We start from the raw sequence: 115,343 nt of genomic DNA on the forward strand, positions 1-115,343 counted from the left end.
TTATGCTTGCCTCTGATGTAAAGAACACCATCCAAAATAGCAATTTTTACAACCTCTTTGTCTGTCTTAGAAAGAATGGTACTAATAGCATCATTAAATTGTGCATTCTGATGACCTCCGTAATCCGTTAAAAATTTCGCCTCACCTATTACTATTTTCTTGTTGAACCGCGCTACCAAATCCAATCCCTTATTGTGTTGATAATTCAGATGTTCGGCAGCAAATTTCATTAGTTGGGCATCACTACCCTCCAAGATAGCATCTTCTTCTGTGTTTATAAACGCCTCATAAGAAATAGGTTCTATCCCCAACGTTTTGTTTTTATACCAACGCCTGAATAAAGGTCCTATCTGCCTATTTGTTTCTTTAGGTTCAGTACATCTTTCATAAATTTTAGAAAGCCCCATCTCATAAAGACGACCACAAATTCTATTGATAGTTTTAGGATTTCTTTCAATTGCCGAAATATCATTCCTCAGATAAGCAATATAACTATCTTTAATAGGAAAAAGTTCTAATTTCAACAGTTCACGAATAAGTGCCTTATTGTCTTTTTCAGAGAAAGCAACTTCTATCTGTTGCCAATGCGCTTCATCAATATCTCTAATCCCATCAGGAATGGTAGGATATACTTGAAATAAATCATCTAAATACGATTTTTGATTGGCATATGCAATACTCAATTCTGTCCAGTAATTCATTTTATTTTGAATTTTCATAAAGTAATTCTGCTATATCATATACTTTTAACGTCCCTTCTTTATGTTTTACACCATCGCACATCATCGTATTACAAAACGGACAAGCGGTAGCGATAATTTCAGCCTTTGTTTCCATAGCCTGCTCGGTGCGGAGTACATTTATTTCTTTATCACCTTTTTCAGCTTCTTTAAACATCTGCGCACCTCCCGCACCGCAGCACAAAGCACGAGCTCGGTTCTTTTTCATCTCTACCAAATCAACCTCCAAACGCTCTAATATCTCGCGCGGCGCATTGTACACCTTGTTAGCCCTACCAAGGTAGCAAGGGTCGTGAAAGGTAATGCGCTTGCCTCTGAAAGTACCACCTTCTATTGTAAGGCGTCCTTCATCTATCAATTTTTTAAGCAATTGGGTGTGATGCATCACTTCGTAATTACCCCCCAGTGCAGGGTATTCGTTTTTAATCGTATTAAAACAATGCGGACAGGTGGTTACTATTTTAGTAATCTGGTAACTATTGAGCACCTCTATATTCATCATTGCCTGCATCTGAAAAAGAAACTCATTGCCGGCACGCTTGGCAGGGTCGCCAGTGCAGCTCTCTTCGGTGCCAAGCACAGCAAAGCGTACCCCTGCCTTTTCTAACAGGTGAGCAAAAGCCTTGACGATGCGCCTTGCGCGATCATCAAAACTACCAGCACAGCCCACCCAAAAAAGTACTTCGGGAGTTTCGCCCTGTGCCGAAAGTTCCGCCATTGTTTTTATCATACTATTCCAATTTGAAAATTAGCAAATTAGTAAATTAGTAAATTTAGTGTGAGTCGTATAGTTTGTAGCTTATTTTACGATTTGTAAATCGCCATCTACAAAACCTATAGCTATATGTTGTACGTTAAAGAGTTTAATACTATTTTCAGCTACTATTTCTTTAAGAATTTCAGTAATCATTGAGAGTACTTGCTCCCAATGAACTTCTTCAGGTATTTCATCTAAAGGTAAAAAGCAGTCATCAGGTACAAAATCGTCTTCGCAAGCCCAATCAGGGTCTTCATCATCATACCAAGAAGAACCTATAAGCTCTAATTCATAGGGTTCTGAGATGTTAAAATTCAGAGCAACAATATCATTAGGTAAGTTTTCTTGACTATCTATACCAACTAACCATCTTTTTATCTTATTTTTAATAGCTTCTTTCATTTTAAAAATAATTTGCTAATTCACTAATTTCCCAATTTGCTAATTCACTAATTTCCTAATCATTAAACACCTCTACCGTTTCCTCTTTAAGCACCAAATCGGTGAATTTGCCCTTGTAGCGAGTCGCCTTCACCACGTGATTATCAATCCAATGATAGTTACCCCCACGAGGCTTACCAAAGATAATACCGTGATACTTAAAGCCATTTTCTTTTAGCCATCGCTCAGTAACCTCGCGATGTGCTTCGGTACGCGAAGTAAAAAAGTAAATTACGTGTCCCTCGTCATACCATTTATTTACTTGTGCCAGCGCATCCAGAAAAACCGCAGCAGTCGCCATACGTTCAGGTTCTTCGTTAGGAATATCTTCACCTACCGTACCATCAATGTCTATGAGGTAGTTTTTCACTCCTTCGGGCAATATAGGGTTCATATTCCCCTGAGCATCCTCTTGTAAAACAAATTTTTCAGTCATAATATTCAATTTAGCCAATTAGCAAATTATTAAGGAATCCATTTTTTCTCAAAGTTAGGTTTGCGCTTTTCAAGGAACGCATCGCGCCCTTCTTTCGCCTCATCAGTCATATAAGCCAAGCGAGTCGCTTCACCTGCAAATACCTGCTGACCTACCATACCGTCATCAGTGAGGTTCATTGCAAACTTCAGCATTTTTATAGAAGTAGGCGATTTTGCCATTATCTCTTGCGCCCATTCAAAAGCAGTTGCTTCAAGCGCATCGTGAGGCACTACCGCATTTACCATACCCATTTCGAAAGCCTCTTGCGCAGAATAGTTGCGCCCTAAGAAGAAAATTTCGCGGGCTTTCTTCTGCCCCACCATTTTAGCAAGGTAAGCCGAACCATAACCCGCATCAAAACTCGTTACATCGGCATCAGTTTGCTTAAAAATAGCGTGCTCTTTGCTAGCGAGGGTAAGGTCGCATACTACGTGCAATGAGTGTCCGCCCCCCACTGCCCAACCCGGCACTACCGCAATCACCACTTTGGGCATAAAGCGAATAAGGCGTTGCACCTCAAGAATATTCAGTCGGTGATAGCCATCATCGCCCACATAGCCTTGGTGCCCACGCGCTTTTTGGTCGCCACCACTGCAAAAACTCCACACACCATCTTTAGGCGAAGGACCTTCGGCAGAAAGCAATACCGCCCCTATATTGATATCCTCATAAGCATCTTTAAACGCATCGAGCAGTTCGGCAGTAGTTTTAGGGCGAAAAGCATTGCGCACCTCAGGACGGTTGAAGGCAATACGCGCTACACCATCACATTTTTTATACGTAATATCTTCGTATTCTTTTACGGTTATCCAGTTCATATAAGTGAAAAGTAAAAAAAGAAAAAGTTATTTAGGCGACAAAGATAGTAATAATTTGTCAATTAGCCAATTTGTCTTCGCCAAATTCAGCATTTAAGATACGGTACAGCGTTTGCCGTGAGATAAAGAATTTAGGGTAAATAAACTCTCGCCATATTACCGTAATAGGAATGTAGCGCGCATCGTGCTTGTTAAACTCTTCTATCACCGCCTTGTTGCGTTCGCGCAAGTTTTGTCCTCGCAAGTGGTGTGCCTGTGTGCTTGCTGTCGCAGCAGAGGCACTCATTCTTCTGATGGTTTTCTCGGTTGTTTTCATCTATTTTTATCATTTTTTTTAATTGGTGCAAATCGCACATTATAATTTACAATTCATAATTCCCCAATAATCACTATCTTTGCGCCCTAAATCAACTGTAGATTTATAGGGCAAAGGTATAGAGTTTTTCTTTATCTTCCAAATTTATTACAAAGAAATTCTCTAATATTTTTAATATAATTTATACTGAATTGGTAATGAGTGTAAAAGAACGCATCAAACGATTTATAGAAGCAGAAGGCTTATCTGCAGCTGCTTTTGAAAAAGAAATAGGCGCATCCAACGGCTATGTAAACAGCATTTCTAAAAGTATAGGGATTGATAAACTGAACTTAGTATTAGAGAAATACCCTAATCTCAATTTAGAATGGCTTATTACAGGCAAAGGCACTATGCTAAAAAATAAAACGCTAAGCACCACACCCAAAGTAGAAGTAATCCCCCCCGTGCGAGTAGAGGGTAAAGACCTAATGCCAAAAGTCGTAGTAGTAGACGACCAAGATGAGGAACGCATCCCCCTAGTGCCCGTCTATGCCCAAGCAGGCTATTTAAGCGGCTATGACGATTGTTCTTTTATCGAAACCCTCCCCACCTATAGTTTGCCCACACTGCGCAATGGCACCTATCGTATGTTTCAAGTAAGCGGTTTGTCTATGTTTCCCACCCTGCAAGACGGCAGTTATGTAGTCGGTAAGTTTGTCGAAGATTGGCAAAGCCTTACCAGCAATCGCGTATACGTAGTTGTTACCCAAAATGATGGTATTATCGTCAAGCGAGTGATTAATAGCATTGAAAAATACGGCACTTTGTATTGCAAGAGCGACAATCGCACCTATCCCCATATTTCAGTACATTTATCCGAAGTAAAAGAAGTGTGGGAGTGTAAGATGCATCTTTCCTTTGAGTTCCTCGACCCCGTTACCAATTACCAAAAGATAGCCGCTTTAGAAGCCGATGTCGCCCATTTAAAAGAAGTCATAAGTACGATGGAAGCCCGCCATAACGAAGAAAAGCAGAGCGTTTTACAGTAAAACGTCTGCTAATCCCCATCCCCTCTTGTAAGCAAAATAGAATAGATGATGAAGGCGCAAAAAGAGGGGAACTCAAAAAGCAAATAAATGAGTTATCCCGCTGGCGCAAGCCTGCAGCTTATGCCCAATTCAAAATTCAAAATCCAAAATTCATAATTCTCCCAACTCCCATTGTAAAATCTTTGCAAAGATAGGTAAAATTCCCCCCCCATTGTTAAAATAATGTTAAATTTCACAATGTATAATGTTAAATTTTTTATTTTTAGTCATTAGCCTAATCCATCAGCTAACAACACCGAAGGTTCAGCGAAGGATGAGCGAAGGAAAGTCAGCGAGCTGGCGCAGCTGAGTATGTGACCCCGTTGGCGCAGCTTGCAGCTTGTGCCCAATTCAAAATTCATAATTCATAATTCAAAATACACCCTTTGGCAAACTTTCAGAGTTTGCCAAAGTTTTTTATACCCCCAATTCAAAATTCATAATTCAAAATTCATAATTATTTCGTATATTTGCACAAAATAATAGACAAAGACAAAATGGTTGAATTTTCATTTAAAGTAAAAGGAAATAGTGCTCCTGCATTAGCCTTTATAGCATATGCAAAAACTCTCAATTTTATAGAGTTTGATACACCCGAAAAAATAGTTCAGGCTGAACCTGCAACAACAGAAGATGATGAGCATTATGATTTTATAATGAGTTTATCAAAAAAAACTAATAAGAAAGTGGCAGCCCGTTTGGCTAAAGAAAAAAATATAATTTTACCTTCACAAAAAAATAAAATATGACTGTAATTGCCGATAGTAATATTTTTTATAGTGCTTTAATAACTCCTAATGGTTATATAGCTACTATACTGAAAGATAAAAACTTACAGTTCTTAGCCCCCGACTATATTATAGACATTTTTTTATTACTACTGAAGAATTAGGCAAATATCTTTACAAAAAAAGATATTGATTCATAAACAATAAAAGCGATTACTATTCAAACACAGCACCTGCATTTTTAAGCAAGGCAATACACAGCGATATTTCTTCTTTTTCAGAAGGAGAAATATCGCTGTGATTTTCGTCATAACAGAGATTGTCTAAAACACTTGAGGTGGCTGTATCTCCTTCAAAAGCAAAATAATTGATATTAGGGTTAGCACCCTTATCAAGAAGATATTTCATTAGGGTGGGTTGATGCTGGTACGAGGTGTGCATCAGGGCATTGATGCCCTCAAAACCAAAATAATCAATATCAGCACCCATAGCAATCATTTTATCGGCAATGTCAATGGTTTGTGCTATGAGTTGATTTTTATCAAGTGTAGGATTGTCCTCAAGCATAAGAACTGCGGAGGCGAATAGCTCACAAAAAGCGGTTTCGCCATTGTTGTTCACTGCATTGATGTTAGCTCCTTGGGCAAGAGCCTGCTGTATAGTATCCCAACTAAGGTTATCAACCCCCTCAAAGAGTTTGCGCTCGGCACCCGTAAGTGGGGCGATGCTTTCTTTAGCGTTTAGCAAACTTATTATATTGTGATTGCAGTGTATAAAATAGTGCTTTATCTCCTCAAAGGAATAGCTTTTTTGGTGAACCTCAAGCGGATAATGTGTTTTGTCATATTTGTATTGATCGCTTACTTTTTGGCAAACCGCACTATTCAGGTCATCTTCGTCTAAAACTATACTTACTAACAATCTATTATCATTATCTTTGCTAAAGTGTACCCTCTCACTGCTGCTTATAATGGGACTTTCGCAAAGGGCTATAAGCGTCTCCCAAAAGTACTGCTCGGCAGCAGCTCTGTGTTTATCGGTAAAAGTTAGCTTTAGGTGAGGTGCTTTTTGTTTTACCCATTGGTACTTTAGGTAATGAGGGTATTTTTCTTCCACAAGTTTGCAAGCAATGTTCCATATTTGGATAGCGTAATTCAGTTTGAGACTTTGTAATTGGAAGTGAGCCTCTACCTTTTGGTTGCCGATGCTAAGGTGAGAAAAAAAGCGAGTGTGCGAATGATGAAGGTTTATTTGATAAGGTAGATAACTATTGTGATTCTTATTGCCTAAGAATTGTATAAAATCTTTGATAAGGCAGGAAATCTTAAATTCTTCGGGAGAATAAAGGTTTGTAAAATAGGCAAATTTCATAGTGCTTGTATTTTAAAAGTTTGCGTAAGGCAAAGATACTGAAAAAATTGTTAATTGAAAAATATTTTATATCTTTGCATTCTAAAAAGCAAAACAAATTATCTTATGTCTTGGTTTAAAAGAAAAGCAAAAGGAATTCAAACTTCTACTGAAGAGAAAAAGGATATCCCAAAAGGATTATGGTTTAAATCGCCAAGCGGTAAAATCGTTGAGCAAGATGAATTGGCTACAAATTATTACGTAAGCCCTGAAGACGACTACCACGTGCGTATAGGAAGTAAGGAGTATTTTCAAATACTTTTTGATAATAATGAGTTTAAAGAACTTGATGCTAATATGTCTTCTAAAGACCCTTTAGATTTTGTCGATACCAAATCGTATAAAGTGCGATTGGAAGAAGCCGAACAAAAAACAAATCTAAAAGATGCAGTGCGTACCGCTGTAGGTAACTCTAAAGGATTACCATTAGTAATTGCGTGTATGGATTTTGCTTTCATTGGGGGCTCAATGGGGAGCGTTGTTGGCGAAAAAATATGTCGTGCTATTAGCTATGCTATTAAGCATAAATTGCCTTTCTTGATGATTTCTAAATCGGGGGGAGCACGTATGATGGAAGCTGCACTATCACTGATGCAAATGGCAAAAACATCTATCAAATTAGCTCAGTTAGACGAAGCCAAATTGCCATATATTTCACTTTGCACCGACCCTACTACGGGGGGCATTAGTGCTTCATTTGCAATGCTTGGCGACATCAATATTGCCGAACCAGGCGCGCTTATAGGCTTTGCCGGACCTCGTGTAGTGAAAGATACCACAGGACAAGATTTGCCTGAAGGCTTCCAAACCGCTGAGTTTGTACTGGAACACGGCTTCTTAGATTTTATCGTCAATAGAAAACAGCTAAAAGACACTGTAAATCTGTACCTCGACTTAGTGTTGAACAGAAAAGTAAGATAGAAGAATGATTACATTCAAAGCTCCAAGTAATATAGCCCTTGTAAAGTACTGGGGGAAAAGAAAGGGTCAGCTGCCTGCTAACCCCTCTATTAGCTTTACTCTTACCAATTGCTATACCGAAACTTCCGTAGCATACCAAAAACTCAATGTACCTGCAAAAGATTTTTCATTCGACTTCTACCTCGATAATGAGCTTAAGCCAGACTTTCGCCCAAAAATAGAAACCTTCTTCAGCAGAATAGAACCTTATTTAGATTTTCTTAGAGACTATCATTTTACGATTCATTCTCACAATTCATTTCCGCATAGTAGTGGGATAGCTTCCTCGGCGAGCAGTATGGCAGCACTATCGGTATGCCTTATGCAGGTAGCCAAAGAAATAGGCAACACCTATACCGAAGATGAATTTTGGCAAAAAGCTTCTGTATTAGCTCGTTTGGGCTCGGGAAGCGCTTGCCGCAGTGTGAAAGGAAACGTTGTTGTATGGGGCAAACACCCAGATATTGAAGGTAGTAACGATGAATACGGCATTCTATTTCCTTACCCTGTTCACCAAATATTTACTACCTATCAAGATACTATACTGCTGATAGACCGAGGTAAAAAACAAGTCAGTAGCTCTGTAGGGCACGATTTAATGCACGGTCATCCTTTTGCTGAGGCGCGTTTTGAGCAAGCCAACCGCAATATTACGCTTCTATCAGATTGTTTGCAAAGAGGAGATGTTGAAAAATTCATTGAAATAGTAGAAAGTGAAGCACTTACCCTCCACGCTATGATGCAAACTAGTATTCCGTATTTTATACTGATGCGTCCCAATACTTTAGAAGTGATTCAGCGGGTATGGCAGTATCGCAAAGATACGGGAGTGCCGCTGTGTTTTACCCTCGATGCGGGTGCCAATGTACACTTGCTATATCCTGAAAACGTAAAGGATAAGGTACAGGCGTTTATCAAAAATGAATTAGCACATTTTTGCGAAGAAGGAAAATATATTAATGACCAATTAGCAAATTAGCAAATTGTCAAATTAACAATTCGAAAATGGTAACCAATATCAATCAGTTAGACCCTATTAACGGGCTTTATACCTACGCAGAATATCTGTTGTGGAAGTTTGAAGAGCGGGTAGAGCTTTTCAAAGGGAAGTTGTTTAAAATGGCTGCCCCTTCTATTGATCATCAGCGTATATCACGCAGGCTTACGCTATTGTTAGGCAATTATTTCATAGGAAAGCCTTGCGAGCTATTCACTGCTCCTTTTGATGTAGTACTTCCTTCTAAAGAGGGCACAGATAATACTGTTTTACAACCCGATCTTTGTGTAGTATGTGATCCTGAGAAGCTGGCTGATGGCAAACGTTGCTATGGAGCCCCAGACTGGGTATTAGAAATTGTATCGCCTAGCAATGCCGAAAAAGAATTAAATAAAAAGTTAGCCCTTTACGAAGAGGCTCAAGTAGCCGAATATTGGGTAGTGCGTCCTGAAGAAAAAGAGTTGGATAGGTTTGTGTTGCAAAACGGCAAATATACCGTCCTACGTCCGCTTTTTGCAGGGAGTGTAGTAAGTCCAGAGAAGTTTCCTGAACTCCAAATAAATTTGAATGACATATTCTAATTCGCAAATTCTTATGGATATTACTAAAGAACAAGTAGAGAATTTAATAGATGAGGTACTTGAGCGTACAAGGCGTGAGGTGATTAGGTATGAGCTTTCGCCTGCTGAGGGCTTGCCTGTTACTGATAGCAAAGTGGGAGGAGTACCTTATATTCCTAAAGGAGGCAGTTTGCCCAGAACTTCAGATGGCAAACCGCTGTTTATGATAGCGCAAATTAACTGCGAGCAGTTGCCCGAAAATAACTTTTATCCTAAAACAGGGCTCTTGCAGTTTTGGATAAGAATCCCCGATAAAAAATATGTAGAGGAATACAACCAAGGACTTCGTAGTCGTTACGAAAGTGATGACCCCTTTGGCGATGATAGCCGCAGGGTGTTGTATTACCCTACGCTTACTGAGGCAACTCCCTTTGAGAATTTTCAAGCAGAATATCATTTTTATGATGGGTGTATGCCTTTGAAAAAATCAAAAGAATTTGCTATGCACTTTACTAAAGATACCGAAGTGGTGAGCTCTCTGCTTTCGTGCTATCACCCTATTTTTATAGAAAAATGGAATGAAAAATTCGGTACCAATCTTCCTTTTTTGTATGGCTTATCTGATGAAGCCGATGAAGCCCTTGACGATTTTCTTCCTAACGGACAAGGAAACAAATTAGGGGGTTATGGAGAGGAAGCTGAGTATGGCAATTATTCTACTGAAGATTTCCGCACTTTCCCGCTATTGCAAATAGATTGTGATGATGAATTAGGCATAGACTGGGTAGAAGGGGTAGGGATTTTCCTTATTAAGGAAGAAGAACTTGCAGAATGTGATTTTACAGAGGTATATTACAATTTTCAGTTTTAAAATATAGAGCTTATGGGAATATGGCAATGGATAGAAAAAATATTTGGCGATGGTGAAGATGGATTGACAGAGAAGCAGCTAATAAGGCTGGAAAACTTTGCCGAAGCAGTAAAAACGGCAACGGCTCGTGAGGTAATACATATAGAGGCGCAGCCCTCTACCGATTTGGCAATTACCGATAGTAAGTTTGGGGGTGTTCCTTACTTGCCCCAAGGGGCAGCACTGCCTACAGCACGTAATGGCAAGCCGCTATTTATGTTGGCGCAAATCAATTGTGAGCAGTTGCCCGAAAATAGTATCTATCCTAAAAAAGGCTTGTTGCAAATATGGGTGGCTGCCAATGGCAAGTACTGCGGCAACCAATACAATCCTTATTCGCCCAATACACAACGCGTTATATATTATCCTACCTTAGATGAGGCTACAAACTACGATGATTTTAAGCAGCTATATCAGTTTGAAGGGAAACCTTTGCCTTTTGCCCCTACACAGGCGTATCGGCTAAGTTTTAACAAAGGGGTTGATACATTCTCTTATGAAAACCTGCGCTTTAATCATTCATTGTTGCCCCTATGGCAAAAACACTTTGGTGAGCGAAGAGATCATTTTCGTCTTTTACCTGAAAGGGTAGAAGAAAAACTCAGAAAATTATTACCTCCCTCGCCGAGAGTACATCGTATAGGAGGCTATAGCGATGTAGAAGATATGGTTGAGGCTATAGACAACAATGGCTTGCCGAAAATACTATTACTGCGTATTGATACCGATGAAAAAATAGGCATTCATTGCAGAGATAACGATTCGGTGAATTTTCTTATAGGGAAAGAAGATTTTGAAGCTCTGGACTTTAGCAGGGTACAGCACTCTATTTAAAACAAACCTATGGCAATAACCAATAGCAATCAGTTAGACCCTAAAGTAGTGCTTATTACAGGGGCGACTTCGGGTATAGGTAAAGAAACCGCCCTATTGCTCGCCGCCAAAGGGTATTTGGTATACGGCACAGCTCGCAATATCAACGATAAAAACTTGCCTTTTCGCCTATTACCTATGGATGTGCGCAACGAAACATCTATCAAAGAAGCGGTACAGCAAATCCTTAGCGAAGCAGGGCGTATTGATATCCTCATCAACAATGCAGGGGTAGGTATTACAGGTGCGGTAGAAGAGCTCCCCGCCGAGCAACTGCACAACGTTTTTGCTACCAACCTTTACGGCGCAATCGCAGTCATACAACAGGTACTACCTACAATGCGAACGCAAAAAAGCGGACGTATCATCAACATTGCCTCTATTGCAGGCTATATGGGCTTACCTTTTAGAGGTGCTTACTCTGCCAGCAAAGGAGCATTATTACTGATGACCGAAGCCTTGCGTATGGAGGTAAAAGCCTTTGGTATAGAGGTATGCACTATTTCCCCCGGTGATTATGCTACCGATATTGCCTCACGCCGTTATCACGCCCCCGTAAAGAGCGATTCGCCTTATGCTGAGGTGTATGACAAGCAGCTTCGCCTAATGAACGAGCACGTAGATAGTGGGGGCGACCCTAAAGAAATGGCAGAAAAAATACTAAAAGTAATACAAACCAAGCACCCCAAAGTGCATTATAAGCAAGGTAGTTTCTTGCAGAAATTTTCAATAGTCCTCAAACGACTTTTACCCAGCAAACGCTACGAGCAAATGCTGATGAAACACTATCAATTAGCAGATTAAAAACCTAAGTAATATGAAATTTTTTATAGATACAGCGAACTTATCGCAAATTCAAGAAGCTCAAGATTTGGGCGTATTAGACGGGGTTACTACCAACCCTTCATTGATGGCTAAAGAAGGCATCACGGGCAAAGAGGCAATACTGAAACACTACACCGACATCTGTACCATTGTAGAAGGTGATGTTTCTGCCGAAGTAATTGCCACCGATTTTGAGGGTATTGTGTGCGAAGGCGAAGAGCTTGCCGCCCTTCACCCGCAGATTGTAGTGAAAGTGCCAATGATAAAAGACGGTATCAAAGCTATCAAATATTTTACCGACAAAGGGATACGCACCAATTGTACGCTCGTATTCTCGGCAGGTCAGGCGCTTTTGGCTGCCAAAGCAGGTGCTACTTATGTATCGCCTTTTATAGGTAGGCTTGATGATATTTCGGCAGACGGACTTTCCCTTATAGAAGAAATACGCCTGATTTACGACAATTATAATTTTGAAACGCAGATATTGGCAGCCTCAGTACGCCATACGATGCACATTATCGAATGCGCCAAAATAGGAGCTGATGTGATTACCGCCCCTCTTTCGGCTATTACAGGGCTATTAAAACACCCCCTTACCGATAGCGGCTTAGCACAGTTTTTAGCCGACGCCAAGAAATTAGGATAACAATATTAAAGCACTATGACTGCAAAAAGAAAAATCCAAGAACTGAACGACCATTTGCAGGCGTTCCCCAAAGCGGAAGACATCTTTGTAAAAGAACAACCGTGGCTCAAAAATCATTTTTTGCCCCTGATGAGTATCGATTTAGCTGAAATCAATCCTGATTGGGCAGGGCAAAAGGTATATATGCTGTGTCCCTTTGAAGGGAATCAAAGTTGTATAGGAGGGAAAACCACTGAGTACCACAACGAATATACTGCGCCTAACTGGCTGGCTTTCCGCCTGACTAACGATAATAAGTTTCAGTTCCTCGGAGAGGAAGGATATTTTGAACGAACCGCTATTCACCACTGGGATTTTGACTCCGAAGAAGAAAAGGAACTACAAGAAATGCAGAAAGGATATGAGAAAAACAAAATTAATTTTGAGAAATATGGTTTATTAGTGAGTTTACAATATCCTGAATACAATGGGAAACCTAACTTTACTAAATTTTTAGATCATTTGGGAGGAGATATTCTGAGCGGAAATTGGCAAGGAGCTATTGATTATGACCAATATCCAAAGGCTTTTGATATGAAATTAGAGTATGAAAACCAATCTTCTCCTGATTGGATTAAAATTTCATACCAAGGAAACCCTTTTTATTTTATTGCAGATACAGCAAGTTATGATTGGTGTAAGGGGCATATAGATGGTATCATTATGCTTTACGAGCCTGTAAGCCGTATCGTGCTATATACTTTTGATTATTCGTAACATCGCTTTTGTGGTATGTGTGAATAGCAATTCGCCCAGCTTTTAAAGTTTCTAATTCCTCTATAATCAAATGAAAAACAGCTATGAAAAAGGAAGAAGTTAAAAAAGATATATTAAAAAAAACTTTTAAAAGGTTTAGACCTTGCTTACGAGCGAATGATTGCCGAAAAACGCAAGAATAACCAAAAGATTGTGGTGCGCCGCGAAGGTAAAATCGTAACCATCAACCCATAGTTGAACAATCTTTTTACAATTTCCTTAATAGCTATCTTCACCGAAGGATGAGCGAAGGATCACCGAAGGATCACCGAAGGATGAGCGAAGGAAAGTCGGCGAGCTGGCGCAGCCAAGTATGTGTCCCTGAAAAATTAATTTTCTAATACCTTCTAATAATATACGACTAATATGAACTATAACCACAAAGAAATAGAAGCCTTTTGGCAAAAATATTGGGCTGATAATCACACTTTCAACGCCCAAAACGATAGTACAAAACCTAAGTACTACGTGCTTGATATGTTTCCTTACCCCTCTGGGGCGGGCTTACACGTAGGGCATCCGCTGGGCTATATTGCCAGCGATATTGTGGCGCGCTACAAACGCCATAAGGGCTTCAACGTATTGCACCCTCAAGGGTACGACAGCTTCGGGTTGCCAGCCGAGCAATATGCTATACAAACAGGTCAGCACCCAGCGGTTACTACGGCACAGAACATTGCGCGCTATCGCGAGCAGCTTGATAAAATAGGCTTTTCATTTGATTGGAGTCGTGAGGTAAAAACTTCAGACCCCGACTATTATCGCCATACCCAGTGGATATTCATACAATTGTTCAACTCGTGGTATAACAACGAAACTGACAAAGCAGAACCTATAGAAACACTTATCGCTCTCTTTGAAAAACAAGGCAACAGCAAGGTAAATGCTGCTTGTGATGACGACACCCCCACCTTCACTGCTGAAGAGTGGCGTGCTTTTTCATCAGAACAGCAACAACAAATCCTCCTCAAATACCGACTTACCTACTTGGCAGAAACCGAAGTGAATTGGTGTCCTGCCTTAGGTACTGTACTTGCCAACGATGAAATCGTAAATGGCGTATCGGAGCGCGGTGGTCATCCTGTAATTCGCAAGAAGATGACCCAATGGAGTATGCGCATTACGGCTTATGCTGAACGCCTCTTGCAGGGTTTGGATAGCATTGATTGGAGTGAGAGTATTAAGGAAAGTCAGAAGAATTGGATAGGGAAGTCGGTGGGAGCTGAGATTGTCCTCCCCCTAGCCCCCTCCAAAGGAGGGGGAACTGTGGCGCGTAATAGCAGCGGTTTTATAGAAGAAGACCAAGTAGGGAGAACTGCTACGTGTAAGAGCGATAGACCTTACTTTATGACAGGAGGAAATAATGCATATAGACTTATAGAAGAAGCTAAACGTATGCGAAAAGAACCTACTGAAGCAGAAGCAGCTTTGTGGGAACTTTTGCGTGATAAAAAATTAGGAGATAAGTTTAGGAGACAGCATTTAATAGATGATTTTATTGTTGATTTTGTTTGTCTTTCTAAGAATTTAGTTATTGAAGTAGACGGAGGCTATCATAATGAGCTTACTCAAAAAGAATATGACGAACAGCGTACATTGTTCCTTAATGAAAAGGGATTTAGAGTAATTCGCTTTACTAATGAAGAAGTTCTTGGTAATACAGAAGCTGTTTTAAAAGAAATAAAAAAAGAGTTAATCCTCCCCCTAGCCCCCTCCTTTGGAGGGGGAACTGTGGCGCGTAATAGCGATAATATTAATACAACGTCTCCCCTCTCCTTAGGAGAGGGGCAGGGGGTGAGGATTTTCACTACTCGCCCTGACACGCTTTTTGGGGTTACTTACCTTACTTTGGCTCCTGAGCATCCTTTAGTGCCTCTTATTACTACTGAGGAACAACGTGCTGAGGTAGAGGCTTATATCGCAGCTACTGCCAAACGCTCGGAGCGCGACCGTATGGCGGATACCAAAACCGTATCAGGGGCTTTTACGGGGGCGTATGCTCTGCACCCGCTTACGGGTAAGGAGCTTCCTATCTGGATAGGCGATTATGTATTGGCAAGCTATGGTACGGGGGCTGTTATGGCTGTACCTGCTGGCGATGACCGTGATTATGCCTTTGCTAAACACTTCAAAGGGGCGAAGGGTATGCCTGAACCTATCAACATTTTCAATAAAGATATTTCAGAAAATGCCTTTACTGACAAAGAAGGTATGACTTACCAAAACTCTGATATTCTCAATGGTTGTACTAATTTTGGCGAAGCGGTTACCAAAGTATTGGCAGCCTTAGAAGCCAAAGGCGCAGGCAAAGCCAAAGTGAATTATCGCCTTCGCGATGCTGTCTTCTCACGTCAGCGTTATTGGGGCGAACCTTTCCCAGTATACTATGAAAACGGCTTGCCACAGATGATAGGCGAGGAGCACCTACCTATTCACCTGCCCGAAGTAGAGAAATATCTTCCTACCGAAGAGGGCAATCCGCCGCTGGGCAACGCTACCTCTTGGGCGTGGGATACTGCAAGCCATAAGGTAGTGAGCAACGAACTTATTGATAACCAAACGATATTCCCGTTAGAATTGAATACTATGCCAGGTTGGGCGGGCTCTTCGTGGTATTGGTTGGAATATATGATGGAAAAAGGTGACCGCGCTGTTTTCCCTACCAAAGCTGTAGTAGATTACTGGCAAAACGTAGACCTTTACGTAGGGGGTAGCGAACACGCCACAGGGCATTTGTTATACTCTCGTTTCTGGAACAAATTCCTCAAAGACCGCGGTTTTGCTCCTACTGAAGAACCTTTCAAAAAACTGATTAATCAGGGTATGATATTGGGTATGAGTGCCTTTGCGTATCGCTTAGAAGGTACTAACACTTTTGTATCTAAGAATCAAATAAAAGGGCAATCGGTACAACCTATTCACGTAGATGTTTCTCTCCTCAAAGATACTTCTGATGAGTTAGACATTGAGAAATTCAAGGCGTGGCGTAAAGAATTTGCTGATGCTGAGTTTATTTTAGAAGATGGGACATTCCTCCCCCCAACCCCCTCCAAAGGAGAGGGGAGCTTTCTTACAGGGCGCGAAGTCGAAAAGATGTCGAAATCTAAATACAATGTGGTAAACCCTGATGATATTTGCGAACAATATGGTGCTGATACTTTGCGCCTTTACGAAATGTTCTTAGGTCCGTTGGAACAAGCAAAACCTTGGAACACAGCAGGTATTTCGGGGGTATATAATTTCTTGCGCAAGCTATGGCGTTTGTATTTTGGTGATAACAGCTGGCAAGTAACCGATGAAGCCCCTACGCCCGAAATGCTCAAAGCACTGCATAAAACTATCAAAAAAGTAAATGAAGATATTGAGAATTTCTCCTTCAATACCTCGGTGAGTCAGTTTATGATATGCGTGAATGAGCTGTCATCGCTAAAATGCCACCATAGAGACGTTTTAGCGCCTCTTTCGGTACTGGTAGCACCTTTTGCTCCACATATCGCTGAAGAGCTTTGGAAAAGGCTTGGAAACAGCGAAAGCGTAGCCTATGCGCCTTATCCGGTACACGAGGATAGGTATTTGCAAGAAGACAGCAAGGAGTACCCTGTATCATTCAACGGCAAAGTACGTTTCAAACGCGCTTTTGCAACCACAATGACTCCTGCCGAAATAGAACAAGCTATTCTCGCCGACCCTCAAACAGCAGAACAACTACAAGGCAACGCTCCTAAAAAGGTGATTGTAGTGCCTAATAGGATTATCAATATTGTGATGTAGAAAATATTATAAAAATATTTTGAAAGAGAATTGATAATTAATGATTAAAATTTTCTATTTTTGCAAAATCAAAAATTAATATATTTATGAACCTAAATACGAGTTTAAAAGGAAGATTGCGTAATACTAATTTACCAATCACTTATTCATTGTTTCCATTATTTGAGGCAGTGGTAAACTCTATACATTCTATTGATATGTTGAAACAGGAGAAAGATAATTATAATGGAAAAATTATAATTAAAATACTCCGTTCTTCTCATATGATCACTTATGAAGGGGTTGAAAATAATATTATTGGTTTTGAAATAATTGATAATGGTATAGGCTTCAATAAGAAAAATTATGATTCATTTAGAACTTTAGATTCTGAATTCAAAATAAATTTAGGTTGTAGAGGTATTGGTAGGTTGTTATGGCTCAAAGCGTATGATATTGTAAAGATAAAAAGTACATTTTTAGAAGATGGAAAAATATTTTTAAGAGAGTTTGACTTTAGTGCTGAAAGAGAAATCTTTAATGAAAAAACAGAAGAATCTTCAAAAACAGATATAAAGACAAGTGTTTTACTTTCAAATTTATCTCCTAAATATTATAAAAGTTTACCAAAGACTGTATCAACTATTGCAAGAGATTTGTTGGAACATTGTCTTTGGTATTTTATAAGAGAGGGAGGAGCACCAGACATTATAATTCAAGATGGAAAAGATAATATTAAGTTACAAAATGAATTTGATTCTATGATGCTTAATGCTTCTGAAAAAGATAGTTTTACTTTAAAATCTCATATATTTGATATAATACATATCAAAATAAAATCTACTCAACAAAATAAACACTCTATTAATTATGCAGCAGCTGATAGAGTAGTGAAAGAAGATACTTTATCAAGTAAAATAATACCTGGTTTATTTGGATTTCTCAATGAAAAAGAAGATAAATTTTCATATTTATGTTTTGTTACTTCCTCTTTTTTAAATAATAATGTAAATCCTGAGCGATTAGGTTTTAATATTCCTGAAACATCTAATAATGGTCTTTATGATAAAGAAGAAATTACTTTTACAGAAATAAGAGAAAAAACAATAGAAAAAGTTAAGAATTACTTAGATCCTTTTTTGAAAGAAAATAAAGTAAATGGTTTAGATAGAGTTAAGAATTTCGTTGATACTAAGGCTCCACGATATAAACCTATCTTAAATAGAATATCTGAAGAAGATAAGATAGTAGATCCTAATATATCAGATAAAGATCTTGAAATTAAATTACATAATCATTTAGCTAGTATAGAGAGTGAGCTCATTGAAGAAGGACATAATATACTTATACCAAGTGTAGAAGATGAAAAAGATTACACTCAAAAAATAGAAAATTATTTATCTAAAGTAAGCGTTATCAAGCAATCTGACTTAGCAGGTTATGTAATGCACAGAAAAGTAATACTTGATTTACTCTCTAATGCTATAAATAAAAAGGAAGACGGGAAATATGTAAAAGAAGAAATAATACATAAACTTATAATGCCAATGCAAACTACATCAGAAGATATTTTTTCTGAAGAAAGTAATTTATGGCTTATAGATGAACGTTTAGCTTTTCATAACTATTTAGCTTCAGACAAAACACTCAATTCAATGCCTATAACAGGTTCAGAAGAAAACAAAGAACCGGATCTATTTGCTTTAAATATCTATGATAACCCATTGCTTGTTAACAATGGAAAAACACCTCCTCTTGCTTCTATCACTATTATAGAAATTAAAAGACCTATGCGAAATGATTTTAAAGAGGGAGAAGATAAGAATCCTATAGAACAAGTGTATGGCTATTTAAAAAGGATAAGAAAAGGTAATGTTTCTACCTTTAATGGGAGACCTATTCCAGACTCTGGCAATATTCCAGCCTTTTGTTATATTATTTGTGATATCACCCCTTCTCTATTTGATAAATGTGAAAATAGTGGATTGGAAATAACTTCTGATAAAATGGGCTTTTTTGGTTTTAATAGAAGTCTTAATTGTTATATAGAAATTATTTCATATGATAGATTATTAAATATGGCTAAAGAAAGAAATAAAGCTTTCTTTGATAAATTAGGTTTACCTTCTACATAATTTTCAAACATATCTAAACTATAATATTAGGCTTTTTAATAGAACTATACAAAAACTTTCTAATGAGTTTTTTCTTTTAAGCTATTGCTAAGTAATCATTTTTCTAAATATTTTACCTTTTTATACTTTAAACGTGTTTAAACTTTTTTGAGGAACTCGGAGATAAACCCTAATAGGAGTATTCCAATCCAAGTTATATCAAGATACTCATATCTCATTATCAAATCTGTTTATTCATTTTTGACTGTTTTTTAATTATCATTTAAACGATTCCTTTTTCAATGTATTACAAAGTTTGCCTTGTACAGGTTTACGTATTTGGGCAAATTGCTGAGGGGCTAACTCTAAGATGTTGCGGTGAAAAGAATAATGATGGTTATACTCCATATAAGGGTGGGAGAAATTGAAAGCCTTTTGTAAAATAGTAACATTCGAGGTGTTGTCATAAAATTCAATTATACCACAAATGAATTAGAAAATTTGGCAATTATTAAATCGGAGTATTGTTTTTTCATTTCAGCAGAAAGAAAACTACGTTCAATCCACTGTTGCCAAGTGGGGAGTATTTTGACAAATCGTTGGTAAATGGCAGCTACTGTTTTTTCGTTTATTTGTAAGGACTTTGCCAGAGTATCAAAATCAGTACGTTTGAGACGGTTTTTCTTACCATTGATAGTAAGTGCACTTTCTTCTTCATCAGGAAGTACTAAAAGAGTACTAAGCAAATCGTAAGCAGGACTGAGCTCATACTGCCCTAAGGTGTTTTCAATAAGAGCATAGTTCTTTAGATGCATATCGGTATTCCCTGTCAGGTAGCAAAAGAGAATCAACTCAAAAAGGCGTTGCTGTTCGTAGCCTTTGTTGGTGGTAAATTGTCGTACTAACTTACCTATTTTCTCTACTGACCCTCTGTATTTGTGTTCTGTAAGCGTTTCGGATAGCTGACAGAAATCTTCTACAGCTATTTTTTGTCCGTTCTGCCTATCAAATCGGCGTGTAATATAGGCTAATTCGCCTGAAGAAAGACGAATAAGTGAATGCGCTGCAGTGCGTATGCCTGCTATTTCGGCTAAATGCATTGTAAGGTCTTCGTTTTCGGGTAGGCAAGGGTATTGTTCTGAAGGAGGCTTCAGTATATAATCGCCATAAAGACCTACTAAAGTAAGGCGCGGGGTTTCATTTTTTGTTTTTTCTAACTGTAATGATAATTTTGGTTGTACCCCTGTAACAGCTATACTCCTTACGATGATTTCTTTGGCAAGGGTTTCTAATTGTTCTTTGTTTAAAGTCAATAATGGGGGGGTAGCACTTCCGAAAAACTGTTTGCTACAAGCCTTATGAAAGTCAGTTTCATTGGCATTTAATTCTTTATAACAATATAAACACTTAGACATTATTTTCTGTTTTTGGTATTACTGATACGCATCCTATACAATCTTTGCACATAGCCAAAAGTAGCGCAAATCGGTCGCGGGGATTGAGTTTCCAATTGTCAGTGGCAATTTGCAGCAGCCAGCCTTCGGGTATGAGTCCGTCAAAAAAAGGGAAAAGTATACTGCTGTGGTAAGGAGCTTCCTGTAAGGGTAGGGTAAGGCTGATAGGCTTGGCTTGTGGCTGTGCCAAATAATGCTCATCATATATAAAGTGATACCCCTCCTCGTCTTCGGTGAGGAGTCCTGCTAATTGATTTTTGTAATATATGTCGGCTTTTTTCATTTCTCAACAAGGGTTATTACCCCTACTTCGGCACCAAAGAGGGCTAATACTTGATTTACTTTATCTAAACGCAGGGTGCTTTTGCCTTGCTCTAATTCGCGTACAAAGCGCAAACCTACTCCTGCACGCATTGCTAGTTCGGTTTGTGTGAGTTTTAGCTGCTTGCGCCTTTCCTTTACAAAAGAAGCTATGTTCATAATGGGAAAATTACTAATGAGTATACCTTTTCGGGTACAAAGATACGTATTTTCATTAAATATATACCTTTTCGGGTATAAAAATGTATTTTTTTATAGAAAGTATACTCTATCGGGTGTAGAAAAGATCTCTATACAAATTTACAATTACGGAAAATGTGCATCCTTGAAAGCTGTTTCCTTCTTTAAACGGCAAGGAGTACCCCCAATAAAATTCGATGGAATTGATGAGCGTAATGCCTACGCGGGGTGTTATGGCTTCGGTGTTTAGTGAAACGCCTACTCCTACCGGTAAAATAAAAAAAGCATCTGCTCCTACTTCGGGAATTATTTTCCAGCTGTCTGGTTTTCCTATCTGTGCTCCTGCGTATACTTTGGCTCCTATCGCAGCTAAGCCACTGCGGTCTACTTCGGTGCTATTGAGTGAGGCGCCTATAAAGACAAAGCTGCGGCTGCCATTGGTGCGTGTGTAGGCGGTGCGTACGCCCCATTTGTCGAGGGGTTCCATTAGTTGTGCCTTTGCCCACAAAGGCAATAACAATAATAAAGATATTAATAATTTCATAAAACGCCTGATTTTTGTAAATTTTCAGGGCAAAAATAAGTATATTTTTTGATTATAAAAAAATATTATATAAGATATAAACATATTTTTTATTATCTTTGTCCCGATATTCACTTTTAAAATAAAAACAAATATGAAAAAACGTATTTTATCGGCACTTGTTGCCACAGCTTTATGTCTTTTCTCTTGCGGAAAAGATGATGACAATGGTAGTAGTACTTCGCTTAAAGGTGATTGGTATATCCATACTATGTACAACCTAAAACAAAGTATAAATGAATACAATTGGTATACTCCCAATCAATGTTCAAAACGAACTGTATTTGAAATCTCTGACAACCAGCTGAAGCACAAACGGGTATATGAAGATAATTCTACTTGTAAAGAAGACTTTAAGTATTACGATTACACCGCTTCTAACAGCGCTTTTCATTTGACTATAACGGCTGATTCTCCTAAAGGCTACAAGGGACAAACAGCTACTATCAATTATGAAATGAAAAACAAAGAGCTCATACTGCGTTTCCTAAATGATAAAGGTAATGATGAAACATTGATTCTTCATAAGCGGGGCGTAGATTATAGTCACTTAGACCCCTTTGTAGGTTATTGGAGACTTACCAAAGTACAATTGAAGAGCGGTAAGACTATAAAAGAATTTAAGGCGGGTATTCCTGCTTGCTTTAGAGGTGATATTGTAGCAAGTACAATTGGTTTTACCATATACTACAGGTTATCAGATGACGGTGTGAAATGTGGTGATGAAGAAAGAAAAACCTTTGCTTGGGCAAGAGAAGGCAATACGTATTACAACGTTTCTAACGGACAAAAAGTACCTATTCCGTTTAGCTTTAGCGATGATAAACAAACTCTTTTCTTTGGCAACACAAATACTATTTTGGTATTTCAAAAACAATGGTAATAAAAAAACGTGGGATATCCCACGTTTTTTTTATACATTAACTAGCAACTTGTAGGTTGCTTTATTCTCTTTCTGACATATTATCGCTGTCGAACCAAATGCGGGTACCCCCTACTGGCATTAGGGTATTGAGAGGGTCATTCTTTTCTAATAAATAAAAAGCATACTTGAAGTTCTTAATGCCTTGTGCGGTGATTTCTCCTGAAATGACAGCTAACTGTTTGTAGCTGGCACTTATAGAGTTATCTTCACCTTCAAAAGCCATATAAGCGGTGAATTTATTCTCACTACCCGAAATAATAGTGCCTTTGCCTATCGCTTTATCATTACTTAAGAAATCGAGGTTTTGGTAGTCCGTTTTTATTTTTACGCCTTGTTGGTCGTAGAAACGATAGGTATAACCTGTTATCTGATAGCCTACAACATACTGATTATCGGGTACATCAGTAAAAGCTAACTCGAACGGAGTTATATTGAAAGTACCTTCAATATTAGGAGGGGTAGTACCGGTATGTATGACCATACCGCTCGCTTCTAATTTTCTTAGAATTTTATCAGAAATGATGCTTTTGACCTCCTTGGGTAGGTTCTGATATTTTGTGCTTTCTTCGCTCTCTGATTTAGAGCAAGAGGCTGTAGCCAATAGGGAAAAAACGCCCATAACAAAGTAATAAATGTTCTTTTTCATAGTTTTTTATTTTTTAATTTTTGGCGCAAAATTACGAATAAAAAGCAAAACTACAAAAAATAATGTAATTAGCTCATACAAAGAGGATTAATTTTTTGACAGGAAGATAAGAGAAGACAGAGTCTTAGATGTTTTAGATAGTTTTTTTCAAAATTAGGTTTCTAAATCGTTACCTACCATACTGAAAAATATTTTTTATTAATAGGTTATATTTCAGTGTTTTACACCTTTTTTCATATTGTACAGTAACTTGATAAAAAGTACTTTCGCAAATTAAAAAATTAGAGTATGAAAAAAGTAAAACGCTCAACCTTTAAGGTATTGTTTTACCTTAAAAAGAATGCCCCAAAGAAGAACGGTAAGGTTGCTATTATGGGGCGTATTACCATTGACAATCAGGTAGCTCAGTTTAGTACCAAACTTGAAATCCTTCCACAGAAATGGGATTTGAAATATGGCAGGGTAACAGGTAAAACAGAAGAAGCTACCCAACTCAATCGCAAGCTAGAAGAGATCCGTTCACGTATGGTTACTCATTATGAGGAACTGATGAAGTACGAGGGAGTGGTTACTGCTCAGAAGCTAAAAGCTACTTTCTTGGGTATAGGAGTAATGGAAGATTCCTTGCTAAAAGTCTATGAGAATTTCAAAGAAGGCTTTGCCTTGATGGTAGAAAAAGGTGTTAGAAGTTACAGCACTCTTAACAAATATGAGAATGTATATACTCATTTGAGCGAGTTTATCCAGTATAAATACCGCAGAAGTGATATTTCTTTCAAAGAGCTTACAGAAGACTTTATCAACGATTTTGATTTCTATCTTAGAGTTAATAAAAGTCTTACTCACAACACAATATGGGTTTATATGATGCCCCTTTGTAAAATGGTAGAAATAGCCATAGACAAAGGAATTATCTATCGCAATCCTTTTAAGAATTATATAAGTTCTATGGAGGAGAAAGATAGAGGCTATTTGCTTAGAGAGGAAGTAGAAACTCTTTTACAATATCACCCTAAGAGTGCTTCTGCTGAATTAGTACGAGACCTATTTGTTTTTAGTTGCTTTACAGGCTTCTCTTATATTGATATCAAACAACTTAAAAGAAGCCACTTACAATCGTTCTTTGACGGCAACAAATGGCTTATCAAACGCCGTCAGAAATCTGATGTGCCCTGTAATGTACGTCTGTTGGATATAGCCGAGAAAATTATTGAAAAATATGAAGGTACGACTCGTACAGAGGCATTGTTTCCTACACCCTCCAATGCTAATTGCAACCTCTTAATCAGAAAGATGATGAAAGATTGTAACATCATTCGTGAAAAACCCATTTCATTTCACTGGGCACGCCATACCTTTGGTACTCTGTTCTTAACAGAAGGGGTTCCCTTGGAAAGTGTTAGTAAGATGATGGGACATAAGAATATCAAAACTACCCAGATTTATGCTAAAATCACCAATGAGAAAATCAGCAAGGATATGGAAATTGCTGCCGAACGATTAAAGAATTTAAAGATAGGATAGCTTCTCAGTGTCTTTTAAAAATTAGAAATCCATTGATAATATTTCAAAAAGAGATGTGTCAATGGATTTTTTTGTTGCCTTACAAAAAGCTATCTCACAAAGATAAGAGTGTTATTAAGACTTACCTATTTTCCCTGTTTTAAACACTTAAGGCACGTAATGGCGGTTCGTTGTTCGAGTGCAAAGGTATTTCTGTGTTCTTAACGCTTCTTGCAAGGTCAAGCCCGATGGGTTTTCAAAAAATCTCCAGCCCTTGTCCGTTGTCCTGAGGGTAGTATTTTTTTGAAAAACCTTGCAGAAGCTAAACACAGACCTTTTATGGCACTCGAAACGAAACCAGCTCATTCCGACCTTTAAGCGAATAAAAAAAATGTCTAATATGAGAAAAATGCCGCTTCTTACAGATTGTTTTTTGAAACGAATACCGCTTTTCCTCCCATTGTCGAATAAAAATTTCAAACTATGTAGCTACCTAATTACGTTTTTACCTTCGTACATACTTGCTTGCTTTGATGCGTGAATGCAAAGTAATGTACAAATATACATATAGCTTTACATAGAATTGTAAATAACTCTGTAAGTAAGTGATTAAATATATTGCTAATATGCCCTAAATCACTTTATGAGCTTGTAATATTTATCTTCTTTTCTTATGGTTAATTAAAATTTGACCTTTAGGGAGAATTTTCTGTTCACCGGAACAGAGCAAGTTGTGTTTTGAGGCACGCATTAGGCGTGTAGGCACCTCAAAACCACTTGCCCTTGCAGGGAGCTTAAAACACACTCCGAAGTCGTGGTTTTTTACTTTTATATTTTTATTGTATTAAACTAAACGACAAAAAAAAGGGGCTGTCTAAAAAGTTTTGATTTGTGAGGGCGAATTGCCTTTCGCTCCTACAAGGGAAGCAAAAGTTATTGATTGTTAGTCTAATCATTTTACTAAAGTCTTGGACTTTTTCAAAATGTGAGAGGCAATCATACTTTTGAAGACTTTTTGGACAGCCTCATGCCAGAAACGTTAGAAACAAACATTTCCAGCACCAAGCCTTTTTACGATAAAGTTAGATTAGGACTTTTGCCCTATTGTTATTTTGTAGCCGGAAACCAGCTTCGTGTGTTATTGGCAATCCTTACTAACATCAACATCACCGGAACTTCGACCAGCACGCCCACCACCGTAGCCAATGCAGCCCCGGATTGTAAACCAAAAAGAGAAATAGCCACAGCAACCGCCAATTCAAAGAAATTACTTGCCCCAATCATTCCGGCAGGTGCGGCAACATCATGGGGTAATTTCCACCATTTCGCCCAACCATAAGCAACGAAGAATATCAGAACCGTTTGCAACACAAGCGGAACTGCAATCAATAAGATATGCAGGGGATTGTTCAGTATCGTTTCTCCTTGAAATGAAAACAGGATAATAAGCGTTAATAGCAATCCACCTACCATATAATTATTAAATTTCTTAATAAATACGTTATTGAAATACTCCACACCTTTGCGGCGGATAACCATTATTCGGGTAATGACCCCAGCAGCAAGTGGTATTACAACAAACAGCCCTACGGATAGCAACAGAGTATCCCACGGGATAGATACGCCGCCAACTCCCAGCAAGAAAGCAACGATAGGGGCAAACGCTACCAATATGATTAAATCGTTCACTGCCACTTGTACCAGTGTATAAGCGGCATCCCCTTTAGTAAGGTAACTCCACACGAACACCATTGCTGTACAAGGTGCAGCCCCCAATAATACCGCCCCGGCTAAATATTCTTCGGCTAATCCGGCAGGTATAAAGGCTTTGAAAACCACATAGAAGAACAAATAAGCTATTCCGAACATGGTAAATGGCTTTATCAGCCAATTTGTAACACAAGTGACTATAATTCCTTTCGGACGCTTGCCGACATTCTTAACACTTTGAAAATCTACTTTTAGCATCATCGGATAAATCATTAACCAAATCAGGATTGCCACGGGTATAGACACGTTGGCATATTCAAATTTGCTTAATGTTTGCGGAATTGCCGGGAGCCATTGTCCCACGGCAATTCCAATAATGATGCACAAGGCAACCCAGATAGTCAGGTATTTTTCAAAAAATCCAATTCCTTGTTTCTTTTCCATATGTTATAGTTTTACTTTGAGAGTTTCAGTATGCGTATCGCGCCTCTAATGACGATGAGAAAGACAATGATGCCTATGATCAAATCAGGGGCGTTGCTGTTCAATAGTCCAACCAACAGCCCTGCAACGATGACTCCTATATTGACAATGACATCGTTGGCTGAGAAAATAACACTGGCTTGTATGTGGGCCTCCTTGCTCTTTGTGCGCTGCAACAACCATAGAGAGGCTGTATTGGCGATTAGTGCAATGAACGAGATGACAATCATAACTAAAAAGTCTGGGGGCGTTTCGAGGCCCATAAAGCGTTTGATAACTTCGATGAGCCCCAATACAGCCAGTGAAATTTGAAGGTAGCCACTGAGTTTTGCTACTTTTTGCTGACGGGCTATAGTTGTTCCAACAGCCATCAGACTCATGCCGTAAACCAAAGCATCTGCCAACATATCCAAACTGTCTGCGACCAAGCCCATCGACTGGGAGATGATGCCTGTTGTGGCTTCTATGATGAAACATAGAAAGTTGATGACGAGCACCCAACACAACACCCGTCTCTGAACTTTGGAGGTGGTTTCAGACTTTGCTTCATCGCAGAGAGAAGATGCTGTTAGCTTGGCACCAAGGTTTAATGTTTCAAGCTGTTCCTGAATCGACTTCACTTCCCCGTGATGGATGACAACTAAGGTTCTTTCCGCCAAGTCGAAATCGAGACGCTCCACTAAGGGGCTATTGCCTAATTTCAGACGGATTAAATTTTCCTCGCATGGGCAATCCATCTTTGGAACATTGAACTTAGAGATATATTGGTGCATTATTCTTGTTTTCCTTGGATATGGTCGATGTAGAACTGATAGAAGCGGGCTTTTATTTCATCCCGTACCCGATGAAATTCACTGTTTATAAACTCCGGCGTTCCGGTTGCTTCTGATGGGTCGTCAAATCCTATATGCAGCCTGTTCCTTACTTCACCCGTAAACATCGGGCAGCTTTCGTTTGCCCCACCGCAGACCGTAATAACATAGTCCCATTCCTGTCCTATATATAGGTTTACACTTTTAGGGGTATGGTGGGTTAAATCTATACCCATTTCATCCATAACCTTTACCGCCATCGGATTAACCTTTTCAGCAGGTTTTGTTCCTGCTGAAAAGACATCCGGTTTATTGTCAAATGATTGCAAAAAGCCATGTGCCATTTGGCTGCGGCAGCTATTTCCTGTACAAAGAATTAAAATCTTCATGTTTTTAGTTGTTTTTCCAAGCTATCAGGGCAGCATTTCCCTTTGATAATTCTTCTACTTTCTTAATCCAAGCCAATTCATTTTGCGCCTTTGCCCGCAAGAAAGAATTTTCGGTGCCTGTTAATGACAAGCAAGCATTCACGACCCACCATTTATTATTAATCCCGGCACGTTGTAAGTCCATTTGCAAACGTTCGGCTTCAAATACGGGTGTTGCTTCGGGCAGGGTCACAATAACAATTTCTGTTTCCTGTGGGTTTCTTAAACGTGGTAACAGCTTTCTTACGGAAGCGGGAGTGTCGCCTTGTGTACGTTGTACTTCCTTATGGTAACTTTCCGTTGCATCCAGCAATAACAAAGTGTGTCCGGTAGGCGCGGTGTCAATTACTACGACTTCATTTTCTGCTTTATCGACAATTTCAGCAAAAGCCCGGAATACTGCAATTTCCTGCGTACACGGTGAACGTAAATCTTCCTCTATATATTCCATATCTTCGGCTGTCATTGTTTCCGCAGCTTTACTGCGAACCTCGTTTTTATAGGCTTCCAACACTTCCGCTTCGTCAATCCGGCTTACCGTAATGCCAGCCTGAACATCCAGGTTATAATTCAGATGGTTTGCCGGATCAGTCGTGGTAAGATGCACCTTTGCTCCCAGTTTTGTTAATTTCAGGGCTATTTCAGTGGCTAAAGTGGTTTTTCCCACGCCGCCTTTTCCCATAGTAAAAACAACCCTTTTTCCTGATTGATAGAGGTCGTTTACCAGTTCATCCATCCCTTTGGCATCGGTAATCCGCTGATAGTTCGCATCATTTGTTAAATTATCATTGTAAAGCATCCGGCGGATATTCGCAATATTAGATAAATTGTATGACCGTAAAGGAACATAATAAGACGGATATTCCAGCAGTTCCGCAGGAATCTGTTTCAGGGCATTTTGCTGCCTGTCATATATCTGTTTCGATACGTTATCGGCTTCATCTAATTGCAGCAAAAGCCCGTTGATTACCAATAGCTGGTTTCTAATTCCCAGTAATTGCAATTCATGTGAAGAACGGGCGGCTTCTTTTAATGGTGCGATTTCAGGACGGCTAACCAATACTAAGCGGGTTGCGTTTGCATCCGAAAGTGTTTCAACTGCCTGCTTATAGATACCTTTCCGTTCTTCCAAACCGGATAATTGACCTAAGCAAGATGCACCGTGCGTACTCTCACTAATAAATGTACTCCACGCTGATGGTAGTTGTAACATTCGTAACGTGTATCCCGTGGGGGCTGTATCAAAGATAATATGGTCGTATTCTTTTGCTTTATCAGCATCCGTGATAAAATCGGAAAACTGGTTGAAAGCCGCAATTTCTACCGTACAAGACCCTGAAAGTTGTTCTTCCATATTCTGAATTACACTTTCGGGCAGTTGTCCCCGGAAAGGAGCAATAACGCCTTCCTTGTATTCGGCTGCGGCTTGTTCCGGGTCGAGATTAACGACCGTTAAGCCGGGTACTTCTTGAATATCCGTGCCGTGTACGTTCAGAGCCTGTCCGAAAAGTTTTAAAAGGCTGATTATCAGTAATGAATAAAAAAGAGGCTATCTTTTATCGGATAGCCTCTTATTATTTGGTGTTTTACCACAAATTTTGTATCTTTGTGGCTCCTAAAAAAACACTATGACAAAAATATCATTTAAATCTGAACCTGACAAATTTTTAACACTTTTTCCCGAAAATATTTTTGATAAAATAGATAAGAACCATCCTGCTAAACTAGTTGAAATGGTTGTTAATCAATTAGATATAAAAGATATACTTCAAAAATATAAGGGGGGAGGATGTTCTGCGTATCATCCTCGTACGATGATAAAAATAATCTTTTATAGCTACCTTTCTAATATTTATTCTTGCCGTAAAATGGCTCTCGCAGTTAAAGAGAATCTTCCTCTTATGTATTTGGCAGGTGGTACAACTCCTGATTTTAGAACTATTAATGATTTTAGAGGCAAAACTCTGAAAGATTCTCTGCAAAAACTTTTTGCTGAAATTGTAAAACTCTTAGTAAAAGAAGGTTATCTTAGCCTTGATATTCAGTATATTGATGGTACAAAAATAGAGTCAGCTGCCAATAAATATACTTTTGTGTGGAGAGGTTCTGTAGAGAAGTACAAGGAAAGGTTAGAAGCAAAAATTAATAAAGTACTTTCTGATATAGAAGATAGTATACAATCTGATAATCAAGAAATTAACAAAAAGGAACTTCCTAAAGAAATTAATGCAGAAGCACTTAAAGAGCAATTATCCCAAATCAATAAAAGGCTAAAAGAACCTACTAAAAAACAAGAAAGAGAGTTACAAAAGCTTCAAAATGAATATCTTCCAAAGTTAGAACAATACGAAAAAAGTTTAGAGATAATGGGAGATAGGAACTCTTATAGTAAAACAGATACTGATGCTACTTTTATGCGAATGAAAGATGATCATATGAAAAATGGTCAGTTAAAGCCAGCTTATAATGCTCAAATATCTACTGAAAATCAGTTCATTACTCACGTTAGCATCCATCAAACGCCAAGTGATACTACTACATTAGAAAGTCATCTAAATGGGTTTGAAAAGAATTATCAGAAACAAAGCAAAGAAGTTTGTGCTGATGCAGGGTATGGCAGTGAAGAAAACTACGAAATACTTGAAAGAAAAGGTGTTAAGGGATATATAAAGTTCAGTTTTTTTCATATAGAACAGAAAAAGAAGCAAAAAGAAGACCCATTTTTAGTTCAAAATATGTACTATAACCTAAAAGAGGATTATTATGTATGTCCAATGGGGCAAAAACTACGAAATGTAGGGAAGGGGAAGCGAATATCGAGTAATGGATATAAATCAGAAATTGCTTATTACCAGGCACAAAGATGTGAGGGGTGTCCGCTTAGAGGTTTATGTCATAAATCAAAAGGCAACCGAAGAATAGAGGTTAATTATCGATTAAATCAGTTAAAATCACGAGCGAGAGCATTATTAACCAGTGAAAGAGGTCAGTATCATCGTAGAAAGCGTCCGATAGAAGTTGAAGCAGTATTTGGACAGCTAAAAAGTGATAATAAGTTTAATCGGTTCACACATAGAGGTAAGGAAAAAGTAGAAATGGAATTTTTACTAATGTCAATTGGTCATAATTTTAGAAAATTATTGTCTAATAGGAAGAAGACCGCCCAATTGGAAGCAAAAACTAATAAAAACACACTAAAATCTTCTCAAAATACAACTTTTTTATTTTCTTACCTTTTACAAGCTGCTTAAGAATCCAAAATCTTGAATATTTTAGAAAATATAAAATAAAATCTTAAAAAAGAAGGCTGTCTTTAAAAGTTTAAACAAAACTTTTCGGACAGCCTCATCTTGCAGGTTTGAAGCCGGGTCTGTACTGATAAGAAGTATTTTCTTTCCATTATCTGCCAAGCCTACCGCAGTAGCACAAGCAATCGAAGTTTTTCCAACACCGCCCTTTCCGGTGAAGAAAAGGTATTTCATCAAATCTATATCTGATAAATTAAATGTTTTCATTTTTATATAATTAGCTGGTGAATACTCATTTTACTGGCATAAAATCCAAATTGATACCCGTCCATTCACTCATTTGTTTGGTGGTAGGATAGGTTTTTGAAACAGCGATTTCACCGTCCACTAAAGTAATAGGCAGTGCATCCGCCCCATATTTTTGCAGATGCTCGTTTACTGTTTTATTACTTACATATACTTGCGGTTCGTCACGTAAATTGTGACGGGTAACGATGATACCCTGTTTCTTCAATGTTTCAATAACAACCGCAATACGCATTAATTCAGGGTCAATATTTGTTCCACAAAGACCCGTAGGGCAACACATTGCCGGGTCGAAAATTTCTATCTTTTTCATACTGTTTTTATTTAAAATGATACTCTATGTTTATAGATAAAAGACTACTACATAATAAATTCCTACCGCAATAAAGAGGATGGCAACTATTTTACGAAACCATTTCTCAAATATTTGCATCCGGTTATAAAACTTACCCAGCCCGGCAACACTATACGCTAAAATCCATGCAACAAGGATTACGGGTAATCCCGTAGCAATAGCGTAAATTATAGGTAAGAGATACCCGCCCGTTTCCGCTGCTGACAAAGGCATAAGCATACCGAAATAAAATACTCCACTGGTAGGACAAAAAGCAAGGGCAAATAAAATACCCAATAGCATAGCCCCCCAACCGCCTTTAGTCCTCTTTTTCAAACTTTCACCGCCGATATTGATTTTCGGTAGATTGAGTTTTATTACATCGAGCATAAATATTCCAATGATGATTAACGCCGGAGCAATCAGTATTTCCGCGTACTTGCTTACGGCTTTTTGAACCATAAACATACTTGCTCCCTCACGGAGAATAGGAATAAGGATAAAGCCAAGAACCGTATAGCTTACTATTCTTCCGAAAGTATAAAGCAATCCGTTTATAAATATCCGGTGATGGTTTTCTATGTCCTTACTAATAAATCCTATTGCCGTTATGTTGGTCGCTAACGGACACGGGCTGACCGCCGTTAAAATCCCCAATATAAAAGCTGTAATAGCAGGAATAGAACTGTTATCTAATAGCGATTGAAGAAAATCCATCTTACAACTGTTTTAACAATTCGTCAATCTTGCTTTTAATTCCCTCTTTAAACTTGTCCGGTGTATTTTTCGCATTGGAAAAGCTAAACTCGGTCATGTTGTTTACATTCTCCTTGCCGTCTTTCCAGCCGTTAACAAACAAAGACGACCATGTAACTTCGTACTTGTCTGCAATCGCTTCATTTTCTTTCTTTGAAATATCTATCACTTTATAGATAATTTTACCGTCTGCTTTTTCTTTTGAATAAAGGCTATCCAAAAGGGCTTCTGTATTTGTTTCTATCGCCCGGCAAGTGATACACCGTTGCGCTCCATGAAAATAAAGAACCTCTATGCGGTTAGACTGTATTTCTTCCGCTTGATTTTCTCCGGTCTTTTTCTTTGAATCGTTACCACAGGAAACTAAGACCAGCGTTGCAATCAGTAGATAAAATAATTTTCTCATAGTTCATTTTTATTTGGTTATCAACTCTTTCACTTCTGCAAGGGATAACTTTTTCCCAGCTGATACGACTTTCTCGTCAATCACCAAAGCCGGAAGCCCTAAAATGTTATACTCCATGATTTTCAATAAATCTTCCTCTTTGATAAGGGTTGCATCGCAACCTAATTCTGAAATAGCTTGTTTGGTAGTTTCGTACAAGGCTTTACAGCTTGAACACCCAGTTCCTAATACTTTAATTTTCATTGTCATTTTACTTTAAAGTTAATATAATAATCGTAGTTCGTAGAACTACGAACGTTTATTCCAAAAAAAAGGTACTGCTATTCACAGCACGATGTATCTTTACATTTACAGTCCCCTAAAAAAGCTGCAAACAATTTTCGGGCAAGTTCCCAATTCTCCCGGTTTATACAATACCGGACTTTGGGCGTTTCTATTTCCCCCTGAATTAAGCCAGCTTCTTTCAATTCTTTCAAATGCTGCGAAACGGTTGCTTTAGCAATAGGTAGTTCTTCGTGAATATCACCGAAGAAGCAACTATCTTGTTTTGCCAAGAAAGCAAGAATAGCCATCCGTGCTGGATGTCCCATTGCTTTGGCAAAGCGAGCAATCTGTTCCTGCTCTGTTGTGTACTGTTTCTCTTTCACTCCAATTCTCCTTTCTTCTTTGTTGTTCGCAAAGGTACGAACAATATTTTGAATAGCCAAATAATACGGCATATTTTTTCTATTTTTAGTGTAAACCTATTTTAGGATATGACACTATAAAAGAGGCTGCCAAAAAAAGTTTAAAACAAACTTTTTAGACAGCCTCAGCAACGCACGTTTGTGGGTGCAAAGGTAATTTTTTTTGGTTATATTGTCAAGATGTTGTACCTTTGCACCTAGAAGTTACTGAGAAAATAGGTATAATCAAATGAAATAAGAACTATTACTAAATCATTACCTAATCTTCTTGTAATTCCTGTATCTTCTTTATTTAAAATAGATTATATAAGTAGTTTCAATTTTTCTGCAAAAATCTTGCTAATTCATAAATATTTTATACCTTTGCACTCTCAAAGCTAACAATACTAAAATTTGGATAATAAAATGATAAAGATTACACTACCAGACGGTTCGGTAAAAGAATACCAAAGTGGCATTACCCCTATGCAAGTAGCTCAAAGTATTAGCGAAGGACTTGCACGCAATGTACTATCTGCTTCCTTCAATGGAAAAACAGTAGAAAGCGTTACTCCACTGACGACGGATGGTAGTTTAACTCTATATACTTGGGATAATCCTGAAGGGAAAAAGGCTTTTTGGCACTCATCGGCGCACATTTTGGCTCAGGCATTGGAGGAATTGTACCCTGGTATTAAGCTTACCATAGGGCCGGCAATTGCGAGTGGTTTTTACTACGATGTTGATTTTAATGGAAAACCTATTTCTGAAAAAGATTTTCCGGCTATTGAAGCTAAGTTCTTGGAAATTGCACGTGGCAAACACGAATTTAAAATGCGCCCTGTAAGCAAAGCTGAAGCGTTGTCATATTATGCGGGGAAAAATGAGTATAAAACAGAACTCATTGAAGCGCTTGAAGATGGTACTATTACTTTTTGTGACCATAGTACTTTTACTGACCTCTGCCGTGGGGGGCATATTCCTAACACTGGATTTGTAAAAGCAGTGAAAGTGCTTAGTGCTGCAGGTGCTTATTGGCGTGGTAATGAACACAATCCGCAGCTAACGCGTGTGTATGGAATTTCGTTTCCGAAGCAAAAAGAACTTACTGATTATCTTGAGCTATTGGAAGAAGCTAAAAAACGCGACCACCGCAAGCTTGGTAAAGAATTGGAACTCTTTACCTTTTCAAACAAAGTAGGGCAGGGGCTACCACTCTGGTTGCCCAAAGGTGCAGCACTACGCGAGCGTTTGGAGGCTTTCTTGCGCAAAGCTCAAAAACAAGCGGGTTATGAACAGGTAGTTACCCCTCATATAGGGCATAAAAATTTATATGTAACTTCAGGACACTGGGAAAAATACGGCAAAGATAGTTTTCAGCCAATAGCTACTCCTAATGAAGGGGAAGAGTATTTGCTAAAACCGATGAACTGCCCTCACCACTGCGAAATATACAATTCGCACCCTTGGAGTTATAAAGATTTACCGAAACGATTTGCTGAATTTGGTACTGTATATCGTTATGAGCAGAGTGGTGAATTACACGGATTGACCCGTGTGCGCTGCTTCACTCAAGACGATGCTCATATATTCTGTACTCCTGAACAGCTTGATACTGAATTTAAACACGTAATAGACTTAGTGCTATACGTATTTGGCTCACTTGGGTTTGATAATTTTACGGCACAAGTATCATTGCGTGACCCTGAAAACCTGACTAAATACATTGGTAGTGATGAGAATTGGGCTAAAGCTGAAAATGCTATTATAGCTGCTGCTAAAGAAAAGGGGCTTACTTATGTGGTGGAAACAGGAGAAGCTGCTTTTTATGGTCCTAAGCTTGACTTTATGGTGAAAGATGCTTTAGGAAGAAGCTGGCAGCTGGGTACTATTCAGGTGGATTACAACTTACCTGAGCGATTTGACTTGTGGTATAAAGGTGCAGACAACGAATTGCACCGCCCTGTGATGATACACCGTGCGCCTTTTGGTAGTATGGAGCGTTTTGTAGCTATTTTGTTGGAGCACACAGCGGGTAATTTCCCATTATGGCTTACTCCTGACCAAGCTATAATTTTGTCGCTCAGCGAAAAGTACGAAGGCTATGCGCAAAAAGTATTGAGACAGCTACAGGATTTGGATATTCGTACCCTAATAGACAATCGTGCTGAAACAATGGGTAAAAAGATACGTGAGGCTGAAAAGCAAAAAGTGCCTTATATGCTTATTGTGGGTGAAAATGAAGAAAAAGAGGCTACTATTTCGGTACGCAAACGCGGTGGTGAAGATTTAGGAAGTATGACTGTAGAGGCTTTTGCTAAACTCATCAACGAAGAAGTAGCCAAGTCGATAAAGCAATTTGCTAATTGACAAAATAAAACAGTGAAAGTAATTTAAAATTTTAATAGCCATCATTAAGAAAAGTAACACACCGGGAAAAGACGACAAAAGCCTACATCGCATAAATCGCGATATTAGGGTTCCAGAGGTTCGTCTTGTGGGGGAAAACGTTGAGAATGGCGTTTATCCTACACGAAAAGCTTTAGAAATTGCTGAAAGTCTTGAGCTCGATTTGGTTGAGATATCGCCAAATGCTACTCCGCCCGTTTGTAAAGTAATTGACTATAAGAAGTTTCTTTACGAACAAAAAAAGCGTGATAAAGAGCTAAAAGCTAAGGCTGTGAAAGTAGTTATTAAGGAGATACGTTTTGGTCCTCAAACAGATGACCACGACTATGAATTTAAGAAAAAACACGGTGAAAAGTTTTTGAAAGAAGGGTCAAAAGTTAAAGCCTATGTATTTTTCAAAGGTCGTTCAATTATTTACAAAGACCAAGGTGAGATTTTGTTGTTACGACTTGCTACTGACCTTGAAGAATACGGCAAAGTGGAACAAATGCCTAAACTGGAAGGCAAGCGTATGACGATGTTTTTGGCACCATTACCTAAGAAAAAATAATCGTTATCTGACCCTCGTAAAGGGCGGAAAATGAGGATAAAAATAAACTCCTGTAACTCCCCCTCTGAAAAGAGGGGCGGGGGGAGGACGGAATAATATCACAATAAAAATTCTAAGCAAATGCCTAAAATTAAAACTAAATCGGGAGCTAAGAAGCGTTTTGTGCTTACGGGCTCTGGCAAAATCAAGAGAAAACATGCGTTTAAGAGCCACATCTTAACAAAGAAGACTAAAAAACGCAAGTTGGCACTTACCCACGCTGCACTCGTTAGCACTAACGATACTGCAAGTGTGAAGAGACAATTAGGCTTAAAATAATTGTCTGCAACGAATCGGAATTAATAACCCTGGAGTAGGTACCTAAGTGTTTGTTTTAAGCCGAACCACCTGCTACAAAAAATTAAAATTTATTTATGCCAAGATCAGTAAATGCTGTAGCTCGTAGAGCTCGTAGAAAGAAAATAATGAAGCTTGCCAAAGGTTTCTTTGGTCGCAGAAAAAACGTTTGGACGGTAGCTAAAAATGCTGTTGAGAAAGCAATGCAGTACGCTTATAGAGACCGCCGTAACAAAAAGAGAACTTTCCGTGCTTTGTGGATTGTACGTATCAATGCAGGTGCGCGCCTTCACGGATTGTCATACTCTCAGTTTATGGGGAAACTTAAAGCTCATAACATTGAACTCAACCGCAAGGTGTTAGCCGATTTGGCTATGAATCACCCAGAAGCGTTCAAAGCTATTGTTGAAAAAGTAAAATAAACGTTTAACGATGATATTATTCCGTAGAAAAAGCTGTCTTTATTTAGGCAGCTTTTTTAATTATACCATCTGCTAATTAAAAATAAAAAAATGTCATATATTCATCAATATAATATTACAACGCCTTTAGGATTGGATTTGGAGACTACTATGGAGGCAGTATTGAGTGGGCAAACAGGAATTGCCTTGCAGGCTGATAGAGGTAGATTTGCGAACATACCGATGTCGGTTTTCAGTGAAAATGCTCTTACTGCTTATCCTGATTATATGCGTTATCCTCATTTGACTCGCTTGCAACGGCTTCTTTATGTGGCAGTAGCTCCTCTTCTGAAAGATATTCGCATTACTGAACGTACAGGTTTGCTGCTTTCTACTACCAAAGGCGATATACGTTCGTTGGAAAAAGGGACTGATACTTTGCCTTTTTTGCACCATGCTGCAAAGGAGCTGGCGGAAGTATTGGGTATTTGTACTACGCCTATGGTTGTGAGTAATGCTTGCGTATCGGGGGTGATGGCACTTTCGGTAGCTTCTCGGCTTTTGGCGGCAGGGGTGTACGATAGTATGCTAATAGTTGCTGGTGATGAAGTTACTGATTTTGTGCTGTCGGGTTTTAGTTCGTTTCAGGCGATGAGTAGTAGTCCTTGCAAGCCTTATGATGCTAATAGAGACGGTATCAGCTTAGGTGAAGCTACTGCGGCTTTGTGGCTTAGCAATGAACGTGAGGATGCTGTAGCAAAAATTGTGGGGGGAGCTTCTATCAATGATGCGAATCATATATCGGGACCTTCTCGTACAGGGGAAGGGTTATACCTAAGCATTGCAGCGGCGTTACAACAAGCTGGCTTGCAACCTGAAGCGATAGACCTTATTAATGCACACGGTACGGGTACGCTTTACAATGACGAAATGGAAAGCATTGCGCTGATGCGCAGTGGGCTGCTCAATACACCTGTGAATAGCTATAAGGGCTATTTTGGACATACCTTGGGTACTTCGGGTTTGTTGGAGAGTATTCTCTCGGTAGCATTGGCAAAGCGAGGAATGGCACTAAGGAGCTTAAATTTTAAGCGATTGGGTGTTTCGCATAACATAAATGTATTGGCAAAAAATGAGCGTTTAAAAACGCATTATTTGCTAAAAACGGCTTCGGGATTCGGGGGTAGCAATACAGCTGTAGTAATAGAAATATATGAATAGGTAAATTAATTGTTAAAAAAATGTGAAAAAAATTTTGATATTATTTTGTTTCTTCATATCTTTGTGCCGAAAAAAGTATATAAATTTACTTATTCGTAACATAAAGGAAAATAATAAATTAATATCAAAATATAATGAAAAGAGTTTTTTTATCAGTAGTTTTATTGGCAGCGTCAGTAGCTACTTTTGCACAAGAAAAGATTAGAGATGTACGTACACGCCCTGAGGTTTATTTTCTTCAAATAGGAGATGTAGCAAATAGCCTTGAGCTATTGCCCCCTCCGCCATCACCAGGGAGTGTACTTTTCCTAAACGATGAGGCACAATACCAATGGGGCTTGATGCAACGCCGTACTGCCCGCGGTGAGCAAGCGGTGAGCGATGCTCGTGTGGACGGGGCAGGTGTACCTAACGCTTTTTCGGAAGCTTTTGGGGTGAAGATTTCAAAAGAAGAAACTCCTGAAATTTTTACCTTGGTGGTGAAAATGCGTGAAGATGCGGGTGACCTTGCTACTCGTGCGGCTAAAGATCACTATATGAGGGTACGCCCATTTGCGTTTTACGAAAAAACTACTTGTAACCCTGAGCAACAACAAGAGCTTTCTACTAATGGGTCATACCCTTCAGGGCATACTTCTATAGGCTGGGCTACTGCCTTGGTACTTGCAGAAATAAACGTGGATAGACAAAATGAGATTTTGAAACGCGGCTACGAAATGGGGCAAAGTAGGGTTATATGTGGATATCACTTCCAAAGTGATGTGGATGCGGCACGCCTTGTGGCGAGTGCTGTAGTAGCACGCCTACACGCTAATGATGCTTTTATGGCGCAATTGGCAAAAGCTAAAAAAGAATTTGCTGAACTTGTAAAAAAAGGCAAGGTAAAGAAGAGTGAACGCACAACAAAATAATTTATGTTATGAAAAAGTGGGTATTTAGCGCAGCTTTATTAAGCTTGGCTTATGGCTACGCACAAGATAATACAACCCCACAGGCAGAACCTACCCCTATGACAATGCCTGCTGCGGTTCTACAACAAATAGCAGCGCCTAAAACAGAGGATAAAATAGAAATAAAACCTGCGGGGCGTATCCTCATAGATGGAGGTGCTTTTGGGGCTAATAAATATCACAATGAGTTTGTAAGCGGGGTTGCGATGCCCGATATACGTGCTGGACTGGGTGTGCGTTACGGCAACTGGAAGGCAAAAGTGGATATTGGCTATGCTTTATAATGCTCTTTCGGTAAAAGATGTTCTTATAGAATACGGATTTAGCAAGCATACGCTCCTCAGAGGGGGTTATTTTGTACATCAGTTTGGTATGCAGAGTGCTACAAGTTCGTCTTTCAAGATATCGATGGAAGAACCTCAAAGTAATGAGGCATTTTTCAATGGCAGGCTTGTAGGGCTTATGCTGATGCATCAGAAAGATAAATTCTTTGGTACGCTGAGTCTTTTTGCTGAAAATGAAGCGATGAAGAAGAGTCCTACAGTAACGGGCAGCCAAGGAATGGGAATGATGAGCAGGCTGTTGTATCGTCCTTATCGCGAAGAGGGTAAGATTTTGCATGTGGGTATTTCGGGGGCTTTTGAAACACCTCGTTATGGTGAAATAAAAAATAACGCAGGTAAAGTAATAGGCGTTTCACATAGCTCGTATACTCTAAAAACGCCTTTCCCTACTCGTATTGCTAAGGTAACAGCGCAACAAGCATTTATTGATAATGCTACTTTCTTATATAAATTTTCACCTGAATTATTGTTGGCTAAAAATCGCTGGGGATTAGAAGCTCAATATTACTATGTGAATGTAAATAGAAAGAGTGGTTTTGAGGCTTTTGATGCGAGTGGTGCTTACGCAATGGTACGTACTATCATCAAAGGTAGTCCGTATACTTATGCTGATGCCGATGGTGGTATTGCTACGCCTAAAGCTGGAGCAATGGAATTGGTGGCTGGCTATAACTATACCGACCTTTCTAACCGCAAGGCAGGTATTTTGGGTGGTAGGCTAAATGATTATTCACTTACTTTTAACTATTACCTGAACAAGTATATGATTTGGAGGGTGCGCGCTTCGCATACTGCTGTGGGCTATCGTGCAGGTAGAGAGGATACTAATTTGAATTTGATAGAAACGCGTTTGCAAATCAAATTCTAAGAGGTGTGAATGGTATAGGAGAAACCAATTTAAAAAAATAAAACTATATGAAAAAGAATTTTATAAATATAACATTGTTGTTCTTGTGCCCGCTATTGGCTATGGCACAATTGCAACGCTCAGACGCTTTTAAAGAACAATACAAGCTGAAAGAAGTGGTGATACTGAGCCGACACAATATTCGTTCGTCACTATCAGTAAATGGTAGTATGTTGCAAAAAATGACTCCTCACGAATGGATAAAATGGAGTGCAGCCCCCAGCGAACTCACCTTGCGAGGAGGTGCTTTGGAAACTATTATGGGTCAGTTTTTCCGCAAATGGACAGTTGATGAAGGTCTTTTTACAGAAAATGCGGTTCCTACGGTTGATGAGGTAAATTTTTATGCTAATAGTATGCAACGCACTATTGCTACAGCGCAGTATTTTTCATCGGGTTTTATGCCTGTAGCTAATTTGCATATAAACCATCGTTTTACCCCTAGCAAGATGGATCCGGTATTTTTTCCTGCCCTTACCAAGAGCAGCGAGGCTTTTAAAGCTCAGGCACTGAAAGAAATTGCAGCTATGGGCGGCAAGAAAGGAATTGTAGGCATCAACGAAGGTCTTAAAGATTCTTACCAGCTTATTGAAAGGGTATTAGACCTGAAAAACTCACCTGCTTGCAAATCGGGTGAAGTGTGTGCTTTCAACGATTACAATACTCAGCTAAAACTTGAAAAAGGCGATGAACCTAATATGAAAGGCTCACTAAAGTTTGCTAATTCGGCTTCGGATGCGCTTATTCTTCAGTATTATGAAGATACCGACCCTGTGCAGGCTGCTTTTGGACAAAAACTTTCTAATGATGAGTGGGAAAAAATTGCTAAGGTGAAAGACGTTTATGGCGATGTATTATTTACTGCTCCTATAGTGGCAGTGAACGTGGCTCACCCGCTATTGGTGTATATGAAAGACGAACTGAATGCTAAAAACCGCAAATTTACTTTCCTTTGTGGGCACGATTCGAATATTGCGAGCGTTAATGCGGCTTTGGAGGTAGAAGAATACAGTTTGCCACAATCAATAGAAAAGAAGACTCCTATAGGTAGCAAATTGGTATTTGAAAAATGGGTGGACAAAGCGGGCAAGGAATTTGTAGCTGTAAATATTGTTTATCAGACTACCGAACAGCTTCGCAATGTAACATTACTTAATTTAGAGAATCGACCTGTGGTATTTTCACTAAAACTAAAGGGATTGAAAGCTAACCCTGATGGACTTTACTCTATTGAAAGTGTGAACGATCGTTTTGATAAAGCTATACGTGCTTATGAGGAAATCAAATAAAATGGGAGCAAAAAGGAAATTTGCATCTACAATACAAGAAAAAATAATTGATTATCTGTGTGATGTATAGGATATAAAAGAAGACTGTCCTTAAAAGTTTAAACTAACTTTTTGGGACAGTTTCTTTTTTAGCATTAAGCAGGCTATAGAATAATTATTCTTAAAAAAATACTAATAAAATTTGCTTTTTAGTATTTTTATTTATAACTTTGTCTCGTCAAAAAAACTAACAACTAAAGGCTAACGGTGAATCGGATACTATAGAGCATTTCTGTTTTTGCCTAATGATACTTGTGCGAGAGAAGAATTTTGAATTTTGAATTGTGGGACTTGTAGGACGGGTCTTTACTTTGCACCCTGAAAATAAGAAGTTATTTTCAAAGAAAAGCAGAGGAGAATAAAAGTCTGTGAGAAGATTTATGATTTACTTGACAAAGAGATGAGGCATAAAATAGGGGGTTATCCTTACTTTATTGAATATGACCCTCGTGAAGAGAAAGACCCTCATACGCTCCTTCTCCTGCAAATAGATATTGATAACGTTGAAGGAGAAGAGATTTGTTGGGGAAATGAAGGAGGTGTGGCTAATTTCTTTATCAGTCCTGAAGATATGGCTAATTGTAAATTTGACGATGTGCTTTTTCACTGGGAAGATAATTATTAAGCCAACATAATTATGGATAAGAATAGTATTTTGCAGTATAAAAGTCTATTTGATGGTATCACTCGCCATATAGAGGGTGAAGATGCTAAAGAACAAATAGAGGTGTAGATGATGAGCCTGTCCGAAAAGTTTTGTTTCGTGAGGGCGATTTGCAAATCGCCCCTACAATGTGAATAAAAACGATTGATTATAATTAACTTTGTCAAACTCTGAAAGTTTGACAAAGTGTGTGGCGTAATTGTGTTTTTAAAACTTTTTGGACACCCTCATAGTTGAAAACTCTCAAAAGCTGCCTACTTACTAACAACTAAAGACTAAAATAAATTAAAAATATTATGAATGAATTAACCGAAAAAGACCACCAACTATTGGTGCGTAAAGGAATTACCGAAGCTACTCTCAATGCACAAGTAGCGCGTTTTAAACAAGGCGTACCTCCTATTCAGTTGGTAAAAGCTGCCGTAATTGATGACGGTATCTTGCCATTAACCAAAGAAGATGCGGCTAAATATGCTGCTATTTACCAAAAACGCAAAAAGGGCAATAAAATTGTGAAGTTTGTGCCTGCTTCGGGGGCTGCTACTCGTATGTTTAAATCGCTCTTTGCTTTCCGCGATGGCTTTGAGCCTGATAGGGAATCGTTTGTGGCATACGTGAACCGTACAGGTAATAAGGAAGTACGTGCTTTTTTTGATGGCTTGGAACGTTTTGCTTTTTATCCGTTGCTAAAAGAGTTTATCGATAAACATCACCCTGAGTTTGTAAACCTTAATGAAGATGCTCAGAAACATCTTATTGTTTCGGTATTGCTGAACGAAAATGGTTTGAATTACGGGAATATGCCGAAAGGATTACTGCCTTTTCACCGTCATTCTGAAAAAATAGCGACTCCTTTTGAAGAGCATTTCCGCGAGGCGGTGCTTTACGCATCGGATGATGAGCAAGCTAACTTGCACTTCACTATTACTGAACAACACACTGAATCTTTTTACAAGGAGCTAAATCATATAAAGCCACAATTGGAAGAGCGTTACCATATTAATTTTGATGTGGATTTTTCGTATCAGAAGCCTAGTACTGATACAATTTCGGTTACTGAAGACAATGCGTTTTTCCGCGATGAAGAGGGTAATTTGTTGTTCCGCCCTGCAGGACACGGTGCGCTTCTTAGCAACTTAAACGATGTGGATGCTGATATTATCTTTATCAAAAACATTGATAATGTGGTTGTGAAAAAATACACTGATGAAACGGTGTTTTACAAAGAGGCTTTGGCTGGCAAGCTTTCGCAGGTGCAGGAAGAGGTATTTAGGATATTGCACCGCATTGATAACGACAAAGTTAAGAAAAAGGAGATAAAACATATATTGGATTTCTTGCGAGAAATCAATGTCAATGTGCCTGACTACGTTTATAAATTCCGCCGACAATACGCTCTTGAATTTGCGAAAGAGCAGCTTAATCGTCCTATACGTGTGTGTGGTATGGTGAAAAATGAGGGGGAACCAGGGGGCGGTCCTTTTTGGGTGAAGGATGCTAATGGTGTGGTGAGTTTGCAGATTATTGAATCGGCGCAGGTGGATATGAAAGACCCTAAGCAAAAGGAGATTTTTGAGCAATCTACTCATTTTAATCCTGTGGATTTGGTATGTGGTACTAAAAACTACAAGGGTGAAAAGTATAATTTGCAAGAGTATGTAGACCCTGAGCAGGCATTTATTACTTCTAAGACGTATATGGGCAGACCGCTTAAGGCATTGGAGTTACCAGGGTTGTGGAATGGCTCTATGGCGAAGTGGATAACTTTGTTTGTTGAGGTGCCTATTATTACCTTTAACCCTGTAAAAGTGGTAAATGATTTGCTAAAGAAGACGCATCAGGGATAGGGAAAGAGGCTTGTATGCTTATTTTAGGCAAAAAAAGGTATAATTATTAAATACTGATAATCAATAATTTGCGATAAAATTGCGAAAAAAGATGAAAAAAAAGTCATAAAAAATTTGTCAGTTAAAAAAATAGTTATACTTTTGCACCCTGAAATAATGATACAGGCAACGCCGGCATAGCTCAGTTGGCCAGAGCACGTGATTTGTAATCTCGGGGTCGTGGGTTCGAATCCCTCTGCCGGCTCAAAAGAGTAAGAATAAGTACTGATCGACCTACGCTTACTTTGTTTTTTATTCTAGCTATATCATAATTAAAGGGGGGGAGATACTCAAGCGGCCAACGAGGGCAGACTGTAAATCTGCTGGTTTTCACCTTCACAGGTTCGAATCCTGTTCTCCCCACGAGTTTATTTTATTAGATTTTTTTTGCGGGAGTAGCTCAGTTGGTAGAGCGTCAGCCTTCCAAGCTGAATGTCGCGAGTTCGAACCTCGTCTCCCGCTCTTTCTTTATTGCTGATGTAGCTCAGGGGTAGAGCACTTCCTTGGTAAGGAAGAGGTCACGAGTTCAAATCTCGTCATCAGCTCAGTAATTGTATTTGCACACACATCAAACACTCATTTATATAACTAAGATTTAAAATTTTTTTAGAAAATGGCAAAAGAAACATTTGATCGTTCCAAACCGCACTTGAATATTGGTACTATTGGACACGTTGACCACGGTAAAACTACTTTGACAGCAGCTATTACTAAAGTATTGGCTGATGCTGGTTTGTCAGAAGTACGTAGCTTTGACTCTATTGACAACGCTCCTGAAGAAAAAGAACGTGGTATTACCATCAATACATCACACGTAGAATATCAAACTAAAACACGCCACTATGCGCACGTAGACTGTCCTGGTCACGCGGACTATGTAAAGAATATGATTACTGGTGCTGCGCAAATGGATGGTGCTATTCTTGTAGTTGCTGCAACTGATGGTCCGATGCCACAAACACGTGAGCACATTCTTCTTGGTCGCCAAGTAGGTATTCCACGTATTGTCGTATTTATGAACAAAGTGGATATGGTTGATGACCCAGAACTATTAGAGTTGGTAGAACTTGAAATGCGTGAGCTATTGAGCTCTTACCAATATGATGGTGATAACACTCCTATCATACAAGGTTCTGCTCTTGGAGCTCTTAACGGAGAAAAGAAATGGGTAGACACTGTATTGGCTCTTATGGATGCTGTAGATAGCTATATTGAGCTTCCTACTCGTGACGTAGATAAACCATTCTTGATGCCTATCGAAGACGTGTTTACTATTACAGGTCGTGGTACTGTTGCAACAGGACGTATCGAAACTGGTGTAGCTAAAACAGGTGAGGCTGTTGAAATCATTGGTATGGGTGCTGAAAAATTGACTTCTACTATTACAGGGGTTGAAATGTTCCGCAAAATCCTTGACCGTGGTGAGGCTGGTGATAACGTAGGTTTGCTACTTCGTGGTATCGACAAAAAAGATATCAAACGTGGTATGGTAATCTGCAAACCAGGATCTGTAACTCCACACGCTAAATTTAAAGCTGAGGTGTATATCCTTTCAAAAGAAGAAGGTGGACGTCACACTCCATTCCACAACAACTACCGTCCTCAGTTCTACGTACGTACAACTGACGTAACAGGTACTATTCACTTGCAACCAGGTGTAGAAATGGTTATGCCAGGTGATAACGTAACTATTGAAGTAGAATTGTTGCAACCAATTGCATTGAACGTAGGTCTTCGTTTCGCTATCCGTGAAGGTGGTCGTACCGTAGGTGCAGGACAAGTAACAGAAATTCTTGACTAATCTATATTAGAAAGTTTAGATTAATATTTATAGAAAAGTTTTGAGTGATTTTAAGCTCAAAACTTTTTTAAAATACGGGTGTAGTTCAAGGGTAGAATAGCGGTCTCCAAAACCGTTGATGGGGGTTCGAATCCCTCCACCCGTGCGAGGGGAAAAGGGCTGGTTGCTTTGTGCAGCTGGCTCTTTTCTCTATTTACTTTTACACAATGCTGTTCCTGATAGTTTTTTGACTGGCTAATTACTTGGAATGAATATAAATTTCCTTGTTTTTAGTATTCTTTAATAAAAACTATAAGCTGTTTTTTTTGCTATTAATGCAAAATAGGCACTACTTTTTTATCAATACTGCATCTTTCTTTATTCTATATTTTAATTCTTATAAAATTCTTAATTTTCAGTGATTATTTCAGTTATAATGTCTTATGTTAAAATGTTTTTTAGTAATTATTTATTTCGTATATTTGCAGTACAAAATGAAAATGTAATTAACTAAAAACTAAAGAATATGGCTTTTGATATTGAAATGATTAAAAAGGTATATGAGCGTATGCCTGAACGAGTGAAAAAAGCCCGTGAAATAGTGGGAAGACCGCTAACGCTTGCTGAAAAGATTCTCTATACACATCTTTGGGATGGTATGCCTACTAGGGCTTTTGGCAGAGCTAAAGATTATGTAGATTTTGCTCCTGACCGTATTGCTTGCCAAGATGCTACAGCGCAGATGGCTCTTTTGCAGTTTATGCACGCAGGGAAGCCTAAGGTAGCTGTGCCTACTACTGTGCACTGCGATCACCTTATTCAAGCTAAAGTAGGTGCTGAAACCGACTTGAAGGTAGCTAAAGAACAATCTAAAGAGGTTTTTGACTTTCTTTCATCGGTATCTAATAAATATGGTATCGGATTTTGGAAACCAGGAGCGGGAATTATTCACCAGATAGTATTGGAAAATTATGCTTTCCCAGGGGGAATGATGATTGGTACCGACTCACACACTGTAAATGCTGGTGGTTTGGGAATGCTTGCCATTGGGGTAGGGGGTGCCGATGCGGTAGATGTGATGGCTGGAATGCCTTGGGAGCTGAAATTTCCGAAACTCATAGGCGTGGAACTCACAGGCAAACTTAATGGCTGGACAGCTCCTAAAGATGTAATCTTGAAAGTAGCTGATATTCTTACCGTAAAAGGCGGTACGGGGGCTATCGTAGAGTATTTTGGTGAGGGTGCTAAATCGTTGTCTTGTACAGGTAAGGGTAGCATTTGCAATATGGGTGCCGAAATAGGGGCTACTACTTCTACTTTTGGTTATGACGACTCTATGCGCCGCTATTTGCGTGCTACAGGGCGAGAAGAGGTGGTAGAAGCTGCCGATAAAGTAGCGGATTGCCTAACTGCTGACCCTGAAGTATATGCTGACCCTGAACAGTACTTTGATGAGCTGATACGCATCAACCTCGATACGCTTGAACCTTACATCAATGGTCCTTTTACTCCTGATAGGGGTACTCCTGTTTCTGAAATGAAGAAGGTGGCTCGCGAAAACGATTGGCCTTTAAAAGTAGAATGGGGGCTTATAGGCTCTTGTACTAACTCATCGTACGAAGATTTGAGCCGTGCGGTATCGGTAGTAAAACAGGCGGTAGAAATGGGGGTAACACCTAAAGCTGCTTTTGGTATCAACCCCGGTTCGGAACAAATACGCTATACTATTGAGCGCGATGGGATTATTGATGTATTTGAAAAATTAGGTACTAAAGTATTTACCAATGCTTGTGGCCCTTGTATCGGTCAGTGGGACAGAGAGGGTGCTGAAAAGCAAGAGAAAAATACAATTGTACATTCTTTCAATCGCAACTTCTCGAAACGTGCTGACGGCAACCCCAATACACACGCTTTTGTTACTTCGCCCGAAATGGTAGCTGCTTTGGCTATTGCCGGTAGATTGGATTTTAACCCTATTACCGATACGCTCACCAACGACAAAGGCGAGGAAGTGAAATTTAAACCTCCTTATGGTGAAGAGCTGCCTACCAAAGGATTTGCTGTAGACGACCCAGGTTACCAAGCTCCTGCAGCCGATGGTAGTGGTGTGCAAGTGGTTGTATCGCCTACTTCTAACCGCTTGCAATTGTTGGCTCCTTTCCCTGCTTGGGACGGGAAAAATATTACAGGGGCTAAACTGCTCATCAAAGCGCAAGGCAAATGTACTACCGACCATATCTCGATGGCAGGCCCTTGGTTGCGTTTTAGAGGGCATTTAGACAATATTTCCAACAATATGCTCATCGGGGCAGTAAATGCCTTTAATGGCAAAACAAATGCCGTAAAAAACCAATTAACGGGCGAATATGACGAGGTGCCTAAAGTGCAACGCGCTTACAAAGCAGCAGGCGTGCCTTCGGTAGTAGTAGGCGACCAAAATTACGGCGAAGGCTCATCGCGCGAACACGCTGCTATGGAACCTCGTCACTTAGGTGTAAAAGCTGTACTGGTGAAATCGTTTGCTCGCATACACGAAACAAACCTTAAAAAACAAGGTATGCTCGCTCTTACGTTCGCCAATGAGGCTGATTACGACAAAATTCAAGAAGATGATACTATCAACTTTTTAGACCTTACCAGCTTTGCTCCTAACAAACCACTTCACTTGGAATTTGTACATAAAGATGGTTCTAAAGATGTAATTGCTTGTAACCATACTTATAACGACTCACAAATAGCGTGGTTTAGAGCAGGTAGCGCACTAAACTTGATAAGTGCAAGCTAATAAAAATCTATTGATAATACAATTTTGCCGATGAGACAATGCACTCACCGGCAATTTTTTTATGCAGTTATCTCCAAAACCAGCTCCATTTTTTCTCTTTTTCTACGCCTAATTCTGATATTTTTTACTGTTATATATTGCCAAATCTCCTCATTTTTATTACCTTTGCAACTACAAACAATATTTAAAAACATACCTTTATGAAAAAAATTATTTTTATAGTCCTCTTAGTGCTATCGTTGGCTGCCAATGTCTTGTTGGTGCGCAAATTATTCGTAGGCAACACACAAGTAATTGAAGGTGACCCCCGCGTGAGTGTGATTGTAACTCAAGCAAACCGCGATTTTGTAATGGGCGAAATGCGCACCTTTGTAGAAGCACTGCACCAAATCAATTTGGGGATTGAACAAAACGACCCTTCTTTGATTGTAGAAGCTGCTCGTGCCTCTGGCGGCTCTGTTGCCGACCACGCCCCCGCAGGGCTCATCGCTTCTATCCCTATAGGCTTCAAAACCATAGGCTTCGACACACACGGCAAGTTTGACGAAATTGCCAATAGTGCCGAAAAGAATTTTGACCCCAAAGTTACCCAACAACAAGTAACCGCACTACTTGGCAACTGCGTAGCTTGCCACCGCAGCTATCGTATGGATGTAAAAAAATAGTCGTTAGATTGAAGTATCAACAACTAACAAAACATATCGCAATGGAAAAATGGAATATTATAGTAGAAGGGTTTGACCCCAAGCAAGTTACCAAGCACGAAAGCCTTTTCAGTCTCGGCAATGGTGCTATGGGGTGCCGAGCCAATTTTGAAGAACAATATACAGGCGAAACCTTTCAAGGCAGTTACATAGGCGGCGTTTATTACCCCGATAAAACCAAAGTAGGCTGGTGGAAAAATGGCTATCCTGAATATTTTGCCAAAGTACTAAATGCCCCCAGCTGGTTGGGTATCAATATCAGCATCAATAATTGCCCCCTCAATTTAAATACTTGTATAGAGGTGAAAGATTTCCGCCGGCAGCTCAATATGAAAGAAGGTTGGTACGAGCGTTCTTTCACCGCTACCTTGCCCAATGAGCAGCAAGTACAAGTAAAAGTACAACGGCTGCTTTCATTGCGCCACGATGCTATGGGTGTGTTGCATTACCAAATTACTCCCCTCACCGCCGATGCCCAACTGCAAATAGAAAGCTACCTTGATAGCGGTGTGAAAAACAACGATGCCAACTGGGACGAACACTTCTGGAACACCCTTGCAATTACCCATCAGGGTAATCGTGCCGCAATTATAGCCGAAACCAAAAAAACAAAATTCAAGGTATGTACTTTTATGCAGAATGCCCTTGCTGTAAATCAGCAACTTGTAGCAGCACAAGCTACTACACACACTGCCGATAATTACATCGGCAAGCAATACGAAGTAAATGTAAAGAAAGGAGATACATTAGCTATTGAAAAAATAGGCGGCTATGTTACTGCCGAAAGCAATACCGAAAATACACTATTAGCCGAAAACACATTTGCACTACTAAATGAAAACATAAACTTCGCAACCCTCCTACAGCAGCAAAAAGAAGACTGGGCAGCGATATGGGAAACCGCAGATATTGAAATAGACGGCGATGTAAAAGCACAACAAGCCATCAGGTTCAACATCTTCCAGCTGAACCAAACCTATTCAGGCAAACACTCACAGCTGAATATAGGTCCCAAAGGATTTACAGGCGAAAAATATGGCGGTAGCACCTATTGGGACACCGAAGCCTATTGTTTGCCTTTCTATATGGCTACCAAATCTCCTCAAGTAGCACGCAATTTGTTGCTATACCGCTACAAACAATTGCCGCAAGCCATTGCCAACGCCCAAAAACTCGGTTTTTCACAAGGCGCAGCACTTTACCCAATGGTAACAATGAATGGTGAAGAATGCCATAATGAGTGGGAAATCACCTTTGAAGAGATACACCGCAACGGAGCTATTGCCTTTGCTATCTACAACTATGTGCGCTATACAGGCGACAGCGATTATATAAAAGATTATGGTATAGAAGTACTTATTGGCATAGCGCGTTTTTGGGCACAAAGAGTCAGTTTTTCAGCCGAAAAAGAAAAGTACGTTATCTTAGGGGTTACAGGTCCTAATGAGTACGAAAATAACGTTAATAATAACTTTTATACCAATTATATAGCAGCTTGGTGTTTGCGCTATGCTGCTGAGCAAGTCAATAACACACATACGGCACACGCCTCAACCGATGAGTGTAAGCAATGGCTGCATATTGCTGATAATATTTATCTTCCTTATTCCGAAAAATACGGCATTTATTTGCAACAAGATGGCTTCTTAGATAAAGAACTGAAGCCCACAACAGCATTATCTCCTCAGGAGCGACCTATCAACCAACATTGGTCGTGGGACAGAATCCTCCGCTCGCCCTACATCAAGCAAGCCGATACGCTACAAGGCTTCTATTTCTTCCAAAATCATTTTAGCAAAGAAGCCCTACAAAAACACTACGATTTTTACAGTCAGTTTACCGTCCACGAGTCATCATTATCTCCCTGTGTACACAGCATATTAGCTGCCAAATTAGGTATGATAGATGAAGCGTATCAACTCTATTTGCGCACAGCCCGCCTCGATTTAGACGATTATAACAAAGAAGTACACGAGGGGCTGCACATTACCTCAATGGCAGGCACTTGGCTGTCAATTGTAGAAGGATTTGGAGGCTTACAAGTAGAGGCTGATAAACTTACCTTTGCCCCACAAATACCCCCAACTTGGCAACGTTATAGTTTCAAAGTCTTCTTTCGGGGGAAAGTCTATAAAGTAGAAGTATTACCTACGCACCATACAGTAACAATCTTATAAAAACAATAACCTCAGCATTCGCTGAGGTTATTGCAATTCCTAATCCTTAAAAATATGAAAAATTTCCTCTATGAAGAAGATCTCGTGGTACCTCCAGGAATCGAACCAGGGACACAAGGATTTTCAGTCCTTTGCTCTACCAACTGAGCTAAGGTACCAGTTGTTTCATTTTTCCGAGTGCAAAAGTAGTACTTTTTTTTAAACCTGCAAAATTTTTCTCAAAAATTTTGCAGGTTTTTTATCTACTATTTTATAACTCATTAATATTCAGGCTTATCTTCTGGATGTTTCGCCATAAATTCTTCCGCCTTTTTCACCATATTTTCCGAACCACAGAAGAAAGGCACCCGCTGATGAAGCTTCGAAGGCTTAATATCCATTATGCGCATATACCCATCCGAAGCCTTTCCTCCTGCCTGCTCTGTTAAAAAAGCCATAGGATTACACTCGTATAACAAACGCAATTTGCCTTGCGGAGTACGAGTCCCCGACGGATAAATATAAATACCCCCTTTCAGCATATTTCTATGAAAATCCGAAACCAATGAACCTATATAACGCGATGTATATGGTCTATCCTCTTCCAGAGCTTGGCAGTATTTCAAATAGTCTTTTACCCCTTGTGGAAAATGTACGTAATTCCCTTCGTTGATAGAATAGATATTCCCATCTTTAGGATACGTCATATTAGGGTGAGACAAGTAATACGTACCTATCGAAGGGTCAAGAGTAAAGCCATTCACCCCGTGCCCTGTTGTGTACACTAGCATTGTAGAAAGCCCATATACAACATAGCCCGCAGCCACCTGCTTATTGCCCTCCTGCAAAAAGTCTTCTATTTGCACAGGCGTACCTACAGGCGTAACCCGTTTGTAAATAGAAAATATAGTCCCTACCGTTACATTCACATCCGCGTTGCTCGAGCCGTCAAGCGGGTCTATAAGCACAACGTATTTGCTGTTAGGGCTGTGTTCTGAGGCATTAATAGGAATAAAAAACTCATTTTCTTCCGATGCAATACCACATACCACATCACGCTGCGTAAGTGCGCGAATAAACAATTCATTGGCAAAAACGTCCAATTTCTTTTGCACTTCGCCCTGCACGTTTTCCTGACCCATATCGCCAAGAATATCCTCTACAAGCCCAGCCTTATTCACCTCGCGGTTCACAAGCTTCGATGCAAGCTTAATAGCACTCAATAAGCGGGAAAATTCCCCTGTAGAATGTTGAAAGTCCTTCTGATTCTGAATGATGAACTCTCCTAAAGTTTGGTGTGTTTTCATTGTATTGTTATGTTAATGTTTATGATTTCAATGCTATTTGCCCAAGCGCCTCAAATAAAGTTGTATTACATTTTCCAACCCTAAATACAACGATTCGCAAATCAGTGCGTGCCCTATTGATACTTCTAAAAGATTAGGAATATTATCGTTGAAGTATTTCAAATTGTCTAAGCTAAGGTCGTGCCCAGCATTCAGTCCCAATCCTACCCTTTCAGCCTCCAGAGCCGCTTTTATATAAGCCCCTATAGAAGAAGGATTGCCTAAAGCGTACTCACGAGCGTAGCCCTCAGTGTAAAGTTCCACCCTATCAGCACCCACTTCAGCAGCACCAGCCACCATAGCTTCTATCGGGTCTACAAATACCGAAGTACGTATCCCATTGCGTTTAAACTCCTTTATAACTTCCGTTAAAAAAGCGCGGTGTTTTACAGTATCCCAACCCGCATTAGAAGTTATAGCATCTTCAGCATCAGGCACCAAAGTTACCTGTGTGGGGCGCACCTGCAGCACTAAGTCTATAAATTTAGGTATAGGGTTACCCTCAATATTATATTCTGTCGTTACTACCTGCAGCAGCTCAGTAGCATCGTTATAGCGAATATGGCGTTCATCAGGGCGTGGATGTATAGTAATACCCTCAGCACCAAAACGCTGTATATCCGCAGCTACCTGCAATAAGTTAGGCATATTACCACCGCGAGCATTCCGCAAAGTCGCTATTTTATTGATATTTACACTTAGTTTTGTCATCTAATCCTTGAAATTTATTACTATCTTTTATTTCCTATTTTCAGCTTCTTCAGCTTCCACTTCGCGCCGCAAGAGAGAGTCTTGGGCACTAGGAGTTACTCGGTAAGCTTTAGGGTCGTATTTAGGGTCGCTGATGTGAAAACTCGCAGTATCTTTAGAATGAGCTTCAGGTTTTATATCCCCCACCAATACCTTCTTTAGCGAAGCAAGATACTTATCGTTATCCTGCATCTTCTTTTCCAATGAATCCAACTTGAAAAGCAAATTTAGGGTTTCACGCTTGTTTTCTACTACCGAATAACCTAAAATATATTGTCGCAGCGGACTATAAATAATAAATAAAGTTGTGAAAGCAATGAGTATTATCGCAAATAATGAGCCAAATACAAATATATTTAGCCTACTTAGCCTAAATGAACTCTTCTCTTCATAAGTGCTATCGTCCATCACTATCAGCCTATATTTACTAAGCCATTTCTCTTTCCAATATTCCTTTGTAAGTAACTTCATTTTATAGTCTTGCTAGTATCGGTTAAACACTTATTACCTGTTCTATTTGAGGCGCAAATTCCTTTACAGTCATTTCAACACCACTCTTTAGGGTAAGCTGATTTACAGCACAATTCATACAAGTACCCTCTAAGCGCACTTTTACTATGCGACCATCTTCAATATCCACCAAAGATATATCCCCCCCGTCATTTTGCAAATAAGGGCGTATTTCAGCCAAAGCCTTTAATACTTGTTCTTTTAATTCTTCTGAACTCATTAATTCCTTTTATTATTAAAAATCATCGTCTAAATCCAACTTATCAGGATCGTTTCTATTATCCCAAAAAGCAATGAAACGAATTTCTTTATGTTCTTCAATTAGTTTATATTCATGCCACTCTTCTGTTTCTCCCATTGTGCTATAAGCTCTTTAGCGCTCTTCATAACCCTATCGTGAGGTACAAAAGCACCTCTTTTTTCATCTTCTAAGCCCTCTTTGATAGCTTTTAAAGCTCCTTTTGTTATTTTTTGGGTTTCTACAATAAGTGTTTCCATTTGCAAATTATTTATGAACTACACCCAGCCGTAGTAGTGATTCTAATAGCCTCCGAAGGCGGCAAGCTCTCATTGCGTTCCACAACAGCCCTCACCACGTTCTGTGCCAAAGCCTTAAAAGCGATTGCTTGCGGACTGTCTTCTTGCAAAGCAATAGGTCTACCGTTATCACCCGCCTCGCGAATACCCTGTACAAGAGGTATTTCACCCAAGAAAGGAATGTTTAGGTCAGTAGCAAGATTTTTAGCACCTTCTTTGCCAAAGATGTAGTATTTATTGTTAGGTAACTCTTCCGGAGTAAAGTAAGCCATATTTTCAACAATACCCAGTACAGGTACGTTGATACTTTCTTGTTGAAACATCGCCACACCCCGCCTTGCATCAGCAAGAGCCACTTTTTGTGGCGTACTTACTATGACAGCACCCGTAATAGGCAGCGCTTGCATTAGGCTCAAGTGAATATCACCCGTTCCAGGAGGCAAGTCAATAAGCAGAAAGTCCAGTTCACCCCAATAAGCATCAAAAATCATTTGGTTCAAAGCCTTTGAAGCCATTGCACCACGCCATATTACCGCCTGATTAGCATTCGTAAAAAAACCTATTGAAAGCATTTTTACACCGTAATTTTCAATAGGCTTCATAAACGATTGCCCCGCAATAGTAATCGATTCAGGGCGTTCGCCAGCAACATCAAACATTATAGGCATCGACGGACCATAAATATCCGCATCCAGTAAGCCCACTTTGAAACCCATTTTAGCCAAAGTCGTTGCCAAGTTAGCCGTTACCGTACTTTTGCCCACGCCCCCTTTGCCCGAAGCAATAGCGATACAATTTTGTATACCAGGGATAGCCTTACCTTTCACCTCAGGCACTTCAGGCACAACAACTTTCACGTTTACAACAACTTTCGCCTTTTCGTGTACTTCAGCGTGAATCGCCTTCATTATTTCCACTTCAGTGCGTTTTTTGGCTTGCATACTAGGGTTGCCGATAACCACATCCACTACCACTTCGTCGCCAAAGATTACAATATTTTGAACAGCACCACTATCAACCATATTTTTCCCATCACCAGGTACTGTAATTTTAGTAAGTGCTTGTAAAACATCTTTTTTCTGGATAGTCATTTTTTAATTATAAAATTATTATTAAATTTGATTTTGGGGCAAAGATACAAAATAATGTTTAATAATCAATGATTAATGATTAATTCTTTACAGCCGCCAATTCCCCCGCTGTCGCGAGCTTGCAGCTCGTACCCAATTCAAAATTCAAAATTCAAAATTCAAAATTCAAAATTCAAAATGCGCTACACCCTTTGGCAAACTTTCAGAGTTTGTCAAAGTTTTTAGTGTAAACCTATTTCAGGATATGACATTTTTATCCTTCTGCTCACCTCTTCATATTGCCAGCCCATAAAGTCTTGGACAGAAATCTCCTTACCAGAGTCTTTAAGAACGTTAAAATCGTAGTTCATCGTAAAAAGTTCCCTGCGATTCTTTTTCAGTTTATAGGAATTTCTATAGTTGTCATTTGTTGATATTTAATTCTTATCCGCAAAAGGCGCTAACAGTTGTTTTATCTCTTCCTTTATGGTTGCGTTATCTGCATTAGCAGCTTGTTCTTCTATAGGCTCAAAGTAGTAAAGGTCGTTTAGAATCCCATATATAGCTATAGCACGCAGACTGCTAGGTTCAGAGTTTTGGTACAATTGCACCAAAAAAGCAATTGCCCACTTATATGCCACACAATACATACCACTATGGTTATTACCTATAGCACTTATAAAAGCCTCTGCAAGGGCATTCCCTTCTTGCGAATTAATATTAATAATTTCCTCTAACAGATTAATAACTTGGGGTTCTCCCTCCAATGTATACTTCTCACAGAACGACAATTGCATTTTCAGCACTCTTTTAAGGCGTGTTTCTTCCTTTTTAGCCTCATTAATATAGTTTACCCACTCTTTTTGATGAGAAATAGGTAAAGAAATGAAGTGCTTTTTTACATTTTCACTTAACAAAGGCGTTATATCTACCATACTTTATGTTGTTAAAAAAACTTTTTGATATTCTTTTTCAATAAATCACCTAAAGATTCTTATAGTCATTATTTTTTCGCTGATATGAACCTATCACTCTTGCCCTACCTCACCCTAATTGTAGTAAGCAAAATAAGACTTTGCCTCTTTTGTATATCACCAATGGGTAGGTTGTTGAAATAACAACTTATCAAATACTTTAGCATTACATTTGCACTGCTTCATCAAGCCATTCAGTAAACCAAGAGATGAAAGATACTCGTTCTCCTTTTTCATTCAATAGAGGTTTTAATCCTCCATAATCAATTCTTCCATCAAGCCACATATTGCCATACTCTTCACCATTTACAACTAATAAATAAGTGGCTCCGTGCCCTATATGACAAATTTGCAAACAACCAGTGATATGATTAGTACTCATATACTTCTCTAATACTTCATCATCAGGGCGTTCCCCCCCATCCCAGTCAATAGCATCAATCCATTCATCTTCATTCCATTTTTCATTATAAGCAAAAGGCTTAGATAGATTAATTGCAGGATTATCTCTAAGTTTAAAATCAAACATTGACTCTTGCAAAGAAAGTAATCCTTGCCTTGGTCCTATACATCCATTTCCTATTTTTATTATAAATTCTCTATAATCTTTAGGAAGTATTATATTGTTCCTTTTTTCTATTTCAGAAACTTCTTCTTCTGAAATCGTAGGGTTTATAAATACTTCTTTAGGAACAATTGATTTTAAAGTGTTTGGATGAGCTAATAAAAATAGCATCTTTTTTTTAATATCATCTATTTGCATAATAATTTATTTACAACCATTGTATTTCTTTTCTCCTTTTTCCCATTTATAGATAATCCCCCCGCTGGCGCAAACTTGCAGCTCGTACCCAATTCAAAATTCACAATTCTCTCCCCGTCCTACTTGTCCCACAATTCAAAATTCAAAATTCACAATTCATAATTTGCCAATCCCCCTCGCACTATTTAGAGCGCATTATAGGCTTAAAAAACGCTTATCTCTATGGTGTATAAAGAAAAATAGCAGGGCAATTCTTTTGTATTATATTGATTAATAAGTTGTTGTGATTTTAACAACACATCTGATACATTACCAACATCGCGGTCTTTATAGGTATGGTCTATGATGTTGTACAAGCGGTAGTCTATGCCCCATTGGTATTCTTTCCAATAGATATTAGCCCCTTGTCCAATCTTTGGTTACTTGGTGGCGCATACACCCCAAGCGGTCTCTTCGGGTTTTACACCTCCTGTAAGCTGTCGGTAGATTTCTAAACCTAACTTTTAACAACACATTTGAAACATTACCCCTTTCCTAACTTTATTTTCTTTCCTTTAATAGAGAAAGTTTTTTCTAAAGAAATATTAATCAATTGCTTTGAACTATCAATTATATATTGAGATAAATTATTATAATCATTAAGATTGAATGGAACTACATAAGAATACTTTTCATTAACATTTTTAAAGAAAGCTTCTCTGACAGAAAAAATTCCATAAAAAATTTGGGTGTCATCAGGTATAGGAATAGACATATAAATAGCATATTCTTTATCAGAGGGATATATAGAGAGGCGCTTAGCAATACTCATTTTATCTGTCTTTTGTAAAAGAATATTAAATGACAAATTCCAGTCTCCAATAACATCAAAATTAACCTTATTTCTAATTGTTCCAATATATTCGTTCAGTATAGTATATACGAATTGAGCACTAATAATTTCATATAGTTGAGGGATCTCAACAGTTACATAGATTTTAATATTTTTAGTCATAGCTAATTTAATTAGTTACGACAAGAATTAACTTTATATCGATTATCTTTTTCTCTATTATAAGGTAATTCATGTCCTTCATTTCTTAATCTTATAACTTCTGCAGCTTCCTTTTCTTTTATTTCACACTTAGTTATATTTTTATAAGTTGCTACTACAATAGCTTGAGTATTTTTAAAATTAGCATCTTTTCTAACTGTTCTAGCCCCCGCTGGCGCAAGCTTGTAGCTTGTCCCACAATTCAAAATTCAGAATTCAAAATTTATAATTTGCCAATTCCCCTCGCACTATTTAAAGCACTCTATAGGCTTAAAAAACGCTTATCTTTATGGTGGGTAAAGAAAAATAGATTTTGTTTTCTTTGTATTTTACTGATTGTAAGATTGTTGGAATTTTAACAACACATCTGATACATTACCTACATTACCGAATTTTAACAATATATTTGATACATTACCGAATATTACCTCCAAATAGAATATCCCTCTTCTGTAAAATTAAAACCTTTTAATTTTTTTTTGTCACAAATATCTTTAAATTCCTCAGAAACTATGATATATGAACTATGTTCTTTCATTCTTACAATAGAGTAAGGTTTTAATTCTTGTGGATTTATAAACCATTTTTTTATAGAATAGTACCCATCGGAATCTATTTCAAAGATTGATTTCTCTTTGTCTAAACAAGGAACTACATGTAAAATATTCAATGCAAAAAACAGATCATTATTGTTTCCATTATTATCTATTATATTAGTAGGAAAAAATTCAATTTCCATACTATCAGATAAATGTAAAAATAACTCTTTAAACTTATAACTTACAAGAGGAACTCCAATTGTAGGCAATATGTCAAATGTATTGATGTAATCATCTAATTTATCTACCTTAAAAACTAAAGGAATTTTAATATTTATTTTTTTTCCAGTGCGGAAGTCTAACCAACTTATAGGATTTTGCTCTTCACTATAAGCAAAACTAATATCTCGTTTGTAAAAATGGGAAAGTTTATAATACATAAATTTTAATTATTTTTTTATGAATGACATTTTATTTCACCTTTTCTCAAGGCTTTTCTTGTTTTTTTATTAATTCATTTATTTCATTGGCATAATCCTGTTGAGTCCAACTTTTCTTAGCATTCTTAGCTTTATCAGATATCTTATCCAATTCTTCTTGTATGTAGTCATTATAATCAGCATGTCCCTTATTCCAACCGTTATGAATACTTCTTGTTTTATGGATTCCTTCTTCTTTAGGCAAGTATATTAAGTTATTGGAACTATTTACATCAAATCCAGCTGCTACTATTGCAGGATGTATAGATTTAGATTTTGGTATTATATGATGTAACTGATAATCATCCATTTTAGGCATATTATCATAGTTCCATCCTCCTTTAGGCATAGTTTTTCTAAGTCCTAATAGATCTATATAATAGTTGTTATTTTTAACATAGCTATATATTTCCCATCCTCCTAACAGTCCAATAGGATCTTGGCTTATATACGCCCCCGTCTCAGGCGAATAATACCTAAACCTATTATAACATAACCCCGTCTCAAAGTCATAATACTGCCCTTGGTAAAGAAATGGTATAAACGGGCGTACATCTTCACCTAAGGAGGACGCTTTAATTTCTCTTTTTACCCTGCCATATATGTCTAACTGTCGATTCCAAACCTCGTTACCCTCGCTGTCAATAGCAAGTATAGGCGTACCGAGATGGTCTGAGATAATGCTATACGCTTTGCCATTCACCAACTTGGCGGTAGGAACAAAACCTTCAAAGACCCAAGTAGTAAGCTACAAGCTCTTAATATTATAGGCACGAGCTACAAGCTCGCGCCAGCGGAGTTTTAATTTAATAGTTGATATTTTTTCCATTCATTAGGAATATGTAAATCAAAATCAGGAATTGAAAGATGTATTACGTCAGGAAGAAGACATTGCTTAAATCTGCTTTCGTATTTATGTAAGTATGTAGGTCTTGTCATTCCCATTGAAGCTAAGTTACTTGAATATTGATTGGGTGGAAAATAAACAAATACTTTTTGTTTGGCTTGCAATGCTAATTCTATTGCTGGAACCATATCGCTATCAGCAGAAACAACAATAGATACATCTGAATTTTTTTCATAGGCATCAGCAACAATTTGAGTAGCAATTCTTACATCTGTTTCTTTTTCTTCGTGTGTATGAATAATATTCCCACAATTAAAACACGTAATTTCTTTTTTGAGATATTTTCCTAATATCAAATGAAATTTAGGATTCTCTTTATTAGCCTGAAAAAAGGCATTCTGTCTTCTGCTTTGTTCAATATCAGTTGATTTTGCAGAAAAATATTTTACAGCTACTAATTCTTGGTTAGTTCTCATAAAACTTTCAAATAGTTTCACTATATCAAGCCAATAATATTTTCTCCATTTCAGTGATTGCTTCAATCCATAATAGAAATTAAATCCATCTACATACACAATCACTTTTTCTTTTTCTTTTGGTTCCATCAAAATAATAGTTAAAAAATAAGCCACCTCTAAATGAGGTGGCAAGCCTTAGTATTTTCCACCTAAGGGGGATATTCTGCTGCAAAGATATAAAATAATTTTTAAACAGCAAAAAAATATAGAAAAATAATTATCCCGCCAAATCCCTCCACAGCAACCACAATCGCCTGTGTGGCTCACACCCCCGCTGGCGCAAGTTTGCAGCTCGTGCCCAATTCACAATTCATAATTCTCTCCCCATCCTACCTGTCGCACCCGTCCCACAATTCATAATTCATAATTTGGCAATTCCCCTCGCACTATTTATAGTGCATTATAGGCTTAAAAAACGCTTATCTCTATGGTGTATAAAAAAATAGTAGGGCAATTCTTTTGTATTTTACTAATTGTTGTTATAATTTTAACAACACATCTGAAACATTACCCATTATTTTTGTAACCTAACCTTTTCCCATTACATACAATACCTTTTGTGAAAGCCATATCAATTGCAAGTTTAGAATTCTCAAGAATGTATTCGTATAAATTATTGTAAATCTTAAAATTAGGTTCTAGCACATAGAAATTCTTATCATTTAATGGTATATAAAATGCCTCATTCACTTTAGAAATTCCATATAGAGCCTCAGTATCATTAGGAATTGTAACAGAAATAGAAAACTCAAATTCTTTATCTGAAGGATAACGTATTGCTCGTTTAAAAACTCCAATTCCATTTGTGTACCGAAAAGTTACCCTAATCAGAAGCTTCCAATCTATTAGAACTTGAACGTTAACATAAGAAGCGGAGAAATTCACATAATCATTTAATCTTTGTCGTATAGAATTTATATCAACATATTCATTAAGCTGAGGAATTTCAATCTGTAGAGAAACCCTAATTTTTTCATTCATAACTATTTTTTTGACAATCATTGTACTTATCTAGTTTATAACGCTTATCTTTTTCCTTATTTAAAGGCAACTCTTTTCCTTCCTCCCCCCGCTAGCGCAAGCTTGCAGCTCGTACCCAATTCTAAATTGAAAATTGAAAATTCACAATTCATAATTTGCCAATTCCCCTCGCACTATTTAGAGCGCATTATAGGCTTGAAAAACGCTTATATCTATGGTGGATAAAGGTAAATAGATTTTTTTATTTGTATTTTACTGATTTTAAGGTTGTTACAATTTTAGCAACACATCTGATACATTACCACATAATCACTACGGGCTGTTTGGTGAACGCATACGACCCAAGCAGATATGAATCTACCTATTAAAAATGTTTCTTTCCTTTGGAAACAATGGAATAGGAGCTACCTTACCTACCTTTTCAAGAGCAAGCCCTTTAATGTCTAACTCATTAAGTATACTTTCTAACTCTTGAGTGCAAAATAATTTTATTTCTGAAGTAGCATCTCTAAATATTACATTCATAGAAGCCTCTTCATAAAAATACAAATCTTTATTCCTATATAACTCCATTCTCTTTAGATGACTTACCCCCTCATTATTTATCCCTTCTATTACATTTTGAATGTTGATAAAAACAAAATCTTTCTTTACATTAACAAATTTAAAAGGTAATAATTCTGCTTTTACATTAATTCTTCGGGTAAAAAGTGTTGCCTTTTCTTTCTCCATTACTAAGAAAGCTCCAGCTACACGAGCGTCAAACCCATCTTTTTTTCCTTTGTTGTCGAAGTTCTTGTACACTTCTCCTTCTAATTCTTCCCAAGAATTTATTAAGGATTGTCCTTTAAAGGTAATAAGCTTTAAAGTACCTCCTATTAATTTATAAGATTTATAAGAAGAATCATCAATTAATTGATATATATCCATATTTACCATATTATGTTATTAAACAATAAATCATTTCTAATAGCTTCTAATTCATCCCTGACACATAATTCAGACAACCCCCCGCTGGCGCAAGCTTGCAGCTTGTGCCCAATTCACAATTCACAATTCTCTCCCCCGTCCTACCTGTCCCATTTGTCCCACCCGTCCCACAATTCAGAATTCAAAATTCATAATTTGCCAATTCCCCTCGCACTATTTATAGCGCTTTATAGGTTTTAAAAAGGCTTATCTCTATGGTGGGTAAAGGAAAATAGTGAGGCAGTTCTTTTGTATTATTTTGATTGGCAAGTTGTTGAAATTTTAACAACATATTTGGAACATTACCGAACTATTGTATTCAATTTGTCAATGATTTTTTTTTCTACTTGCACATCTGTGTAAATCCCCATTAATTGATAATCTCCCCTTAATAGATCTTCCTTAGTTATAGGAGTTTCGCTATTATCTTTTGCTTTCCAAACTCTTAAGTCATCAATATCTCCCAAAACTAATTCAATATCATTATAGTTGGAATGAATTGTTTTATCATAATTAGGAGTTACACAAATAGTTTTCCATCTTTTTCTTAGCACAGGAGACCATGTAGTGTAAAAAGGTTTCATCAATACTCCCGAATTAATGATAGAATCTACAGATGTATTTAGAGCACCTGTCTTATTAAATACTTCAATTAAAGTTCTTCCTGCAATTTCTTCAATAGCTCTTGCAAAAGCAAATAGCTTATCATGATCTTCTTTTTTTAGCTTTGCTTTTGGAAAATCCTTTAAAAATAGAGGAATAGCAACTATTTCTCCATCTATACTATATTTATTACAATTTGTCATATTCTTCTTTGTATTCCCCCGCTGGCGCAAGCTTGCAGCTTGTGTCCAATTCAAAATTCAGAATTCTCTCTCCCTCCTACTTGTCGCACCCGTCCTACCTGTCACACCCGTCCCACAATTCAAAATTCATAATTCACAATTCATAATTCCCTTCGCCCCCCGCTGGCGCAAGCTTGCAGCTCGTACCCAATTCTAAATTGAAAATTCTCTCCCCGTCCTACCTATCCCACTTATCGCACTCGTCCTAGTTGTCGCACCCGTCCCACAATTCAAAATTCATAGTTTGCCAATTCCCCTCGCACTATTTAGAGCGCTTTACAGGCTTGAAAAACGCTTATCTCTATGGTGGGTAAAGGGAAATAAGGTTTTAGTCATTTTGTATTTTACTAATAATTAAATTGTTGTGTTTTTAACAACACATCTGATACATTACCCAACACATCTGATACATTACCCCCCTCAAGAAGAGGATTCTATAGTATATAACTTAACTATTTTAGGATATATATCATAACAAGATTTTATAAATTCTTCAATTTCTAGAGCTATTTGTTCAAAAGTACCTATCGTATCTAGTGCTTTTAATGTTTCTCCATCAGAAGCAGCAAAAATTCCTCCTACTTCTATTAAAGATTTATCTTTATATGAGTAATTTATTATTATATCTAATGATTCTATTTCTTTTTCATTTATATATTTTTGATTGAAAACCAAACTAAATATACAGAAATATAATATTTTACCCTGCCTATTTTTCTTAGGAAGGCTATAAAAAATAATATTGACAATTTCTTTGTTATCTTTAAAAGAATTCTTTCCTAAAGTATATAAAGTTTCACAAAATGCATCTATTTTATCTTTCATTTTATTTTTTTTTAGGGCAATAATCTGAGTTTGTCCAAAGAGTTGAAGTGTATATATGAATTTCTCCATTTTTTACTTTCTTATCCATTTCTTCTTTTGTTAAGTACAAGTAGCTATCTCTATCTTTAGCCCAATCTTCCCCCCGCTGGCGCAAGCTTGCAGCTTGTGCCCAATTCTAAATTGAAAATTCTCTCCCCGTCCTACCTATCCCACTTATCGCACTCGTCCTACCTGTCGCACCCGTCCCATTTGTCCTACTTGTCGCACCCGTCCCACAATTCAAAATTCAAAATTCATAATTTGCCAATTCCCCTCGCACTATTTAGAGCGCATTATAGGCTTAAAAAACGCTTATCTCTATGGTGTATAAAGAAAAATAGTAGGGCAATTCTTTTGTATTATGTTGATTAGCAAGTTATTGAAATTTTAACAACACATCTGGAATATTACCAGCGGTCGCGATGAGTTTGGTTGTCTACACCTCCCGTGAGTTGGCGTTGGATTTCTAAGCCTAACTCTCTGATAAACTATACAAGTAAGATATAGATGAACATATTTCATCATCATCAATACCATCTAATAAAGATAAAGTATCTTTATCTATTTTAATTTTTTCTTCTATGAGATTTTCTAATAAAATATCTAATGCTAACCTTCTCTCTCCAAATGAAATGAGCTCTTTTGCATCTTTAACAATTGCTGTTACATAGGAAATAAGTTCTTCTGTGGGTAAATTAGGCTTGACGAATCTTTCTAATCTATCTATAAAACTTTCTATTTTTAAAATATCTATTCCACTCATAATTATTCTTTTCTGTATCCTGTTATTATTCCTTCCCCCCGCTGGCGCAAGCTTGCAGCTTGTGTCCAATTCAGAATTCAAAATTCATAATTTGCCAATTCCCCTCACACTATTTAAAGCTCTCTATAGGCTTAAAAACTCTTATCTCTATAATGGGTAAAGAAAAATAAGGTTTTAGTCATTTTGTATTTTACTAATAGTTAAGTTGTTGTGCTTTTAACAACACATCTGAAACATTACCGAATTATTTTTATGGATTAGACAATAATAAAGGCTCTTTCAATATCTTTTCATAAAGATTTTGCCATAATGCTACTTTATTCAACTCTTCTTGATATTTAGAAACCAACTTGTTATAGTATTTGTCTAGCATTTTAATGTTGGATTTTCTGTCAATTTTACCTGATTTATTATCTGCATAATAGAGCCAGTCATACATTAAATCATTAAAAATTATTTCTCCAAAAGGTGTTAAATCATCTTCATAGATAGATGTATTAATAATTAATTTACCTTTTTCATTAAATGGGTGTATTTTTAATAATTTTTTATCATAGGCAAATCGCAACAAATTAAAACAAATTACTATTAGATCATCTTTTTGATCTTTCATTGGGAATGATCTTAGCATTCCCGATATACTAATTATAAATTTATGTTTCATCTCTAAGTTATCCCCCCGCTGGCGCAAGCTTGCAGCTTGTGCCCAATTCAGAATTCACAATTCTCTCCCCGTCCTATTCGTCCCATTTGTCCCATTTGTCCCCCAATTCAAAATTCAGAATTCAAAATTCACAATTCAGAATTCATAATTTGCCAATTCCCCTCGCACTATTTAGAGCGCATTATAGGCTTAAAAAACTCTTTTCTCTATGGTGTATAAAGGATAATAGTAGGGCAGTTCTTTTGATTAGTAAGTTGTTGTGCTTTTAACAACACATCTGATACATTACCAAGAGGGCGCTTTTCTCGCTGTGGGCTCTCTGGTGGCGTATACGCCCCAAGCAGTCTCGGCGCGTTTCGTGGTTTACTCCTCCAGTTAATTCTCGCTGGATTTCTAAACCTAACTTTTAACAACACATTATTTAACTATATATCTGAAATATTACCTCAATCACTCGAATAGTTTAGAAAAATCTAATTGAGTAGAGTCTGCAATATTAGGAATGTTATCTACTTTTTCCAATTGTATCAAAAAAGCATAACCTTTTCTGAATTTTTCTTCTTTTTCCACCTTTTTACTTCTAAGTCCTATTATTTTTATCTTATACTTCCCATTAGGAATTGCATACTTAGCAGCACCATAGGCGGTATATCTTTCACCTTCGTATAAGAGGTAATAATAAGTCTCTATAGTTGTACAATTTTCTAAGTCTTTATATTTCCAATTTTCCATTTGTTCAAAACTACAAACCCAAAGAGCTTCATCCTTTACTTCTAAAAAGAAACTTTCTTCGGCAGGTATAAAATCCCATTCTTCATAGGTAGTTCTATTATCATTTATAGTGATGAAAATTTGATAATAATATGCACGAATACACGGGATAGGTACAAAAGCCCCTTTCCTTATAAAATCATAAAATACATTATGATTCTTGTCAAAATAAGTAAGCATCTTTTTAGAACGAATTCTATGTTCCTTACATAGTTCTTGGAACGTTTGTGCCGATACCACAGCAATTCCATAACCACTTGAACTTATTGGTTTATCTAAGTGTATCATTATTTCTAATATTTTTAGCAATTGTTATCATTATTGTTGTTTTCTTTTTTATATTTTCCTATCTTAAGTGTTTTCCCCCGCTGGCGCAAGCTTGCAGCTTGTGCTCAATTCAAAATTCTCTCTCCCGTCCCCCACACAGCACTACTGCGCACTGCCCCCCTCTCTTTTGGAGAGGGGGAACGGGGGTGAGGAGTCCGCAGAGGGTGTCCGAAAAGTTTTAAAAGCACGATTACGCCACACACTTTGGCAAACTTTCAGAGTTTGCCAAAGTTAATTACTCTGATAATCAATTACTTTTATTCACATTGTAGGGGCGATTGGCAAATCGCCCTCACGAAACCAAACTTTTCGGACAGGCTCCAATTCAAAATTCACAATTCTCCCCCCGTCCTACCCGTCCCATTTGTCCCACTTGTCGCACCCGTCCCACAATTCAAAATTCAGAATTCACAATTCATAATTTGCCAATTTCCCTCGCACTATTTAAAGCACTCTATAGGCTTGAAAAACTCTTTTCTCTATGGTAGGTAAAGGTAAATAGATTTTGTTTTCTTTGTATTTTGCTAATTGTAAGGTTGTTAGAATTTTAACAACACATCTGAAACATTACTCATTACCCACAGTATAGAAAGACAATATATCACCATAATTATATATGTTACTTATGCGTTCTATAACTATATTTTTATTAGGAAATTTATATTTAAAATAAATATCCCAAGAAAATTGTATAAATTCACCTATATTTTTAAACAATTTATCATCAATAACATCTTTACAATGAGCAAATAAATCATATAAGTATATTTTATTTATCTCAGATTCTATTTCTCTACTATTGTTATATCTCTTCTTGAGACTCTCATAAAGAAAATAATTATAGTTTTCCTTTAGTAAAATAGAGTTCTCAATTTCTATAGTCTCAGGGAATAGTAATTTACCTATGATTAAAATATCATCAGGATGAATATTGAAGCTTATATATTGGTATAAGTCAATGTTATCTTTTTTAGACCATTTATTTTTCCATTCTATGTATTTACCTATTTCTTCTAAATTCATATGTTAAATATTTTAAGGAATTTTCCCCCCCGCTGGTGCGAGCTTGCAGCTCGTACCCAATTCAGAATTCACAATTCTCTCCCCGTCCCATTTGTCCCACAAGTCCCACCTGTCCTACCCGTCCCACAATTCAGAATTCAAAATTCCCCTGAAAATTATATCTTAAACCCTTTCAAAGATTCTTTTTGCTTGCCTTGTTGGTCAAAATTATCCTCAGAAAGCCATCGCTCAAAAGCATATTTGTTACCAGCCCATTCCTTGTCTGTCATCGCATACCAAGCCGTGTCGCGCGAACGCCCTTTGTAAACCACTGCCTGCCTAAACGTACCCTCATATACAAAACCCAAGCGTTCCGCAGCACGGCGCGAAGGTGCATTAAGGCTGTCACATTTCCATTCGTAACGCCTGTATTGGAGGGTCTCAAATACATATTTTGCCAACAAATACTGCGCTTCTGTAGCCATACGCGTACGCTGCAAAACCGGCGAATAGATTACCCACCCCACTTCTATCACTCTGTTTTTAGGGTCAATACGCATTAGGGCGAGCGTACCTACGGCTTTTAGCGTTTGTTTATCTACAATCGTCAGAAAATAAGGGTCAGCAGAGGCTTCCTGCTTAGTGAGTAAAGCACACAACTCCTCTTTGTTCTTTGCAGGAGCTATAGGTAGATACGTCCAATCGGGCATCACGGCATTGGTTTCCAAATAGAAATCGCTCAAATCGTCTAAGTGTTTGGCTACCGAAAGAGGTTCCAACAGACAATAATTCCCCTCTAAAAGGGTTATATGAGGGGTTGCTCCTACTGAAAAATCAGGTAACGCCTCCCCTATAGGCTGATTGTACTGGTTTGTATTCATTGTATATTTTTAGATAATCGGTTGATACCCCCCGCTGGCGCAAGCTTGCAGCTTGTGCCCAATTCAAAATTCTCTTTACATCCCCACACAGCACTACTGCGCACTGCCCCCCTCTCTTTTGGAGAGGGGGAACGGGGGTGAGGACTCCGCTGGCGCAAGCTTGCAGCTTGTGCCCAATTCATAATTCAGAATTCTAAATTCAAAATTCTCACCCATCCTACTTGTCCTACCCGTCCCACAATTCAAAATTCAGAATTCAAAATTCAAAATTCACAATTCCCCGCGGGCGCAAGGCTTCTGTACTAAACCTGCGGATATTCTCATCTTCACTTTCTGCCCAATGGGAAAGAAAAGCAATCGAAAAGTCTAAATGTTCGCTCATTTCCGTGCGCAACGCCATCCAAATAATCTCACGAACGCCAAAATGACTATCGCCTACCAAAGGTTTTAGTTTGCGTAGCTTTTCTTCCAGAAGAGTATCGGTATGCAAAGCCACCAAATAGCAAGCATAACAACGCACCGAATCGGATAAATGCGTGCTGAGTTGTTCAAACAAAGGCTTATAGAGGTCTACAGCCAGCCATTCAGTAAGGTTTACCGTTTCTATACGCCCCGTATTTAATAGCGAAAGCACTTCCGAAGGAATATCTTACCGCCTTCTGAGCCCCTTTTCTGTTTTTGATGTCTTCGGTCATAAAAATAATTTATCAATTAGTAAATTAGAAAATTAGCAAATTAGCTAATTTTTATGGTGTGATAGTAACGATTTTTCCCTCGCGGCGCACCACAATCTTTTGATGATTCTTGCGCTTTTCAGCAATCATTCGCTCATAAGCAAGGTCTAAACCCTTTAAAAGTTTTTCTTTTAGACACTCTTTCTTAGTTATTTCCTCTTTCATTATTATTTTTCATTAAGTTAAACTTGTCGTTGTTATAAATTACGATACCCTTATGCCTTTCCTTTTGAGCTATAAGTTCCTTTCTTCCTTCTGAATTATCAAAAATATAGCAAATATCTACCATATCCATATAGATAGCAAAGAGATTGGCAATCCCGTTATGATACCTTCTTTCAATGGTTTCTGTGGGAATGCTATGCCCTCCTTCAGCAACCCGCTGAGCGACCCGCTTTTTAGCCATATTGGGTGAGTCCAACCAAAAGAACAATAAGGTAACCTCATAGCCATTAGCTTGTGCCCATTCTATTTTTTGCTTATAGCTTTTAGTAGCCAAAGTAGTTTCAAAGGCAAAAGTTTCTCCTTTTTGCAATAGTTCGTCCATACGAGCCAGCATTATTCTGCCAGCTTGCATAGCTACGCTTTCGGGCTGGAAAGGCGATAGCCCCTTAGCGATTTCATCAGCATTGATAAACTCTTTGCAGCTCAGCACTTCCGGCAAAATGGTAAAGGAAGCAGTGGTTTTTCCCGCACCGTTACAACCCGCTATGATATAGAGTTTTGAGAGGTTAGGCATCATTAAAACTATTTTTTAGTTCCTCGTTTAGGTTTTTCAAGTGTTTTTATTTCATCACCTAAAACGGTAATTACTTGATTGTTGGAAATAGGTCTTAGATCTATTTTCGGTGAATATTCGTTTACTATTTTTTGAGTAGCTTCCTTGTAAGGAAAATTCAGATAGTGAGGCAAAAAGTAAAAATCTACCAAATGTAAGCCTGAAAAATCTGTGAGTTCAGGAGCTTTTTTAGTCTCGTCCATATCGCTAACAAATTCAATAGTAGGTGAAGCAATAATAGAGCCTGCCGAAGTGCCTATGTACAACTTTCCATTATTAATTTGCTCTATAAGTAGTTTGTCGGCTCCTTTCTTTTTTAGCTCCTGCATTAGATAGAAAGTATTTCCTCCCGAAATGAAAATGTAATCATTTCGTTCTAATGCTGCGGTTATTTCTTCGGTCGTAGCGGTAGAAATTTCTAATTCTTCTATAATAAGCCCTAATTTTTCAAAGGCTTTTCTGTCGTCATCTACATAAAAACGCACTTTTTCTACCAAACTTGCTGTTGGTATAAAAGCCAGTTTTTTTCCTTTTATAGGCTCACCAGCAAAATCTTCAAATAATTTTGCGACAGAGCTGAATGATGAAGTTAAAAATAATCTTTTCATATTTTCATAAATTGACAGTGTATTCCAATCTTTTATCACACCCATTTAGATTGCAAATATACAAATATTTTTTCAATTTTCCCCCTCCTATTCAGAGTATAAGCTGAGCGAACCTTCAGCGAAGGATGAGCGAAGGAAAGTCGGCGAGCTGGCGCAGCCGAGTATGTGACGAAGGATAAACGTCTAATAACCTAACCAAAACCAGAAAAATATACTACATCAAAAAATTTGCCTTGCCATTTGCTTATTGTTTTGTACTTTTGCGCCAAAAATAATGAAAATTAGCAATCCATATTCTACCATTATCCTCGTAAAAACAGATAAATATTAGTTATCTGTTAAAGGCTTTTGATAATTACTCCGAAAATATCGTACCTCTATAAGATTTTTTTCTTCTATTATCTTGTAATAAATAATAAATCTTCCTTTCATTATTGTTCTTCTATAAATATCCAAATACTCACTATATTTAGCTAAAAAATAAGGATTTGTCATTAATTCTACTTTCAATTCTTCTATTGCAGCTATTATTTTTTCTGAATAAGTAGTACTACAATTTCTATTATCCCAATAGTTTAGTGTTTGTTCTAAATCTTCTATTGCTTCTTCTACCCACCTAATTTCCATATTTAGCTTTTAATTTAGTCAATAAATCATTCATATTTATTGTTCTACCTTCTTTAGATTGCTGCTCAGCTTTTTCTAATTTTTTTAGATCTCTAGGTGATAACTCATAGTAAAAATCATTTTCTAATATTTCTACTCCTATATTATCTAAAAATTTTATTAGTTGCTGATATTTTTCCAATGGTAAATGCTCTTTAAAAGTGATAGTATTTGTTTCCATAGTATATGTTTTCTATTATTAATTATACGTAAATTACGATTACAAAGGTATAAAATAATTTGTAACCTAACAAAAAAGAAAATTCAATTTCACTAATAGTATTTAATATTGCGTTCAGCATAGCCCACTATTTTGCCTTTTACAAGTGTATGCCTCGTAATCCAATTACCTTGTTTATCAAAAGTATATTCCAATTTTTGATCATTTACTGCAGTAATAATACCTTTCTTGTTATAAGTATAGCGCAAAACACTCACACTTGGGTTAGTCACCAATCCTTCCGAAATACTTCGCTCCACTACCCTACCCAACTTGTCATAGCGTTGTTGTATATGTATTTGGGTAGCTGGTTCACTCTTGGTAACTATAAGCAGACTAGTACGTTGGTTGTCTTTATTAAATTCTTGCTGTACGGTAGCTTCCGAATTAGGAGTTGTAAGTTTCCCTGCTATTGGGTTATCCCTATCGTCATAATCGGTAAAAGTAAATATCTGGGTAGGTGTTTCCACGCCTTGCAAGTAGTTAGTAAAACTCTTCAGTCTACCTACCTGTTCATATTCATAGCGACCATTAGTAACTATAATTTCATTATGAGTTTCCTTAGTTATAGTTACTTCTATAGGCTTATTATTAGGAAGATAAATATACTTATAACGAAGCTGAGTATTGCCGTAATTTTGTTCTAAGGAAGTCGTATTTCCTTGTTCATCAAAGATATAGCTATTCTCTACAGCAAGGCGTTTTTGCTGCAAATTATCTTTATACACATCATACACCCGCTCCACAAGCTGTTGCACATTACCTATCAATTCCTTCTCTTGTGCTGTAGCAGGAGTATTAACAATTTGAGCATTTAATGAAATACTACAAAGTAAAACTGTGAAAATAAATATTTTATTCATATAAAATCAATCTTTAATACCTAAATAGTTAATAATAAAATTGTTCCACGTGGAACAGTTTCTTCTACAATAATTGATAATTAACAACTATAATGTTCCACGTGGAACATCTATTTTTATAATAGTTAATCATTAATAATATAAATCAAGAGTTAAAAATAACAATTTCCTATTAATAAAACATCATCACTTTTACATCATTCCTTTCTCTTTAAAGAAAATACACAAAATAACGTAGAGTACATATTAAATAGAAATATTTATAGAGAATATTCAAAAATTCTTTAATAATACAATTACAATAACTCTCTTTCTAAAAAAAGTTTACTAGCTGGTACAGCGAAGTATATATTAAGTAAGTATATTAATAATCAGTTAGTTACTAAAATATTTTATCTATCAATAAGCCTGTTTTAAGCAGAAAAAAAACTTTCTCATACCCTCATCAAACAGAAATATTCATAATAAAAAAATGATTTTTTTAATTCTTAATCAGTATCAATCATTAGAATGTTCCACGTGGAACAATTTATTTCCTAATGTAAAACACTAACCAGTAACTACTAAATTACCCCTGCAGCTCGCACTCTCACCAGTCCCACCCGTCTTACAAGTCTCACAATCGCCCCCAATTCAAAATTCACAATTCAAAATTCACAATTCTCTCCTCGCACCCAACAAATATACTTGCGATGAATACTCTCCTTTTATCATTCCGTATAAATTAGAACGCAACCCATTAAATACCCCTTTTATAAATGATTTCTTACCTGTTTTATATTGTTCAGAAAGCATAGATACGTAAAAAGCATCAAACAACATTGGCTTTTTAGCAATAACCTTAAGTCCCTCTTTAGCAAATAATCGTTTTATACTATCTTCACTAAAGTGCCATAAGTGTCTGGGTACATCATAAGCAGCCCAATATTGCTGGTAATGTTGTGCATCCCACGAACGGTAATTAGGCACTGCTATTACTAGCAAACCATTATCTTTCAGTAAATTAGCAATAGTATGTACCGTAGTTTCTATATTGGGCAAATGCTCTAATACGTGCCATAATGTAATCACATCATAAGTATGCATAGGCAGTTTATGATAATCACTTTCTAATACAATTCCTTTTTCTCGAGCCTTTTCCTGTGCTTTTATACTAGGTTCCACTCCTGTAATTTGCCACTGTTGTTGCTTGCATACTTTTAGAAAGTCACCCGTACCTGCCCCTATATCCAATAATTGTAACGAAGATTGTGCCTTATAATCCTTAATAAGATTTATCTTATGCTTTAAGTTTATTTTCTTAACGTATTGATAGAGTGCATCAAACCAACCTTTATTACTATCGGTATGCGATATGTAATTTTCAGTCTCGTAATATTTATCCAATTGTTCAGGTACAGGTATAGTTTGGTATAAATCATACTGAGCGTTATATACCAATTCAAACTCTTCCCCCGATACACTATAATCTCTAATAATCACTTTAGTTAATTTTTAATTATAAATTTTAAATTATGATTGTTCCACGTGGAACATTATATATATCTTAAAAAACTATACCATTTTCGTTGTTTTAAATAACTGTAGTTTCCATCATTACTATAGGCTTCACGTTCAAAAATTATATTCTTATAAGCCTTTAGCTTATCTTTATACTTAAGGTATTTAATAAAAAAATCAATAAGATACCATATATAAAAAGGCAATATAAGCAATTCTCGCTGCTGAGCCAAATGTATCCTCTCGTGATTACAAAATCTTTCATTACCGATATAACTTTCATCAGTAGTAAATACAAAAGGATATAAAGTAATTCCCGAAAAACCCTTCGGTACAAAAAACTTATTTACTACAAAAAATCCCATAGTATATTTACTCATTTATCATTAGCTTTGTCATTTGTCACTAATTTTTCACCTTTTTTTAGGGCTAAAAAAGTCAAAAATTAAAATAAGGCGATTTTAAGCCTCTTATCCACCCTATTGGTACTCTTATACCAAAAAATAAAAATAATCAATTAAAAGCCATTTATAGAGGTCGTTTTTAATAACTAAATTTTATTTTTAATTTTTATATAATAGAAAATTATTATATTTCCTATTTTACTACTAAATGTCATTACCTCAAAATATTTTTTCTATTTTCAGATAAATAACTAATAAAACTTTAGTACTTTTGCAGCCTAATACAAATAACTTTATAACAATGAAAAAAATAGGTATCGCTGCCATTGCACTCACAGTGCTCACAGCTTGTAACGACAAAATTGGTTTTGTGGATAACACAAAATTACTAAATGACTATAAAGAAAAACAAGACATCGAGGCTGCCTTGAAAATACAAATTAATGCCTTCGAGAAAAAACGTGATAGTATAGAATTTGCTTTCAACGAAGAGGTCAAAAAATTCCAAGCACAAACAAACAACTTAAGCCCAGAGCAAGCCAAACGCAAGTACAACGAACTTCAACAAAAACAAAATATACTCGGGCAACACTTGCAACAACAACAAGAGCAAATACGCTTAGAAAGTCAGAACCAAATGGATAGCCTCCTTGTAAAAGTAAAACGAAACATAGAGGCTTACGGAAAAGAAAAAGGTTATACTTTCATTTTGGGTGCCAATAGCGGCGGTAGCGTCCTCTATGGTAAGGAAAGCAAAGAAATTACCAAAGAACTTACCGAATACCTCAACAAAAAATACACCGAAAAGAAGTAATACTCCTTTTAAAACTTCAATGACGATAGTACATTTAGAAAAAAAGGCTTACAGACTAAAAATACACCAAATAAAAGCAAGATAATACTTATCACTCGCTTTATTTTGTATATATGATAGGCTGTAAGCCTGTTTTTTAGTTTCTTAGCTATCAGTATTTTTCCTATATCTATAAGAAAATAAACTATTATTATAGAACTAAAAAATAGTAAGATACGGTTAGGCTCCATATCCAGCTTAGGACCAAATACTACAATAATCCCCAACCAAAAACCTAATACCCCTATATTGATAAAGTTAAGCAAAAATCCTTTTATAAATAGTGCTATATAATTTACTTTTTTTATCCTTATAAAACTGATATTATCCTTACATTCAACATCTTTTTGAAAGTCCTTTTTTACTTTGATAAAAGAAAGCAACCCATAAGCCATCATAATAAGTCCACCAGCCAAAAACAATCTTGGGTCATCTTTAATTTCGGTAAGCAAACTATTGGTAGTAAAATAGACTATCGCAATAAAAGCTGCATCAGCAGTTACTACTCCTGTATTGAATGCTATCGCAGCACGAAAGCCTTTGGTAATTGCAGTTTCAAGCAACACAAAAAATACAGGCCCTATAGTAAAAGCCAATAATATCCCCAAGGGAACGGCAAGTAATATATCAGCAAACATTATTTATCAATCTATTTAAAATATTCTTTTTCAGTTAATTAATTATTTCAAAATCCAATTGCTTTTTCATCAAATCAGTGTTTTTTACTCGTACCATTACTTCATCACCCAATTGGTACATCTTCCCTGTAGCCCTTCCCACTAAGGCATATTGCTGTTCATCAAAACTGTAATAGTCATCTTTCAAATCACGAGCACGTACCAAGCCTTCACATTTATTCACTACAATTTCTACATAAATACCCCACTCAGTAACCCCCGAAATAACTCCTGCAAACTGCTGGTTCGTATGCGCTTCCATATATTTTACCTGCATATATTTTATAGAGTCCCTTTCTGCCGATGAAGCCAAAGTTTCCATCTGTGAGGAATGTTTGCATTTCACTTCGTAATCTGCTTCATTCTGTGAGGGTGCTCCGTCCAAATAAAGCTGTAAAAGCCTGTGTACCATTACATCAGGATAGCGCCGTATGGGCGAAGTAAAATGAGTATAGTCATCAAAAGCCAATCCGTAATGTCCTATATTTTTAGTAGAATAAGCTGCCTTTGCCATCGAGCGTATCGCTAAGGTATCTACCAAATTCTGTTCTTTCTTGCCTTTTACCTCTTCCAACAAAGTATTTAGCGAATGCGTAATCGTATTTTTATTTTGTAGGTTAATTGCATAGCCAAAACGAGATATAACCCCATTGAGCTGTTCCAGTTTTTCAGCATCAGGTTCATCGTGCACGCGGTATACAAATGTCTTTTTCATCTTGCTCACAAACTCAGCTACGCGTCTGTTTGCCAGCAACATAAACTCTTCTATCAGCTTGTTTGCCTCTTTGCTTTCCTTGAAATAAACTCCTATAGGGTTGTCATTTTCGTCCAACTGAAATTTTACTTCTATTTTATCAAACGAAATAGCTCCTCGCTGCATACGCTTGTGGCGCAATACTTGTGCCAAAGTATTTAGAGTAAGTACTGCATCCACTATTTCAGCAGGGATAGTACGCTCACTATTGGTAATAGATAGCTCTGGTTGTAGGGTATACTGCTCCCCTACACTACCCTCTTCTATAATAGCTTGCGCCTCCTCATAGGCAAAGCGTTGTGATGAATGTATTACAGTCCGTCCTATCCACTGATTGACTATTTCAGCCTTGTCATTCATCTCAAAAATTGCCGAAAAAGTATACTTATCTTCATTCGGACGTAATGAACAAGCAAAATTACTAAGCACTTCAGGCAACATAGGCACTACCCTATCTACCAAATATACCGAGGTAGCACGGTTATAAGCTTCCTCATCCAGTATAGTACCCTCTTTCACGTAATGCGAAACATCAGCAATGTGCACCCCTACCTCATAATTTCCATTCTCCAACACTCTGAACGACAGGGCATCGTCAAAGTCTTTGGCATCTTTAGGGTCTATAGTAAAGGTAAGCACTTCTCGCATATCACGGCGTTTAGCTATTTCTTCTTCGGTAATAGTTACGTCCAACGCTTTAGCATAAGTATCCACCTCTTCTGGATAAGTATATGGCAATCCGTATTCGGCTAATATAGAGTGCATTTCAGTATTTTGTTCACCTGGTTTGCCCAGTACTTGCTCCACTACCCCTGTGGGCGAATCGCTTTTGTCTTTCCACTCTTCAATGCGTACCAGCACACGGTCGCCATCAGTAGCACCACTCAGGTTTTCTTTGAATACGAATATATCCGTATACATACGGTGATCAGTAGGAATTACAAAAGCAAAATTTTTGTGTAGTTGCACAGTACCTACAAATCGTACTTTGTTGCGCTCCAATATTTTAGTAATTTCACCCTCCATTTTCTGCCTATTGCGAAATCGCGGAAATACATATACTTCCACCAAATCACCGTGAAGTGCCTTGTTCAGAAAATTAGACGGTACAAATATATCGTCTTCCAAATCATCTACCATCACATAGCCATTGCCACGCGAATTGATGTCCAACGTACCCACATAGTAATGCTGCATCTCTATGGCACGGTATTTACCGCGGTCAGTTTCTATGATTTGCTTCTTTTCTTTCAGTTTTGCCAATCGTTTTATGAGCGTATCGCGTTTAGTAGCATCTGTTATTTGCAGTTTGGCAGCTATTTGTTTATAATTGAAGCTTTCATTAGGATGCTCATTAAGCACAGCAAAGATAGCTTTGGTAAGTTCGTGCTTGTTGTGCTTGGCTGTTGCTTTATTTTTCTTTGATTTAGTAGTTTTTTTCATTGTTATTAATTGTGTTTTCTCTTTTCGCTGCAAATATACAATTTTTTTTGATAAGGGTTTTAAAAAAACTATTCTTCACACAAGTTACGAGCCACACACGTAGAGAAAAACAAACTTTTTCAACAATCACTAAATAATAAATAAAATAAAATTTTAAATAAATAGAATAAGGCTACTATTATGAAGCTGTGAAAAAGCCTATTATTTTTTGCTTTATAAATTTGCTTTTTTAGGTTATTGTAGCTTATTAACAATTCATATAATTTTAATATAATGAAATTCAATGTATTATATATAATTGTTCATAACTTATTTTCTTCCACTAACTGTTTTTGTCAGTAACTATTTTTTCTTGTTGTTGTTAATAACGCTTTGATAACTGTTGATATTTATCCAAAAAAAATATTTGCATATTTCATTTTGCTTTTTGTATATACACAAAGTTGAATTACGCAAATATTTTTATTACTATTATTCGGTAAGTTATTAACAAGAAATCAATAATATTTAAAAGGGTGCAAACACCAAAATTATAGTTCGTCCAATTGCTTTTTCAAGGGGGCAATATATTCCATATAAGCCTCTTTTAGTTTTGCTTCTATGGGCACCGAGTCTGGAAATTTTTCTTTTAGAGGGTCTACTTGTACCCCGTTTTTCCAAAATCTATAACACACGTGCGGACCTGTGGCAAGCCCTGTACTACCTACCAAACCTATAATTTCACCCTGTGCTACTTGCTGTCCTTTGCGTACTAATATTTTTTGCATATGCAAATATTGGGTGGTGTAAGTATTATTATGGCGTACTTTTACATAGTTGCCGTTACCCGAGCCAAAGCCCGCTTCAGCTACAGTACCTGCGGCAGTAGTACGTATAGGCGTACCCGCAGGGGCAGCGTAATCTGTACCAAAATGCCCTTTCATACGATGCAAAATAGGGTGAAAACGCATTCCAAATTTTGAGGTAATACGAAAAATATCTAACGGCGATTGTAAGAACATACGTTTCATCATATTGCCATTTTCATCGTAAAAACCATTAGTACCTGCAATACTATCAGTAGTAAAGTTGAAAGCGTAGTATGATTTATCGCCCCAGCGGAAGTAAGCAGCTCGCACACGTTCCACCCCAGCGTAAATAGTATCGTCTACATAGCGCTCGTCATAAATAATTTTGAACTGATCGCCTTTTTGAAGGCGGAAAAAGTCAATCGTATAGTCAAATATTTGCCCTAACTGATAGGTAGCATTAGCACTGATACCCGCTTGTTGCGCATCTACCGAAAGGTTGTTGCTAATACTCCCAGCAATAGCTTTTTCTTTGATAATAATTTTTTTCTGTTCTTTGTAAGCGTAGATAGAATCAGCGAGATGCACCACGATATATTCGCTTATAGTAGGCTGATATACAAAGCTATAAGGTTTCAGTGTATCCCCTTTTCGGTACAAAAAAGCATAAGGTTTCCCTACTCTGAAATTTTTAGGATGTATAAAAGCACTTGTTTGTTGCGAAATTTGATGAATATCACTAACAGTCATATGGTGATGTTCCAATAGTTTTCCAAAAGTATCCCCTTCTTTCACAGTATCTTTTACGATATTAAAGTTATTGAGGTTAAACCCATATTCAAATACAGGAGGTTTTTCCGCTTGAGTAGTGCTCGAAGCTGTTGTTTTATGAGTTTCATCGTTATGGCAACCGATGAGCATTCCCGCCATAGCAGCCGTACAAAATAGTGTTTTGATGTTCATTTGTTAGTAATTATTGTATTTTCTTGTAAAATTTGTTTTTCTTTATCCGTAAGTATTTCAGGTTCTTTTGTTAATACATTTATGTTCATATTCATATATTTTTTGCAAAGGTACAAAATAAAGTTCAATTATTATATAGTATATTTTTGCTATCTTTGCCCTATAAAAAATTCTATTACAATGATTGAATCTAAAAATATAGAATACAAACAACGAGTAACTCCCACGTATTTTGCAGAGTTATTCTAAAGAATCCTTTAAGTTTATGGAAAACACTTTGCGAGTAATCTTCCCTATAGATGAAGATTTACAAGCACTTATGGAAGAAGAAGCCCAAGCTACCCCCCAAGTACCCCGCAAGTACCCCGCAAGTACCCCGCAAGTACCATGCAAGTACCATGCAAGTTACCATGCAAGTCAAAGATTTATTAAATATATTGGAAGAAGTATCTTATAGAGAAGAAATTCAAGAAAAATTAGGCTTGAAAAATAGAGATTATTTCAGAAAAAACTATCTCAACCCTGCTATAGAACAAGGTTTTGTAGCACTTACTATTCCCGATAAACCCACAAGTAAGAATCAAAAATACTACCTTACTGATAAAGGTAAGGAATTTTTAAAAACATTAAAATAACCCTTAAAAAATAAACATCAAACGCATTGATTCCCGCTATTATGCTGCGGTCATCACCAAAGATGGTCAGTGGCAAAAAGGCGAAATTATAGAGTGTAAACTATTCAATATGTTAATTAACAAACTAATACTATGAAAAAAGAAGTAACCCTACAAGAATCCTTGATTACCGATTTGCGTACTCTTATCAATGAGGCACGCAATAAAGTAGCCCTAACGGTAAATACCGAAATTACGCTACTATATTGGCATATAGGTAAGCGTATCAACGAAGAAGTACTTGATAATCAGCGTGCTGAGTATGGAAAACAAATTGTCTCGACACTGTCGAGACAATTGACAGAAGAGTACGGCAAAGGTTTTAATGAGAAAAACCTTCGCCGAATGATGCAATTTGCAGAACTTTTCCCTGATTTTCAAATTGTCGCACCACTGGCACGACAATTAAGCTGGTCTCATTTTTTAATATTATTTCCTATCAAAGACCCTCTATCACGAGAGTTTTATCTTACAATGTCTGTATCAGAAAAATGGACTAAACGCACTTTACGCAATAAAATAGACAGTATGCTCTACGAGCGTACCGCTATCAGTAGTAAGCCTGAGGAGGTTATCAAAACAGAATTGGCTAACCTGCGCGATAATGAGATACTCTCACCCGATTTGGTTTTCAAAAGCCCTTACTTTTTAGAGTTTACAGGACTTAAAGGAGTATATAGTGAAAAATCATTAGAGGACAGTCTGTTAGTACATTTAGAGCACTTTATCTTAGAATTAGGTGTTGGTTTTACCTTTGTAGAACGACAAAAACGTATGATTATAGACGGGGAAGATTTTTATCTTGATTTACTTTTCTACCACCGAAAACTCCGAAGATTGATAGCTATTGAACTTAAATTAGGAAAGTTCAAAGCTGCTTACAAAGGACAAATGGAATTATACCTCCGTTGGCTTGAAAAACACGAAATGGAAGTAGGCGAAGAGAGTCCTATTGGTTTATTATTATGTACTGAAGGGAGCGAAGAACAAATAGAACTATTACAATTAGACCAAACAGGTATTCGTGTAGCTCAGTATATGACTGAACTCCCCTCACGAGCCCTTTTGCACCAGCAATTACAGAAAATAGTAGCAGAACGCAGAGCATTTTTGTAACATAAAAATTATCAATATGAACCCATTACAACAAATAGAACAAATCTATACTTTTCATATATCATCGGCTTTATGAAAACAAAGCGCATTCACCCCCTTAATAAAATTTTTGAGTAATATGAACTTAGAAGAACTTAGAGAATATTGTCTTTCCTTGCCTCACGTTACCGAGGATATGCCCTTTGGCGAAGAATTTTTAGTATTCCGCATTTGCAATCGCATTTTTGCCCTTACCAATCTAGAGCGTATCCCCGTAAGTGTGAGCCTCAAGTGCGACCCCGAGCGCGCTGTAGAACTCCGCGAGCAATACCCCGACAAGATTGTGGCAGGCTACCACCTCAATAAAAAACATTGGAATACAGTTTCTTTAGAAGGCTTATCCCCTACCCTTATCAAAGAAATGATACAACACTCTTACGACCAAGTACTCGCCAAAGTACCCAAAAAAGAAACCCTAAAATTCATCTAAATGACAGAAACAGAACAAACCCTACGCCAGCGTTTCACCGCTTTCTTACAAGCGATGTACAACTGGGAAACAGAAGCCAACAGAGTTGACGAAGAAGAAGTGGAGAAAAAGAAAACGCTCTCTTGGGAAGACTTTTGCGACAAGCAAACTGAGCTTCGCACCCCTATTTATAAGGAATATGTAACCAATCGCGAACGCAAAAACGGAGGTCCTGAATACACCAGTCACGGATTCCCTCCTAACTACGACCCTTCTAAAGAAACCATTACCGAAGTGCAAATCACTGGTAAAAAAGCCTCTATTTTTACTGATAGAGTCTATGCAGGAATGAATTACAAACGCGAGTACAAATACAAACTTGTAGAAGATCGCTGGCTATTAGATACTATCAAAGAACAGTATTTGCCAGAAAACAGAGACCCTGAAAAATGGAAGAGTGTGATTATATAAGTATTTATTTTATTATCAAGAGCTTACAAAAAGTCACCAACTTGGTGACTTTTTAGAGATGCCATTAGGCATTGCCTCTTATCAGCTCAAAGAAATCATTGATAACACTATCGCTGAATTTGAAAAAAATAAACTTAAGACCTTATAATTCACAAATCGATAATATGAGAATAACAAAAGGATTATCACCTGAAGATAAGCAGGCTATCATACATTGGACAAATAATAAAGGAGCAGATTTTTTGCAACAATGGGCAGGAAACGCTTTGCAATATCCTCTTACAATAGAGCAACTCAATCTATTGCCACATTGTTTTCGTATTGAGGCAGAGGGTAATTTTATAGGAATGATTCAGAAAATAAAAGTAGAGGAAAATAATGTACATATAGGTAGATTTATTATCAATCCTTTGCGTGTGGGAAAAGGATTAGGCACTGAGGCAATATGCTTATTTATCTCTATGCTTTTTGAAGAGGAATGTATTCACTCCATTAGTCTAAATGTATTTGATGACAACCCCATAGCTAAAAATCTTTATACAAAACTTGGTTTTGAAATAGTAGCCACTGTTGAGGGAGAAAGAAAAAAATACAAAATGATGAAATATGCTCCTACTTATAAAAAATTATAGTCTTATTTTCCCCATAGGTTGAGCGAAGGAAAGTCGGCGAGCTGGCGCAGCCGAGTATGTGACGAAGGATAAGCTCACACCAAAAGAAATTTAATTATTAAATATTAGCAATTAAACATTATTTTGTATCTTTGCCCAAAACATTTTTATCTATGAAGAAAATTATTATATCTCTTTCAGTGCTACTATGCACTATGTCGGTCGCACAAGATCGCAAACTTACCATTGGTAATGCTGTCTATCACGCCTTTATCGATGAAAATAACCCCAACGAATACCGCTCACTCGACCCCGAAAACCTCGCCGATTTGCAGTGGGTTACCGGCACCAACCAGTATATCATTAGCAAAAATAACACTTACGAACTATACGAACCACAAGGCAAAAAGCTCCTTACAATTGATAATATTGAGGCTATCTTTCCCGCCTTATCACGCTATAAAGATTATAACGCAGTTCCACAACTCGTGTATATAGATACCGAAGAACTCGTAATGAACGATTATGGCACCTATTACCGCTATGATTATCGCAATAAAAAATCTCTCGGTATTATCTATACCCCCAAAGAAGCCGAAAATACTGAATATAACCCAGCCGCCAAAACCGTTGCTTACACCATAGGTAACAACCTCTATATTGCCAATGAGCACACCGAGAAACAAGCAGTTACAACCCATACCAACCTCAATATTGTAGCAGGAAAAGCCATTCACCGCAATGAATTTGGTATACAAAAAGGCATCTTCTTTTCGCCTAAAGGCAACTATATAGCTTTCTACCAAAAAGACGAAACTCACGTAGCTACCTATCCATTAGTAGATATTACCACTACCCCTGCCACACTCAATGCTATCAAATATCCAATGGCAGGACAACCCAGCGAGCGTGCTGCGGTGGGTATCTATAATTTGAAAACAAAACAATTATCCTACTTGAATATAGATACTACCGATGAACACTTTTTGACAAACCTTTCGTGGTCACCCGATGAACAACACCTGCTGCTTGCCGAAGTAAATAGAGCGCAAAACCATTTTGCACTCAATAGATACGAAGTAGCTACAGGCAACAAAGTCAACACCATATTAGAAGAAAGCAACCCCAAATGGGTAGAACCCGAAGCCCCTGCAGTATTTTTGCCTAATAGTAATACCGAATTGTTGTGGCTAAGCGAGCGCAATGGCTTTATGAATGTCTATCAGTACAATGTAAATGGCACGCTCACCAAACAAATAACAGATTTTAAATGGGTAGTACAAGAAATTTTAGGTTTTGACGGGCAGGCAAAAAACCTCTTTATCGTAGGTACAGGCGAAGACCCTCGCGAAAAACACTGCTACAAAATAGACCTTGCCAACCCCAAAAAAATAACCCCTATTACCAACGTACCTGGTACACATAAAGTACAGCTAAGCACCAATGGTTTCTATTTATTAGATAGCTATTCAAGTCTTACTATTCCGCACAATATAGACCTTGTCGAAACCAATAAAGGTAAGCGTACCCGTTTGCTCACCTCCAAAAATCCACACGAGGGCTTTGCCATAGGCACTACCGAGTTTGTAACTCTCAAAGCCGATGACGGCACAACCCTCTATGCCAAAATGCACAAACCTAAAACTTTTGATGCTACCAAAAAATATCCTGTACTTATTTACGTTTACGGAGGTCCCCACGCACAGGAAGTAACCAACGATTGGAGTACAAATACCCATCTGTGGCAAAAGGTTTTTGCTGAAAATGAGCAATATATAGTCTTCACACTTGACAATCGCGGTAGCCAGAACAGAGGCTTTGCTTTTGAAAGTGTCATACACCGCCAGCTGGGCGAAGTAGAAATAAAAGACCAGCTACAAGGGGTTACTTACCTCAAATCACTCCCTTATGTAGATGCTAATCGCATAGCTGTACACGGTTGGAGCTTTGGCGGCTATATGGCATCTAGCCTATTGTTGCGCCACCCCGATGTGTTCCGTACAGCCGTAGCTGGAGGTGCCGTTACCGACTGGAAATACTACGAAGTAATGTACGGCGAACGCTATATGGATACACCACAAGAAAACCCCGAAGGTTATGATAAAAGCCGTGTAACTAAATATTTGAAAAACTTAAAACGCCCTATTTTGTTTATTCACGGTAGTGTAGATGATATAGTAGTGCCCCAGCATTTACTCAATCTCACACAAGAATCAATTAAGGAACGCGATTTTATCGAGATGTTTATTTATCCTATGCACGCTCACGGGGTGCGTGGTGTTGATAATATCAACCTTACAGAACGCATTATTGATTATATAAAAAAACATAACAAATAAAAAAACTTGTTATTTCAATAAAAAATACTACCTTTGCAACGGATAATAGTTTTAAAGTTATTGCGATACAGATAAATGACACCTATATACAATCAGTTACTGATACCCTTTCTTACAGCTATGCTGGTAGCTATTACTATGGGGGGTAGTGGTACGGCGCCTGCCTTTTCGGCTTCGTATGGTGCTAACGTACTGCGCAAGTCGCTTATACCAGGGTTATTTGGTATAATGGTGTTTGTAGGAGCCTTTGTAGCAGGCAAAAAAACAGCAGGCACAATGGGTAGTGGTATACTGCCCGCAGAGTATATGAGCTTTACGGTCGTATCGGTAGCCTTGTTTTCTATAGCGGTTACAATGCTTGTATCCAATATATCAGGAATACCACAGTCCACCAGTCAGGCAGCAGTATTAGCTTTAGCAGCCCCTGCACTTTATTTTGGCAAGTTAGATACACACAGTTTGTTTTACGAAATTATACCTGCGTGGTTTGTATTGCCTATAGTGTCCTATTTCTTGAGTTATTTTTGTGGTAAGTATATTTACCAGCCTATGCGGCGGCGTGGTCTTACCATACAACGCGCTCAGAATGAGAACAAACGCCATATATGGGATGTGGTACTGATTATAATGGCACTATACGTGTCGTTTGCCATAGGTTCCAACAACGTAGCCAATGCAGCAGGTCCCCTTTATACAATGACTATCAATGAGCTCCACATACGCGAGAGTGATCATATTGTTATACTGATGCTTGCTACACTCATTGTGGCACCTTGTTTTGGGATAGGAGCATCACTCTTTGGGCATAAAATATTGCGTAATACAGGTAAAGAGATTGTTTTGTTTGGCAAGTTCGAAGCTGTAATTATTGCTTTTATATCAGGCAGTTTGTTGTTATTGGCATCAGTATTTAAAGGGATACCTACCTCTTTAGTGCAAGTGAACGTAGCAGCAATATTGGGTATAGGAGTTGCCAAAATGGGACACAAAAATATTTTCAGAAAAACGCAAGTGAGGCGTTTTTTCGGAATGTGGATGATAGCACCTATTATCTCGTTTTTTTTATCGTTATTGCTCATTTTTATAGCCGATAAAGCAAATATGCTACACTAAAAGAGTTAAATATTTGTTAAAATAATAAGGATTTTTACAAGAGATAAAAAGAACTAAACAAGCAGTAAATATTCTGTAAATGATTAAATATCAGTATATTTTCTATAATATACAGTATAAGATAAAAATAAATATAACGTTAAATATCAGAAATTAAGGTTGAGGTTCAAAAAAAAGTAGTACCTTGCGCCCGAATTTTTATGCTAACAAGTGTTTTTACTATGAAAAGAAGTTTATTAAAAGTTCCTTTTTACTTGGCGGTTACGAGCTTGCTAATTGCTGGTTGTGCTGGTGGCAATAAGACAGATCGTAACACATCGAGTGCTACAGGTTGGAAAATCAACGCTAAAGAAGGTGGTTTCCAATACAACACCGATTTTAAAGACCAAGAAACTGGACCAGGACTTGTGTTGATAGAAGGTGGTACCTTTACTATGGGGCAAGTGCAAGACAACGTAATGCACGATTGGAACAATATGCCTACTCAACAACACATACAGTCCTTTTATATGGACGAAACCGAAGTAACCAATAAGATGTATATGGAATACCTCGATTGGTTGAAACGCGTGTTCCCTCCAGATGAGGAACAGTACAAAAACATCTATAGAGGCGCACTCCCCGATACTTTGGTGTGGCGTAGCCCTCTAAGTGCCAACGAAGCAATGGTTGCAAACTATTTGCGACACCCTGCTTTTGCAGAATATCCTGTAGTGGGTGTAAACTGGGTACAGGCTGTTCAGTTTAGTGCATGGCGTACCGACCGTGTGAATGAGGCTATCCTCTCTCGCGATGGTTACCTTGCTAAAGATGCTCGCTACCAAGTAGACGCTACAAGTACTTTTAGTACCGATACCTACCTCAATACTCCTTCACAAACCTATGGTGGTAAAATACAAGGTGAAATGGGAGGTAAAAAATCAGGTAAAGAAGGTCAAACCGCTTATGTAAAACAAACAAGTGGTATCTTATTACCCGACTATCGCTTGCCTACTGAAGCTGAGTGGGAATATGCGGCAAAATCTCTAAACGGTATCCGCCAATACAATACTTTGCAAGGTCGTAAAAAATATCCTTGGAATAGCCAGTACACTCGCTCTACAGAACGTAGAACTCGTGGTGAACAAATGGCTAACTTCAAACAAGGTAAAGGTGACTACGGTGGACTTGCAGGTTGGTCTGATGATAAAGGTGATATTACTGTAGCTGTAAAAACTTACCCACCTAACGACTTTGGTTTGTATGATATGGCTGGTAACGTAGCTGAGTGGGTAGCCGATGTATATCGTCCTATCCTTGATGATGAAGTTTCAGACTTTAACTACTATCGTGGTAACGTATATATGAAACACGCTATAGGCGAAGATGGCAAACAAGTAATCGTTACACCTGAAACTATTAAATACGATACATTGCCTAACGGTAAAGTAGTGGCACGTAACTTACCTGGTAATATTGCTACTGTACCTGTAGACTCAAGCGAAACTTACTTGCGTTATAACTTTACTCACTCTGATAACCGTAGTTATAACGATGGTGATAAAGCTTCAACACGTAACTTCCGCAATCAGAATGACCTTATGGCGGGTGGTGCTGAGTACGTAAACTCTATGTACAACGCTCCTAAACCTAAAAAACCAGGAACCGACATTAGTGGTAAAGATTATGATACATCTAACGATCGTACATCACTTATAGATGACGAAGTGCGTGTATACAAAGGAGGTTCTTGGCGTGACCGCGCTTTCTGGATAGACCCTGCTCAACGTCGCTACTTGCCTCAATATATAGCTACCGACTATATAGGATTTAGAAATGCGATGAGCCGTGTAGGTTCTAAATCAAAAACAGGGCATAGAACTCCTAAAGGATAGTCTTTTAATGTTTATAAAAATTTAATTAATAGAGAAAAGAGCACTGCAAACAATTGCGGTGCTCTTTTCTATGCCCCCTACCCTACTGTGATAAATTATAGCTAAACAAAGCTGATTATCAATTATAAAACTATTAATTCACTTTTTGCTATAGTGCTATTGAATATTATTTAGTATCTTTGCACTGAAAAACAACTATTGCTTTAAAATAGCTAATAAAAAATTATAGAACTGACATTAAATAATGAAAGATCTTTACGAGAAATTTATAGCTTCGTCGGGGGTATGTACAGATACACGAAAAATTGGCATTGGCAGTATATATTTTGCACTAAAAGGGGCATCGTTTGATGGAAATGCTTTTGCTGAAGAGGCTCTTACTAAAGGGGCTGCTTTTGCAGTGATTGATAATCCTGCTTATATGACTTCTGACAAGATGATTTTGGTGCCTGATGTACTTACTTGTTTACAGCAGTTGGCTACTTACCATCGTAGGCAATTGGGTACCCTTGTGATTGCTATTACGGGTAGTAATGGTAAAACGACTACTAAAGAACTTATAAAAGCAGTACTATCGCAACAATTGCAGGTGATTGCTACTGAGGGTAACCTGAATAATAACATTGGGGTGCCACTTACTTTGCTGCGTATAAAACCAACTCACGACCTTGCTATTGTTGAAATGGGGGCAAATCACCCTAATGAGATTGCAACACTATGCCAAATTGCTGAACCTGATTATGGTTATATTACAAGTATTGGCAAGGCACACTTAGAGGGGTTTGGTAGTTTTCAGGGGGTTATTAATACCAAAGCTGAATTGTACAACTACCTGAAAGCACACCATAAAACGATTATTGCTAATGCCGATAACGCTATTACTGAGGAGCTCTTACAGGGCTATGATTTGGTGTATAGATTTGGCAGTAAGCAGGGTGCTGACTTGCTTGTTGAATTACTGAACTCGCAGCCTGTAATGGTACGTTTTGGTAATAGTTCCGAAAGAATACAAACTGAAAAAGCAATAGAAGAAGAACCTTTGGTTGCCAACACTTTTGAGGGCTTTGCTAACGCACCTACAGAGGCTACCTCACACTTGGTGGGGACTTATAACTTTAGCAATGTGGCAGCTGCCATAGCTTTTGGGCGTTATTTCAAACTAAGTGATGGGGCTATAAAGCGGGGTATAGAAAGCTATGTACCGCAAAACAACCGCAGTGAGTTGCTACAATGGAAAGGTAATATGGTGCTTTTAGATGCTTATAATGCCAACCCCAGCAGTATGGCAGCTGCTATTGATAATATAGTGGCGATGAATAGCTATGCCAAAAAAGTGATAGTGCTGGGTGATATGTTTGAATTGGGCGATTATGCTGCTGAAGAACATCAGCATATAGCAGATATGCTTGCAGCGCACTATTGGGAAGGAGTGTATTTGGTAGGAAAACATTTTGCTTGTACAAAGAGTGTTTACCCTAAGTATGAAACATTTGAGGCGTTTTATGAGGCATTTCAAAAAACAAATTATAAAGATTGCTTAATACTCATTAAAGGTTCGCGTGGAATGGCGATGGAACGGGCTATAAAATAAAGACAATTTGACTATGAACGTACGTATTACTAAAAAATTTACCTTTGAGGCGGGTCACGCCTTATATAACTATGACGGCAAATGCAAAAACCTTCACGGGCACAGCTATCAGCTATATGTAACCGTTATCGGTACACCTATTACCGATACTACAAGTCCTAAGTGTGGTATGGTGCTTGATTTTGGTGACCTTAAGCAGATTGTACAGCACGAAATTATTGAGGTGTTTGACCACGCTATAGCTTTTAACGCCCACACACCACACGCTGCCTTAGCCGATGAGCTTATAGCACAAGGACATCGCGTGATTAAGTTGCCTTATCAGCCTACCAGCGAAAATATGGTGGTAGATTTTGCTATGCGTATTCAAAAACAGCTTCCCCCACACGTAAAAGTGCATACTGTGCGCTTGCACGAAACCGAAAACTCTTATGCCGAGTGGAATTTAGCCGATAATACGCCTCTGTTTGGACTTATAACTACTACATTGGCTGATAAAAAAGGCATTATATTTGATTTGGATGGTGTACTAGTAGATACTGCTAAATATCACTATTTGGCTTGGAAGGCTATAGCTGCTGAATTTAATTTCAACCTTACCCCTACTCTCAATGAACAACTGAAAGGTGTGGGGCGTGAAGATTCGTTGCGTAAGATACTACAATGGGCTGAGCATAGCCTTAGTGCTGAGGACTTTGAGAGTACTGCTACTCGTAAAAATGAGCTTTATCTTCAGCATATCAATCATATAGGTGAAGCAGAATTGTTGCCAGGGGTAAAGAACTTTTTGCAGGTGCTGAAAGCTGAAGGTAAGAAAATAGCTTTAGGTTCGGCGAGTAAAAATGCGCGTTTGGTATTAGAGCGTACAGGCATATTGTCTTATTTTGATGTGATTGTAGATGGTACTATCGTTAGCAAACCTAAGCCTCACCCTGAAGTATTTTTGCGAGCTGCCGAAGGCTTAGCACTAAAGCCTGAAGAGTGCTGTGTATTTGAAGATGCTCCAGCAGGTGTACAAGCTGCTAAAGCTGCAGCAATGGCAGTTATAGGTGTAGGCAGTAAGCATTCATTACCAGAAGCTGATGAAGTAATAGAGGGCTTTTGATAGTGGGCTTTTCAAAACGATATTCTATAAAATAAACAATTCTTTGAAAAGAATTTTGTAACTTTGTACTTTGAAACAACTAAAACAAAAGAACTATGGCAAGAGAGATAAAACCAACTCCTGTATTAGAGGGGCAAGATGTAATAGAGTTCTATAAAAAAATGGCGAACTTCAAGCAGAGTTTGGCTGAAAAAGGTATTACACGTGAGAGTGTTCGCAAGAATGCTATGATTTTAAAATCGATATTTAAAGACGATAAAGAAGAATGCAGACAAATAATTTAACCAACACATTACAGGATATGTCTTTTTTCAGGCTCAGAGAGGGACATATTATTAAACCTTTTGATTGTGAAGATGAAGATTTGAATGAGTTTCTTTTTCAGGAAGCTATACCTTACCGAAAAGAAATGCTTGCCACAACTTTTATAATAGAAAATAAGGAGCGCACTTTGGCTTATTATAGTTTGCTGAACGATAGCTTGCAACTTAAAGAAGAAATGTTTACCAGCAAGAGTCAATATAATAAATTTCGCAGAGATTTATTACCCTATCCAAAACGACATTTAAGCAATATTCCATCAGTAAAAATAGGGCGTTTAGCTATTGATAAGACTTTTAAAGGCAAGGGATTAGGAAGAATTATCATTGATACAATTATAAATCATTGTATAGATTTGAATGAAGACCAAGCCTGCCGTGTTATTACAGTAGATGCTTATGCTCAAGCTGTAAATTTTTATCATAAAATAGGGTTTGAGTTCTTAACAAAATTAGATGAAGAAGATGAAACCCGACTGATGTTCCTTGATTTGACAAGTTTTATTTAGAAAATAATTAAAATCTGAAAATTATGGCAAGAGAGATAAAACCAACCCCAGTATTAGAAATTAACTAAAACCAATAATGAAGTGAGCAAAAAAGAAAAATTAATTGAACGTATTCAAGGGCTACCAAAAGATTTTACTTTCAGTGAATTGGAAACACTCCTAATCTATTTTGGGTTTGAGAAAAGTAATAAAGGGAAAACATCAGGCTCAAGGGTTAAATTCTATCATAATGAAAAAGAAAAACAATATTTAGCACATAAACCTCATCCTACCTCTATTATCAAAGAAAAAGCTTTGAAGGATATTGTAGACTTTTTAAAGGAAAATGAATTTATAAAAAATGAAAGCAACAAAAATACTGAAGCATAAAGGTTTTATAGGAAGTATAGAACAGGAAGAAGATAATACTTTCTATGGAAAAGTATTAAACTTAGACAAAGATACACTCATCACCTATCAGGGAGATACTTTAGAAGAGTTGGAAGGTGATTTTATAGAAGCAGTAGAGGACTATATCATTCATTGTAAAGAATATAATATCTCTTTACCAAATAAAAAGGCTTCTACATTAAATACTTTTGTAAGAGAAACTCTGCAAAAAGCAGCTGTAATGTAAGATAATAACATATAATTCATTAATAGAAATGTTAAAAAATAGTAATCCAACACAAACCAATGCTTGGAAAGCATTGCAAAAACATTTCGCGGAAGTAAAAGACCGCCATACTCTTTCTCTGTTTGAGAAAGATGCTGCTCGCGCTGATAAATTCAGCATTCAGTGGCACGATTTCTATGTAGATTATTCTAAAAATCGTATTGATGAGCAAACTCTTAAATTGCTCGTAAACCTTGCTGAAGAATGTGCTTTGAAAGATGCTATCGGGAAGTATTTCGGTGGCGACCTTATCAACAACACTGAAAAACGTGCGGTACTACATACTGCCCTTCGTGCGCCTGAAAATAGCGTGGTAAACGTAGACGGCAAAAATGTAATGCCTGAGGTGGCTGCTGTAAAACACAAAATGAAACAGTTTTCGGAAGAGGTGATTGCAGGCAAACGCAAGGGCTTTACAGGCAAGGCTTTTACCGATGTGGTGAATATTGGTATTGGTGGTTCTGATTTAGGTCCGGCAATGGTAACTGAGGCACTTAAGTTCTACAAAAATCACCTCAATGTACATTTCATCAGCAATGTGGATGGTGACCACGTGCTTGAAACTATTAAGCACTTGAACCCTGAAACTACGCTTATCGTAATTGTTTCTAAAACATTTACAACGCTTGAAACTCTTTCTAACGCACTTACGGTAAAAGAATGGTTCCTCAAAGCAGGTAGCGGAAAAGATATTGCGAAACACTTTGTAGCGGTATCTACTAACTTGCAAGAGATTGACAAATTCGGCATTGACCCTGATAACGTATTTCCTATGTGGGATTGGGTAGGCGGACGCTTCTCGTTGTGGAGTGCTGTTGGTTTGAGCATCGCCCTATCAGTAGGTTACGATAATTTTGAAAAACTCCTGAAAGGGGCACACGCTATGGATGAGCATTTCCGCACTGCTCCTTTCGAGAAGAATATTCCGGTAGTACTGGCATTGCTTAGTGTGTGGTACAACAACTTCTATGGTGCTGAAAGTCAGGCAATCATTCCTTATACTCAGTATTTGCATCGTTTTGCTGCGTATTTGCAACAAGGTATTATGGAAAGTAATGGTAAGCAAACTGACCGCGATGGCAACGCTATTCCTTACCAAACAGGGGTGATTATTTGGGGTGAACCTGGAACGAACTCACAACACGCTTTCTTCCAGCTTATTCACCAAGGTACTAAATTGATACCAACTGACTTTATTGGCTTTAAACACTCGTTGCACGGCAATGCTGACCACCACAATAAGCTAATGGCTAACTTTTTTGCTCAAACTGAAGCGCTCCTAAAAGGTAAAACTGAAGCTGAGGTGCGCAAAGAAATGGGCGATAAGGTAAACGAAGCATTAGTACCTTTCAAAGTATTTACAGGTAATCGTCCTACAACTTCTTTCCTTATTGATAAGCTTACCGCAGAGAGCTTAGGTAGCCTTATTGCAATGTATGAACACAAGATATTTGTGGAAGGTGTGATTTGGAACATCTACAGCTACGACCAATGGGGTGTGGAACTTGGCAAACAGCTGGCAAGCAAAATATTGAAAGATATTGCAGGTGCTGAAATTTCGGCTCACGACAGCTCTACAACCAATTTACTAAAACAATTTAAAAAATAAATAAAAGTAGTTAGTTATCAGTCGTTAGTTGTTAGAAAATGGAGTATTCTAACCACTAACGACTAATGGCTAAACGCTAACCAGTAAAAATGATTCATATTAGAACAACCGAAGAAATAGAACTACTACATCAGGCAGCCCAAGTGGTATCACGCACTTTGGGATTAATGGCAAAAGAAGTAAAACCAGGGGTAACTACGCTTTATTTAGATAAACTTGCTGAAGAGTACATTCGCAGTCAAGGGGCAATCCCAGGTTTTTTGGGCTTATATGGTTTTCCCAACACTTTGTGTATGAGCCCTAATGCGCAAGTGGTGCACGGCATTCCTAACGACCGTCCGCTACAAGAAGGCGATATCATTTCAATAGACTGTGGGGCACTAAAAAATGGTTACTACGGTGACCACGCTTATACCTTTGCCGTAGGTGAAGTGGCTCCTGAAGTAAAAGACCTATTGCGTGTAACCAAAGAATCGCTGTATATAGGTATCCGTCAGTTTCGTGCAGGTAATCGTGTAGGTGATGTGGGGTATGCTATACAACAGCATTGCGAGGCTCACGGCTATGGTGTTGTGCGCGAGTTGGTGGGACACGGCGTTGGACGCAAGATGCACGAAGACCCCGAAATGCCTAACTATGGCAGACGCGGCACGGGGAAAAAATTTAGAGATGGAATGGTTGTAGCTATAGAGCCAATGATAAATATGGGTACTAAAAGCATCCGACAGCTTAAAGATGGATGGACGATACTTACTGCTGATGGCAAACCTTCTGCTCACTTTGAACACGATGTAGCTTTAATAGATGGCAAACCTAAGTTGCTTTCCACTTTCAAATATATATATGAAGCTTTGGGAATAGAGAGTAATGAAGAAGACGAGTTTTTGCTAAATTAGAAAATGATTTAATAACAGGCTTTCACATTTAATATTTCATCAGATTTAGGTAAAAACAAATAGGACGCTTAAAAAAATAAAACACAAAAAATCAATAATGAGTTGGTTAGAAAGGACGGAATTACTAATAAAAGAACAAGGAATTGAAAAATTGCAACAATCGCAAGTGCTAATTGTAGGGCTTGGAGGCGTAGGGGCTTTTGCGGCGGAATTTATTGTAAGAGCGGGTGTAGGCAACCTTACCATAATAGATGGGGATACAGTATCGGAAACGAATATTAATAGACAATTGCCTGCCCTTCATAATACTATAGGGAAAGCTAAAACGGAGGTAATGGCAGAACGCTTAAAAAACATTAACCCTAGCCTACAACTAACAGTAATTACGGAATTTCTTACTCCTGAACGAGCGTGGGATATCATCACTCCTACCTACGATTATGTTATTGATTGTATTGATACAATAAGTCCGAAATTGAACCTGATTAGAAGTGCAAAGCGCAAAAAGGTGAAAATAGTGAGCTGTATGGGGGCAGGGGGTCGTACTGACCCTAGCCAGATAAAAGTTGCTGATTTGATGAAAACCTATAACTGTCCGCTTGCTAAATTTATACGTAAGCGTTTGAAGAATGAGCATATCGATTCGGGGGTTAAAGCTGTATTTTCATCGGAAATAGCCGATAGAAACTCAATGCAGCGCACTAATGACACTGACTATAAAAAGTCTTACTATGGGACTATCAGTTTTATGCCTGCAGCTATAGGACTAAGAGCTGCAGCTACTGTTATAAATCACCTGTTAAAGGCTGAATAAATAATAAACAAATATATGAAAATAGCTATAGGAAACGATCACGCGGGCGTTGAAACTAAAAACGCTATTGTGACTTATTTAAAAGGAAAGGGTATTGAAGTAGAAAACTTTGGCACTGATAGTAATGATAGTGTAGATTACCCTGATTTTGGACATGCTGTGGGCACTGCTGTAGCTTCGGGTAAGGCTACATTGGGTATTGTTATCTGCGGCAGTGGCAATGGTATTGCAATGACAGTTAATAAACACGCGGGAGTGCGCTGTGCTGTTTGCTGGACAAAAGAAATTGCCGCCTTAGCCCGTGCTCATAACGATGCCAACGTGATAAGTATCCCTGCGCGCTTTACGGCTGTGCCACAAGCAGTGGAGATGGTTGCTACTTTTTTAGATACTCCTTTTGAAGGAGGCAGACACCAGCGCAGAGTAGAAAAAATATGATATACTTAGATGTGCACTCTCATAAACTGCACTCTACTGCTGATACTTTGGTGATACGGCATCAGTATCCGTTAGAGGCTTTGACTGATGAACCTTTTTCAGTAGGTGTACACCCTTGGTATTTAGAAGATTTTGACAAGCAATGGGAGGCGCTATTGCACTTGGCTAATCATTTTAATTGCTGGGCTATAGGTGAATGTGGCTTGGATAAAAACATCACCACTACCCTACCCCACCAACAAGAAATCTTTTTGAAACATATAACTCTTGCCGAAACACTTGGCAAGCCGCTCATTATTCATTGTGTAAAAGCATATGCAGAGGTTGTAGCACTGCGAAAAAAAAGCAAAGCTAAAGGCTTATGGGTGATGCACGGTTTTAGAAAAAACGCACAAGTAGCCAAAGAGCTTATCGCTAATGGGATAGCCTTGTCATTGGGTTCTTACCTTGTATATGATATTAAATTACAGGAAGTTATAAAACAACTTCCGCAGGAATATCTCTTTTATGAAAGTGATGACAGTGAATTATCAGTAAAAGATTTGATAAAAAAAGTTTATGGATAGTTGTTTATTTGTAAAAAAGTAGTATATTTGCAGCCTGAAAATGAAAGGGGGTGTATCAGCTATGTTAATAATACCAATAAAAGACGGAGAAAGCATTGATAAAGCGCTAAAACGTTACAAAAGAAAATTTGACCGTACAGGAGTGGTACGTGAGCTACGTGAAAGACAACACTTTACAAAGCCATCAGTACGCCGCCGTAGCGAAATTCAAAGAGCTCAATATATTCAGCATTTGAGAGATCAAGAAGAAGTATAAGCCTTTGATGATTAGAATAAAGAAGAAGTTGTACGGATGAGAGATTTGTACAACTTCTTTTTATTACATTTCGTAATTTACTACGAATTTATCAACAGATTTATTATCAACAGAAGTGTTATTGATAAAACTTGATATTCAGCAAATTATGAGCTATTGTTATATATACAACAAATTATTGTGAGTAATAATTGTAAAAATAGTTGTGTATGTGAGTAAAAGTTTGTACTTTTGCAATAATTAGAGGAAATAATATTAAAAAAGAATACAATGAGAACTACAACCTTTATTTTAACGGCAGCTGCGCTAACAGGTAGTATCCTTGTTGGTTGCAGCAAAAAAGACAGTGGTGGAGATAGTAATAATGGCATTACTGTTTCGAGTAAAGAAGTAGCAGTAGATGTAAATCATTCAGTGAATGTAAGTGCTTCTTCGGCGCACGCAATTAAAAACCCTACTACAGAGGATGGCAATATCAATATAGTACGTGATCCTGGTAATCCTACTAATATTAGAATCACAGGGGTAAGAGTAGGGGTTGATTATGTATATCTACAAGATAATGCAGGGAATAGAGCCCAAATAAAAGTAAATGTGCAAGACCCTACACAAAGAGGAGATGCTAATTTTGCAGTAGATAATAGCACTATTTTCTTACAAAGAAATGTAGAGCAAGAAATTACAAGACGTGTATTAAGAGGTTCTGGTAGCTATAAAATTGAAACAGCAAGTACAGCTGCAGCTACAGTACGCTCACAAGGTAGTAAGCTATATGTAACAGGGATTGGTCAAGGGGTAGCAGGTAAAATTAAAATTACTGACCTTACCTACAATAAAACACTTGAGATACCTGTATATACTATAATACCTTTTAAAGCACAAAACGCTCCTACTGAGCTTATTGTGGGTGATGCAGCTACGGTAGCATTAGAAGGTGTTTATAAAGAAGCTACTGTTGATGAAAATGGAAATTATGACCGTGTGAAAGTAATCAACAGCAACAATGCAGTGGTAAGTGTAGAACTTGTATATGAAGATATAAGAAACCAAGTAGGACAGATAACAGGGAAAGTAGCTAAAAGTTTTGTTGTAAAAGGGCTAAAAGCAGGTGTTGCTACAGTTAAATTTACAAATGCTGATGGGCAAACCACTCAGTTTAGTGTTACTGTAAAAGTTTTTAATCCAGAACAGTACTTCAGTGTAGATGAAGATGGGGTACTTACTGTAAAAACAGGGGTAAGCTTACCTAAAACAATAAAATTACCTGATAATGCAAAAAAACTACCTAATAAAGCTTTTCAAGGGCAAACACAGGTAGAGTATATAAACTTTAATAATGTAGAAGTAATTGAAGGTAATTTGTTTGACAATATGTCTGTTGGTTATATCAGTGTGAAGAAAGTGGTAATGCCAAAAGTAAAAAAAGTAGGTTATGATACCTTTAGGAATGCAAGAAACCTACACTCAGTAGAGTTTCCTGCAACGCTTGAACTATTAGGCGATCAATCTTTTAAAGGATGTTCTTCTTTATATGCAGTAGCTTTCAGAGGAGTAAATCCGCCTAAGGGTGTTACTTATGACGACCGAGAAGGAACAAGTGCTTCTTCTGCTTTTGATACAGACACTAATAACAAGCGCCGCTTATTTGTACCTTCAGCTTCATCAGTAAGATATTCATCAGTAGTAGGTAAAGGTAGCAATTTCCGTTACAGAAAAGCTCCTAATGAAAAAGCTTGGTTTGAAGGTGATGATGCTTCTATAGTAGTAGATATTCAAAACTTTGCAGATTTTGACTTTGATGCTATAGGAAACTAAAACATAGTAGAATAATATATAAAAACTATCTAAGAAAGTATCTGCTTTTTTAGATAGTTTTTTGCTGTAAGGGTAGGGGATAAAGGATAAAATTTTTTAGAGAAAAGTCTTTGAGATTTATTAGTTTTTGACTACCTTTGTCGCGCAGTAAATAGTTATATAGGACTGAAAAAATCATAATTAAAGATGTATAGAACGCATACTTGTGGAGAGCTAAATATCTCACACGAAAACAAGGAGGTTACTCTTAGCGGCTGGGTACAACGTATCCGCAATAAGGGTTTTATGATTTGGGTGGACTTACGCGATAGGTATGGTATCACCCAGCTCATTTTTGATGAAGAACGTACTGATAAGGCTGTGTTTGAGCGCGCTAAAGGGCTCTCACGTGAAGATGTAATACAGGTACAGGGAAAGGTAATAAAACGAGAGGCTGTAAATGCACAAATAGCTACTGGCGAGATAGAAATACTCGTTACGGCTCTCACGCTCTTAAATTATTCTGAAATACCGCCTTTTACCATAGAAGACAACACTGATGGTGGTGAGGACTTGCGTATGAAGTATCGTTATCTTGATATTAGGCGTACTCCTGTGCGTGAGAATCTTATCTTTCGTCATAAAGTGGGAATGATGGTGCGTAACTACCTTTCACAACAAGGGTTTATTGAGGTAGAAACACCTGTTCTTATAAAATCTACTCCTGAAGGGGCGCGCGATTTTGTTGTGCCAAGCCGTATGAATGCAGGTGAGTTTTACGCTTTGCCACAGTCGCCACAAACATTTAAACAATTATTGATGGTGGGCGGCTTGGATAAATACTTCCAGATAGTAAAATGTTTCCGCGATGAAGACTTGCGTGCAGACCGTCAGCCTGAATTTACACAAATAGACTGTGAGATGTCGTTTGTAGAACAAGAGGATATTATCAGTACTTTTGAGGGTTTGGCAAAACATCTTCTTAAAGAGCTTAAAGGCTTGGAGTTTGGAGCTTTCCCTCGAATGACTTATGCTGAGGCAATGAAGACTTATGGGAATGATAAGCCTGATATTCGCTTTGGGATGAAATTTGGTGAGCTGAATGACCTTGCTCAGCACCGTGATTTTAAGGTATTTAATGAAGCTGAATTGGTAGTGGGTATTGCTGTACCAGGAGCGAATAGTTACACTCGTAAAGAGATTGATGCACTTGTAGAATGGGTAAAACGCCCACAAATAGGTGCTTCGGGATTAGTGTATGTGAAGTGTAATGAGGATGGTAGCTTTAAATCGTCTGTAGATAAGTTTTATAATGAAGACGATCTTAAATTGTGGGCAGAGCGTACGGGTGCGCAGGCAGGTGACCTTATCTGTATTCTTTCTGGGAAGGCAAATAAGGTGCGAGCACAGCTTAGCGCATTGCGTATGGAACTTGCAGAGCGACTAGGATTGCGTAAACCTGATGAATATGCACCACTATGGGTGGTAGATTTTCCGCTTTTGGAATGGAATGAGGATGAAAACCGCTTCTTTGCAATGCACCATCCTTTTACATCGCCTAAGCCTGAAGATATTTCGCTTCTTGATACCAACCCAGCTGCAGTACGTGCCAATGCTTATGACCTTGTACTCAATGGCAATGAAGTAGGAGGGGGGTCTATTCGTATTTTTGACCGTGAGCTTCAGGCTAAGATGTTTGAGCTATTAGGCTTTACTGCTGAGCAGGCACAAGCCCAATTTGGTTTCCTAATGAACGCCTTTAAATATGGTGCTCCTCCTCACGGAGGTTTAGCCTTTGGTTTTGATAGACTTGTAGCACTACTTGGTGGACAAGAGACTATACGGGATTTTATAGCGTTTCCTAAAAATAATAGTGGTAGGGATGTGATGATTGACGCCCCTTCACCTATTGATGAGGCTCAGCTCAAAGAACTTTCTATAGCAGTAACAGTTCAGAAATAAAAACAAAGGCTGTCGTGAGTTTTTCCGACAGCCTTTATTATAACTAATGAATATACAAAAAAAATCCTTGAAGTATTTACTTCAAGGATTTTTTGGTGGTCCCAGTTGGGCTCGAACCAACGACCCTCTGATTATGAGTCAGATGCTCTAACCGACTGAGCTATGAGACCTGTCCTTTTGATTATGACGGTGCAAAAGTAGTACTTATTTCTGAACTATGCAAATTTTTTTATATTTTTTTTTGCATTGTCTATTCTGCGTATACTCTATGTATTTGTTTTTACTATAAAACTCGCCATAGCTGTGCCGTAATAAAGCAAATGATTATCCCATAAATAATAGGTAATAAGGTAGCTATCACTGTCCATTTTTTGCTGCCTGTTTCCTTATAAATGGTGTAAATAGTAGTACTACAGGGGTTGTGTAACAAGCTGAACAACATTAGATTGACAGCTGTGAGTAGTGTCCAGCCGCCTGCGTGCAATAAGCTTCCTATTTGTGCTTGTGATGCCTCCATAAGTACGCCAGCTCCTTCGCCTGTGGCTGCCTGCCCTAAACTCATTGCGGTGAGCATCAGTATGGTGGGGATAACTATTTCGTTGGCAGGGATAGCTACAACATATGCCAAAAGAATGATGCCATTGAGCCCTATCAGTGTTCCTACTGGGTCTAACCCCTTGATAACCCATAATGCTATAGGTATATCCTGAACAGTTAGATTGCACAATAGCCATATTACTGCGCCTGCGGGTATGGCAAAGGTGACGGCGCGCCCTAGTACGATGAGTGTTCTATCAATAAGTGAGGTATAGAGCGTTTGGAAGAATCGTGGAGGGCGATAGGGGGGGAGCTCTAATACAAAAAAGGAGGCTTCTCCTTTTAATAGGGTTTTGGATAGCAGCCACGAGGTGAATAACGAAAAGGCTATCCCAAGCACGGCAATACTTATGACTGCAATCATAGAGACGGTGCCTGAAAATTCCTTAGGCACTAATACTCCTATAAATAATGTAGCAATAAGTATTTGTGTAGGCCATCGCCCGTTGCATAGGGAAAAGTTATTGGTAATGATAGCAATTAGCTTTTCGCGAGGGCTGTTGATGATGCGTGTAGCCACAACCCCTGCGGCATTGCAGCCAAAGCCCATACTCATTGTAAGTGCTTGTTTGCCGTGTGCTCCTGCTTTGCGGAATAGCTTATCGAGATTGAAAGCTACTCGTGGCAAATAGCCAAAATCTTCTAATAAGGTGAAAAGAGGAAAGAAAATTGCCATTGGGGGCAACATTACTGATACTACCCACGCTGTAGCTAGATATACACCATCTATTAGGAAGCCGCTTAGCCACCAAGGGAAGTGTAGTGTTGTAGCTCCTTCTTTCAGTAGGGGGTATAGCCAGCCGATTAGCAAATCGGAGAGCCATTGTGAGGGGTAGTTGGAGCCTATGATGGTAATCCAAAGGACTAACGATAATAATAGTAGCATTATAGGGAAGCCCCATAGCTTATGTGTTACAATTCTATCTATAGCACGGTCTATTCTGAAGGAACGTACAGAAAAATCGGTGGTGACAGAGGCTTCTATTAGTGCTCCTGCTTTGGCATAAATAGCTTCTACGAGTGCATTGCGGTAGCTATCGCCTAATTTATGGTGATAGATTTCGGCTACTTTTAACAGTTCTTCTTGTTTTTGAGTATTGGGGACGGACGAGAAAAGTCCGTTGTGGATTCCGTTTTTTACGCTTTCATCGCCTTCAATGAGGCGCATTGCTAGCCATTGAGTATTGGCAAGGGTGGGGTTTAGCTCTTTCAGCAAAGCGACAAGCTCATTTATAGCGGTGGCATTTTCTTTAGGGAGTGCTATAAATGACTGTTTGTGAGTGCGGAATTTGCCTGTAACTACAGCTTCAACGGCTTCTAATAGTTCGCTGATACCTTCTTTGCGGCGTGCTGAGGTTGCTACAACGGGTATTCCTAAATCGCGTGACAAAGTACGAGTATCTATACTAATATGGTGTCGGCGAGCTTCGTCCATTAAGTTTAGGCACAATACTGCTTTATCAGTAATTTCTAATATTTGCAGGGCTAAACTTAGGTTACGTTCTAATCGGCTTGCATCAACTACTATTACGGTAACATCGGGTTTTCCGAAGAGAATAAAATCACGGGCTACTTCTTCGTCTTCGGAGGTGGAGAGCAATGAGTAGGTACCAGGCAGGTCGATAATTTTATAATTGGCATTGCGATATGCGAAGCCGCCTTCGGCACGAGTAACTGTTTTGCCAGGCCAGTTGCCTGTGTGCTGGTGCAGACCTGTTAAGGCGTTGAATACGGTACTTTTACCTGTATTGGGGTTGCCTGCTAATGCAATGGTATAGCCTCCTTCGGCGGTTGCTTCGCCTAATTTTTTCAGAGAAGTGTTGGGGTTTAGTTCGCAAGTATCACATATTTGTTTCATCATCATTTATCAATTTTACCAGCACGCATAATGCATCGGCTTTGCGCAGGGCGATTTGCGTGTTGTGGATGGTATATGCTACGGGGTCGTGTAGCGGACTTACGTTTTCTACTCTTATTTTGCTACCTCGTACGAAGCCTAAATCGAGCAGACGCTGGCGTACGTCTTGCTTGCAATCGGCACTGAAACCTACAATGATTGCTTCTTGTTCTTTTTGTAATAGAGATAGAGAAAAGTCCATAATACCTTAAATACTTTTTTAGACACGCAAAAATAAGATTTTTTAGTGTATCTACAAAATAAAAAACTCAAAAAGTAATAGTTCTTTTTGAGTTTTTTTCTAAAGTATTTTTTATTTGTTTCTATTTCAGGTATTTATCTAATGTTTTAGCAAGACCTTTGCCTCGTAATCCGTCTCCTTGTGATATTAAATTTCCTTCGGGATCTATGAGGAATAGGGCGGGGATACTTTCTACACCGTATTTATCGGAGATTTCTCCTTTTTCGTCTAATACTTGTGCCCACGATGCGCCGTCTTTGGTGATGGCTTCTATCCATTTTTGTTTGTCGCGGGGTTTATCTACTGATACTGAGAATACGGTAAATCCTTTATCTTTATATTGTTCGTATACTTTTTTGATATTTTTGGCTTCTACACGGCAGGGAACACACCAATGTGCCCAAAAATCTATAAGTACGTATTTACCTTTTAGTGATGAAAGGCTTAGGGGGGTGCCATCGGGCTGTGGTAGGGTAATTTCGGGGGTGGTGCTGTGGCGTTGTAATTGTGCCTGAGCGGTAAAGCCGAGCAGCATTGCTGCCATAAGTAGGATTATTTTTTTCATAGGTATTGATATTAGTATACTGAGAGTATCAAAAATAGTGCCAAGGATTGTGCGAGCCGCACGGGCTTTTTATTTTTCGCTCAACCTTCGCTCAACCTTCGCTGAAGCTTACGGGTAGGTAGCAGGAAGGTAGCCAGAAGGTAGCCAGAAGGTAGCCAGAATAACTATGTGGAGAATATTGTGAAAAACTATGTTAGTAACTATTTGTAGCAAATGTGGAGCGTGCTTAATAAATTATTACCTTTGCAGCGATAAAAAGATAAAATGGGCTTGTTGCCATTGCCCGCAGTATCACACTTAATAAACATTGAAATTCAGCTGTATAAACTTTGCTAAACGAGGGATAAGCCTGTAGTTTGGCAAAGTTTTATTTTTATGAGGGTGTGAGCCGCACGGGCAGATGTAGTGCATTTTTTTCTATTTAGAAAGAAAAAATAATACTTACGCTTTCGTTTGATTATCAATAGAATATAAAACCTCAAAATAAAATGTTAATAAAATACTAAAAATAGTACAAAAAAAATTTGCTCAATTCAAAAAGAAGTTATAATTTTGGCAAAAATTTAATATTTCAATAAAGTAATGAGAGTAAAAATATCAATGCTATTATTCGTTTTTGCGTTGTTTAGCGGTACGCTATGGGCGCAAACGAAAGTAACTGGTACAGTTACGGGCAGTGACGGGATGCCACTGCCAGGAGTGAGTGTTGTTATTAAAGGAACAACACGAGGAGTATCGACAGATTTTGATGGGAAGTATGAGCTGCAGGCTTCAGCGAATGAGGTGCTTGAATTTAGTTCGTTGGGTTATACTTCACAACAGAAGAAAGTGGATAAAAAGAGTGGGACGCTTACGCTGAATATTGCTTTGAAGGAAGAGATGCAGCAGCTGGGCGAAGTGGTTGTAACGGCTTTGGGTATCAAGCGTGAAGAAAAAGCCTTGAGCTATAACGTACAACAGGTAAAATCGGAGGAACTTACCAAGGTGAAAGACGCTAACTTTGTAAACACCCTTAATGGTAAAGTTGCTGGGGTAGATATTCAGCGTAGTTCGGCTGGTGTAGGGGGTGCTACTAAGGTGGTAATGCGTGGAGCAAAATCTATTAGTGGTGATAACAACGTACTTTATGTGATTGATGGGGTGCCAATTGGTAACCAATCGGATAGGACTGGTGATGGTACTTCTTTTGGAGGACGTGCTTCAGGTGAAGGGATTGCGGACTTTAACTCTGATGATATAGAAAGTGTAAACGTACTTACGGGACCATCGGCTGCGGCACTTTATGGAGCAGCTGCGGCTAATGGGGTTATCCTTATCAACACCAAAAAGGGACAAGAGGGTAAAATGAAGCTAAATGTTTCTTCTTCTATAGAGCTTTCAAATCCTCTAATAATGCCAGAATTTCAAAATACTTATGGTAATAGAGCAGGCGATTACAACTCTTGGGGTGATAAACTTTCTACTCCGACTTCTTATAATCCTAAAGATTTCTTCAAAACAGGGCTTACGCTTAATAATGCGGTAAACTTATCGGTAGGGAATAAGAATAATCAAACGTTTGCTTCAGCATCACATATACAATCAGATGGAATTGTGCCTAATAATGCTTACCATCGTTATAATATGACGATTCGCAATACATCTTCTTTTTTAGAAGATAAGTTGGAGCTTGATTTATCGGCAAGTTATATTCGTCAGTTTGAGCGTAATATGGTGAGTTATGGTACTTATTTTAACCCTATAGTAGGTACATATCTATACCCAAGAGGCAATGATTTTGAACAAGAAAAATATTTTGAACGTTATGATGTAGGAGCTGGATATGCTAAGCAATATTGGTCAGCAGGAGGATTTGGAGCTGATATTCAAAACCCATATTGGATAGCTTATCGCAATATACGCCCATTAGCTAAAGACCGTTATATGCTTTCAGGACAACTTAAGTATAACATTTTAAAAGACTTAAATGTGGCTACTCGTTTTCGTATAGATAATACTTACACTGAAAAAGAAGATAAACGTTATGCTGGTACGGTACTTACTTATGCAAAAGAGAAAGGTTTTTATAGTTATGCACAAGAAACTTTTCGTCAAAAGTATGTGGATATTATGTTGAACTACAATACTAGATTTAAGGAAGATTATACTTTCTCTGCCAACGTAGGTTCTTCATTTGAAGACTATGATACTAAGGGTAGAGGATATGGAGGGCAGTTATTACGTCTTGCAAATAAATTTACATATAATAATATAGATCCTAATAACTCTGTACCAATAGAAACTGGAGGGGATAGTAGGAAACGTAATATAGCTGTATTTGCTTCTGCTGAATTGGGTTGGAAATCATTATTATATCTTACCCTTACAGGGCGTACAGATTGGCCATCACAATTGGTAAATAGTAGTGAGCCTTCTATATTTTATCCTTCAGTAGGTCTTTCGGGGGTATTGACAGAACTTCTTTCGCAAGAAAATAAACAAAAGCTTTTCCCTATTTTGAGTTTTGCTAAAGTGAGAGGTTCTTATACAGAAGTGGGTTCTCCTATTACTTATACGGGTCTTACAAAAGGAACTATAACAAGGGAATTAGTAGGGGGTATACCACAGGCTTATAAGTATTATCCGCTTCCTGATTTTAAGGCAGAACGTACTCGTTCTTATGAAGTAGGGTTGAATACGAGATGGCTTAAAAATAGTTTAACATTTGATGTATCTTTATATCTTTCTAACACATATAATCAGTTGCTTAAGAGAGAGTTATCAAGAACATCGGGTTATGATTATATGTTTTTGCAAGCAGGGAATATTCAAAATAAAGGTATAGAAATGTCATTAGGCTATAGCAAGGAATACGAAAATAGTTTTAACTTTGCGACTCATTTAACTGCTTCAGCAAACCGTAATAAGATTATAGAGGCTGTCCGAAAAGTTTTGTTTAAACTTTTAAAGACAGCCTTCTTTTTTAAGATTTTATTTTATATTTTCTAAAATATTCAAGATTTTGGATTCTTAAGCAGCTTGTAAAAGGTAAGAAAATAAAAAAGTTGTATTTTGAGAAGATTTTAGTGTGTTTTTATTAGTTTTTGCTTCCAATTGGGCGGTCTTCTTCCTATTAGACAATAATTTTCTAAAATTATGACCAATTGACATTAGTAAAAATTCCATTTCTACTTTTTCCTTACCTCTATGTGTGAACCGATTAAACTTATTATCACTTTTTAGCTGTCCAAATACTGCTTCAACTTCTATCGGACGCTTTCTACGATGATACTGACCTCTTTCACTGGTTAATAATGCTCTCGCTCGTGATTTTAACTGATTTAATCGATAATTAACCTCTATTCTTCGGTTGCCTTTTGATTTATGACATAAACCTCTAAGCGGACACCCCTCACATCTTTGTGCCTGGTAATAAGCAATTTCTGATTTATATCCATTACTCGATATTCGCTTCCCCTTCCCTACATTTCGTAGTTTTTGCCCCATTGGACATACATAATAATCCTCTTTTAGGTTATAGTACATATTTTGAACTAAAAATGGGTCTTCTTTTTGCTTCTTTTTCTGTTCTATATGAAAAAAACTGAACTTTATATATCCCTTAACACCTTTTCTTTCAAGTATTTCGTAGTTTTCTTCACTGCCATACCCTGCATCAGCACAAACTTCTTTGCTTTGTTTCTGATAATTCTTTTCAAACCCATTTAGATGACTTTCTAATGTAGTAGTATCACTTGGCGTTTGATGGATGCTAACGTGAGTAATGAACTGATTTTCAGTAGATATTTGAGCATTATAAGCTGGCTTTAACTGACCATTTTTCATATGATCATCTTTCATTCGCATAAAAGTAGCATCAGTATCTGTTTTACTATAAGAGTTCCTATCTCCCATTATCTCTAAACTTTTTTCGTATTGTTCTAACTTTGGAAGATATTCATTTTGAAGCTTTTGTAACTCTCTTTCTTGTTTTTTAGTAGGTTCTTTTAGCCTTTTATTGATTTGGGATAATTGCTCTTTAAGTGCTTCTGCATTAATTTCTTTAGGAAGTTCCTTTTTGTTAATTTCTTGATTATCAGATTGTATACTATCTTCTATATCAGAAAGTACTTTATTAATTTTTGCTTCTAACCTTTCCTTGTACTTCTCTACAGAACCTCTCCACACAAAAGTATATTTATTGGCAGCTGACTCTATTTTTGTACCATCAATATACTGAATATCAAGGCTAAGATAACCTTCTTTTACTAAGAGTTTTACAATTTCAGCAAAAAGTTTTTGCAGAGAATCTTTCAGAGTTTTGCCTCTAAAATCATTAATAGTTCTAAAATCAGGAGTTGTACCACCTGCCAAATACATAAGAGGAAGATTCTCTTTAACTGCGAGAGCCATTTTACGGCAAGAATAAATATTAGAAAGGTAGCTATAAAAGATTATTTTTATCATCGTACGAGGATGATACGCAGAACATCCTCCCCCCTTATATTTTTGAAGTATATCTTTTATATCTAATTGATTAACAACCATTTCAACTAGTTTAGCAGGATGGTTCTTATCTATTTTATCAAAAATATTTTCGGGAAAAAGTGTTAAAAATTTGTCAGGTTCAGATTTAAATGATATTTTTGTCATAGTGTTTTTTTAGGAGCCACAAAGATACAAAATTTGTGGTAAAACACCAAATAATAAGAGGCTATCCGATAAAAGATAGCCTCTTTTTTATTCATTACTGATAATCAGCCTTTTAAAACTTTTCGGACAGGCTCTTTAAATCCGTCAGAAATGCTTGATTTTTCAGAAATACAGGTAGGTCGTTTTCGTTTGCGCGAAGGGGGTGATATAGGAGATGTATATGATAATAAACGTATCAAACGTGATGAGAATGGCTTGGTAGATTATGCTAGTGGCACGCTACTTACAGAAGAAACAACACCTTATAAGTTGGGTAGTGTAAACCCTGATTGGACAATGGGCTGGAGTGGTAATGTAGGTTACAAGAATCTTTCGTTGAGTTTCTTATTTAAAGCACGCTTTGGAGGTATTGTTATTTCTGAGACTCAAAAATGGTTAGATCGTTATGGTGTATCTAAAGCGACAGCCGATGCGCGAGATCTTGGCTATGTACAAGTAGGTAATTTCAGGGTAAATCCTGAGAACTACTACCGTACAGTTTCTGACCCTGGAATGAATTCTTATTACGTATATTCGGCTACTAATGTACGTTTGCAAGAAGTGGCACTTACTTACAATTTTTCTAAAGAACAATTGGGTAAAATGCTTTCAAACTTGAGTGTATCAGTCATTGGTAATAATCTTTGGATGATTTACAATAAAGCGCCTTACGACCCAGAACTTACAGGGACTACAGGTATTACAGGTCAAGGATATGACAATTGGATGTTACCAAGTTTAAGAGGTTATGGTGTGAGTGTGAAGTTTGGTTTTTAAAAAAAAAAGTAATAATGAAAAGAATAATTATAAATACATTGATACTTATAGGTTTTATCAGTGGAACGGGCTGTACAAAGGACTATGAGGATATCAATAAGAATTCTTTTGGTGTAACTGATGAAGAGTTAGCTAAAAGTGGTGTTGTAGGGTATGGAAATAGTTTTTTGCAAATGCAACAATATGTTATTCCTATTGGAGCACCAGCTAAAACTACAGGGCCTGGTAATGATTTACAAGTTACTGATCTTATTTCATCAGGGAACTATATAGGTTATTTTGGAAATAACAACAACTGGAATTTCAATATTGAATCTAACTGGAATTTCAATGATGGTAGAATGTCATATGCTTATGAGTGCTTATATTCTAAGTTGTTTACGGAATGGAATTCTATAAAAAAATCTATAGGGAACTCGGAAGATATACAACAAAAAAGAGCTTTAGCACTTGCTAATATTATCAAAATCACTGGTTGGCTTCGTGCTACTGATGTTTTTGGACCCATAGTATATAGCAATGCTGGTAATGGGGAAATAGCACCATCGCTTGATAGTCAAGAAAATGTGTATAGAGCAATGTTGCAAGAACTTGACCAATGCTTAGCTATATTAGATAATGGTACTACTGTAATGGCTGATTATGACATTATATATGGAGGAAATATTGCAAAGTGGAAAAAGTTTGCGAACTCTTTGATGTTGCGTATGGCAGTTCGTGCTCATTTTAAAGATGCTGCTTTAGCTAACACTTATATAGCTAAGGCTTTAGCAGGAGGAGTTATGACTGAGGCTGCAGATGAGGCTAAGATAGGTAATTCACCAAAACAACCTCTTAAAAACTCTATGATAGCTTCTATAGATTACTCAGAAACTCGTATGGGGCTTACAATATGGTCGTATCTCAAAGGTTATGAAGACCCTCGTATAGCTGTACTTTTCAAAAAGGGTACCTATAGAAACGTAGAAGATTATTATGCAGTAGCACCTACTTCAAGTCTTCCAAAATATGAGAATATACGAAATACAGCATTTTTTGCTTCTTTACCTAACGTAGATGATAATACTCCTTTGTCATGGATGCGTACCTCTGAGGTATTATTTTTGAAAGCCGAAGCAGCTTTATATGGTTTGGGGGGGCTTTCAGCTTCACAAGCACAAGGCTTTTACGAAGAAGGAGTAAGAATGTCGTTCCAAGAAATGGGCGTTCCTGTGCCTGCTAACTATTTATCAAGTACTAACAGGCCTCAAACGCTTAATAGATATTGGTATGCCTCATATGCATATGATATAGTAACCAATAATGTATCTCCTAAATGGGATGATGTAGAAACAGGTAAAGAGGAAGAACAACATCTTCAAAAAATTATTACCCAAAAATATTTGGCGATGTATCCTAATGCAGTAGAGGCTTGGACAGAGTATAGACGTACAGGGTATCCTCTTATTATGAAATATCAGGATACTGATGCTCCTAGCCGTATAGGTTGTTCTACTTGTTTTGTACCAGAACGTTTTAAATATTCAGCGAAAGATTATTTAACTAATAATAAGTTGCAAACTGAAGTACCTGCATTATTAGGTGGAGCTGATATAGGAGCTACACGTTTATGGTGGGTACGTCCTAATAGGCCACAACAGAATTAATTAAAAAATAAACAAGATGAGAAAATATAATATTTTATCGATCATAGTTGTTGTAGCACTTGCTGTAGTGAGTTGTAGTAAGTGGACAGAAACAGAACGTATAACTTACGATAACCAAGACGTAAAGAAGTTGGTGCACTTAATAGAAGCACAAAAAGAGTCGGACTTAAACCCTCATATGCGTGAATATTATAAAAAATTACGCGAAGAGTACCGTACAAGGCCTCGTGTGAAAGGTTTTGGATGGTTTGGTAACTGGACAGGTAAAGGGGATAACCCTCAAAACTACTTGCGTTGCTTGCCTGATAGTGTAGATTTTGTATCTTTATGGGGTGCAAGAGGAAAACTTTCAGAAGAACAAAAAACAGACTTAAAGTTCTTCCAAGAAGTAAAAGGTGGAAAAGCTCTTTTGTGCTGGATAGTACAAGATCTTGGAGGGCCTTTAACTCCTGTAGGTAAAGACCGCATAGAATATTGGCAAAATGAAAAAGGTGGTGGTAATTTTAACGAAGGTGTAAGAGCTTATGCTAATGCTATTGCCGATACTATAGAAAAATATAACTTAGACGGTTTTGACATCGACTTTGAACCTGCTTATGGGCACGCTGGAGATTTAGCAAATGTGAGGTATATAGGAGATATAAAAAATGATAATCCTATGCAAATATTTATAGAAACTCTTAGTGGAAGACTACGCCCTAAAGGACGTATGTTGGTAATGGATGGAGAACCTTATTATCTTTCTAATGAAACTTCTAAGTTGGTAGACCACTATATCTATCAAGCCTATTGGGAACAAAGTACAAACGCTGTAACTTGGAAAATAGAATATGGAGAAAATTTAGATAATTGGGAACGAAAAACCATTATTACAGTTGAATTTGAACGTAATTGGCGTACAGGAGGTGTTTCAGGATACAGAAGTGTACGTAGTGAATTGAATGATATGAAGGGTACTCAGATTTTGGATTATGCTACATTTGACCTTCCTAGTGGGAAACGTATTGGTGGAGTAGGCTCTTACCATATGGAATACGACTATGCCAATACTCCTGAATATAAATGGCTGCGAAAGGCTTTATACTATGGTAATCAAAAATACCCAGGTAATTATCAATAAACTACTAAAAGCATACAATAATGAAAAAAATAATAACAGGGCTCGCTATACTAAGTACTTTAGTTGCATGCCAAGATGAATTATATGAAAAAGACCTTAAGGAACACAAAGCAAGCCAAGCCGTATATATTGACGGGGGAAATAGCCTTACAGTGAATTTAGCTGAAAACACAGAATACAATGTTAGGAATTTCTTGGTAAAATTAGTGAATCCTTCTACAGGAGCGGAATCAGCTTCTCTTGAAGTGGGTAATGAAGAACAGCTAAGAGCTTACAACGAAAAAAATGCTACTTCATACTTATTATTACCTTCTTCAATGTATGAAGTTAATAAGAATGTGACATTTAAAGTTTCTGATGCTGTTGGGAATGTTTCTTTGAAACTGAAAAATGTACGCTTTCCAATAGGAAAATCATTTGCTCTTCCTATTAAGTTGCGTGGTAATGGTATTAAAACTATATCAGGACAAGATACTTTTATTATCTTAGTAGAACAAGAATTGAGAACTAAGGTTTTGAGAATATCAGGATCAGGTGCTGAAAAAACAGATGTATTTCCTAATACTCATACCGTAGATCAATGGACTTTAGAAGTAATGGTAAACCGCAGTGCTTATGATCAAAATAACCGCTCTATTGTAGGAACTAAAGCAGTAGGAGAACCTCTTAACGAAATTTATACTCGTTTTGGTGATGTAACTATTCGCCCTAATCAATTGCAAATCAAAACAGGAGCTTCACAAATAGATATTCCTGCAGATAAGCTTTCAGCAAAACCAGGAGAATGGTATATGCTTGCTTTTTGGTATGATGGTAAAACTACTAAAGTATTTGTAAACGGAGAGGAAGTTGCTTCTCGTGAAATACGTACAGGAGCTTATTCTGTTACAGGTTTATGGATTGGAGGTAGCAATGAGTTTATACGTGAAGTGCGTTTCTGGAAAAAAGCTGTTAGTCCTACCGATATTAAGAAAAATATTTGGAAGACTATTGATCCTAAATCAGACGGATTGTTATTCTACTATCCACTTAATGGTAAAAAATATGACAGAGCAACAGGTACAATAACTGATGATGAGACTAAGCTTTGGGATTGGTCTGCAACAGGAGCTCATATGAGTAAACCTAATAGTGCTATTTTTGACAACAATGGAGGTAATGGCTATGTATTCCCTCCACAAAATTAAAAAGTAATTGTACTATAGAATAAAAACTGAGGCTGCCCGAAAGTTTAGGCTTTTGGGCAGCCTCTTTTATATTATGATTAAATAGAAGACTTAAGGAATTATTTCATCTTCTGAAAAAAGTAGTTCATCACTTCGCCTGTTTGTAAGTTCAAAAACTCTTGGTTGGTGGTAGGCTTGTCGAGTCCTCCTAATTTGGGTAGCCATTTGCCTGTTTTTATATAATCTAAGCAGGCGAGTAGTTCGGGGCACTGGCGTTGTACTTGCTTTATATTCAAGCCTGTGTAGAGGGCAGCCTTTAGCTGTTTGCTTTTTACGGTAAGAATATACGAAAGTAACTTTTCGGCTTGCCACTCGCCTCCCATAAAAAGCACACAACTAATGGTACTTTCATAGCGGTCTATGAGCTTTTCTAACAGTTCATCGCTAAG

General features: G+C 37.7%; 120 protein-coding genes, 7 tRNA genes and 4 pseudogenes (2 of these 131 cut by a window edge). 66 read left to right on the plus strand and 65 right to left on the minus strand.

Annotation, left to right across the window (positions count from 1 at the left end; all coding sequences use genetic code 11):
- The 6 genes from J4N46_RS04825 to J4N46_RS04850 form a co-directional block, all read right to left on the minus strand.
- Positions 1–701 carry the 5' portion of a hypothetical protein gene (locus J4N46_RS04825; RefSeq protein ID WP_208058375.1) on the minus strand. Its footprint begins 85 nt before the window's first position, so 701 of the gene's 786 nt are visible here — the first part of the coding sequence; the start codon lies at positions 699–701; its stop codon lies beyond the left edge, outside the window.
- Position 702: 1 nt separating this feature from the next.
- The gene (locus J4N46_RS04830; protein ID WP_009415120.1) at positions 703–1,470 is read right to left on the minus strand and encodes a (Fe-S)-binding protein; all 768 of its coding nucleotides are present in this window, start codon (positions 1,468–1,470) and stop codon (positions 703–705) included.
- 69 nt (positions 1,471–1,539) lie between these two features.
- Complete coding sequence (locus tag J4N46_RS04835) at positions 1,540–1,899, minus strand: cupredoxin domain-containing protein (protein ID WP_208058376.1); 360 nt, start codon at positions 1,897–1,899, stop codon at positions 1,540–1,542.
- 55 nt (positions 1,900–1,954) lie between these two features.
- Entirely contained in the window at positions 1,955–2,374 is a 420-nt protein-coding gene (locus tag J4N46_RS04840) for an LNS2 domain-containing protein (RefSeq protein ID WP_208058377.1), read from the minus strand.
- 29 nt (positions 2,375–2,403) lie between these two features.
- Positions 2,404–3,234, minus strand: a complete 831-nt coding sequence (locus J4N46_RS04845) for a 1,4-dihydroxy-2-naphthoyl-CoA synthase (protein ID WP_009415123.1) — start codon at positions 3,232–3,234, stop codon at positions 2,404–2,406.
- Between the two features lie 58 nt (positions 3,235–3,292).
- Positions 3,293–3,550, minus strand: a complete 258-nt coding sequence (locus J4N46_RS04850; protein WP_009415124.1) for a hypothetical protein — start codon at positions 3,548–3,550, stop codon at positions 3,293–3,295.
- A gap of 197 nt (positions 3,551–3,747) precedes the next feature.
- Between J4N46_RS04850 and J4N46_RS04855 the strand changes: the two genes are divergently transcribed.
- The 3 genes from J4N46_RS04855 (at position 3,748) to J4N46_RS04865 (ending at position 5,512) form a co-directional block, all read left to right on the plus strand.
- Positions 3,748–4,581, plus strand: coding sequence for a LexA family transcriptional regulator (locus J4N46_RS04855; RefSeq protein ID WP_009415125.1), 834 nt, complete (start codon positions 3,748–3,750; stop codon positions 4,579–4,581).
- Positions 4,582–5,117: 536 nt separating this feature from the next.
- Positions 5,118–5,369, plus strand: coding sequence for a hypothetical protein (locus J4N46_RS04860; protein ID WP_009415128.1), 252 nt, complete (start codon positions 5,118–5,120; stop codon positions 5,367–5,369).
- On the plus strand, positions 5,366–5,512 hold the full coding sequence (locus J4N46_RS04865) for a hypothetical protein (RefSeq protein ID WP_394369223.1): 147 nt from the start codon (positions 5,366–5,368) through the stop codon (positions 5,510–5,512). Before J4N46_RS04860 ends, J4N46_RS04865 begins: the two co-directional genes overlap by 4 nt.
- Before the next feature lie 52 nt (positions 5,513–5,564).
- On the opposite strand, the gene J4N46_RS04870 is transcribed toward J4N46_RS04865, so the two are convergent.
- Positions 5,565–6,719 (minus strand): ankyrin repeat domain-containing protein, encoded by a 1,155-nt coding sequence (locus J4N46_RS04870; protein WP_208058378.1) that lies wholly within the window; start codon positions 6,717–6,719, stop codon positions 5,565–5,567.
- A gap of 105 nt (positions 6,720–6,824) precedes the next feature.
- Between J4N46_RS04870 and accD the strand changes: the two genes are divergently transcribed.
- The 10 genes from accD to J4N46_RS04920 all read left to right on the plus strand — a co-directional run bounded on the left by accD (position 6,825) and on the right by J4N46_RS04920 (position 19,209).
- Entirely contained in the window at positions 6,825–7,679 is an 855-nt protein-coding gene (gene accD, locus J4N46_RS04875; protein WP_208058379.1) for an acetyl-CoA carboxylase, carboxyltransferase subunit beta, read from the plus strand.
- A 4-nt stretch (positions 7,680–7,683) separates the two neighbouring features.
- The gene (locus tag J4N46_RS04880) at positions 7,684–8,697 is read left to right on the plus strand and encodes a diphosphomevalonate/mevalonate 3,5-bisphosphate decarboxylase family protein (RefSeq protein WP_208058380.1); all 1,014 of its coding nucleotides are present in this window, start codon (positions 7,684–7,686) and stop codon (positions 8,695–8,697) included.
- A 26-nt stretch (positions 8,698–8,723) separates the two neighbouring features.
- A complete protein-coding gene (locus J4N46_RS04885; RefSeq protein WP_208058381.1) occupies positions 8,724–9,296 on the plus strand; it encodes a Uma2 family endonuclease in 573 nt (190 codons plus the stop codon).
- Positions 9,283–10,146, plus strand: a complete 864-nt coding sequence (locus J4N46_RS04890; protein WP_236013729.1) for a YwqG family protein — start codon at positions 9,283–9,285, stop codon at positions 10,144–10,146. The genes J4N46_RS04885 and J4N46_RS04890 overlap by 14 nt, the downstream gene beginning before the upstream one ends.
- Before the next feature lie 12 nt (positions 10,147–10,158).
- Positions 10,159–11,019 (plus strand): YwqG family protein, encoded by an 861-nt coding sequence (locus J4N46_RS04895; protein WP_208058382.1) that lies wholly within the window; start codon positions 10,159–10,161, stop codon positions 11,017–11,019.
- 9 nt (positions 11,020–11,028) lie between these two features.
- The gene (locus J4N46_RS04900) at positions 11,029–11,862 is read left to right on the plus strand and encodes an SDR family oxidoreductase (protein WP_208058383.1); all 834 of its coding nucleotides are present in this window, start codon (positions 11,029–11,031) and stop codon (positions 11,860–11,862) included.
- 13 nt (positions 11,863–11,875) lie between these two features.
- Entirely contained in the window at positions 11,876–12,529 is a 654-nt protein-coding gene (fsa, locus tag J4N46_RS04905) for a fructose-6-phosphate aldolase (RefSeq protein ID WP_208058384.1), read from the plus strand.
- 15 nt (positions 12,530–12,544) lie between these two features.
- Complete coding sequence (locus tag J4N46_RS04910; RefSeq protein ID WP_208058385.1) at positions 12,545–13,285, plus strand: hypothetical protein; 741 nt, start codon at positions 12,545–12,547, stop codon at positions 13,283–13,285.
- 405 nt (positions 13,286–13,690) lie between these two features.
- On the plus strand, positions 13,691–17,095 hold the full coding sequence (locus tag J4N46_RS04915; protein WP_208058386.1) for a leucine--tRNA ligase: 3,405 nt from the start codon (positions 13,691–13,693) through the stop codon (positions 17,093–17,095).
- Positions 17,096–17,181: 86 nt separating this feature from the next.
- On the plus strand, positions 17,182–19,209 hold the full coding sequence (locus tag J4N46_RS04920; protein ID WP_208058387.1) for a hypothetical protein: 2,028 nt from the start codon (positions 17,182–17,184) through the stop codon (positions 19,207–19,209).
- Between the two features lie 455 nt (positions 19,210–19,664).
- On the opposite strand, the gene J4N46_RS04925 is transcribed toward J4N46_RS04920, so the two are convergent.
- The 4 genes from J4N46_RS04925 to J4N46_RS04940 all read right to left on the minus strand — a co-directional run bounded on the left by J4N46_RS04925 (position 19,665) and on the right by J4N46_RS04940 (position 21,687).
- Positions 19,665–20,603, minus strand: coding sequence for a type II toxin-antitoxin system HipA family toxin (locus tag J4N46_RS04925; protein ID WP_208058388.1), 939 nt, complete (start codon positions 20,601–20,603; stop codon positions 19,665–19,667).
- Positions 20,596–20,925, minus strand: a complete 330-nt coding sequence (locus J4N46_RS04930) for a HipA N-terminal domain-containing protein (protein WP_208058389.1) — start codon at positions 20,923–20,925, stop codon at positions 20,596–20,598. Before J4N46_RS04930 ends, J4N46_RS04925 begins: the two co-directional genes overlap by 8 nt.
- Positions 20,922–21,122 (minus strand): helix-turn-helix transcriptional regulator, encoded by a 201-nt coding sequence (locus tag J4N46_RS04935; RefSeq protein WP_208058390.1) that lies wholly within the window; start codon positions 21,120–21,122, stop codon positions 20,922–20,924. The genes J4N46_RS04930 and J4N46_RS04935 overlap by 4 nt, the downstream gene beginning before the upstream one ends.
- 109 nt (positions 21,123–21,231) lie before the next feature.
- Positions 21,232–21,687, minus strand: coding sequence for a hypothetical protein (locus J4N46_RS04940; protein ID WP_208058391.1), 456 nt, complete (start codon positions 21,685–21,687; stop codon positions 21,232–21,234).
- A gap of 133 nt (positions 21,688–21,820) precedes the next feature.
- On the opposite strand from J4N46_RS04940, the gene J4N46_RS04945 reads away from it, so the two are divergent.
- Positions 21,821–22,609: a lipocalin family protein gene (locus tag J4N46_RS04945; RefSeq protein ID WP_208058392.1), complete on the plus strand. Its 789-nt coding sequence runs from the start codon at positions 21,821–21,823 to the stop codon at positions 22,607–22,609.
- A 61-nt stretch (positions 22,610–22,670) separates the two neighbouring features.
- Here J4N46_RS04945 and J4N46_RS04950 read toward each other — a convergent pair whose 3' ends face one another.
- Positions 22,671–23,297, minus strand: a complete 627-nt coding sequence (locus J4N46_RS04950; RefSeq protein WP_208058393.1) for a hypothetical protein — start codon at positions 23,295–23,297, stop codon at positions 22,671–22,673.
- A 288-nt stretch (positions 23,298–23,585) separates the two neighbouring features.
- Here J4N46_RS04950 and J4N46_RS04955 point away from each other — a divergent pair, with 288 nt between their 5' ends.
- Positions 23,586–24,821 (plus strand): site-specific integrase, encoded by a 1,236-nt coding sequence (locus tag J4N46_RS04955; protein ID WP_208058394.1) that lies wholly within the window; start codon positions 23,586–23,588, stop codon positions 24,819–24,821.
- A gap of 1,086 nt (positions 24,822–25,907) precedes the next feature.
- On the opposite strand, the gene arsB is transcribed toward J4N46_RS04955, so the two are convergent.
- The 4 genes from arsB to arsA are packed head-to-tail and all read right to left on the minus strand — an operon-like array spanning position 25,908 to position 29,764.
- Complete coding sequence (gene arsB, locus J4N46_RS04960; RefSeq protein WP_009388542.1) at positions 25,908–26,954, minus strand: ACR3 family arsenite efflux transporter; 1,047 nt, start codon at positions 26,952–26,954, stop codon at positions 25,908–25,910.
- 11 nt (positions 26,955–26,965) lie between these two features.
- Complete coding sequence (locus tag J4N46_RS04965) at positions 26,966–27,766, minus strand: cation transporter (protein ID WP_009388541.1); 801 nt, start codon at positions 27,764–27,766, stop codon at positions 26,966–26,968.
- On the minus strand, positions 27,766–28,194 hold the full coding sequence (locus tag J4N46_RS04970) for an arsenate reductase ArsC (RefSeq protein WP_155846607.1): 429 nt from the start codon (positions 28,192–28,194) through the stop codon (positions 27,766–27,768). Before J4N46_RS04970 ends, J4N46_RS04965 begins: the two co-directional genes overlap by 1 nt.
- A gap of 4 nt (positions 28,195–28,198) precedes the next feature.
- Entirely contained in the window at positions 28,199–29,764 is a 1,566-nt protein-coding gene (gene arsA / locus J4N46_RS04975; RefSeq protein ID WP_208058538.1) for an arsenical pump-driving ATPase, read from the minus strand.
- A 97-nt stretch (positions 29,765–29,861) separates the two neighbouring features.
- Here arsA and J4N46_RS04980 point away from each other — a divergent pair, with 97 nt between their 5' ends.
- Positions 29,862–31,484 (plus strand): IS1182 family transposase, encoded by a 1,623-nt coding sequence (locus J4N46_RS04980; protein ID WP_208058144.1) that lies wholly within the window; start codon positions 29,862–29,864, stop codon positions 31,482–31,484.
- A 21-nt stretch (positions 31,485–31,505) separates the two neighbouring features.
- On the opposite strand, the gene J4N46_RS04985 is transcribed toward J4N46_RS04980, so the two are convergent.
- The 6 genes from J4N46_RS04985 to J4N46_RS05010 all read right to left on the minus strand — a co-directional run bounded on the left by J4N46_RS04985 (position 31,506) and on the right by J4N46_RS05010 (position 34,002).
- Entirely contained in the window at positions 31,506–31,748 is a 243-nt protein-coding gene (locus tag J4N46_RS04985) for an ArsA-related P-loop ATPase (protein ID WP_208058395.1), read from the minus strand.
- Positions 31,749–31,773: 25 nt separating this feature from the next.
- On the minus strand, positions 31,774–32,100 hold the full coding sequence (gene arsD / locus J4N46_RS04990) for an arsenite efflux transporter metallochaperone ArsD (protein WP_208058396.1): 327 nt from the start codon (positions 32,098–32,100) through the stop codon (positions 31,774–31,776).
- Between the two features lie 30 nt (positions 32,101–32,130).
- Positions 32,131–32,838 carry an aromatic aminobenezylarsenical efflux permease ArsG family transporter gene (locus J4N46_RS04995; RefSeq protein WP_009388536.1) on the minus strand — a complete coding sequence of 236 codons (708 nt, stop codon included), beginning with the start codon at positions 32,836–32,838 and terminating at the stop codon, positions 32,131–32,133.
- Position 32,839: 1 nt separating this feature from the next.
- Entirely contained in the window at positions 32,840–33,283 is a 444-nt protein-coding gene (locus J4N46_RS05000) for a nitrophenyl compound nitroreductase subunit ArsF family protein (protein ID WP_009388535.1), read from the minus strand.
- A gap of 9 nt (positions 33,284–33,292) precedes the next feature.
- Positions 33,293–33,526, minus strand: a complete 234-nt coding sequence (locus J4N46_RS05005; RefSeq protein WP_016420843.1) for a thioredoxin family protein — start codon at positions 33,524–33,526, stop codon at positions 33,293–33,295.
- Positions 33,527–33,603: 77 nt separating this feature from the next.
- Positions 33,604–34,002: an ArsR/SmtB family transcription factor gene (locus J4N46_RS05010; protein ID WP_016420844.1), complete on the minus strand. Its 399-nt coding sequence runs from the start codon at positions 34,000–34,002 to the stop codon at positions 33,604–33,606.
- 372 nt (positions 34,003–34,374) lie between these two features.
- Here J4N46_RS05010 and thrS point away from each other — a divergent pair, with 372 nt between their 5' ends.
- The 21 genes and pseudogenes from thrS to J4N46_RS05110 all read left to right on the plus strand — a co-directional run bounded on the left by thrS (position 34,375) and on the right by J4N46_RS05110 (position 52,390).
- The gene (gene thrS, locus J4N46_RS05015) at positions 34,375–36,318 is read left to right on the plus strand and encodes a threonine--tRNA ligase (RefSeq protein WP_208058397.1); all 1,944 of its coding nucleotides are present in this window, start codon (positions 34,375–34,377) and stop codon (positions 36,316–36,318) included.
- A gap of 91 nt (positions 36,319–36,409) precedes the next feature.
- The gene (gene infC / locus J4N46_RS05020; protein WP_157049218.1) at positions 36,410–36,907 is read left to right on the plus strand and encodes a translation initiation factor IF-3; all 498 of its coding nucleotides are present in this window, start codon (positions 36,410–36,412) and stop codon (positions 36,905–36,907) included.
- A 120-nt stretch (positions 36,908–37,027) separates the two neighbouring features.
- Complete coding sequence (gene rpmI / locus J4N46_RS05025) at positions 37,028–37,225, plus strand: 50S ribosomal protein L35 (protein WP_009415232.1); 198 nt, start codon at positions 37,028–37,030, stop codon at positions 37,223–37,225.
- Positions 37,226–37,320: 95 nt separating this feature from the next.
- Positions 37,321–37,665 (plus strand): 50S ribosomal protein L20, encoded by a 345-nt coding sequence (gene rplT, locus J4N46_RS05030; protein ID WP_009415231.1) that lies wholly within the window; start codon positions 37,321–37,323, stop codon positions 37,663–37,665.
- A 90-nt stretch (positions 37,666–37,755) separates the two neighbouring features.
- A complete protein-coding gene (locus J4N46_RS05035) occupies positions 37,756–38,865 on the plus strand; it encodes a beta-ketoacyl synthase N-terminal-like domain-containing protein (protein WP_208058398.1) in 1,110 nt (369 codons plus the stop codon).
- Between the two features lie 134 nt (positions 38,866–38,999).
- On the plus strand, positions 39,000–39,776 hold the full coding sequence (locus J4N46_RS05040; protein WP_208058399.1) for an acid phosphatase: 777 nt from the start codon (positions 39,000–39,002) through the stop codon (positions 39,774–39,776).
- 8 nt (positions 39,777–39,784) lie between these two features.
- Positions 39,785–40,099: a hypothetical protein gene (locus J4N46_RS12655; RefSeq protein ID WP_236013731.1), complete on the plus strand. Its 315-nt coding sequence runs from the start codon at positions 39,785–39,787 to the stop codon at positions 40,097–40,099.
- Positions 40,089–41,027: a porin gene (locus J4N46_RS05045; RefSeq protein ID WP_236013733.1), complete on the plus strand. Its 939-nt coding sequence runs from the start codon at positions 40,089–40,091 to the stop codon at positions 41,025–41,027. Before J4N46_RS12655 ends, J4N46_RS05045 begins: the two co-directional genes overlap by 11 nt.
- Before the next feature lie 47 nt (positions 41,028–41,074).
- Positions 41,075–42,355, plus strand: a complete 1,281-nt coding sequence (locus J4N46_RS05050; RefSeq protein ID WP_208058400.1) for a histidine-type phosphatase — start codon at positions 41,075–41,077, stop codon at positions 42,353–42,355.
- 397 nt (positions 42,356–42,752) lie between these two features.
- Entirely contained in the window at positions 42,753–43,019 is a 267-nt protein-coding gene (locus J4N46_RS05055; RefSeq protein WP_317194295.1) for a DUF1963 domain-containing protein, read from the plus strand.
- Positions 43,020–43,031: 12 nt separating this feature from the next.
- A pseudogene (locus J4N46_RS12945) lies at positions 43,032–43,124 on the plus strand (DNA damage-inducible protein D); the annotation flags it as partial.
- A gap of 230 nt (positions 43,125–43,354) precedes the next feature.
- Positions 43,355–44,905, plus strand: coding sequence for a DUF4301 family protein (locus J4N46_RS05065; protein WP_208058401.1), 1,551 nt, complete (start codon positions 43,355–43,357; stop codon positions 44,903–44,905).
- A gap of 170 nt (positions 44,906–45,075) precedes the next feature.
- A tRNA-Thr gene (locus J4N46_RS05070) sits at positions 45,076–45,149 on the plus strand.
- Positions 45,150–45,224: 75 nt separating this feature from the next.
- Positions 45,225–45,307, plus strand: a tRNA-Tyr gene (locus J4N46_RS05075).
- Positions 45,308–45,333: 26 nt separating this feature from the next.
- Positions 45,334–45,406, plus strand: a tRNA-Gly gene (locus J4N46_RS05080).
- 11 nt (positions 45,407–45,417) lie between these two features.
- Positions 45,418–45,489 (plus strand) — tRNA-Thr (locus tag J4N46_RS05085).
- Positions 45,490–45,557: 68 nt separating this feature from the next.
- Complete coding sequence (gene tuf / locus J4N46_RS05090; RefSeq protein WP_009415218.1) at positions 45,558–46,745, plus strand: elongation factor Tu; 1,188 nt, start codon at positions 45,558–45,560, stop codon at positions 46,743–46,745.
- Positions 46,746–46,819: 74 nt separating this feature from the next.
- Positions 46,820–46,890, plus strand: a tRNA-Trp gene (locus tag J4N46_RS05095).
- A 360-nt stretch (positions 46,891–47,250) separates the two neighbouring features.
- Positions 47,251–49,509 carry an aconitate hydratase gene (locus J4N46_RS05100; RefSeq protein ID WP_208058402.1) on the plus strand — a complete coding sequence of 753 codons (2,259 nt, stop codon included), beginning with the start codon at positions 47,251–47,253 and terminating at the stop codon, positions 49,507–49,509.
- Positions 49,510–49,709: 200 nt separating this feature from the next.
- Positions 49,710–50,174 (plus strand): hypothetical protein, encoded by a 465-nt coding sequence (locus tag J4N46_RS05105; RefSeq protein WP_009415216.1) that lies wholly within the window; start codon positions 49,710–49,712, stop codon positions 50,172–50,174.
- Positions 50,175–50,215: 41 nt separating this feature from the next.
- Complete coding sequence (locus J4N46_RS05110) at positions 50,216–52,390, plus strand: family 65 glycosyl hydrolase domain-containing protein (RefSeq protein WP_208058403.1); 2,175 nt, start codon at positions 50,216–50,218, stop codon at positions 52,388–52,390.
- Between the two features lie 85 nt (positions 52,391–52,475).
- Here the strand turns inward: J4N46_RS05110 and J4N46_RS05115 are convergent.
- From J4N46_RS05115 to J4N46_RS05275, 34 genes and pseudogenes are all read right to left on the minus strand, one after another.
- A tRNA-Phe gene (locus J4N46_RS05115) sits at positions 52,476–52,548 on the minus strand.
- A 102-nt stretch (positions 52,549–52,650) separates the two neighbouring features.
- Complete coding sequence (gene fbp / locus J4N46_RS05120) at positions 52,651–53,676, minus strand: class 1 fructose-bisphosphatase (RefSeq protein ID WP_208058404.1); 1,026 nt, start codon at positions 53,674–53,676, stop codon at positions 52,651–52,653.
- 33 nt (positions 53,677–53,709) lie between these two features.
- Positions 53,710–54,426 carry a pyridoxine 5'-phosphate synthase gene (locus J4N46_RS05125; RefSeq protein WP_208058405.1) on the minus strand — a complete coding sequence of 239 codons (717 nt, stop codon included), beginning with the start codon at positions 54,424–54,426 and terminating at the stop codon, positions 53,710–53,712.
- A 27-nt stretch (positions 54,427–54,453) separates the two neighbouring features.
- On the minus strand, positions 54,454–54,936 hold the full coding sequence (locus tag J4N46_RS05130) for a peptidase M23 (RefSeq protein WP_208058406.1): 483 nt from the start codon (positions 54,934–54,936) through the stop codon (positions 54,454–54,456).
- A 22-nt stretch (positions 54,937–54,958) separates the two neighbouring features.
- Entirely contained in the window at positions 54,959–55,195 is a 237-nt protein-coding gene (locus J4N46_RS05135; RefSeq protein ID WP_208058407.1) for a NifU family protein, read from the minus strand.
- A gap of 101 nt (positions 55,196–55,296) precedes the next feature.
- Entirely contained in the window at positions 55,297–55,473 is a 177-nt protein-coding gene (locus J4N46_RS05140) for an antitoxin (protein ID WP_208058408.1), read from the minus strand.
- 11 nt (positions 55,474–55,484) lie between these two features.
- Positions 55,485–56,603, minus strand: a complete 1,119-nt coding sequence (locus J4N46_RS05145; RefSeq protein ID WP_208058409.1) for an Mrp/NBP35 family ATP-binding protein — start codon at positions 56,601–56,603, stop codon at positions 55,485–55,487.
- 221 nt (positions 56,604–56,824) lie between these two features.
- Entirely contained in the window at positions 56,825–56,953 is a 129-nt protein-coding gene (locus J4N46_RS12850) for a hypothetical protein (RefSeq protein WP_262897135.1), read from the minus strand.
- A 66-nt stretch (positions 56,954–57,019) separates the two neighbouring features.
- Entirely contained in the window at positions 57,020–57,517 is a 498-nt protein-coding gene (locus J4N46_RS05150) for a YdeI/OmpD-associated family protein (RefSeq protein ID WP_208058410.1), read from the minus strand.
- 205 nt (positions 57,518–57,722) lie between these two features.
- Positions 57,723–58,319, minus strand: coding sequence for an SMI1/KNR4 family protein (locus J4N46_RS05155; RefSeq protein ID WP_208058411.1), 597 nt, complete (start codon positions 58,317–58,319; stop codon positions 57,723–57,725).
- A gap of 523 nt (positions 58,320–58,842) precedes the next feature.
- Positions 58,843–59,313 (minus strand): Imm9 family immunity protein, encoded by a 471-nt coding sequence (gene imm9, locus J4N46_RS05160; RefSeq protein ID WP_208058412.1) that lies wholly within the window; start codon positions 59,311–59,313, stop codon positions 58,843–58,845.
- Between the two features lie 11 nt (positions 59,314–59,324).
- Positions 59,325–59,558 carry a hypothetical protein gene (locus J4N46_RS05165; protein WP_208058413.1) on the minus strand — a complete coding sequence of 78 codons (234 nt, stop codon included), beginning with the start codon at positions 59,556–59,558 and terminating at the stop codon, positions 59,325–59,327.
- A gap of 218 nt (positions 59,559–59,776) precedes the next feature.
- Complete coding sequence (locus J4N46_RS05170; protein WP_208058414.1) at positions 59,777–60,331, minus strand: imm11 family protein; 555 nt, start codon at positions 60,329–60,331, stop codon at positions 59,777–59,779.
- 46 nt (positions 60,332–60,377) lie between these two features.
- On the minus strand, positions 60,378–61,073 hold the full coding sequence (locus tag J4N46_RS12950; protein ID WP_317194292.1) for an RHS repeat-associated core domain-containing protein: 696 nt from the start codon (positions 61,071–61,073) through the stop codon (positions 60,378–60,380).
- A gap of 98 nt (positions 61,074–61,171) precedes the next feature.
- Positions 61,172–61,822 (minus strand): NYN domain-containing protein, encoded by a 651-nt coding sequence (locus J4N46_RS05180; RefSeq protein WP_208058416.1) that lies wholly within the window; start codon positions 61,820–61,822, stop codon positions 61,172–61,174.
- Positions 61,823–62,242: 420 nt separating this feature from the next.
- A complete protein-coding gene (gene imm9 / locus J4N46_RS05185; protein ID WP_208058417.1) occupies positions 62,243–62,716 on the minus strand; it encodes an Imm9 family immunity protein in 474 nt (157 codons plus the stop codon).
- Positions 62,717–63,073: 357 nt separating this feature from the next.
- Positions 63,074–63,646, minus strand: coding sequence for a hypothetical protein (locus J4N46_RS05190; protein WP_208058418.1), 573 nt, complete (start codon positions 63,644–63,646; stop codon positions 63,074–63,076).
- 341 nt (positions 63,647–63,987) lie between these two features.
- Positions 63,988–64,545 carry an Imm26 family immunity protein gene (locus tag J4N46_RS05195; RefSeq protein WP_208058419.1) on the minus strand — a complete coding sequence of 186 codons (558 nt, stop codon included), beginning with the start codon at positions 64,543–64,545 and terminating at the stop codon, positions 63,988–63,990.
- Between the two features lie 405 nt (positions 64,546–64,950).
- Positions 64,951–65,424 (minus strand): hypothetical protein, encoded by a 474-nt coding sequence (locus J4N46_RS05200; protein ID WP_208058420.1) that lies wholly within the window; start codon positions 65,422–65,424, stop codon positions 64,951–64,953.
- 442 nt (positions 65,425–65,866) lie between these two features.
- Entirely contained in the window at positions 65,867–66,157 is a 291-nt protein-coding gene (locus tag J4N46_RS05205) for a hypothetical protein (protein ID WP_208058421.1), read from the minus strand.
- 250 nt (positions 66,158–66,407) lie between these two features.
- Positions 66,408–66,770, minus strand: a complete 363-nt coding sequence (locus J4N46_RS05210; protein ID WP_208058422.1) for a hypothetical protein — start codon at positions 66,768–66,770, stop codon at positions 66,408–66,410.
- A gap of 501 nt (positions 66,771–67,271) precedes the next feature.
- Positions 67,272–67,880 carry a hypothetical protein gene (locus J4N46_RS05215; protein WP_208058423.1) on the minus strand — a complete coding sequence of 203 codons (609 nt, stop codon included), beginning with the start codon at positions 67,878–67,880 and terminating at the stop codon, positions 67,272–67,274.
- Between the two features lie 606 nt (positions 67,881–68,486).
- Positions 68,487–68,942, minus strand: a complete 456-nt coding sequence (locus J4N46_RS05220; protein WP_208058424.1) for a hypothetical protein — start codon at positions 68,940–68,942, stop codon at positions 68,487–68,489.
- 155 nt (positions 68,943–69,097) lie between these two features.
- Positions 69,098–69,802 carry a GNAT family N-acetyltransferase gene (locus J4N46_RS05225; protein WP_208058425.1) on the minus strand — a complete coding sequence of 235 codons (705 nt, stop codon included), beginning with the start codon at positions 69,800–69,802 and terminating at the stop codon, positions 69,098–69,100.
- Positions 69,799–69,984, minus strand: coding sequence for a hypothetical protein (locus J4N46_RS05230; RefSeq protein WP_208058426.1), 186 nt, complete (start codon positions 69,982–69,984; stop codon positions 69,799–69,801). Before J4N46_RS05230 ends, J4N46_RS05225 begins: the two co-directional genes overlap by 4 nt.
- Positions 69,985–70,076: 92 nt before the next feature.
- Positions 70,077–70,497, minus strand: a pseudogene (locus tag J4N46_RS05235) (DNA alkylation repair protein); the annotation flags it as partial.
- A 51-nt stretch (positions 70,498–70,548) separates the two neighbouring features.
- Positions 70,549–70,701, minus strand: coding sequence for a hypothetical protein (locus J4N46_RS05240; RefSeq protein ID WP_208058427.1), 153 nt, complete (start codon positions 70,699–70,701; stop codon positions 70,549–70,551).
- A complete protein-coding gene (locus J4N46_RS05245; protein ID WP_208058539.1) occupies positions 70,682–71,275 on the minus strand; it encodes a zeta toxin family protein in 594 nt (197 codons plus the stop codon). Before J4N46_RS05245 ends, J4N46_RS05240 begins: the two co-directional genes overlap by 20 nt.
- Before the next feature lie 8 nt (positions 71,276–71,283).
- On the minus strand, positions 71,284–71,922 hold the full coding sequence (locus J4N46_RS05250; RefSeq protein WP_208058428.1) for a peptidase E: 639 nt from the start codon (positions 71,920–71,922) through the stop codon (positions 71,284–71,286).
- A 327-nt stretch (positions 71,923–72,249) separates the two neighbouring features.
- The gene (locus tag J4N46_RS05255; RefSeq protein WP_208058429.1) at positions 72,250–72,549 is read right to left on the minus strand and encodes a type II toxin-antitoxin system RelE/ParE family toxin; all 300 of its coding nucleotides are present in this window, start codon (positions 72,547–72,549) and stop codon (positions 72,250–72,252) included.
- Positions 72,539–72,769: a toxin-antitoxin system, antitoxin component gene (locus J4N46_RS05260; protein ID WP_208058430.1), complete on the minus strand. Its 231-nt coding sequence runs from the start codon at positions 72,767–72,769 to the stop codon at positions 72,539–72,541. Before J4N46_RS05260 ends, J4N46_RS05255 begins: the two co-directional genes overlap by 11 nt.
- A gap of 92 nt (positions 72,770–72,861) precedes the next feature.
- Positions 72,862–73,671, minus strand: coding sequence for a hypothetical protein (locus J4N46_RS05265; protein ID WP_208058431.1), 810 nt, complete (start codon positions 73,669–73,671; stop codon positions 72,862–72,864).
- Positions 73,672–74,325: 654 nt separating this feature from the next.
- The gene (locus J4N46_RS05270; protein ID WP_208058432.1) at positions 74,326–75,153 is read right to left on the minus strand and encodes a class I SAM-dependent methyltransferase; all 828 of its coding nucleotides are present in this window, start codon (positions 75,151–75,153) and stop codon (positions 74,326–74,328) included.
- A gap of 53 nt (positions 75,154–75,206) precedes the next feature.
- Positions 75,207–75,536: a hypothetical protein gene (locus tag J4N46_RS05275; protein ID WP_208058540.1), complete on the minus strand. Its 330-nt coding sequence runs from the start codon at positions 75,534–75,536 to the stop codon at positions 75,207–75,209.
- Positions 75,537–75,876: 340 nt separating this feature from the next.
- Here J4N46_RS05275 and J4N46_RS05280 point away from each other — a divergent pair, with 340 nt between their 5' ends.
- Positions 75,877–76,389 carry an OmpH family outer membrane protein gene (locus J4N46_RS05280; RefSeq protein WP_009416839.1) on the plus strand — a complete coding sequence of 171 codons (513 nt, stop codon included), beginning with the start codon at positions 75,877–75,879 and terminating at the stop codon, positions 76,387–76,389.
- A gap of 8 nt (positions 76,390–76,397) precedes the next feature.
- On the opposite strand, the gene J4N46_RS05285 is transcribed toward J4N46_RS05280, so the two are convergent.
- From J4N46_RS05285 to J4N46_RS05295, 3 genes are all read right to left on the minus strand, one after another.
- Complete coding sequence (locus tag J4N46_RS05285) at positions 76,398–77,066, minus strand: LysE family translocator (protein ID WP_208058433.1); 669 nt, start codon at positions 77,064–77,066, stop codon at positions 76,398–76,400.
- A gap of 34 nt (positions 77,067–77,100) precedes the next feature.
- The gene (rnr, locus tag J4N46_RS05290; RefSeq protein ID WP_208058434.1) at positions 77,101–79,302 is read right to left on the minus strand and encodes a ribonuclease R; all 2,202 of its coding nucleotides are present in this window, start codon (positions 79,300–79,302) and stop codon (positions 77,101–77,103) included.
- 530 nt (positions 79,303–79,832) lie between these two features.
- Positions 79,833–81,011, minus strand: coding sequence for a M23 family metallopeptidase (locus J4N46_RS05295; RefSeq protein WP_236013805.1), 1,179 nt, complete (start codon positions 81,009–81,011; stop codon positions 79,833–79,835).
- 479 nt (positions 81,012–81,490) lie between these two features.
- Here J4N46_RS05295 and J4N46_RS05300 point away from each other — a divergent pair, with 479 nt between their 5' ends.
- From J4N46_RS05300 to aspS, 23 genes and pseudogenes are all read left to right on the plus strand, one after another.
- Positions 81,491–81,688, plus strand: coding sequence for a Fic family protein (locus J4N46_RS05300; RefSeq protein ID WP_236013738.1), 198 nt, complete (start codon positions 81,491–81,493; stop codon positions 81,686–81,688).
- Between the two features lie 132 nt (positions 81,689–81,820).
- Positions 81,821–82,843 carry a PDDEXK nuclease domain-containing protein gene (locus tag J4N46_RS05305; RefSeq protein WP_208058437.1) on the plus strand — a complete coding sequence of 341 codons (1,023 nt, stop codon included), beginning with the start codon at positions 81,821–81,823 and terminating at the stop codon, positions 82,841–82,843.
- Positions 82,844–82,961: 118 nt separating this feature from the next.
- Positions 82,962–83,312, plus strand: coding sequence for an MmcQ/YjbR family DNA-binding protein (locus J4N46_RS05310; protein WP_208058438.1), 351 nt, complete (start codon positions 82,962–82,964; stop codon positions 83,310–83,312).
- The gene (locus J4N46_RS05315; RefSeq protein ID WP_208058439.1) at positions 83,313–83,762 is read left to right on the plus strand and encodes an NTF2 fold immunity protein; all 450 of its coding nucleotides are present in this window, start codon (positions 83,313–83,315) and stop codon (positions 83,760–83,762) included.
- 164 nt (positions 83,763–83,926) lie between these two features.
- Positions 83,927–84,394 carry a GNAT family N-acetyltransferase gene (locus J4N46_RS05320; RefSeq protein ID WP_009416855.1) on the plus strand — a complete coding sequence of 156 codons (468 nt, stop codon included), beginning with the start codon at positions 83,927–83,929 and terminating at the stop codon, positions 84,392–84,394.
- Positions 84,395–84,546: 152 nt separating this feature from the next.
- Positions 84,547–86,712, plus strand: a complete 2,166-nt coding sequence (locus tag J4N46_RS05325; protein WP_208058440.1) for a S9 family peptidase — start codon at positions 84,547–84,549, stop codon at positions 86,710–86,712.
- 75 nt (positions 86,713–86,787) lie between these two features.
- Entirely contained in the window at positions 86,788–87,825 is a 1,038-nt protein-coding gene (locus J4N46_RS05330) for an inorganic phosphate transporter (protein ID WP_208058441.1), read from the plus strand.
- A 221-nt stretch (positions 87,826–88,046) separates the two neighbouring features.
- Positions 88,047–89,699 carry a gliding motility lipoprotein GldJ gene (gene gldJ, locus J4N46_RS05335; protein ID WP_449506357.1) on the plus strand — a complete coding sequence of 551 codons (1,653 nt, stop codon included), beginning with the start codon at positions 88,047–88,049 and terminating at the stop codon, positions 89,697–89,699.
- Between the two features lie 244 nt (positions 89,700–89,943).
- Entirely contained in the window at positions 89,944–91,290 is a 1,347-nt protein-coding gene (locus J4N46_RS05340; RefSeq protein WP_208058443.1) for a UDP-N-acetylmuramoyl-tripeptide--D-alanyl-D-alanine ligase, read from the plus strand.
- 13 nt (positions 91,291–91,303) lie between these two features.
- Positions 91,304–91,747 (plus strand): annotated as a pseudogene (locus J4N46_RS12670) (6-pyruvoyl trahydropterin synthase family protein); the annotation flags it as partial.
- Positions 91,748–91,777: 30 nt separating this feature from the next.
- Positions 91,778–92,395 carry a beta-phosphoglucomutase gene (gene pgmB / locus J4N46_RS12675; protein WP_262897137.1) on the plus strand — a complete coding sequence of 206 codons (618 nt, stop codon included), beginning with the start codon at positions 91,778–91,780 and terminating at the stop codon, positions 92,393–92,395.
- Between the two features lie 95 nt (positions 92,396–92,490).
- On the plus strand, positions 92,491–92,679 hold the full coding sequence (locus tag J4N46_RS05350) for a hypothetical protein (RefSeq protein ID WP_009416861.1): 189 nt from the start codon (positions 92,491–92,493) through the stop codon (positions 92,677–92,679).
- Positions 92,661–93,224: a GNAT family N-acetyltransferase gene (locus J4N46_RS05355; RefSeq protein ID WP_208058445.1), complete on the plus strand. Its 564-nt coding sequence runs from the start codon at positions 92,661–92,663 to the stop codon at positions 93,222–93,224. Before J4N46_RS05350 ends, J4N46_RS05355 begins: the two co-directional genes overlap by 19 nt.
- 81 nt (positions 93,225–93,305) lie before the next feature.
- Positions 93,306–93,593, plus strand: a complete 288-nt coding sequence (locus J4N46_RS05360) for a type II toxin-antitoxin system HicA family toxin (protein WP_009416863.1) — start codon at positions 93,306–93,308, stop codon at positions 93,591–93,593.
- Positions 93,565–93,840, plus strand: a complete 276-nt coding sequence (locus tag J4N46_RS05365; protein WP_208058446.1) for a pilus assembly protein HicB — start codon at positions 93,565–93,567, stop codon at positions 93,838–93,840. Before J4N46_RS05360 ends, J4N46_RS05365 begins: the two co-directional genes overlap by 29 nt.
- A gap of 28 nt (positions 93,841–93,868) precedes the next feature.
- Positions 93,869–95,488, plus strand: a complete 1,620-nt coding sequence (gene pgi, locus J4N46_RS05370; RefSeq protein WP_208058447.1) for a glucose-6-phosphate isomerase — start codon at positions 93,869–93,871, stop codon at positions 95,486–95,488.
- A gap of 89 nt (positions 95,489–95,577) precedes the next feature.
- On the plus strand, positions 95,578–96,384 hold the full coding sequence (gene map, locus J4N46_RS05375) for a type I methionyl aminopeptidase (protein ID WP_208058448.1): 807 nt from the start codon (positions 95,578–95,580) through the stop codon (positions 96,382–96,384).
- Positions 96,385–96,481: 97 nt separating this feature from the next.
- Positions 96,482–97,198 (plus strand): tRNA threonylcarbamoyladenosine dehydratase, encoded by a 717-nt coding sequence (locus J4N46_RS05380; RefSeq protein WP_208058449.1) that lies wholly within the window; start codon positions 96,482–96,484, stop codon positions 97,196–97,198.
- A gap of 15 nt (positions 97,199–97,213) precedes the next feature.
- Positions 97,214–97,636, plus strand: a complete 423-nt coding sequence (gene rpiB, locus J4N46_RS05385) for a ribose 5-phosphate isomerase B (RefSeq protein WP_208058450.1) — start codon at positions 97,214–97,216, stop codon at positions 97,634–97,636.
- Positions 97,636–98,202 carry a TatD family hydrolase gene (locus J4N46_RS05390; RefSeq protein WP_034557775.1) on the plus strand — a complete coding sequence of 189 codons (567 nt, stop codon included), beginning with the start codon at positions 97,636–97,638 and terminating at the stop codon, positions 98,200–98,202. The genes rpiB and J4N46_RS05390 overlap by 1 nt, the downstream gene beginning before the upstream one ends.
- 61 nt (positions 98,203–98,263) lie before the next feature.
- Positions 98,264–98,458 carry a 30S ribosomal protein S21 gene (gene rpsU / locus J4N46_RS05395; protein WP_034557778.1) on the plus strand — a complete coding sequence of 65 codons (195 nt, stop codon included), beginning with the start codon at positions 98,264–98,266 and terminating at the stop codon, positions 98,456–98,458.
- Between the two features lie 270 nt (positions 98,459–98,728).
- Positions 98,729–100,273, plus strand: a complete 1,545-nt coding sequence (locus J4N46_RS05400) for a leucine-rich repeat protein (protein ID WP_208058451.1) — start codon at positions 98,729–98,731, stop codon at positions 100,271–100,273.
- A gap of 186 nt (positions 100,274–100,459) precedes the next feature.
- Positions 100,460–102,214, plus strand: coding sequence for an aspartate--tRNA ligase (aspS, locus tag J4N46_RS05405; protein WP_208058452.1), 1,755 nt, complete (start codon positions 100,460–100,462; stop codon positions 102,212–102,214).
- Between the two features lie 93 nt (positions 102,215–102,307).
- Here the strand turns inward: aspS and J4N46_RS05410 are convergent.
- The 4 genes from J4N46_RS05410 to J4N46_RS05425 form a co-directional block, all read right to left on the minus strand.
- A tRNA-Ile gene (locus tag J4N46_RS05410) sits at positions 102,308–102,384 on the minus strand.
- Between the two features lie 113 nt (positions 102,385–102,497).
- Positions 102,498–104,669, minus strand: a complete 2,172-nt coding sequence (gene feoB / locus J4N46_RS05415; RefSeq protein WP_208058541.1) for a ferrous iron transport protein B — start codon at positions 104,667–104,669, stop codon at positions 102,498–102,500.
- A complete protein-coding gene (locus J4N46_RS05420) occupies positions 104,653–104,910 on the minus strand; it encodes a FeoA family protein (protein ID WP_208058453.1) in 258 nt (85 codons plus the stop codon). The genes feoB and J4N46_RS05420 overlap by 17 nt, the downstream gene beginning before the upstream one ends.
- A gap of 121 nt (positions 104,911–105,031) precedes the next feature.
- Complete coding sequence (locus J4N46_RS05425; protein WP_208058454.1) at positions 105,032–105,514, minus strand: peroxiredoxin family protein; 483 nt, start codon at positions 105,512–105,514, stop codon at positions 105,032–105,034.
- Positions 105,515–106,096: 582 nt separating this feature from the next.
- Here J4N46_RS05425 and J4N46_RS05430 point away from each other — a divergent pair.
- A pseudogene (locus J4N46_RS05430) lies at positions 106,097–108,445 on the plus strand (SusC/RagA family TonB-linked outer membrane protein); the annotation flags it as partial.
- Between the two features lie 78 nt (positions 108,446–108,523).
- Here J4N46_RS05430 and J4N46_RS05435 read toward each other — a convergent pair.
- The gene (locus tag J4N46_RS05435) at positions 108,524–110,146 is read right to left on the minus strand and encodes an IS1182 family transposase (protein ID WP_208058144.1); all 1,623 of its coding nucleotides are present in this window, start codon (positions 110,144–110,146) and stop codon (positions 108,524–108,526) included.
- A 150-nt stretch (positions 110,147–110,296) separates the two neighbouring features.
- On the opposite strand from J4N46_RS05435, the gene J4N46_RS05440 reads away from it, so the two are divergent.
- The 4 genes from J4N46_RS05440 to J4N46_RS05455 are packed head-to-tail and all read left to right on the plus strand — an operon-like array spanning position 110,297 to position 114,915.
- Entirely contained in the window at positions 110,297–110,962 is a 666-nt protein-coding gene (locus J4N46_RS05440; RefSeq protein WP_236013741.1) for a hypothetical protein, read from the plus strand.
- 14 nt (positions 110,963–110,976) lie between these two features.
- Positions 110,977–112,608: a SusD/RagB family nutrient-binding outer membrane lipoprotein gene (locus J4N46_RS05445; RefSeq protein ID WP_208058455.1), complete on the plus strand. Its 1,632-nt coding sequence runs from the start codon at positions 110,977–110,979 to the stop codon at positions 112,606–112,608.
- 16 nt (positions 112,609–112,624) lie between these two features.
- Entirely contained in the window at positions 112,625–113,728 is a 1,104-nt protein-coding gene (locus tag J4N46_RS05450) for an endo-beta-N-acetylglucosaminidase family protein (RefSeq protein WP_208058456.1), read from the plus strand.
- Between the two features lie 20 nt (positions 113,729–113,748).
- Entirely contained in the window at positions 113,749–114,915 is a 1,167-nt protein-coding gene (locus J4N46_RS05455; protein ID WP_208058457.1) for a DUF1735 and LamG domain-containing protein, read from the plus strand.
- 98 nt (positions 114,916–115,013) lie between these two features.
- Here J4N46_RS05455 and nrdG read toward each other — a convergent pair whose 3' ends face one another.
- Positions 115,014–115,343, minus strand: partial view of an anaerobic ribonucleoside-triphosphate reductase activating protein gene (gene nrdG, locus J4N46_RS05460; protein ID WP_208058458.1) — the 3' portion only. 147 nt of this gene lie beyond the right edge of the window; the window shows 330 of its 477 coding nt (coding positions 148–477); its start codon lies off the right edge, out of view — the gene reads right to left on this strand; it ends in the stop codon at positions 115,014–115,016.

This window comes from Capnocytophaga bilenii, from assembly GCF_017565765.1.
Classification (GTDB): domain Bacteria; phylum Bacteroidota; class Bacteroidia; order Flavobacteriales; family Flavobacteriaceae; genus Capnocytophaga; species Capnocytophaga bilenii.

What these genes read in the sequence shown, in the direction of transcription:
- J4N46_RS04830 (WP_009415120.1), bottom strand. Translation starts at nt 1,470, where the DNA reads ATGATAAAAACAATGGCGGAACTTTCGGCACAGGGCGAAACTCCCGAA.
- J4N46_RS04835 (WP_208058376.1), bottom strand. Translation starts at nt 1,899, where the DNA reads ATGAAAGAAGCTATTAAAAATAAGATAAAAAGATGGTTAGTTGGTATA.
- J4N46_RS04840 (WP_208058377.1), bottom strand. Translation starts at nt 2,374, where the DNA reads ATGACTGAAAAATTTGTTTTACAAGAGGATGCTCAGGGGAATATGAAC.
- J4N46_RS04845 (WP_009415123.1), bottom strand. Translation starts at nt 3,234, where the DNA reads ATGAACTGGATAACCGTAAAAGAATACGAAGATATTACGTATAAAAAA.
- J4N46_RS04850 (WP_009415124.1), bottom strand. Translation starts at nt 3,550, where the DNA reads ATGAAAACAACCGAGAAAACCATCAGAAGAATGAGTGCCTCTGCTGCG.
- J4N46_RS04855 (WP_009415125.1), top strand. Translation starts at nt 3,748, where the DNA reads ATGAGTGTAAAAGAACGCATCAAACGATTTATAGAAGCAGAAGGCTTA.
- J4N46_RS04860 (WP_009415128.1), top strand. Translation starts at nt 5,118, where the DNA reads ATGGTTGAATTTTCATTTAAAGTAAAAGGAAATAGTGCTCCTGCATTA.
- J4N46_RS04865 (WP_394369223.1), top strand. Translation starts at nt 5,366, where the DNA reads ATGACTGTAATTGCCGATAGTAATATTTTTTATAGTGCTTTAATAACT.
- J4N46_RS04870 (WP_208058378.1), bottom strand. Translation starts at nt 6,719, where the DNA reads ATGAAATTTGCCTATTTTACAAACCTTTATTCTCCCGAAGAATTTAAG.
- accD (WP_208058379.1), top strand. Translation starts at nt 6,825, where the DNA reads ATGTCTTGGTTTAAAAGAAAAGCAAAAGGAATTCAAACTTCTACTGAA.
- J4N46_RS04880 (WP_208058380.1), top strand. Translation starts at nt 7,684, where the DNA reads ATGATTACATTCAAAGCTCCAAGTAATATAGCCCTTGTAAAGTACTGG.
- J4N46_RS04885 (WP_208058381.1), top strand. Translation starts at nt 8,724, where the DNA reads ATGGTAACCAATATCAATCAGTTAGACCCTATTAACGGGCTTTATACC.
- J4N46_RS04890 (WP_236013729.1), top strand. Translation starts at nt 9,283, where the DNA reads ATGACATATTCTAATTCGCAAATTCTTATGGATATTACTAAAGAACAA.
- J4N46_RS04895 (WP_208058382.1), top strand. Translation starts at nt 10,159, where the DNA reads ATGGGAATATGGCAATGGATAGAAAAAATATTTGGCGATGGTGAAGAT.
- J4N46_RS04900 (WP_208058383.1), top strand. Translation starts at nt 11,029, where the DNA reads ATGGCAATAACCAATAGCAATCAGTTAGACCCTAAAGTAGTGCTTATT.
- fsa (WP_208058384.1), top strand. Translation starts at nt 11,876, where the DNA reads ATGAAATTTTTTATAGATACAGCGAACTTATCGCAAATTCAAGAAGCT.
- J4N46_RS04910 (WP_208058385.1), top strand. Translation starts at nt 12,545, where the DNA reads ATGACTGCAAAAAGAAAAATCCAAGAACTGAACGACCATTTGCAGGCG.
- J4N46_RS04915 (WP_208058386.1), top strand. Translation starts at nt 13,691, where the DNA reads ATGAACTATAACCACAAAGAAATAGAAGCCTTTTGGCAAAAATATTGG.
- J4N46_RS04920 (WP_208058387.1), top strand. Translation starts at nt 17,182, where the DNA reads ATGAACCTAAATACGAGTTTAAAAGGAAGATTGCGTAATACTAATTTA.
- J4N46_RS04925 (WP_208058388.1), bottom strand. Translation starts at nt 20,603, where the DNA reads ATGTCTAAGTGTTTATATTGTTATAAAGAATTAAATGCCAATGAAACT.
- J4N46_RS04930 (WP_208058389.1), bottom strand. Translation starts at nt 20,925, where the DNA reads ATGAAAAAAGCCGACATATATTACAAAAATCAATTAGCAGGACTCCTC.
- J4N46_RS04935 (WP_208058390.1), bottom strand. Translation starts at nt 21,122, where the DNA reads ATGAACATAGCTTCTTTTGTAAAGGAAAGGCGCAAGCAGCTAAAACTC.
- J4N46_RS04940 (WP_208058391.1), bottom strand. Translation starts at nt 21,687, where the DNA reads ATGAAATTATTAATATCTTTATTATTGTTATTGCCTTTGTGGGCAAAG.
- J4N46_RS04945 (WP_208058392.1), top strand. Translation starts at nt 21,821, where the DNA reads ATGAAAAAACGTATTTTATCGGCACTTGTTGCCACAGCTTTATGTCTT.
- J4N46_RS04950 (WP_208058393.1), bottom strand. Translation starts at nt 23,297, where the DNA reads ATGAAAAAGAACATTTATTACTTTGTTATGGGCGTTTTTTCCCTATTG.
- J4N46_RS04955 (WP_208058394.1), top strand. Translation starts at nt 23,586, where the DNA reads ATGAAAAAAGTAAAACGCTCAACCTTTAAGGTATTGTTTTACCTTAAA.
- arsB (WP_009388542.1), bottom strand. Translation starts at nt 26,954, where the DNA reads ATGGAAAAGAAACAAGGAATTGGATTTTTTGAAAAATACCTGACTATC.
- J4N46_RS04965 (WP_009388541.1), bottom strand. Translation starts at nt 27,766, where the DNA reads ATGCACCAATATATCTCTAAGTTCAATGTTCCAAAGATGGATTGCCCA.
- J4N46_RS04970 (WP_155846607.1), bottom strand. Translation starts at nt 28,194, where the DNA reads ATGAAGATTTTAATTCTTTGTACAGGAAATAGCTGCCGCAGCCAAATG.
- J4N46_RS04980 (WP_208058144.1), top strand. Translation starts at nt 29,862, where the DNA reads ATGACAAAAATATCATTTAAATCTGAACCTGACAAATTTTTAACACTT.
- J4N46_RS04985 (WP_208058395.1), bottom strand. Translation starts at nt 31,748, where the DNA reads ATGAAAACATTTAATTTATCAGATATAGATTTGATGAAATACCTTTTC.
- arsD (WP_208058396.1), bottom strand. Translation starts at nt 32,100, where the DNA reads ATGAAAAAGATAGAAATTTTCGACCCGGCAATGTGTTGCCCTACGGGT.
- J4N46_RS04995 (WP_009388536.1), bottom strand. Translation starts at nt 32,838, where the DNA reads ATGGATTTTCTTCAATCGCTATTAGATAACAGTTCTATTCCTGCTATT.
- J4N46_RS05000 (WP_009388535.1), bottom strand. Translation starts at nt 33,283, where the DNA reads ATGAGAAAATTATTTTATCTACTGATTGCAACGCTGGTCTTAGTTTCC.
- J4N46_RS05005 (WP_016420843.1), bottom strand. Translation starts at nt 33,526, where the DNA reads ATGAAAATTAAAGTATTAGGAACTGGGTGTTCAAGCTGTAAAGCCTTG.
- J4N46_RS05010 (WP_016420844.1), bottom strand. Translation starts at nt 34,002, where the DNA reads ATGCCGTATTATTTGGCTATTCAAAATATTGTTCGTACCTTTGCGAAC.
- thrS (WP_208058397.1), top strand. Translation starts at nt 34,375, where the DNA reads ATGATAAAGATTACACTACCAGACGGTTCGGTAAAAGAATACCAAAGT.
- rpmI (WP_009415232.1), top strand. Translation starts at nt 37,028, where the DNA reads ATGCCTAAAATTAAAACTAAATCGGGAGCTAAGAAGCGTTTTGTGCTT.
- rplT (WP_009415231.1), top strand. Translation starts at nt 37,321, where the DNA reads ATGCCAAGATCAGTAAATGCTGTAGCTCGTAGAGCTCGTAGAAAGAAA.
- J4N46_RS05035 (WP_208058398.1), top strand. Translation starts at nt 37,756, where the DNA reads ATGTCATATATTCATCAATATAATATTACAACGCCTTTAGGATTGGAT.
- J4N46_RS05040 (WP_208058399.1), top strand. Translation starts at nt 39,000, where the DNA reads ATGAAAAGAGTTTTTTTATCAGTAGTTTTATTGGCAGCGTCAGTAGCT.
- J4N46_RS12655 (WP_236013731.1), top strand. Translation starts at nt 39,785, where the DNA reads ATGAAAAAGTGGGTATTTAGCGCAGCTTTATTAAGCTTGGCTTATGGC.
- J4N46_RS05045 (WP_236013733.1), top strand. Translation starts at nt 40,089, where the DNA reads ATGCTTTATAATGCTCTTTCGGTAAAAGATGTTCTTATAGAATACGGA.
- J4N46_RS05050 (WP_208058400.1), top strand. Translation starts at nt 41,075, where the DNA reads ATGAAAAAGAATTTTATAAATATAACATTGTTGTTCTTGTGCCCGCTA.
- J4N46_RS05065 (WP_208058401.1), top strand. Translation starts at nt 43,355, where the DNA reads ATGAATGAATTAACCGAAAAAGACCACCAACTATTGGTGCGTAAAGGA.
- tuf (WP_009415218.1), top strand. Translation starts at nt 45,558, where the DNA reads ATGGCAAAAGAAACATTTGATCGTTCCAAACCGCACTTGAATATTGGT.
- J4N46_RS05100 (WP_208058402.1), top strand. Translation starts at nt 47,251, where the DNA reads ATGGCTTTTGATATTGAAATGATTAAAAAGGTATATGAGCGTATGCCT.
- J4N46_RS05105 (WP_009415216.1), top strand. Translation starts at nt 49,710, where the DNA reads ATGAAAAAAATTATTTTTATAGTCCTCTTAGTGCTATCGTTGGCTGCC.
- J4N46_RS05110 (WP_208058403.1), top strand. Translation starts at nt 50,216, where the DNA reads ATGGAAAAATGGAATATTATAGTAGAAGGGTTTGACCCCAAGCAAGTT.
- fbp (WP_208058404.1), bottom strand. Translation starts at nt 53,676, where the DNA reads ATGAAAACACACCAAACTTTAGGAGAGTTCATCATTCAGAATCAGAAG.
- J4N46_RS05125 (WP_208058405.1), bottom strand. Translation starts at nt 54,426, where the DNA reads ATGACAAAACTAAGTGTAAATATCAATAAAATAGCGACTTTGCGGAAT.
- J4N46_RS05130 (WP_208058406.1), bottom strand. Translation starts at nt 54,936, where the DNA reads ATGAAGTTACTTACAAAGGAATATTGGAAAGAGAAATGGCTTAGTAAA.
- J4N46_RS05135 (WP_208058407.1), bottom strand. Translation starts at nt 55,195, where the DNA reads ATGAGTTCAGAAGAATTAAAAGAACAAGTATTAAAGGCTTTGGCTGAA.
- J4N46_RS05140 (WP_208058408.1), bottom strand. Translation starts at nt 55,473, where the DNA reads ATGGAAACACTTATTGTAGAAACCCAAAAAATAACAAAAGGAGCTTTA.
- J4N46_RS05145 (WP_208058409.1), bottom strand. Translation starts at nt 56,603, where the DNA reads ATGACTATCCAGAAAAAAGATGTTTTACAAGCACTTACTAAAATTACA.
- J4N46_RS12850 (WP_262897135.1), bottom strand. Translation starts at nt 56,953, where the DNA reads ATGAACTACGATTTTAACGTTCTTAAAGACTCTGGTAAGGAGATTTCT.
- J4N46_RS05150 (WP_208058410.1), bottom strand. Translation starts at nt 57,517, where the DNA reads ATGGTAGATATAACGCCTTTGTTAAGTGAAAATGTAAAAAAGCACTTC.
- J4N46_RS05155 (WP_208058411.1), bottom strand. Translation starts at nt 58,319, where the DNA reads ATGCAAATAGATGATATTAAAAAAAAGATGCTATTTTTATTAGCTCAT.
- imm9 (WP_208058412.1), bottom strand. Translation starts at nt 59,313, where the DNA reads ATGACTAAAAATATTAAAATCTATGTAACTGTTGAGATCCCTCAACTA.
- J4N46_RS05170 (WP_208058414.1), bottom strand. Translation starts at nt 60,331, where the DNA reads ATGTATTATAAACTTTCCCATTTTTACAAACGAGATATTAGTTTTGCT.
- J4N46_RS05180 (WP_208058416.1), bottom strand. Translation starts at nt 61,822, where the DNA reads ATGGAACCAAAAGAAAAAGAAAAAGTGATTGTGTATGTAGATGGATTT.
- imm9 (WP_208058417.1), bottom strand. Translation starts at nt 62,716, where the DNA reads ATGAATGAAAAAATTAGGGTTTCTCTACAGATTGAAATTCCTCAGCTT.
- J4N46_RS05190 (WP_208058418.1), bottom strand. Translation starts at nt 63,646, where the DNA reads ATGGATATATATCAATTAATTGATGATTCTTCTTATAAATCTTATAAA.
- J4N46_RS05200 (WP_208058420.1), bottom strand. Translation starts at nt 65,424, where the DNA reads ATGGAGAAATTCATATATACACTTCAACTCTTTGGACAAACTCAGATT.
- J4N46_RS05205 (WP_208058421.1), bottom strand. Translation starts at nt 66,157, where the DNA reads ATGAGTGGAATAGATATTTTAAAAATAGAAAGTTTTATAGATAGATTA.
- J4N46_RS05210 (WP_208058422.1), bottom strand. Translation starts at nt 66,770, where the DNA reads ATGAAAGATCAAAAAGATGATCTAATAGTAATTTGTTTTAATTTGTTG.
- J4N46_RS05215 (WP_208058423.1), bottom strand. Translation starts at nt 67,880, where the DNA reads ATGATACACTTAGATAAACCAATAAGTTCAAGTGGTTATGGAATTGCT.
- J4N46_RS05220 (WP_208058424.1), bottom strand. Translation starts at nt 68,942, where the DNA reads ATGAATTTAGAAGAAATAGGTAAATACATAGAATGGAAAAATAAATGG.
- J4N46_RS05225 (WP_208058425.1), bottom strand. Translation starts at nt 69,802, where the DNA reads ATGAATACAAACCAGTACAATCAGCCTATAGGGGAGGCGTTACCTGAT.
- J4N46_RS05230 (WP_208058426.1), bottom strand. Translation starts at nt 69,984, where the DNA reads ATGAATTGGGCACAAGCTGCAAGCTTGCGCCAGCGGAGTCCTCACCCC.
- J4N46_RS05240 (WP_208058427.1), bottom strand. Translation starts at nt 70,701, where the DNA reads ATGAAAGAGGAAATAACTAAGAAAGAGTGTCTAAAAGAAAAACTTTTA.
- J4N46_RS05245 (WP_208058539.1), bottom strand. Translation starts at nt 71,275, where the DNA reads ATGCCTAACCTCTCAAAACTCTATATCATAGCGGGTTGTAACGGTGCG.
- J4N46_RS05250 (WP_208058428.1), bottom strand. Translation starts at nt 71,922, where the DNA reads ATGAAAAGATTATTTTTAACTTCATCATTCAGCTCTGTCGCAAAATTA.
- J4N46_RS05255 (WP_208058429.1), bottom strand. Translation starts at nt 72,549, where the DNA reads ATGGAAATTAGGTGGGTAGAAGAAGCAATAGAAGATTTAGAACAAACA.
- J4N46_RS05260 (WP_208058430.1), bottom strand. Translation starts at nt 72,769, where the DNA reads ATGGAAACAAATACTATCACTTTTAAAGAGCATTTACCATTGGAAAAA.
- J4N46_RS05265 (WP_208058431.1), bottom strand. Translation starts at nt 73,671, where the DNA reads ATGAATAAAATATTTATTTTCACAGTTTTACTTTGTAGTATTTCATTA.
- J4N46_RS05275 (WP_208058540.1), bottom strand. Translation starts at nt 75,536, where the DNA reads ATGGGATTTTTTGTAGTAAATAAGTTTTTTGTACCGAAGGGTTTTTCG.
- J4N46_RS05280 (WP_009416839.1), top strand. Translation starts at nt 75,877, where the DNA reads ATGAAAAAAATAGGTATCGCTGCCATTGCACTCACAGTGCTCACAGCT.
- J4N46_RS05285 (WP_208058433.1), bottom strand. Translation starts at nt 77,066, where the DNA reads ATGTTTGCTGATATATTACTTGCCGTTCCCTTGGGGATATTATTGGCT.
- rnr (WP_208058434.1), bottom strand. Translation starts at nt 79,302, where the DNA reads ATGAAAAAAACTACTAAATCAAAGAAAAATAAAGCAACAGCCAAGCAC.
- J4N46_RS05295 (WP_236013805.1), bottom strand. Translation starts at nt 81,011, where the DNA reads ATGCTCATCGGTTGCCATAACGATGAAACTCATAAAACAACAGCTTCG.
- J4N46_RS05305 (WP_208058437.1), top strand. Translation starts at nt 81,821, where the DNA reads ATGAAAAAAGAAGTAACCCTACAAGAATCCTTGATTACCGATTTGCGT.
- J4N46_RS05310 (WP_208058438.1), top strand. Translation starts at nt 82,962, where the DNA reads ATGAACTTAGAAGAACTTAGAGAATATTGTCTTTCCTTGCCTCACGTT.
- J4N46_RS05315 (WP_208058439.1), top strand. Translation starts at nt 83,313, where the DNA reads ATGACAGAAACAGAACAAACCCTACGCCAGCGTTTCACCGCTTTCTTA.
- J4N46_RS05320 (WP_009416855.1), top strand. Translation starts at nt 83,927, where the DNA reads ATGAGAATAACAAAAGGATTATCACCTGAAGATAAGCAGGCTATCATA.
- J4N46_RS05325 (WP_208058440.1), top strand. Translation starts at nt 84,547, where the DNA reads ATGAAGAAAATTATTATATCTCTTTCAGTGCTACTATGCACTATGTCG.
- J4N46_RS05330 (WP_208058441.1), top strand. Translation starts at nt 86,788, where the DNA reads ATGACACCTATATACAATCAGTTACTGATACCCTTTCTTACAGCTATG.
- gldJ (WP_449506357.1), top strand. Translation starts at nt 88,047, where the DNA reads ATGAAAAGAAGTTTATTAAAAGTTCCTTTTTACTTGGCGGTTACGAGC.
- J4N46_RS05340 (WP_208058443.1), top strand. Translation starts at nt 89,944, where the DNA reads ATGAAAGATCTTTACGAGAAATTTATAGCTTCGTCGGGGGTATGTACA.
- J4N46_RS05350 (WP_009416861.1), top strand. Translation starts at nt 92,491, where the DNA reads ATGGCAAGAGAGATAAAACCAACTCCTGTATTAGAGGGGCAAGATGTA.
- J4N46_RS05355 (WP_208058445.1), top strand. Translation starts at nt 92,661, where the DNA reads ATGCAGACAAATAATTTAACCAACACATTACAGGATATGTCTTTTTTC.
- J4N46_RS05365 (WP_208058446.1), top strand. Translation starts at nt 93,565, where the DNA reads ATGAAAGCAACAAAAATACTGAAGCATAAAGGTTTTATAGGAAGTATA.
- pgi (WP_208058447.1), top strand. Translation starts at nt 93,869, where the DNA reads ATGTTAAAAAATAGTAATCCAACACAAACCAATGCTTGGAAAGCATTG.
- map (WP_208058448.1), top strand. Translation starts at nt 95,578, where the DNA reads ATGATTCATATTAGAACAACCGAAGAAATAGAACTACTACATCAGGCA.
- J4N46_RS05380 (WP_208058449.1), top strand. Translation starts at nt 96,482, where the DNA reads ATGAGTTGGTTAGAAAGGACGGAATTACTAATAAAAGAACAAGGAATT.
- rpiB (WP_208058450.1), top strand. Translation starts at nt 97,214, where the DNA reads ATGAAAATAGCTATAGGAAACGATCACGCGGGCGTTGAAACTAAAAAC.
- rpsU (WP_034557778.1), top strand. Translation starts at nt 98,264, where the DNA reads ATGTTAATAATACCAATAAAAGACGGAGAAAGCATTGATAAAGCGCTA.
- J4N46_RS05400 (WP_208058451.1), top strand. Translation starts at nt 98,729, where the DNA reads ATGAGAACTACAACCTTTATTTTAACGGCAGCTGCGCTAACAGGTAGT.
- aspS (WP_208058452.1), top strand. Translation starts at nt 100,460, where the DNA reads ATGTATAGAACGCATACTTGTGGAGAGCTAAATATCTCACACGAAAAC.
- feoB (WP_208058541.1), bottom strand. Translation starts at nt 104,669, where the DNA reads ATGAAACAAATATGTGATACTTGCGAACTAAACCCCAACACTTCTCTG.
- J4N46_RS05420 (WP_208058453.1), bottom strand. Translation starts at nt 104,910, where the DNA reads ATGGACTTTTCTCTATCTCTATTACAAAAAGAACAAGAAGCAATCATT.
- J4N46_RS05425 (WP_208058454.1), bottom strand. Translation starts at nt 105,514, where the DNA reads ATGAAAAAAATAATCCTACTTATGGCAGCAATGCTGCTCGGCTTTACC.
- J4N46_RS05435 (WP_208058144.1), bottom strand. Translation starts at nt 110,146, where the DNA reads ATGACAAAAATATCATTTAAATCTGAACCTGACAAATTTTTAACACTT.
- J4N46_RS05440 (WP_236013741.1), top strand. Translation starts at nt 110,297, where the DNA reads ATGCTTGATTTTTCAGAAATACAGGTAGGTCGTTTTCGTTTGCGCGAA.
- J4N46_RS05445 (WP_208058455.1), top strand. Translation starts at nt 110,977, where the DNA reads ATGAAAAGAATAATTATAAATACATTGATACTTATAGGTTTTATCAGT.
- J4N46_RS05450 (WP_208058456.1), top strand. Translation starts at nt 112,625, where the DNA reads ATGAGAAAATATAATATTTTATCGATCATAGTTGTTGTAGCACTTGCT.
- J4N46_RS05455 (WP_208058457.1), top strand. Translation starts at nt 113,749, where the DNA reads ATGAAAAAAATAATAACAGGGCTCGCTATACTAAGTACTTTAGTTGCA.